Annotated in this window: 106 protein-coding genes, 5 tRNA genes and 1 riboswitch (2 of these 112 running past the window's edge); of the genes, 34 read left to right on the top strand and 77 right to left on the bottom strand. The window is 60.2% G+C overall.

Annotated features, from left to right (window positions below):
* The 24 genes from glmS to C4K39_RS16910 all read right to left on the bottom strand — a co-directional run.
* Nucleotides 1–765, bottom strand: partial view of a glutamine--fructose-6-phosphate transaminase (isomerizing) gene (gene glmS / locus C4K39_RS17025; protein ID WP_068576569.1) — the 5' end (the start) only. The gene continues 1,068 nt to the left of window position 1, outside the view; the window shows 765 of its 1,833 coding nt (coding positions 1–765); its start codon is at nt 763–765; its stop codon lies beyond the left edge, outside the window.
* Between the two features lie 10 nt (nt 766–775).
* Complete coding sequence (locus C4K39_RS17020) at nt 776–1,546, bottom strand: DeoR/GlpR family DNA-binding transcription regulator (RefSeq protein WP_176719725.1); 771 nt, start codon at nt 1,544–1,546, stop codon at nt 776–778.
* Nucleotides 1,547–1,695: 149 nt separating this feature from the next.
* The gene (gene glmU / locus C4K39_RS17015; protein WP_068576571.1) at nt 1,696–3,063 is read right to left on the bottom strand and encodes a bifunctional UDP-N-acetylglucosamine diphosphorylase/glucosamine-1-phosphate N-acetyltransferase GlmU; all 1,368 of its coding nucleotides are present in this window, start codon (nt 3,061–3,063) and stop codon (nt 1,696–1,698) included.
* 113 nt (nt 3,064–3,176) lie between these two features.
* On the bottom strand, nt 3,177–3,602 hold the full coding sequence (locus tag C4K39_RS17010) for a F0F1 ATP synthase subunit epsilon (RefSeq protein WP_011064380.1): 426 nt from the start codon (nt 3,600–3,602) through the stop codon (nt 3,177–3,179).
* 45 nt (nt 3,603–3,647) lie between these two features.
* Nucleotides 3,648–5,024, bottom strand: a complete 1,377-nt coding sequence (gene atpD / locus C4K39_RS17005; protein ID WP_044465897.1) for a F0F1 ATP synthase subunit beta — start codon at nt 5,022–5,024, stop codon at nt 3,648–3,650.
* A 27-nt stretch (nt 5,025–5,051) separates the two neighbouring features.
* Nucleotides 5,052–5,912, bottom strand: coding sequence for a F0F1 ATP synthase subunit gamma (atpG, locus tag C4K39_RS17000; protein WP_031320767.1), 861 nt, complete (start codon nt 5,910–5,912; stop codon nt 5,052–5,054).
* 50 nt (nt 5,913–5,962) lie between these two features.
* Nucleotides 5,963–7,507 carry a F0F1 ATP synthase subunit alpha gene (atpA, locus tag C4K39_RS16995; protein WP_068576573.1) on the bottom strand — a complete coding sequence of 515 codons (1,545 nt, stop codon included), beginning with the start codon at nt 7,505–7,507 and terminating at the stop codon, nt 5,963–5,965.
* 21 nt (nt 7,508–7,528) lie between these two features.
* Nucleotides 7,529–8,065, bottom strand: a complete 537-nt coding sequence (locus C4K39_RS16990; protein ID WP_053137780.1) for a F0F1 ATP synthase subunit delta — start codon at nt 8,063–8,065, stop codon at nt 7,529–7,531.
* Between the two features lie 12 nt (nt 8,066–8,077).
* Nucleotides 8,078–8,548 (bottom strand): F0F1 ATP synthase subunit B, encoded by a 471-nt coding sequence (locus tag C4K39_RS16985; protein ID WP_068576575.1) that lies wholly within the window; start codon nt 8,546–8,548, stop codon nt 8,078–8,080.
* 57 nt (nt 8,549–8,605) lie between these two features.
* Nucleotides 8,606–8,863: a F0F1 ATP synthase subunit C gene (atpE, locus tag C4K39_RS16980; protein WP_002555987.1), complete on the bottom strand. Its 258-nt coding sequence runs from the start codon at nt 8,861–8,863 to the stop codon at nt 8,606–8,608.
* Between the two features lie 132 nt (nt 8,864–8,995).
* The gene (gene atpB / locus C4K39_RS16975) at nt 8,996–9,868 is read right to left on the bottom strand and encodes a F0F1 ATP synthase subunit A (RefSeq protein ID WP_053137789.1); all 873 of its coding nucleotides are present in this window, start codon (nt 9,866–9,868) and stop codon (nt 8,996–8,998) included.
* Between the two features lie 16 nt (nt 9,869–9,884).
* On the bottom strand, nt 9,885–10,292 hold the full coding sequence (locus C4K39_RS16970) for a F0F1 ATP synthase subunit I (protein ID WP_016964883.1): 408 nt from the start codon (nt 10,290–10,292) through the stop codon (nt 9,885–9,887).
* Between the two features lie 148 nt (nt 10,293–10,440).
* Complete coding sequence (locus tag C4K39_RS16965; RefSeq protein ID WP_068576577.1) at nt 10,441–11,313, bottom strand: ParB/RepB/Spo0J family partition protein; 873 nt, start codon at nt 11,311–11,313, stop codon at nt 10,441–10,443.
* A gap of 9 nt (nt 11,314–11,322) precedes the next feature.
* Entirely contained in the window at nt 11,323–12,120 is a 798-nt protein-coding gene (locus C4K39_RS16960) for a ParA family protein (RefSeq protein WP_068576579.1), read from the bottom strand.
* 18 nt (nt 12,121–12,138) lie between these two features.
* Complete coding sequence (gene rsmG / locus C4K39_RS16955) at nt 12,139–12,783, bottom strand: 16S rRNA (guanine(527)-N(7))-methyltransferase RsmG (protein ID WP_068576580.1); 645 nt, start codon at nt 12,781–12,783, stop codon at nt 12,139–12,141.
* Nucleotides 12,780–14,672: a tRNA uridine-5-carboxymethylaminomethyl(34) synthesis enzyme MnmG gene (gene mnmG / locus C4K39_RS16950; RefSeq protein ID WP_068576582.1), complete on the bottom strand. Its 1,893-nt coding sequence runs from the start codon at nt 14,670–14,672 to the stop codon at nt 12,780–12,782. The genes rsmG and mnmG overlap by 4 nt, the downstream gene beginning before the upstream one ends.
* Nucleotides 14,673–15,314: 642 nt before the next feature.
* Nucleotides 15,315–16,685 (bottom strand): tRNA uridine-5-carboxymethylaminomethyl(34) synthesis GTPase MnmE, encoded by a 1,371-nt coding sequence (mnmE, locus tag C4K39_RS16945; protein WP_124347036.1) that lies wholly within the window; start codon nt 16,683–16,685, stop codon nt 15,315–15,317.
* A 79-nt stretch (nt 16,686–16,764) separates the two neighbouring features.
* On the bottom strand, nt 16,765–18,465 hold the full coding sequence (yidC, locus tag C4K39_RS16940) for a membrane protein insertase YidC (protein ID WP_068576586.1): 1,701 nt from the start codon (nt 18,463–18,465) through the stop codon (nt 16,765–16,767).
* 2 nt (nt 18,466–18,467) lie between these two features.
* Nucleotides 18,468–18,713 carry a membrane protein insertion efficiency factor YidD gene (gene yidD / locus C4K39_RS16935; protein ID WP_083235628.1) on the bottom strand — a complete coding sequence of 82 codons (246 nt, stop codon included), beginning with the start codon at nt 18,711–18,713 and terminating at the stop codon, nt 18,468–18,470.
* Nucleotides 18,706–19,107, bottom strand: a complete 402-nt coding sequence (rnpA, locus tag C4K39_RS16930) for a ribonuclease P protein component (RefSeq protein WP_217884182.1) — start codon at nt 19,105–19,107, stop codon at nt 18,706–18,708. The genes yidD and rnpA overlap by 8 nt, the downstream gene beginning before the upstream one ends.
* A gap of 16 nt (nt 19,108–19,123) precedes the next feature.
* The gene (rpmH, locus tag C4K39_RS16925; protein ID WP_003213577.1) at nt 19,124–19,258 is read right to left on the bottom strand and encodes a 50S ribosomal protein L34; all 135 of its coding nucleotides are present in this window, start codon (nt 19,256–19,258) and stop codon (nt 19,124–19,126) included.
* A gap of 489 nt (nt 19,259–19,747) precedes the next feature.
* Entirely contained in the window at nt 19,748–20,452 is a 705-nt protein-coding gene (hda, locus tag C4K39_RS16920) for a DnaA regulatory inactivator Hda (RefSeq protein ID WP_068587496.1), read from the bottom strand.
* 195 nt (nt 20,453–20,647) lie between these two features.
* The gene (locus C4K39_RS16915) at nt 20,648–21,721 is read right to left on the bottom strand and encodes an AI-2E family transporter (protein ID WP_068587498.1); all 1,074 of its coding nucleotides are present in this window, start codon (nt 21,719–21,721) and stop codon (nt 20,648–20,650) included.
* Nucleotides 21,722–21,758: 37 nt separating this feature from the next.
* Nucleotides 21,759–22,802, bottom strand: a complete 1,044-nt coding sequence (locus C4K39_RS16910; RefSeq protein ID WP_068587501.1) for a DUF2066 domain-containing protein — start codon at nt 22,800–22,802, stop codon at nt 21,759–21,761.
* Nucleotides 22,803–23,171: 369 nt separating this feature from the next.
* On the opposite strand from C4K39_RS16910, the gene purM reads away from it, so the two are divergent.
* The 4 genes from purM (at nt 23,172) to C4K39_RS16890 (ending at nt 26,089) form a co-directional block, all read left to right on the top strand.
* On the top strand, nt 23,172–24,230 hold the full coding sequence (gene purM, locus C4K39_RS16905; protein ID WP_124347034.1) for a phosphoribosylformylglycinamidine cyclo-ligase: 1,059 nt from the start codon (nt 23,172–23,174) through the stop codon (nt 24,228–24,230).
* A gap of 11 nt (nt 24,231–24,241) precedes the next feature.
* Nucleotides 24,242–24,892, top strand: a complete 651-nt coding sequence (gene purN / locus C4K39_RS16900; protein WP_124348368.1) for a phosphoribosylglycinamide formyltransferase — start codon at nt 24,242–24,244, stop codon at nt 24,890–24,892.
* A gap of 8 nt (nt 24,893–24,900) precedes the next feature.
* On the top strand, nt 24,901–25,614 hold the full coding sequence (locus tag C4K39_RS16895) for a DUF3108 domain-containing protein (protein WP_068587505.1): 714 nt from the start codon (nt 24,901–24,903) through the stop codon (nt 25,612–25,614).
* A 286-nt stretch (nt 25,615–25,900) separates the two neighbouring features.
* Nucleotides 25,901–26,089 carry a hypothetical protein gene (locus C4K39_RS16890; RefSeq protein ID WP_083236070.1) on the top strand — a complete coding sequence of 63 codons (189 nt, stop codon included), beginning with the start codon at nt 25,901–25,903 and terminating at the stop codon, nt 26,087–26,089.
* A gap of 96 nt (nt 26,090–26,185) precedes the next feature.
* Here C4K39_RS16890 and C4K39_RS16885 read toward each other — a convergent pair whose 3' ends face one another.
* The 7 genes from C4K39_RS16885 to C4K39_RS16855 form a co-directional block, all read right to left on the bottom strand.
* Nucleotides 26,186–26,725, bottom strand: coding sequence for a DUF2058 domain-containing protein (locus tag C4K39_RS16885; RefSeq protein WP_068587508.1), 540 nt, complete (start codon nt 26,723–26,725; stop codon nt 26,186–26,188).
* Nucleotides 26,726–26,751: 26 nt separating this feature from the next.
* Nucleotides 26,752–27,585: a nucleoside triphosphate pyrophosphohydrolase gene (gene mazG / locus C4K39_RS16880; RefSeq protein WP_068587510.1), complete on the bottom strand. Its 834-nt coding sequence runs from the start codon at nt 27,583–27,585 to the stop codon at nt 26,752–26,754.
* A gap of 23 nt (nt 27,586–27,608) precedes the next feature.
* Entirely contained in the window at nt 27,609–29,852 is a 2,244-nt protein-coding gene (gene relA / locus C4K39_RS16875; RefSeq protein WP_068587512.1) for a GTP diphosphokinase, read from the bottom strand.
* Nucleotides 29,853–29,974: 122 nt separating this feature from the next.
* Nucleotides 29,975–31,327, bottom strand: coding sequence for a 23S rRNA (uracil(1939)-C(5))-methyltransferase RlmD (gene rlmD, locus C4K39_RS16870; protein WP_124347033.1), 1,353 nt, complete (start codon nt 31,325–31,327; stop codon nt 29,975–29,977).
* Nucleotides 31,327–32,229 (bottom strand): cysteine synthase CysM, encoded by a 903-nt coding sequence (cysM, locus tag C4K39_RS16865; protein WP_068587579.1) that lies wholly within the window; start codon nt 32,227–32,229, stop codon nt 31,327–31,329. The genes rlmD and cysM overlap by 1 nt, the downstream gene beginning before the upstream one ends.
* 117 nt (nt 32,230–32,346) lie before the next feature.
* A complete protein-coding gene (locus tag C4K39_RS16860; RefSeq protein WP_124347032.1) occupies nt 32,347–33,720 on the bottom strand; it encodes a sensor histidine kinase in 1,374 nt (457 codons plus the stop codon).
* On the bottom strand, nt 33,707–34,429 hold the full coding sequence (locus C4K39_RS16855; RefSeq protein ID WP_068587518.1) for a response regulator transcription factor: 723 nt from the start codon (nt 34,427–34,429) through the stop codon (nt 33,707–33,709). The genes C4K39_RS16860 and C4K39_RS16855 overlap by 14 nt, the downstream gene beginning before the upstream one ends.
* Before the next feature lie 213 nt (nt 34,430–34,642).
* Here C4K39_RS16855 and C4K39_RS16850 point away from each other — a divergent pair, with 213 nt between their 5' ends.
* The 4 genes from C4K39_RS16850 (at nt 34,643) to C4K39_RS16835 (ending at nt 39,379) form a co-directional block, all read left to right on the top strand.
* Entirely contained in the window at nt 34,643–37,396 is a 2,754-nt protein-coding gene (locus tag C4K39_RS16850) for a response regulator (RefSeq protein WP_124347031.1), read from the top strand.
* A 64-nt stretch (nt 37,397–37,460) separates the two neighbouring features.
* On the top strand, nt 37,461–38,450 hold the full coding sequence (locus C4K39_RS16845; RefSeq protein WP_124347030.1) for a 2-hydroxyacid dehydrogenase: 990 nt from the start codon (nt 37,461–37,463) through the stop codon (nt 38,448–38,450).
* A 90-nt stretch (nt 38,451–38,540) separates the two neighbouring features.
* Nucleotides 38,541–38,978 carry a hypothetical protein gene (locus C4K39_RS16840; RefSeq protein ID WP_068587525.1) on the top strand — a complete coding sequence of 146 codons (438 nt, stop codon included), beginning with the start codon at nt 38,541–38,543 and terminating at the stop codon, nt 38,976–38,978.
* Complete coding sequence (locus C4K39_RS16835; RefSeq protein ID WP_068587528.1) at nt 38,975–39,379, top strand: META domain-containing protein; 405 nt, start codon at nt 38,975–38,977, stop codon at nt 39,377–39,379. The genes C4K39_RS16840 and C4K39_RS16835 overlap by 4 nt, the downstream gene beginning before the upstream one ends.
* Before the next feature lie 31 nt (nt 39,380–39,410).
* On the opposite strand, the gene C4K39_RS16830 is transcribed toward C4K39_RS16835, so the two are convergent.
* On the bottom strand, nt 39,411–39,872 hold the full coding sequence (locus C4K39_RS16830) for a TlpA family protein disulfide reductase (RefSeq protein WP_068587531.1): 462 nt from the start codon (nt 39,870–39,872) through the stop codon (nt 39,411–39,413).
* A gap of 137 nt (nt 39,873–40,009) precedes the next feature.
* Between C4K39_RS16830 and arsC the strand changes: the two genes are divergently transcribed.
* The 7 genes from arsC to C4K39_RS16795 all read left to right on the top strand — a co-directional run bounded on the left by arsC (nt 40,010) and on the right by C4K39_RS16795 (nt 46,915).
* The gene (gene arsC, locus C4K39_RS16825) at nt 40,010–40,363 is read left to right on the top strand and encodes an arsenate reductase (glutaredoxin) (RefSeq protein ID WP_124347029.1); all 354 of its coding nucleotides are present in this window, start codon (nt 40,010–40,012) and stop codon (nt 40,361–40,363) included.
* Nucleotides 40,360–40,974: an NAD(P)H:quinone oxidoreductase gene (gene wrbA / locus C4K39_RS16820; protein WP_068587535.1), complete on the top strand. Its 615-nt coding sequence runs from the start codon at nt 40,360–40,362 to the stop codon at nt 40,972–40,974. The genes arsC and wrbA overlap by 4 nt, the downstream gene beginning before the upstream one ends.
* A complete protein-coding gene (locus C4K39_RS16815; protein WP_068587537.1) occupies nt 40,958–41,380 on the top strand; it encodes a DUF2069 domain-containing protein in 423 nt (140 codons plus the stop codon). Before wrbA ends, C4K39_RS16815 begins: the two co-directional genes overlap by 17 nt.
* A 117-nt stretch (nt 41,381–41,497) precedes the next feature.
* Nucleotides 41,498–42,169 (top strand): DNA-3-methyladenine glycosylase I, encoded by a 672-nt coding sequence (locus tag C4K39_RS16810; protein WP_068587539.1) that lies wholly within the window; start codon nt 41,498–41,500, stop codon nt 42,167–42,169.
* Between the two features lie 384 nt (nt 42,170–42,553).
* Complete coding sequence (pmrG, locus tag C4K39_RS16805) at nt 42,554–43,273, top strand: lipopolysaccharide core heptose(II)-phosphate phosphatase PmrG (protein WP_124347028.1); 720 nt, start codon at nt 42,554–42,556, stop codon at nt 43,271–43,273.
* Nucleotides 43,274–43,532: 259 nt separating this feature from the next.
* Nucleotides 43,533–45,266, top strand: a complete 1,734-nt coding sequence (gene arnT / locus C4K39_RS16800; RefSeq protein ID WP_124347027.1) for a lipid IV(A) 4-amino-4-deoxy-L-arabinosyltransferase — start codon at nt 43,533–43,535, stop codon at nt 45,264–45,266.
* A gap of 113 nt (nt 45,267–45,379) precedes the next feature.
* Nucleotides 45,380–46,915 (top strand): ArnT family glycosyltransferase, encoded by a 1,536-nt coding sequence (locus C4K39_RS16795; RefSeq protein WP_124347026.1) that lies wholly within the window; start codon nt 45,380–45,382, stop codon nt 46,913–46,915.
* Between the two features lie 48 nt (nt 46,916–46,963).
* Here the strand turns inward: C4K39_RS16795 and ttcA are convergent, their stop codons facing one another.
* Complete coding sequence (gene ttcA / locus C4K39_RS16790) at nt 46,964–47,788, bottom strand: tRNA 2-thiocytidine(32) synthetase TtcA (RefSeq protein WP_068587546.1); 825 nt, start codon at nt 47,786–47,788, stop codon at nt 46,964–46,966.
* Nucleotides 47,789–48,080: 292 nt separating this feature from the next.
* Here ttcA and C4K39_RS16785 point away from each other — a divergent pair, with 292 nt between their 5' ends.
* On the top strand, nt 48,081–48,683 hold the full coding sequence (locus C4K39_RS16785) for a Yip1 family protein (RefSeq protein ID WP_068587548.1): 603 nt from the start codon (nt 48,081–48,083) through the stop codon (nt 48,681–48,683).
* A gap of 165 nt (nt 48,684–48,848) precedes the next feature.
* Nucleotides 48,849–49,343 (top strand): SprT family zinc-dependent metalloprotease, encoded by a 495-nt coding sequence (locus tag C4K39_RS16780; protein ID WP_068587550.1) that lies wholly within the window; start codon nt 48,849–48,851, stop codon nt 49,341–49,343.
* Nucleotides 49,344–49,357: 14 nt separating this feature from the next.
* On the opposite strand, the gene C4K39_RS16775 is transcribed toward C4K39_RS16780, so the two are convergent.
* Together C4K39_RS16775 and C4K39_RS16770 are read right to left on the bottom strand one after the other, a co-directional pair.
* Complete coding sequence (locus C4K39_RS16775) at nt 49,358–50,539, bottom strand: CaiB/BaiF CoA transferase family protein (RefSeq protein WP_124347025.1); 1,182 nt, start codon at nt 50,537–50,539, stop codon at nt 49,358–49,360.
* A 146-nt stretch (nt 50,540–50,685) separates the two neighbouring features.
* Nucleotides 50,686–52,017, bottom strand: a complete 1,332-nt coding sequence (locus C4K39_RS16770) for a dicarboxylate/amino acid:cation symporter (protein WP_068587554.1) — start codon at nt 52,015–52,017, stop codon at nt 50,686–50,688.
* A 335-nt stretch (nt 52,018–52,352) separates the two neighbouring features.
* Here C4K39_RS16770 and C4K39_RS16765 point away from each other — a divergent pair, with 335 nt between their 5' ends.
* The gene (locus C4K39_RS16765; protein ID WP_068587556.1) at nt 52,353–53,351 is read left to right on the top strand and encodes an AraC family transcriptional regulator; all 999 of its coding nucleotides are present in this window, start codon (nt 52,353–52,355) and stop codon (nt 53,349–53,351) included.
* Nucleotides 53,352–53,360: 9 nt separating this feature from the next.
* Here C4K39_RS16765 and C4K39_RS16760 read toward each other — a convergent pair whose 3' ends face one another.
* Both C4K39_RS16760 and C4K39_RS16755 read right to left on the bottom strand, forming a co-directional pair.
* The gene (locus C4K39_RS16760) at nt 53,361–54,707 is read right to left on the bottom strand and encodes an ATP-binding protein (protein WP_068587558.1); all 1,347 of its coding nucleotides are present in this window, start codon (nt 54,705–54,707) and stop codon (nt 53,361–53,363) included.
* Nucleotides 54,704–55,381 (bottom strand): response regulator, encoded by a 678-nt coding sequence (locus C4K39_RS16755; RefSeq protein WP_068587581.1) that lies wholly within the window; start codon nt 55,379–55,381, stop codon nt 54,704–54,706. Before C4K39_RS16755 ends, C4K39_RS16760 begins: the two co-directional genes overlap by 4 nt.
* 463 nt (nt 55,382–55,844) lie before the next feature.
* Between C4K39_RS16755 and C4K39_RS16750 the strand changes: the two genes are divergently transcribed.
* Nucleotides 55,845–56,570, top strand: coding sequence for a 4'-phosphopantetheinyl transferase family protein (locus tag C4K39_RS16750; RefSeq protein ID WP_068587560.1), 726 nt, complete (start codon nt 55,845–55,847; stop codon nt 56,568–56,570).
* 9 nt (nt 56,571–56,579) lie between these two features.
* On the opposite strand, the gene C4K39_RS16745 is transcribed toward C4K39_RS16750, so the two are convergent.
* Together C4K39_RS16745 and C4K39_RS16740 are read right to left on the bottom strand one after the other, a co-directional pair.
* A complete protein-coding gene (locus C4K39_RS16745; protein WP_068587562.1) occupies nt 56,580–58,190 on the bottom strand; it encodes an ATP-binding protein in 1,611 nt (536 codons plus the stop codon).
* Complete coding sequence (locus C4K39_RS16740; protein ID WP_068587564.1) at nt 58,187–58,909, bottom strand: response regulator; 723 nt, start codon at nt 58,907–58,909, stop codon at nt 58,187–58,189. Before C4K39_RS16740 ends, C4K39_RS16745 begins: the two co-directional genes overlap by 4 nt.
* Before the next feature lie 760 nt (nt 58,910–59,669).
* Here C4K39_RS16740 and C4K39_RS16735 point away from each other — a divergent pair.
* Nucleotides 59,670–62,561 (top strand): ribonucleoside-diphosphate reductase subunit alpha, encoded by a 2,892-nt coding sequence (locus C4K39_RS16735; RefSeq protein WP_068587566.1) that lies wholly within the window; start codon nt 59,670–59,672, stop codon nt 62,559–62,561.
* 232 nt (nt 62,562–62,793) lie between these two features.
* Here C4K39_RS16735 and flgE read toward each other — a convergent pair whose 3' ends face one another.
* The 6 genes from flgE to C4K39_RS16705 form a co-directional block, all read right to left on the bottom strand.
* Nucleotides 62,794–64,128 (bottom strand): flagellar hook protein FlgE, encoded by a 1,335-nt coding sequence (gene flgE, locus C4K39_RS16730; protein ID WP_124347024.1) that lies wholly within the window; start codon nt 64,126–64,128, stop codon nt 62,794–62,796.
* A gap of 28 nt (nt 64,129–64,156) precedes the next feature.
* Nucleotides 64,157–64,885: a flagellar hook assembly protein FlgD gene (flgD, locus tag C4K39_RS16725; RefSeq protein WP_124347023.1), complete on the bottom strand. Its 729-nt coding sequence runs from the start codon at nt 64,883–64,885 to the stop codon at nt 64,157–64,159.
* A 15-nt stretch (nt 64,886–64,900) separates the two neighbouring features.
* A complete protein-coding gene (gene flgC, locus C4K39_RS16720; RefSeq protein WP_068595674.1) occupies nt 64,901–65,344 on the bottom strand; it encodes a flagellar basal body rod protein FlgC in 444 nt (147 codons plus the stop codon).
* A 3-nt stretch (nt 65,345–65,347) separates the two neighbouring features.
* Nucleotides 65,348–65,755 carry a flagellar basal body rod protein FlgB gene (flgB, locus tag C4K39_RS16715; protein ID WP_068595672.1) on the bottom strand — a complete coding sequence of 136 codons (408 nt, stop codon included), beginning with the start codon at nt 65,753–65,755 and terminating at the stop codon, nt 65,348–65,350.
* A gap of 254 nt (nt 65,756–66,009) precedes the next feature.
* Entirely contained in the window at nt 66,010–66,837 is an 828-nt protein-coding gene (gene cheR, locus C4K39_RS16710; RefSeq protein ID WP_068578588.1) for a protein-glutamate O-methyltransferase CheR, read from the bottom strand.
* Nucleotides 66,838–66,880: 43 nt separating this feature from the next.
* The gene (locus C4K39_RS16705; protein ID WP_124347022.1) at nt 66,881–67,813 is read right to left on the bottom strand and encodes a chemotaxis protein CheV; all 933 of its coding nucleotides are present in this window, start codon (nt 67,811–67,813) and stop codon (nt 66,881–66,883) included.
* Nucleotides 67,814–67,888: 75 nt separating this feature from the next.
* Here C4K39_RS16705 and flgA point away from each other — a divergent pair, with 75 nt between their 5' ends.
* The 4 genes from flgA to C4K39_RS16685 all read left to right on the top strand — a co-directional run bounded on the left by flgA (nt 67,889) and on the right by C4K39_RS16685 (nt 70,480).
* A complete protein-coding gene (flgA, locus tag C4K39_RS16700) occupies nt 67,889–68,650 on the top strand; it encodes a flagellar basal body P-ring formation chaperone FlgA (protein WP_068584609.1) in 762 nt (253 codons plus the stop codon).
* 153 nt (nt 68,651–68,803) lie between these two features.
* Complete coding sequence (flgM, locus tag C4K39_RS16695) at nt 68,804–69,121, top strand: flagellar biosynthesis anti-sigma factor FlgM (RefSeq protein WP_068584611.1); 318 nt, start codon at nt 68,804–68,806, stop codon at nt 69,119–69,121.
* Between the two features lie 48 nt (nt 69,122–69,169).
* Complete coding sequence (locus tag C4K39_RS16690) at nt 69,170–69,637, top strand: flagella synthesis protein FlgN (protein ID WP_068584614.1); 468 nt, start codon at nt 69,170–69,172, stop codon at nt 69,635–69,637.
* Nucleotides 69,638–69,733: 96 nt separating this feature from the next.
* Entirely contained in the window at nt 69,734–70,480 is a 747-nt protein-coding gene (locus C4K39_RS16685; RefSeq protein WP_124347021.1) for a flagellar brake protein, read from the top strand.
* A 52-nt stretch (nt 70,481–70,532) separates the two neighbouring features.
* On the opposite strand, the gene C4K39_RS16680 is transcribed toward C4K39_RS16685, so the two are convergent.
* Nucleotides 70,533–71,897 carry an MFS transporter gene (locus C4K39_RS16680; RefSeq protein WP_124347020.1) on the bottom strand — a complete coding sequence of 455 codons (1,365 nt, stop codon included), beginning with the start codon at nt 71,895–71,897 and terminating at the stop codon, nt 70,533–70,535.
* Between the two features lie 70 nt (nt 71,898–71,967).
* Complete coding sequence (locus C4K39_RS16675; protein ID WP_178083973.1) at nt 71,968–73,209, bottom strand: glutamine synthetase family protein; 1,242 nt, start codon at nt 73,207–73,209, stop codon at nt 71,968–71,970.
* A 319-nt stretch (nt 73,210–73,528) separates the two neighbouring features.
* On the opposite strand from C4K39_RS16675, the gene C4K39_RS16670 reads away from it, so the two are divergent.
* Complete coding sequence (locus C4K39_RS16670) at nt 73,529–74,473, top strand: LysR family transcriptional regulator (protein ID WP_124347018.1); 945 nt, start codon at nt 73,529–73,531, stop codon at nt 74,471–74,473.
* Here the strand turns inward: C4K39_RS16670 and C4K39_RS16665 are convergent.
* Complete coding sequence (locus tag C4K39_RS16665; protein ID WP_068584635.1) at nt 74,461–75,150, bottom strand: sensor histidine kinase; 690 nt, start codon at nt 75,148–75,150, stop codon at nt 74,461–74,463. The two genes, C4K39_RS16670 and C4K39_RS16665, sit on opposite strands and share 13 nt — an antisense overlap.
* Nucleotides 75,147–76,751 carry a tetratricopeptide repeat-containing response regulator gene (locus C4K39_RS16660; protein WP_068584643.1) on the bottom strand — a complete coding sequence of 535 codons (1,605 nt, stop codon included), beginning with the start codon at nt 76,749–76,751 and terminating at the stop codon, nt 75,147–75,149. Before C4K39_RS16660 ends, C4K39_RS16665 begins: the two co-directional genes overlap by 4 nt.
* Nucleotides 76,752–77,274: 523 nt before the next feature.
* Here C4K39_RS16660 and C4K39_RS16655 point away from each other — a divergent pair.
* From C4K39_RS16655 to C4K39_RS16645, 3 genes are read left to right on the top strand one after another with little or no spacing between them, the layout of a single operon-like run.
* Entirely contained in the window at nt 77,275–79,605 is a 2,331-nt protein-coding gene (locus C4K39_RS16655; RefSeq protein WP_124347017.1) for a hypothetical protein, read from the top strand.
* Complete coding sequence (locus C4K39_RS16650) at nt 79,596–80,849, top strand: hypothetical protein (protein WP_124347016.1); 1,254 nt, start codon at nt 79,596–79,598, stop codon at nt 80,847–80,849. The genes C4K39_RS16655 and C4K39_RS16650 overlap by 10 nt, the downstream gene beginning before the upstream one ends.
* Nucleotides 80,843–81,505, top strand: coding sequence for a DUF1266 domain-containing protein (locus C4K39_RS16645; RefSeq protein ID WP_124347015.1), 663 nt, complete (start codon nt 80,843–80,845; stop codon nt 81,503–81,505). The genes C4K39_RS16650 and C4K39_RS16645 overlap by 7 nt, the downstream gene beginning before the upstream one ends.
* Nucleotides 81,506–81,901: 396 nt before the next feature.
* Here C4K39_RS16645 and C4K39_RS16640 read toward each other — a convergent pair.
* A tRNA-Arg gene (locus C4K39_RS16640) sits at nt 81,902–81,978 on the bottom strand.
* Between the two features lie 549 nt (nt 81,979–82,527).
* Here C4K39_RS16640 and C4K39_RS16630 point away from each other — a divergent pair.
* Nucleotides 82,528–82,707, top strand: coding sequence for a PA3371 family protein (locus C4K39_RS16630; protein ID WP_124347014.1), 180 nt, complete (start codon nt 82,528–82,530; stop codon nt 82,705–82,707).
* Here C4K39_RS16630 and phnN read toward each other — a convergent pair.
* Nucleotides 82,682–83,263, bottom strand: a complete 582-nt coding sequence (phnN, locus tag C4K39_RS16625; RefSeq protein ID WP_124347013.1) for a phosphonate metabolism protein/1,5-bisphosphokinase (PRPP-forming) PhnN — start codon at nt 83,261–83,263, stop codon at nt 82,682–82,684. The two genes, C4K39_RS16630 and phnN, sit on opposite strands and share 26 nt — an antisense overlap.
* A 108-nt stretch (nt 83,264–83,371) precedes the next feature.
* The gene (locus tag C4K39_RS31550) at nt 83,372–83,530 is read right to left on the bottom strand and encodes a hypothetical protein (RefSeq protein WP_164487302.1); all 159 of its coding nucleotides are present in this window, start codon (nt 83,528–83,530) and stop codon (nt 83,372–83,374) included.
* A 111-nt stretch (nt 83,531–83,641) separates the two neighbouring features.
* Here C4K39_RS31550 and C4K39_RS16620 point away from each other — a divergent pair, with 111 nt between their 5' ends.
* Entirely contained in the window at nt 83,642–83,968 is a 327-nt protein-coding gene (locus C4K39_RS16620) for an Arc family DNA-binding protein (RefSeq protein WP_003204761.1), read from the top strand.
* 107 nt (nt 83,969–84,075) lie between these two features.
* Here the strand turns inward: C4K39_RS16620 and mgtE are convergent, their stop codons facing one another.
* The 9 genes from mgtE to ltaE all read right to left on the bottom strand — a co-directional run bounded on the left by mgtE (nt 84,076) and on the right by ltaE (nt 92,049).
* Nucleotides 84,076–85,518, bottom strand: a complete 1,443-nt coding sequence (gene mgtE, locus C4K39_RS16615; RefSeq protein WP_124347012.1) for a magnesium transporter — start codon at nt 85,516–85,518, stop codon at nt 84,076–84,078.
* A 407-nt stretch (nt 85,519–85,925) separates the two neighbouring features.
* A tRNA-Arg gene (locus C4K39_RS16610) sits at nt 85,926–86,002 on the bottom strand.
* Nucleotides 86,003–86,073: 71 nt separating this feature from the next.
* Nucleotides 86,074–86,150, bottom strand: a tRNA-Arg gene (locus C4K39_RS16605).
* A gap of 72 nt (nt 86,151–86,222) precedes the next feature.
* Nucleotides 86,223–86,299, bottom strand: a tRNA-Arg gene (locus C4K39_RS16600).
* Between the two features lie 107 nt (nt 86,300–86,406).
* Nucleotides 86,407–86,497 (bottom strand) — tRNA-Ser (locus C4K39_RS16595).
* A 62-nt stretch (nt 86,498–86,559) separates the two neighbouring features.
* On the bottom strand, nt 86,560–86,748 hold the full coding sequence (csrA, locus tag C4K39_RS16590; protein WP_002554426.1) for a carbon storage regulator CsrA: 189 nt from the start codon (nt 86,746–86,748) through the stop codon (nt 86,560–86,562).
* Between the two features lie 187 nt (nt 86,749–86,935).
* A complete protein-coding gene (locus C4K39_RS16585; protein WP_124347011.1) occupies nt 86,936–88,177 on the bottom strand; it encodes an aspartate kinase in 1,242 nt (413 codons plus the stop codon).
* 96 nt (nt 88,178–88,273) lie between these two features.
* A complete protein-coding gene (gene alaS, locus C4K39_RS16580; RefSeq protein ID WP_124347010.1) occupies nt 88,274–90,898 on the bottom strand; it encodes an alanine--tRNA ligase in 2,625 nt (874 codons plus the stop codon).
* Nucleotides 90,899–91,044: 146 nt separating this feature from the next.
* Nucleotides 91,045–92,049 carry a low-specificity L-threonine aldolase gene (gene ltaE, locus C4K39_RS16575; protein WP_124347009.1) on the bottom strand — a complete coding sequence of 335 codons (1,005 nt, stop codon included), beginning with the start codon at nt 92,047–92,049 and terminating at the stop codon, nt 91,045–91,047.
* 213 nt (nt 92,050–92,262) lie between these two features.
* A riboswitch (FMN riboswitch) is annotated at nt 92,263–92,433 on the top strand.
* A 120-nt stretch (nt 92,434–92,553) separates the two neighbouring features.
* Here ltaE and C4K39_RS16570 point away from each other — a divergent pair.
* Nucleotides 92,554–93,063: a 6,7-dimethyl-8-ribityllumazine synthase gene (locus tag C4K39_RS16570; protein ID WP_068579381.1), complete on the top strand. Its 510-nt coding sequence runs from the start codon at nt 92,554–92,556 to the stop codon at nt 93,061–93,063.
* Between the two features lie 52 nt (nt 93,064–93,115).
* Here the strand turns inward: C4K39_RS16570 and astE are convergent, their stop codons facing one another.
* The 14 genes from astE to acs form a co-directional block, all read right to left on the bottom strand.
* Nucleotides 93,116–94,126, bottom strand: a complete 1,011-nt coding sequence (gene astE, locus C4K39_RS16565) for a succinylglutamate desuccinylase (RefSeq protein ID WP_068579386.1) — start codon at nt 94,124–94,126, stop codon at nt 93,116–93,118.
* Between the two features lie 12 nt (nt 94,127–94,138).
* Nucleotides 94,139–94,426, bottom strand: coding sequence for a hypothetical protein (locus C4K39_RS16560; protein ID WP_022640322.1), 288 nt, complete (start codon nt 94,424–94,426; stop codon nt 94,139–94,141).
* A 56-nt stretch (nt 94,427–94,482) separates the two neighbouring features.
* On the bottom strand, nt 94,483–95,829 hold the full coding sequence (astB, locus tag C4K39_RS16555) for an N-succinylarginine dihydrolase (protein ID WP_068579502.1): 1,347 nt from the start codon (nt 95,827–95,829) through the stop codon (nt 94,483–94,485).
* Between the two features lie 173 nt (nt 95,830–96,002).
* Entirely contained in the window at nt 96,003–97,472 is a 1,470-nt protein-coding gene (astD, locus tag C4K39_RS16550; RefSeq protein WP_164487356.1) for a succinylglutamate-semialdehyde dehydrogenase, read from the bottom strand.
* Entirely contained in the window at nt 97,469–98,494 is a 1,026-nt protein-coding gene (gene astA, locus C4K39_RS16545; RefSeq protein WP_124347007.1) for an arginine N-succinyltransferase, read from the bottom strand. Before astA ends, astD begins: the two co-directional genes overlap by 4 nt.
* 85 nt (nt 98,495–98,579) lie before the next feature.
* Nucleotides 98,580–99,599, bottom strand: coding sequence for an arginine/ornithine succinyltransferase subunit alpha (aruF, locus tag C4K39_RS16540; protein WP_068579395.1), 1,020 nt, complete (start codon nt 99,597–99,599; stop codon nt 98,580–98,582).
* A gap of 133 nt (nt 99,600–99,732) precedes the next feature.
* Complete coding sequence (locus tag C4K39_RS16535; RefSeq protein ID WP_068579398.1) at nt 99,733–100,953, bottom strand: aspartate aminotransferase family protein; 1,221 nt, start codon at nt 100,951–100,953, stop codon at nt 99,733–99,735.
* A gap of 383 nt (nt 100,954–101,336) precedes the next feature.
* The gene (gene argR / locus C4K39_RS16530; RefSeq protein WP_124347006.1) at nt 101,337–102,317 is read right to left on the bottom strand and encodes a transcriptional regulator ArgR; all 981 of its coding nucleotides are present in this window, start codon (nt 102,315–102,317) and stop codon (nt 101,337–101,339) included.
* Nucleotides 102,318–102,429: 112 nt separating this feature from the next.
* A complete protein-coding gene (locus tag C4K39_RS16525; protein WP_068579404.1) occupies nt 102,430–103,194 on the bottom strand; it encodes an ABC transporter ATP-binding protein in 765 nt (254 codons plus the stop codon).
* Between the two features lie 23 nt (nt 103,195–103,217).
* Entirely contained in the window at nt 103,218–104,330 is a 1,113-nt protein-coding gene (locus C4K39_RS16520) for a succinylglutamate desuccinylase/aspartoacylase family protein (RefSeq protein ID WP_124347005.1), read from the bottom strand.
* 1 nt (nt 104,331) lies between these two features.
* On the bottom strand, nt 104,332–105,030 hold the full coding sequence (locus C4K39_RS16515) for an ABC transporter permease (protein ID WP_068579409.1): 699 nt from the start codon (nt 105,028–105,030) through the stop codon (nt 104,332–104,334).
* Nucleotides 105,027–105,716: an ABC transporter permease gene (locus tag C4K39_RS16510; protein ID WP_068579412.1), complete on the bottom strand. Its 690-nt coding sequence runs from the start codon at nt 105,714–105,716 to the stop codon at nt 105,027–105,029. The genes C4K39_RS16515 and C4K39_RS16510 overlap by 4 nt, the downstream gene beginning before the upstream one ends.
* A gap of 91 nt (nt 105,717–105,807) precedes the next feature.
* Nucleotides 105,808–106,584 carry an ABC transporter substrate-binding protein gene (locus tag C4K39_RS16505; protein ID WP_068579415.1) on the bottom strand — a complete coding sequence of 259 codons (777 nt, stop codon included), beginning with the start codon at nt 106,582–106,584 and terminating at the stop codon, nt 105,808–105,810.
* 648 nt (nt 106,585–107,232) lie between these two features.
* Nucleotides 107,233–109,188, bottom strand: coding sequence for an acetate--CoA ligase (gene acs, locus C4K39_RS16500; RefSeq protein WP_124347004.1), 1,956 nt, complete (start codon nt 109,186–109,188; stop codon nt 107,233–107,235).
* A 410-nt stretch (nt 109,189–109,598) separates the two neighbouring features.
* Here acs and C4K39_RS16495 point away from each other — a divergent pair, with 410 nt between their 5' ends.
* From C4K39_RS16495 to C4K39_RS16485, 3 genes are all read left to right on the top strand, one after another.
* Nucleotides 109,599–109,862, top strand: coding sequence for a DUF2790 domain-containing protein (locus C4K39_RS16495; protein WP_083235997.1), 264 nt, complete (start codon nt 109,599–109,601; stop codon nt 109,860–109,862).
* A gap of 729 nt (nt 109,863–110,591) precedes the next feature.
* Entirely contained in the window at nt 110,592–111,842 is a 1,251-nt protein-coding gene (locus C4K39_RS16490; RefSeq protein ID WP_068579426.1) for a ribonucleotide-diphosphate reductase subunit beta, read from the top strand.
* Between the two features lie 234 nt (nt 111,843–112,076).
* Nucleotides 112,077–113,057, top strand: coding sequence for a hypothetical protein (locus C4K39_RS16485; protein ID WP_124347003.1), 981 nt, complete (start codon nt 112,077–112,079; stop codon nt 113,055–113,057).
* An 11-nt stretch (nt 113,058–113,068) separates the two neighbouring features.
* Here C4K39_RS16485 and C4K39_RS16480 read toward each other — a convergent pair whose 3' ends face one another.
* Entirely contained in the window at nt 113,069–114,226 is a 1,158-nt protein-coding gene (locus tag C4K39_RS16480) for a hypothetical protein (RefSeq protein ID WP_124347002.1), read from the bottom strand.
* Between the two features lie 119 nt (nt 114,227–114,345).
* Nucleotides 114,346–114,660, bottom strand: the final stretch of a protein-coding gene (locus tag C4K39_RS16475) for a sulfite exporter TauE/SafE family protein (RefSeq protein WP_068579434.1). 501 nt of this gene lie beyond the right edge of the window; only the last 315 of its 816 coding nucleotides appear in the window; the start codon falls outside the window, past its right edge — the gene reads right to left on this strand; its stop codon occupies nt 114,346–114,348.

Here is a 114,660-nt window from a genome sequence, read left to right as displayed (position 1 = left end):
CTTGAGCATGTAGTGGCGGAATTCGCCCTTGTCCGCCGCTTCGGCACCGTCGCGGTACTGCACCGCCTCGCGCTCCACGGCCTTGCCGTCGATGTCCCAGATCTGCACGCTGTCACGGCGGATCTCGGCGATATCGCCTTCTTCCAGGTACATGAACCGGTCGGTGACCTGGCGCAGGGCCAACTGGTCGGAGGCCAGGAAGTTTTCCCCCAGGCCCAGGCCGATCACCAGCGGGCTGCCGCTACGGGCCGCGACCAGGCGATCCGGCTGGCTGGCGCTGATCACGGCAAGGCCATAGGCACCGTGCAGTTCCTTGACGGTAGCCTTGAGGGCCACGGTCAGGTCGCCCAGGTCCTTGAGCTTGTGGTTCAGCAGGTGGGCGATGACCTCGGTATCGGTGTCCGAGGTGAACTCGTAGCCCTGGGCCTTGAGTTGTTCGCGCAGGGCTTCGTGGTTTTCGATGATGCCGTTGTGCACCACCGCCAGATCGCCGGAGAAATGCGGGTGGGCATTGCGCTCGCAAGGTGCGCCGTGGGTGGCCCAGCGGGTGTGGGCGATCCCCAGGCGGCCCATCAGCGGCTCGCCAGCCAGGGCTTGTTCCAGCTCGGCGACCTTGCCCGGACGGCGCATGCGCTCGAGCTTGCCGCTATTGGTGAAAACCGCCACGCCTGCGCTGTCGTAGCCGCGGTATTCGAGGCGCTTGAGACCTTCCAGCAAAATGGCGGTGATATTGCGTTCAGCAACGGCGCCAACAATTCCACACATGGTTTTTCTCCTAGCTGACAGCCGCGCAAATCAGAGTAATGCCGCGGGCCTGAATCTGGTCGCGGGCCTCGGAAGACAGGCGATCATCGGTAATAAGGGTATGGATGCTGCTCCAGGGCAGCTCCAGGTTGGGAATCTTGCGGCCGATCTTGTCGGACTCGACCATCACCACCACTTCACGGGCCACCTCGGCCATGACCCGGCTCAGCCCCAGCAGCTCGTTGAAGGTGGTGGTACCGCGGGCCAGATCGATGCCATCGGCGCCAATGAACAGTTGGTCGAAGTCATAGGAACGCAGCACCTGCTCGGCTACCTGTCCCTGGAAGGACTCGGAATGCGGGTCCCAGGTACCACCGGTCATCAACAACATTGGCTCGTGTTCCAGCTCGCTCAGGGCGTTGGCCACATTCAGAGAGTTGGTCATCACCACCAGCCCTGGTTGCAGGCCCAACTCGGGAATCATCGCCGCCGTGGTACTGCCGCTGTCGATGATGATTCGCGCATGCTCGCGAATGCGCTGTACAGCGGCCCGGGCAATGGCTTGCTTGTAGCGGGACACCGATTGGCCCAGATCGCTGACCAATTCCTGGGGCAAGGTGATAGCTCCACCATAACGGCGTAGCAGCAGGCCGTTGCTTTCCAGGGCCGCCAAGTCCTTACGAATCGTAACTTCCGAGGTTTCGAAGCGCTTGGCCAACTCGTCCACGCTCACTTCGCCCTGTTCGTTGAGCAAGGTGAGGATGTTGTGACGTCGCTGGGGCGTATTGCGTTTCGATATGATCATTTAAGTTTCGATTCGAAAGATAACGACGGCAATAAAACCCTATGATCGAAACTTCGTCAAGCTTGAGCGCAAAAAAAACCGACCCTTGCTATTCAGCTGCAGGGGCCGGTTGATGCTGCATGGGCCATCCGTGCTTGTGGATAACCTCAGTCCTTGTTGATTTTCTGCGGCCGCTTCCAGCCATCGATGTTCTTCTGTCGCGCACGAGCCACAGCCAGCTGCGCCGGCGCGACATCCTGGTTGATAGTGGAACCGGCGGCGGTAGTGGCCCCGGAAGAGATATCCACAGGCGCTACCAGGGAGTTGTTGGAGCCGATGAATACGTCTTCGCCCATCACCGTCTTGTGCTTGTTCACCCCATCGTAGTTGCAGGTGATGGTGCCGGCGCCGATGTTGCTGCGCGCGCCGATCACTGCGTCGCCCAGATAGGTCAGGTGGCCGGCCTTGGCGCCCTGGCCCAGATGGGCGTTCTTCAACTCGACGAAGTTACCCACATGGGCACGGGCTTCCAGCACGCTGCCAGGACGCAAGCGGGCGAACGGACCGGCATCGCTGCCCTCGCCCATCACCGCGCCGTCGAGATGGCTGTTGGCCTTGATCACCACGCCCTTGCGCAGGGTGCTGTCCTTGATCACGCAGTTGGGGCCGATGACCACGTCGTCCTCGATCACCACCCGGCCTTCGAGAATCACGTTGATGTCGATCAGGACGTCGCGGCCGACCGTGATTTCGCCGCGCACATCGAAGCGTGCCGGGTCACGCAAGGTGACCCCTTGGGCCATCAGGCGGCGGGCAGCGCGCAGCTGGTAGTGGCGCTCCAGCTCGGAGAGTTGCTTGCGATCGTTGGCGCCCTGCACTTCCATGGCGTCCAGGGGCTGCTCGGTGGCAACCAGCAGGCCATCGCTGACCGCCATGGCGATCACGTCGGTCAGGTAGTACTCGCCCTGGGCGTTGTTGTTGGAAAGACGGCTGGTCCAGTCGCCCAGGCGCTTGCCAGGCACGGCGAGAATGCCGGTGTTGCCTTCGGTGATGGCGCGCTGGGCTTCGTTGGCGTCCTTCTGCTCGACGATGGCGGCAACCTTGCCATTGGCGTCACGCACGATACGCCCGTAGCCGGTAGGATCGTCCAGCTCGACGGTGAGCAGGCCCAGTTGCTCGGGGCCCGCTTGCTTGAGCAGGCGCTGCAGGGTCTCGACTTCGATCAGCGGCACATCGCCGTAGAGAATCAGTACGGTATCGGCAGTAATGAAAGGCACCGCCTGGGCCACTGCGTGCCCCGTGCCCAGCTGCTTGTCCTGCAGCACGAAATTCAGGTCATCGGCCGCCAGGCGCTCGCGTACCGCATCCGCACCGTGGCCAATCACCACGTGGATGCGCTGTGGGTCGAGCTGGCGGGCGCTGTGGATAACATGCCCGAGCATGGAATTGCCAGCGACTGGATGAAGGACCTTGGGCAGTGCCGAGCGCATGCGAGTGCCCTGGCCTGCTGCGAGGATAACGATTTCGAGAGACATGACTGGCTACCAATCCTGGGGGTCCGCGAGTGTGACCAAGAGGGGAGAATGCGGAAAATAAAAAGGGTAGCCGAGGCTACCCTTTTTAATCAATCACACAAAAAGCCTGCGACTTAGCCGCCGAACTTCTTGCGGATTTGCTGGACGGTACGCAGCTGGGCTGCGGCCTCGGCCAGACGTGCGGCGGCAGAACCGTAGTCGAAATCTGCGCCTTTTTCATTCAGGGCCTTCTCAGCAGCCTTGACGGCTTCCTGAGCGGAGGCTTCGTCCAGGTCGGCAGCGCGTTGCACGGTGTCGGCAAGAACCTTGACCATGTTCGGCTGAACCTCGAGGAAACCACCGGAGATGTAGAACACCTCGGCTTCCCCGCCCTGCTTGATCAAGCGGATCGGACCTGGCTTCAGGTTGGTGATCAGCGGTGCGTGACCCAGAGCGATACCAAGATCACCCAGTTCACCGTGCGCAACCACCATCTCCACCAGACCGGAGAAGATTTCCCCTTCCGCGCTGACGATATCGCAATGGACTGTCATAGCCATCTGCTTGCCTCAACCTAAATTAGCGCCCGTTGCCGGGCGCCGGGATTACAGTTTCTTGGCTTTCTCGATCGCTTCTTCGATGCCGCCGACCATGTAGAACGCTTGTTCTGGCAGGTGGTCGTAGTCACCGTTGAGGATGCCTTTGAAGCCAGCGATGGTGTCTTTCAGGGAAACGTACTTACCTGGAGAACCAGTGAAGACTTCAGCCACGAAGAACGGCTGCGACAAGAAGCGCTGGATCTTACGAGCGCGGGATACCAACTGCTTGTCGGCTTCCGACAGCTCGTCCATACCCAGGATCGCGATGATGTCCTTCAGCTCTTTGTAACGCTGCAGTACGTACTGAACGCCGCGAGCGGTCTCGTAGTGCTCGTTGCCGATCACGTTCGGGTCCAGCTGACGGGAAGTCGAGTCCAGTGGGTCTACCGCTGGGTAGATACCCAGGGAAGCGATGTCACGGGACAGAACGACGGTGGCGTCCAAGTGGGCGAAGGTGGTCGCTGGCGACGGGTCGGTCAAGTCGTCCGCAGGTACGTATACCGCTTGGATCGAGGTGATCGAGCCTTGCTTGGTCGAAGTGATGCGCTCTTGCAGCACGCCCATCTCTTCAGCCAGGGTCGGCTGGTAGCCTACTGCCGAAGGCATACGGCCCAGCAGTGCGGATACTTCGGTACCGGCCAGGGTGTAACGGTAGATGTTGTCGACGAACAGCAGAACGTCGTTACCTTCGTCACGGAACTTCTCGGCCATGGTCAGGCCGGTCAGCGCTACGCGCAGACGGTTTCCTGGTGGCTCGTTCATCTGACCGTAGACCAGGGCAACCTTGTCCAGAACGTTGGAGTCCTTCATCTCGTGGTAGAAGTCGTTACCCTCACGAGTACGCTCACCCACACCGGCGAACACGGAATAACCGCTGTGCTCGATGGCGATGTTACGGATCAGTTCCATCATGTTTACGGTCTTGCCCACACCGGCACCACCGAACAGACCGACTTTACCGCCCTTGGCGAACGGGCAAACCAGGTCGATTACCTTGATCCCGGTTTCCAGCAGGTCGTTGCCGCCTGCCTGTTCTGCGAAGGAAGGAGCGGCGCGGTGGATACCCCAGCGCTCTTCTTCGCCGATCGGGCCGGCTTCGTCGATTGGGTTGCCCAGTACGTCCATGATCCGGCCCAGGGTCGCTTTACCGACCGGTACGGAGATGGCTGCGCCAGTGTTGTTGACATCCAGACCGCGCTTCAGGCCTTCGGTGGAGCCCATCGCAATGGTACGAACCACGCCGTCGCCCAGCTGCTGCTGAACTTCCAGAGTGGTTTCGGCGCCTTGAACCTTCAAGGCGTCGTAGATGCTCGGTACGCTGTCGCGTGGAAATTCCACGTCGATAACGGCGCCGATGATTTGAACGATACGTCCGCTACTCATAGCTGGATCCTCTGAATATTTGAACCGTTAAACCGCGGCAGCGCCGCCGACGATTTCCGAGATCTCTTGGGTGATCGCAGCCTGACGCGCCTTGTTGTAGATCAGCTGCAAATCGCTGATCAAATCACCGGCGTTGTCGGTGGCGTTCTTCATTGCGATCATCCGCGCGGCTTGTTCAGCTGCGTTGTTCTCGACCACCGCCTGGTAGACCTGCGACTCCACGTAACGGACCATCAAGCCGTCCAGCAGCTCCTTGGCATCCGGTTCGTAGAGATAGTCCCAGTGGTGCTTGAGTTCTTGATCCGGGGTTGCCTCCAGTGGAATCAACTGCTCCACGGTCGGCTGCTGGGTCATGGTGTTGACGAACTTGTTGGATACCACGGACAGGCGGTCAATCCGGCCTTCCAGGTAAGCATCCAGCATCACCTTGACACTGCCGATCAGGTCATTGATCGACGGCTCTTCACCCAGGTGGCTGATAGCTGCAACGACGTTACCGCCGAAGTTGCGGAAGAAGGCCGCACCCTTGCTACCGACCACACACAGATCGATCTCGACGCCTTGTTCGCGGTTTACCGCCATGTCCTTGACCAGGGCCTTGAACAGGTTGGTGTTCAAGCCACCACACAGACCACGGTCACTGCTCACCACGATGTAACCGACGCGCTTGATGGCGCGGTCGATCATGAACGGGTGACGATATTCCGGGTTGGCGTTGGCCAGATGACCAATAACCTGGCGGATGCGCTCCGCATAAGGACGGCTAGCAGCCATGCGCATTTGTGCCTTGCGCATTTTGCTGACCGCCACTTTTTCCATGGCGCTGGTAATTTTTTGCGTGCTTTTGATGCTCGCAATCTTACTGCGAATCTCTTTTGCGCCTGCCATGTAACACCTATCAGGTTAGCAAGCGGGAGCCTTGCGGCTCCCGCTGCGGCTTACCAGGTTTGGGTGGCCTTGAACTTCTCGATACCGGCTTTGAGGCCAGCGTCGATTTCGTCATTGAAGTCACCCTTCACGTTGATCTTCGCCATCAGGTCGGCGTGATCGCGGTTGAAGTAAGCAATCAGCGCTTGTTCGAAGCTGCCGATCTTGGTGATTTCGACGTCAGTCAGGAACCCACGCTCAGCGGCATACAGCGACAGCGACATGTCAGCGATGGACATTGGCGCGTATTGCTTCTGCTTCATCAGCTCGGTAACGCGCTGACCGTGTTCAAGTTGCTTACGGGTCGCTTCGTCCAGGTCAGAAGCGAACTGGGCGAATGCTGCCAGTTCACGGTACTGAGCCAGGGCGGTACGGATACCACCGGACAGCTTCTTGATGATCTTGGTCTGAGCGGCACCACCTACACGGGATACCGAAACACCGGCGTTAACTGCAGGGCGGATGCCCGAGTTGAACATGGCCGATTCCAGGAAGATCTGACCGTCGGTGATGGAGATCACGTTGGTCGGAACGAACGCGGAAACGTCGCCAGCCTGGGTTTCGATGATCGGCAGGGCAGTCAGGGAACCGGTCTTGCCAGTCACTGCGCCATTGGTGAACTTCTCTACGTACTCTTCCGAAACGCGGGATGCGCGCTCCAGCAGACGGGAGTGGAGATAGAACACGTCACCTGGGTAGGCTTCACGGCCTGGTGGACGACGCAGCAGCAGGGAGATCTGGCGATAAGCCACAGCCTGCTTGGACAGATCGTCATAAACGATCAGCGCGTCTTCACCGCGGTCGCGGAAGTATTCGCCCATGGTGCAACCGGAGTACGGAGCCAGGAACTGCAGTGCAGCCGACTCCGAAGCACTGGCGGCCACGATGATGGTGTTGGCCAGGGCGCCGTTTTCTTCCAGCTTGCGAACCACGTTGGCAATGGTCGATTGCTTCTGACCGATCGCTACGTAGACGCAGAAAATGCCGCTGTCTTTCTGGTTGATGATCGCGTCGATCGCCAGAGCGGTCTTACCGATCTGACGGTCACCGATGATCAGCTCACGCTGGCCACGGCCGACTGGGATCATGGCATCGACAGCCTTGTAGCCAGTCTGTACAGGCTGGTCTACCGACTTACGCCAGATCACGCCTGGAGCAACTTTCTCGACCGCGTCGGTCTCGGTGTTGTTCAGCGGACCTTTACCGTCGACTGGGTTACCCAGTGCGTCGACTACGCGACCCAGCAGTTCCTTACCAACTGGAACTTCGAGGATGCGGCCGGTGCACTTGGCGCTCATGCCTTCAGCCAGAGTGGTGTATGCGCCCAGTACTACGGCACCTACAGAGTCTTGCTCGAGGTTGAGGGCCATACCGTAGACGCCGCCCGGAAACTCGATCATCTCGCCGTACATTACGTCGGCCAGACCGTGAATCCGCACGATGCCGTCAGATACGCTGACGACAGTGCCTTCGTTACGGGCTTGGGAGGTCACATCGAGCTTTTCGATGCGGCCCTTGATAATTTCACTTATTTCGGAAGGATTGAGTTGCTGCATTGCTCTGCTGCCCCTTCAAACTCAAGATTTCAATGCTTCGGCAAGGTTCGCGAGTTTGCCGCGAATCGAGCCATCGATAACCAGGTCGCCGGCGCGGATTACGACGCCACCAATCAGGCTGGCATCCTCCGCAGCGTGCAGTCGCACTTCCCGGCCGAGCCGTGCACTGAGAACCTTGGCGAGTTTGTCTTGCTGTTCTTGGTTCAATGCGAACGCACTGGTCACATCCACGTCCACCGATTTCTCTTGCTCGGCCTTGTACAGGTCGAACAGAGCGGAGATCTCCGGCAACAGCAGGAGACGGTCGTTTTCGGCGGCAACCTGAATGAAATTCTGTGCCTGTGCATCAAACTTGTCGCCACACACTTCGATAAAAGTGTTGGCCTTTTCTGCGCTCGTCAGTCGCGGGGCCTTAAGCACGCGCTGCATGGTGTCATCTTGTGACACCGCTGCAGCCAGGCCGAGCATGGCTGACCAAGAGGCCAGCTGCTGGTGGGCCTGAGCGTGCTCGAAGGCCGCCTTAGCGTAAGGTCGGGCCAACGTGGTCAGTTCTGCCATGATCGCCCTCGCTTAAATTTCAGCAGCCAGTTTGTTAACCAGGTCTGCGTGCGCGTTTTGATCGATTGTGGCGCCCAGGATCTTCTCTGCACCATTGACCGCCAGGCTACCCAGTTGGGCGCGCAGCGCGTCTTTGACGCCGTTCAGTTCCTGTTCGATCTCGGCCTGAGCCTGAGCCTTCACGCGTTCAGCTTCGACACGGGCCTGTTCACGGGCTTCGTCGACGATCTGAGAACCGCGCTTCTTGGCTTGCTCGATGATTTCAGCTGCCTGAGCTTTGGCTTCGCGCAGTTGCTGACCCGCTTTATCTTGGGCCAGTTCCAGGTCACGAGCTGCTCGGCTGGCAGCGTCCAATCCATCCGCGATCTTCTTTTGACGTTCGTGCAGAGCTGCAATGACCGGAGGCCAAATGAACTTCATGCAGAACAGTACAAAAATTAAGAACGCAACGGACTGGCCAATCAGGGTTGCATTAATGTTCACGCCAACACCTCGCTCGTTCGTTGTCCGTCACACCAATCAACTCGAATACTCGAGTGATTAGCCAGCGAGTTGACCAACGAAGGGGTTTGCGAAGGTGAAGAACAGAGCGATACCAACACCGATCATGGTTACGGCGTCGAGCAGACCGGCAACGATGAACATTTTAACTTGCAGCATTGGAACCATTTCTGGCTGACGCGCAGCGCCTTCCAGGAACTTGCCGCCCAGCAGGCCGAAACCAATTGCGGTACCCAGTGCGCCCAGGCCGATCAACAGTGCAACAGCGATAGCGGTTAGACCAACTACAGTTTCCATCTTTCCTCCCGACTTTTACGTCGTATGGTTTAGGTTTTTTAGATTAAAGCGGTAAAACAAATCGTTTCATCGTGCCCGAGACGGGCCCCTCTTGCCGCAACAAGAGGGACATCAGACTAGTCGAGACTGGTCTTAATGATTCTCTTCGTGAGCCATCGACAGGTAGACGATGGTCAGCATCATGAAGATAAAGGCCTGCAGAGTGATGATCAGGATGTGGAACACCGCCCACGCCCACTGCAGAACCACACCCATGCCGCTGAGCCACAGCAGGCCGCTGCCGAACATCACAGCGATCAGGATGAACACCAGCTCGCCGGCATACATGTTGCCGAACAGACGCAGTGCCAGAGAGATTGGCTTGGCAACCAGGGTCACGAATTCCAGCAGGAAGTTCACCGGGATCAGCAGAGCCTGGACCAGGATGTTCTTGCTACCGAACGGATGCAGGGTCAGTTCGCCGATGAAGCCGCCGATGCCCTTGACCTTGATGCTGTAGAAAATGATCAACGCGAACACCGACAGGGCCATGCCCAGGGTAGCGTTCGGGTCAGTGGTGGAAACGGCACGGAATGGAATGTGCGGGTCGCCGGAAATCAGCATCGCCAATTGCGGGATCCAGTCCACAGGAACCAGGTCAATGGCGTTCATCAGGAACACCCAGACGAAGATGGTCAGGGCCAACGGCGCGATCACCGGGCTACGACCGTGGAAGCTGTCCTTCACGCTGCCATCGACGAAGCCGACCATGACTTCAACGAAGTTCTGCAAAGCGCCCGGCACTCCGGAAGTCGCCTTCTTGGCCGCCATGCGGAACAGAAGAATGAAGATCACACCCAGTGCGACAGACCAGCCGAGGGTATCGACGTGGAATGCCCAGAAGCCCATTTCCTTGGCTTCTGCTGCGGAGTGGGCAAAGCCCCAGCTCCCATTGGGTAGCTGACCGAAGGTCAGGTTCTGCAAGTGGTGCTGGATATAGCCCGAAGCGGTTGTTTCTGCTGACATGGTTGCCTCAAACGCCCTAAGGTCTCGAAAGTCTTGTTCTCATTAGCAGGGGAGCGAACCAGCTGACCAGCTGGGTCAGCACGAAGACACCGAATACAGCTAGCGGCGCCAATGGCTTCACACCTGCGAACGTCAATGCAAACAGCACTGCCGTCAAAATCAATTTGCCCGCCTCACCGGCATAAAAAGACCGGACGATGGCTTGGGCCGCTCGAGCTCCGGAAAACCGAAATGCCCTGTGAGCGAAATACACATTGGGTAGCAAGGCTATCAGTCCTCCGCAAAGGCCTGAATATCCGGCTACGACTCCACGCCATTGCCATAGCGCCAGAGCGGCTATCAGTAAAATGACCAACTGAGCCAGTAGAACCGGAAAAACCGCCAAGCGATGGAACGGCAGGCGGTTTGGCGTGCGGGTTTCCATCACTCTTGCTCCTCAAGGGTCGGCTGCCAGAATTCTGTGACTTGGCATAATTTGTGCCGACAAAATGCGCGCAGAGTATAGGGGCGGTTCAGCCCCTATTCAACTGCCGGGTAGTGATTTCCGACTGCACGCTACACAAGGAAATGTTTCAACGGATGTGAGCGAGGACGCCCTGCAGCTCATCCAGGGAGTTGTAGCCGATCACCAACTGTCCCTTGCCCTTCTTGCCGTGGCGAATCTGCACCGCAGAGCCTAGGCGCTCGGCCAAACGTTGCTCGAGGCGAGCGATATCCGGGTCCGGCTTGACCGGTTCAGCAGGCTCCTGCTTGCCACTGAGCCACTGGCGAACCAAGGCCTCGGTCTGGCGTACGGTAAGACCTCGTGCGACAACGTGTCGCGCCCCTTCAACTTGTTGATTTTCCGGCAATCCGAGCAATGCGCGAGCATGCCCCATCTCCAGGTCGCCATGGGACAACATGGTCTTGATCACCTCTGGCAAGGAGATCAGGCGCAGCAGGTTGGCCACGCTGACGCGGGACTTGCCCACCGCCTCGGCAACCTGTTGCTGGGTCAGTTGGAACTCCTGCTGCAGGCGCTGCAGGGCCAGGGCTTCCTCGATAGGGTTGAGGTCCTCGCGCTGGATGTTCTCGATCAGCGCCAGGGCAATGGCGGTTTCATCCGGAACATCACGGACCACGGCCGGGATGGTTTCCTGGCCAGCCTGCTGGCTGGCGCGCCAGCGACGTTCGCCGGCGATGATTTCAAAACGCCCGGCGCCGATGGGACGGACCACGATGGGCTGCATAACGCCCTGGGCCCTGATCGAGTTGGCCAGTTCTTCCAGGGCCTGCGGGTCCATGTCCCGGCGCGGCTGGTACTTGCCACGCTGGATCAGGTCCAGTGGCAGGTGTTGCAGTTCACGCTGGTCGACCTGCGCGGCTTGTTCTTCGAGGGCAGTGACAGTCGGACCACTCAACAGTGCATCCAGTCCACGTCCGAGACCACGTTTCTTGACGGCCATGGGGATTCCTTAAGTTGGCTGGGCGGCTGCGATGCGCGCTTGTTTACGTTGCCGGCGAACCATCTCGCCAGCCAGGGCCAGGTAGGCCAGTGCGCCGCGGGATTGCTTGTCGTACGCCAATGCCGGCATGCCGTAGCTCGGCGCCTCGGCCAAGCGGATGTTGCGCGGGATCACGGTGTCGTACAGCTGGTCGCCGAAGTGTTCCTTGAGCTGCGCGGAAACATCGTTCATCAGGCTCAAGCGCGGGTCGAACATCGTGCGTAGCAAGCCTTCGATCTTCAGCTCGGGATTGAGCAACTCACCAATGCGCTTGATGTTATCCACAAGGTCGCTCAGACCTTCCAGTGCGTAGTACTCGCACTGCATGGGGATGATGACCCCATCGGCGGCCACCAGGGCATTGAGGGTCAGCATCGACAGCGACGGCGGGCAGTCGATCAGGATGTAGTCATAGTTCTCGCGGATGGGGGCCAGGGCACTGCGCAGCCGGCTTTCCTTCATCTGCATTTCCAGCAGTACCACTTCCGCCGCGGTCAGGTCGCGGTTGGCCGGCAACAGCTGGTAGCCGCCGTGTTCGGAGAAGTGCATGGCCTGGGCCAGGTCGCACTCGCCGATCAGCAAGTCGTAGACCGAGTTTTCCAGGCTGTGTTTATCCACACCGCTACCCATGGTGGCGTTGCCCTGTGGATCAAGATCGATCAACAGCACCCGGCGCTTGGTCGCCACCAGGGATGCTGCGAGGTTGATGCAGGTGGTGGTCTTGCCCACACCACCTTTCTGGTTCGCTATCGCGAATACCTTAGCCATTCTTGCTTGTGTTCCCAATCATGCCGTGCGGCGCAGTATCAGCAGATGGCGTTGGCCTTGGCAACCGGGTACGGCCAGGGCGTGTTCGCTATCGAGGTGGAAGTCTGCCGGCAATGCTAACAGCTCATCAGAGGGATGGACGCCCTTCATTGCCAGCCAGCGTGTATCGCTGTCCCCGAGGTGGCGGGTCCAGCTGGTGAAGTTCTCCATGCTGCTGAACGCCCGGGAAATGATTCCATTGAACGGCTGCTCAGGGGTGAAGGCTTCGACTCGGTTGTGGATAACTTGCAGGTTATCCAGCTTGAGCTCGAGTTTGACCTGGGTCAGGAAGCGGGTCTTCTTGCCGTTACTGTCCAGGCAAGTGACCTGCGACTGGGGAAACAGGATGGCCAGGGGGATCCCGGGCATCCCGCCACCGCTCCCCACATCCAGCCAGCGACCGTCTTCGATGAAGGACATCACGCTCAGGCTGTCGAGCAAGTGGCGCGAGACCATCTCATCGGGATCGCGCACTGCGGTCAGGTTGTAGGCCTTGTTCCACTTGATCAACAACGCCAGGTAGCCCAGCAGCGATTCGTGCTGGAGCGGGCTCAACTCGACACCGAGCTGGCGGGCGCCTGTGGATAACTCATCCGCGTGTTGCGAGGTGACCAGTGAACTCAAGCGCTTTGCTCCAACTGACGGCCAGCGCCGCGTTTTTTCAAGTGAATCATCAACAGGGAAATGGCTGCCGGAGTCACACCGGGAATTCGTGAAGCCTGCCCCAGGGTTTCCGGACGGGTCGCGCCGAGCTTGCTCTGGATCTCCTTCGACAATCCGGAAATGCTCGCGTAATCGATATCCACAGGCAGCTTGGTATCTTCGCTGGCACGCAAGCGGGCGATTTCATCCTGCTGGCGATCGATGTAGCCGGCGTACTTGGTCTTGATCTCGACCTGTTCCGCGACCTGTGGATCTTCCGCGCCCTGCCCGGTCACTTCGACCAGACCAGCGTAGTCGATTTCCGGACGGCTCAGCAGGTTCAACAGGTTGTATTCGTGGGTCAGCGGCGTGCCGAATTTTTGTGCAATCGCATCGCCCTGCTCGGTCCCGGGACGCACCCAGGTGGACTTCAAGCGCTGTTCTTCCAGGGCAATGCCCTCGCGTTTCTTGCAGAACGCAGCCCAGCGCACGTCATCCACCAACCCCAGCTCGCGACCTTTTTCGGTCAGGCGCAGGTCGGCGTTGTCTTCACGCAGGATCAGGCGGTACTCCGCCCGGGAAGTGAACATGCGATACGGTTCCTGGGTGCCCAGGGTAATCAGGTCATCGACCAACACCCCGATATAGGCTTCGTCGCGACGCGGGCACCAACTGTCCTTGCCCTGGGCGCGCAATGCCGCGTTGGCCCCGGCCAGCAGGCCTTGGGCACCAGCTTCTTCGTAACCGGTAGTGCCATTGATCTGGCCAGCGAAGAACAGACCGCCAATGACTTTGGTTTCCAGGCTGTACTTCAAGTCCCGCGGATCGAAATAGTCGTATTCGATGGCGTAGCCCGGCCGCACGATATGGGCGTTTTCCATGCCACGGATCGATTGGACGATCTGCAGCTGCACATCGAACGGCAGAGATGTGGATATCCCGTTCGGGTACAGCTCGTGGGTGGTCAGGCCTTCCGGTTCGATGAAGACCTGGTGGCTTTCCTTGTCGGCAAAGCGATGGATCTTGTCTTCGATGGATGGGCAGTAGCGCGGGCCAATGCCTTCGATGACGCCGGAGTACATCGGCGAACGATCGAGGTTCGCGGCGATGATCTCGTGAGTACGGGCGTTGGTGTGGGTAATCCAGCAACTGATCTGGCGTGGATGTTGTTCCTTGTTGCCAAGGAAGGACATCACCGGGATTGGCGTATCGCCAGGTTGCTCGGTCATTACCGAGAAATCCACGGAGCGGGCATCGATACGTGGCGGGGTACCGGTTTTCAGGCGACCGACCCGCAGTGGCAATTCCCGCAGGCGTTGTGCGAGGGCGATCGATGGCGGATCACCGGCACGGCCCCCGGAATAGTTCTGCAGGCCGATGTGGATAAGTCCGCCGAGGAAGGTCCCGGTGGTCAATACCACGGAGTCGGCAAAGAACCGCAGACCCATCTGGGTGACCACACCACGGACCTGATCCTGCTCGACGATCAGGTCATCGGCAGCCTGCTGGAATATCCACAGGTTCGGTTGGTTCTCGAGAATCTCGCGAACGGCGGCCTTGTACAGAATACGGTCGGCCTGGGCACGAGTCGCACGTACTGCCGGGCCTTTACGGCTGTTCAATACACGGAACTGGATACCACCTTTATCTGTAGCCATGGCCATCGCGCCGCCCAGGGCGTCGATTTCCTTGACCAGATGGCTCTTGCCGATCCCGCCGATTGCGGGATTGCAGCTCATGGCTCCGAGGGTTTCCACGTTATGCGTCAGCAATAGGGTCTTTGCCCCCATGCGTGCTGATGCAAGTGCTGCCTCGGTACCGGCATGACCGCCGCCGATGACGATCACTTCAAAACGGGAAGGGAAATCCACCACGCACCTCGTGCCTGCTTCAAGTAGGAGTAATTAGGAATGGTTGTTGGGTTGGTTTCTGGACCAAGGCGGCAAGTATAGGGACTTCGACCTTTCTAAAGAACCCTTTGCACAAAATTTAACCAGCTGTGGATGACCGGCGGACAATAGAAATTAAAAAGAGAGAAATTTATTAAAACCTTGTTTTTATGTTTATTCTTATACAGCAGCCTATCTGTGGATAAACATCTACAAGCCTTATTTTTCAATATGTACAGAGGTTTTAAACTCTGTGGTTAGGTGCCATTGAGCACCTTGGATAACCGGCTTAAAGCTGTGGATGAATGAGGTGGTTATCCACAGAGCTAGTTCTCTTCAGCTTTGAAGGCTAGTTATCAACTGAGCTAAGGAGCAGTTATTCACAGGGCTTAATCCACAGATGGAGGTTGTTCCAGCAGGTGAACGGTGAAGATGCGACTACCCGCCAGGCAAAAGTTTTCGCCTGGATCCAGGATTAGCCCGCGAATGAATGAAAGCAGGCCCGCTTACAGAGAAGCCTGCGATATGCACAAGAAAGGAAAACGCCTGCAGGCAATGCTCCCAAGAGCCTTGTCCACAGGCGCGAACTCCCAGCACTGAAAGCCGGGGGAAGGTGGTATGGGCTTATTTGCCGATACAGAAGCTGGAGAAGATACGTCCTAGAAGGTCATCGGAACTGAATGCGCCGGTGATTTCACCGAGGAATTGCTGGGCTTGTCGCAGGTCTTCTGCCAACAGTTCGCCCGCACCGGCCAGGGTCAATTGGTCCCGCCCGTGCTCGAGGGCGGCACTGGCGTAGCGTAACGCCTCCAGGTGCCGGCGCCGGGCGCTAAAGCTGCTCTCGGACGTTTGCTCATAACCCATGCACGCCTTGAGATGCTCGCGAAGCAACTCCAGGCCTGGCCCAGCGGCCATGGCGCTGAGGCTGATGGTGACATGGCCATCGTCACAGGTTTCCAGGACGATGGGTTCACCGCTCAGGTCGGCCTTGTTGCGAATCAGAGTGACCTTGGCGGGATCCGGCCGCTGTTCGAGAAACTCCGGCCACAAGGCAAAGGGGTCAGAAGCTTCGCTGGCGGTGGCATCGACCACCAACAGCACTCGATCCGCCTCGCCGATTGCCTTGAGTGCGCGTTCGACACCGATTTTCTCTACCTGGTCCTCGGTGTCCCGAAGACCGGCGGTATCCACCACATGCAGTGGCATGCCATCGATGTGGATATGTTCCCGCAGGATATCCCGGGTGGTGCCAGCGATATCGGTGACGATGGCGGCTTCGCGTCCTGCCAATGCATTGAGCAGGCTGGATTTGCCTGCGTTAGGTCGCCCGGCGATCACCACCGTCATACCGTCACGGAGCAAGGCGCCCTGACCCGCTTCGCGTAGCACTGTGGACAATTCGTTACGAACCCCATCGAGCATGCTCAATACGTGGCCATCGGCGAGGAAGTCGATTTCTTCCTCGGGAAAATCGATCGCGGCCTCGACATAGATACGCAAGGCGATCAGCTGTTCGGTGAGGTGATGCACACGCTGGGAAAACGCCCCCTGCAGCGAGCGCAAGGCATTGCGTGCAGCCTGTGCGGAACTGGCTTCGATCAGGTCGGCGATGGCTTCGGCCTGGGCCAGATCGAGCTTGTCGTTGAGAAAGGCGCGCTCACTGAATTCTCCGGGCCTGGCCAGGCGGCAGCCCAGTTCCAGGCAGCGCTGCAGCAGCATATCGAGGACGACAGGCCCACCGTGCCCTTGCAGCTCCAGCACATCTTCACCGGTGAAGGAATTGGGGCCTGGAAAATACAAGGCGATGCCTTCGTCCAGCACGTCTCCCTGGGCATTGAGAAATGGCCCGTAATGAGCAAATCGCGGCTTGAGTTCCCGGCCGCTGATGGCCTTGGCGGCCACCGCAGCGAGGGGACCGGAAATCCTTACGATGCCCACGCCACCGCGACCTTGGGCAGTGGCTATAGCGGCGATGGTTTCACGAGGGACATTCATAACCCGACATCCAGACAAAAGTGACAGATAGCAAAACGCCCCTCTAGGGGGCGTCTTGTGTGGTTATCCACAGAGTAGGTCAGGCAGCTGCTTTCTTGGTAGCAGCTTCGATCTTACGAGTGATGTACCACTGTTGTGCGATCGACAGGCAGTTGTTCACTACCCAGTACAGCACCAGGCCCGCTGGGAACCACAGGAAGAAGAAGGTGAAGATGATTGGCATCATCTTCATCACCTTGGCCTGCATCGGATCCGGCGGAGTCGGGTTCAGCTGCTGCTGGATGAACATGGTGGCGCCCATGATGATCGGCAGGATGAAGAACGGATCCTTGATCGACAGGTCGGTAATCCACAGCATGAACGGAGCCTGGCGCATTTCCACGCTCTCCAGGAGTACCCAGTACAAGGACAGGAAGACCGGCATCTGCACCAGGATCGGCAAGCAGCCGCCCAATGGATTGATCTTCTCTTTCTTGTACAGCTCCATCATCGCCTGGGACATTTTCTGGCGATCGTCACCGAATTTTTCCTTCAGCGCAGCCAGTTTTGGAGCCACTGCACGCATGCGTGCCATGGACTTGTAGCTGGCTGCCGACAGTGGGAAGAAGATCCCCTTGATCAGCATGGTCAGGAAAATGATCGACCAGCCCCAGTTACCAACCAGGCTGTGGATATGTTGCAGCAGCCAGAAGATCGGTTGGGCGATGAACCACAGGAAGCCGTAGTCCACAGTCAGTTCCAGGCCTGGGGACAACTCTTTCAGCACGGCCTGGCTTTTCGGACCGGCGTACAGAATGGCACTGGTTTCAGCCTTGGCGCCTGGAGCAACGGTCATCGAAGGGCCGGTGTAGCCAATGATGTAGTTACCTTTGCTGTCCTTGCGTGCCAGAACCTGGTTGTTCTCACCTTTTGGCGGAATCCAGGCGGTCACGAAGTAGTGTTGCAGCCAGGCAACCCAGCCACCTTGAACACTTTCAGTGATCGGGGCCTTGCTCTTGTCCTCGTTTACCTTGTCCATGTCCTTCATGGACACTTTCTTGTACGGCTCGGAACTTGTCCACAGGGCGGCGCCCAGGTAAGTCGCGGTACCGGTGGCGGTGCTGGAGGATGGATCGGAGCTGGCATCACGCTTGAGCTGGGCGAACATCGCACCAGTCCAGGGTTGGGCGCTTTCGTTATCGATCAGGTAGGTAACGGTGATGTCATACAGGCCGCGCTTGAGGGTAAAGCGCTTGATGTAGTTGACCCCGTCCTTGCTGAATTTGAGGTCGACGACCAGTTGATCCTGACCATCAGCCAGTTGATAACTTTTCTTTTCTGCAGAGTAGACAGGGCGGCCAGCCGGATTGGCATCGGGGCCACTGCTGCCGATCAAGCCGCTTTGTGCCAGGTAAGTCCGCTCGTTGCCGTTATCGAACAGCTGGAAAGGAATTTCCGGGTGGTCTTGGCGACGTGGATACAGTGGCAGGCGCAGTTGCGCGATATCCCCACCTTGTGGATCGACAGCCAGGTCGAGCACATCCGTTTTGATCTCGATGAGATCCTTGCTTGCGGCCACTGGCACTTCCGCAGGAGCAGCGGTATCGCTGGTCGCGCGTGGAATGTCGTCATTGGCAGCTGGAGTGCCGGTTGGCGTGTCGGGCAAGCCCGGAGTGGTCGTGCTGGAAGCAACATTCTGAGTCGGCAAGGCAGCTTGGCCATAATCCTGGTTCCATTTCAGAACCATGACGTAGGACACGATTGCCAGGGCGACGATCAGGATCGTGCGTTTGATATCCATGATTACTCGGCCATCGAAGAAGAGCGGGAGGTAGGGATAGGTGGAACCGGGTCGTAACCACCGGGATTCCACGGATGACAGCGACCTAAACGACGAAAGGTCAGCCAGCCACCACGCAGAAGGCCATGAGTTTCGATGGCTTCCAACGCGTAGCAGGAACAGCTGGGGTGAAAACGACAGTGATCGGCCATCAGAGGACTAATGGCATAGCGGTAAAACTGGATCGGAACGAGGGCCAGTTTACGCATCGGGACTGTCTACCCCTACAGTTTCGGATTTTACTGCTGGTGCTGGCTTACTGCGCGCCAGGCGTTTCCAGAGCTTACCGAAATGCTGGATTAATTCAGGGTTTTCTACATCGCCCAAACCTTTGCGCGCGACGATAACGATATCCCACCCAACCAGCGAGTCCTGGTGAAGGCGAAACGATTCGCGCATTAGGCGTTTAAGACGATTTCGCTCAACAGAGAGCTTGACGCTCTTTTTCCCGATCACAAGCCCTAGACGGGGATGATCGAGATCGTTGTCGCGAGCAAGGAGCAGGAGATTCTTCCCCGGAACCTTGCCGGTAGGGGAGTCAAAGACTGCCTTGAAGTGCCGGGGTGTAAGCAGACGCTTTTCCCGACTGAAGTCCTGACTCACCTCCAGTGCCGGATTATCAAACTGCCAGACGCGCACGACCTTTGGCGCGACGACGCGACAGGACGGCACGACCGTTCTTGGTAGCCATGCGAGCACGGAAACCGTGGGTACGAGCGCGTTTGATAGTGCTTGGTTGGAAAGTACGTTTCATGTCGTGTTACCTGGTTCGTCCACAACGGGCCGGAATGGCCCCCGTTTTAAGAGATCGGCGATTCTAGAGAAAGCAAGCCTCTAGGTCAATTTCCAACCAGCTTTTCCTTTGTCTATGTATGTCGGGATCCAGGCTTGTGAAGGACATGCAGCCAGATATAAAAATAGAGAAGGAAAGTATTTAAAGCTTTTCTGTAAAGCTTATAAAGACTAGGGCCCCACCCTTCTGTGGATAACTACCTTAAGCCCTTTAATTCCGTACTGTACAGAGAATGACAACACGGTTGAGAAGCCGTGCTCTGCCTGTGCTGCGAGTGCGGAAAAGCTGTGTGCGGAAAGTGATGTTATCCACAGGCGATTTATCCACCGGGTTTTGCCTCGGGTTGTGCAAAGAGCTCAAGTGGGGTTATCCACAGAGCTTATGCACATACCGCTGGTCGTGTTTATCCAAGGTAAGGCATTGATTCTTAGCCTCCTGGAGGCACGCTACTTACCAGCCCAGGGTTTCCTTCAGGAACGGAATGGTCAGCTTGCGCTGCGCCTGCAAGGAAGCCTGGTCGAGACGCTCGAGCAACTCGAACAACGCACTCATGCTGCGGGTACCACGCGTCAGGATAAAGTGCCCGACTTCGTCGGTCAGGTGCAGGCCCCGCCTGGAGGCGCGCAACTGCAGGGCACGCAACTTGTCTTCATCCGAAAGCGGACGCATCTGGAAGATCAACGCCAGGGTCAGGCGTGATTTCAGGTCCGCCAGTTTCACAGGCAATTCACGCGGAGAGGTCGACGCTGCGATCAGCAAGCGCCGACCGCTGTCACGCAAACGATTGAACAGGTGAAACAGCGCCTCTTCCCAGTCAGCCTTGCCAGCCACGGCCTGCAGATCATCCAGGCACACCAGCTCATATTGCTCCAGGTGATCGAGAATCTCGATACCACGATCCAGCAACTCGGCCAGCGGCAGGTATACCGCAGGCTCCCCCAACTGCTCGAAGCGCAGGCAGGCTGCCTGCAGCAAGTGGGTACGACCCACGCCATCCTTGCCCCAGAGATAAATCAGGCTTTCGGTCCAGCCGGCGTCGGCTTCGCAAAGACGCTCGACATAGCCGAGTGCAGCGGCATTGGCGCCTGGATAGTAGTTGATGAAGGTGGCGTCATCACGCAGACGCACACCCAGGGGCAGCTGAATCGGTTTCATGCTGACTGAACAGTTCCGAACGAACCGTTAGTGGCCTCAGTGTAAAGTTTGCAAAGTTTATACTCGTGACGCCGAGCGCACAATGCAGCAGACCACAAGCAAAATCAAAGGTTTGCGTGAACCAAAAGGACTCCAGGGGCTTATTTGACAGACTGGATGGTATCCAACCCATGCTCAAGCCCCCGCCCACCCCCACTACAGGTCGGGATCTTCTGCGCCACTGTAGATATCCGAGTCCTTGTACAGGTCGTGCACATGGCGTACCAAAACCATGATCACCGCCGCCACAGGCAAGGCCAGCAATACACCGGTAAAGCCGAACAGCTCTCCACCGGCAAGAATCGCGAAAATCACCGCCACCGGATGCAGGCCTATGCGATCGCCAACCAGCAGGGGGGTCAGGACCATGCCCTCCAGGGCCTGGCCCACCATGAACACCGCAACAATACCGATCATCGGGTACAGGTCGCCGCCAAACTGGAACAGACCGGCAATCAAGGCCGAACCGATGCCGATGATGAACCCCATATACGGCACGATGGCCGCAAGCCCGGCAATCAGCCCGATCAACAGGCCCAGCTCCAGCCCTACCACCATCAACCCCGCTGCGTAGATCCCCCCCAACGCCAGCATCACCAGCAGCTGCCCACGGATAAAGGCCCCCAGCACTTCGTGGCACTCTCCCGCCAACGCCACCACGCGCTCCTCACGATTACGCGGCAACAAGCTGCGGATCTTGGCCATCATCAGGTCCCAGTCACGCAACAGATAGAAACCGACCACCGGGATCAGCACCAGGTTGGCCAACCAGCCTATCAGCGCCAACCCCGAAGCCGTGGCCTGGCTCAGCACCACGCCGACGATATCGGTGGTCTGCCCCATATGTTCGCTGATCGCGGCCTTGACCTTGTCGAACTTCCAGAAACCATCGGCCAGCCCCAACCTGGACTGGACCCAGGGCATCGCAGTGTGCTGCACCCAGTCGAGCATCTGCGGGGCCAACTCATAGAGCCGCACCAACTGCTTGGCGAGCATGGGAACCAGGACCAACAGCAACGTCATCACGATCAGGATGAACAAGGCGAAGACCGCGACCACCCCCCAGGTACGCGACAAGCCCCATTTTTCCAGGCGATCCACCAGCGGATCGAACAGATAGGCCAAAAGCAGCGCCACCAGGAACGGGCTCAGGATCGGATGCAGCAGGTAGAAGAACCCACAAACCAGAAGCGCCGCACCCAACCAGACCCAACGACGGGCATCAACCATAAAGCACCCCTGCTTCTATATAGAAGGAAAACACCCGCTACCAACGAAAGCGCAGTTGCGCCACAGAGCCCGGGGCAGCGACCGGCGCCTCACCCACGGCACCCGGCACAGGCGCTGCCTGCGCCTGCTCGGCAGGAATCTCTTGCAACTTGGCCAGGGATAACTGCGCCCGTAGCTGCTCGGCACTGCCATTGACCCGATAGACGATCCGATCACCATCGACGCTACGCAATTGCGCGCCAAAAGGCTCCAACAGGTGGCCCAAGGCAGCGTAATGCTCAAGATTCATGCCCTGCACCTCAAGCAGTTGCTCACTGGAAACACCTGGACGGGTAACGAAACGTGGCGCCAGGCGCTGGCTCACGGCCAACAGCACTGCATCGGCCAGGGCCGCGGTATCCGCGCCCTGGACAGTTCCCTGTTCCTTCTGCTCACCCAACCACAGTCGCCACTTGGCCTGCCACTGCCCTCCCTCTTCACGGGCATGTACCGCCAGCAACGCATCCGCACCGTAACGCTCCGAGGCCGCGCGCAGCGGTGCCGGATCGGAGCCCTCCAAGTTGGGCGCAGTGGCCACGATCTGTTCGTCCAGGTCCCCCAGCGGCAAACGCAAAGGCAAGCCGCGATGCTGGGCGGCTCGTCGCAGCGGTGCCGCGCTGGCCTGGCCATCACCGACCAGGGTCGAGCCTTCGGTAGAGTCACTCAACCACCAACCGAGGATGGACGGACGGTTACTCCCCCACAGCGACAATCCAGCCTGGCGCAAGGCCCGGTCAGTGCTGACCGGATCGAAGTCCACCTGCAGGCTTTCCGGTGGCCCGGCGTCATAACCGTACTGGCTGATAATCTGCTGCGGGTCCTTGCGAACCCCTTCCAGGCCCGGCGCCTGTGCCGCCTTGGCATCTCCGGTCAGGCGCAGCACCAGGGTCTCCAGGGCCCGCTGGGTCGCCTGGTCGCGCTCCTGTGGCGATTGGCTGCTCACAGGCTCACGCACCTGATACAGGCCATTCAAGGTTTCGGCATGACTGGCCAGGCTGACCAATGACAAACAGCCCACAAATAGAAATCGACCCAAACGCATGGAAAATTCTCGATGACAGAAAACGGTTGAAACAGCACGCATGCAGTACGGCGGACAAGGCTGTGACCACAAGCCTCGGCAAAACATTCACCTGCCGCTCGATTGTTTTTCGCGCTGTCATAACGATAGCCACTAGAGCGCTATACCTTATACAGGCATGGGCGGAAGCACCAACATGGGCAATCGCGGTTTTTTTCGCGGGATATGCTCCTCCCCGTCGGCCCGAGGATGGCCGCTGCCCCTCAAGCCTGATAAAATCGCGCGCCTTCGCAGACCGCCATCAGCGGGGCCCCTGAATCACTTTTACAGTGCATCAGCGGTCTCATTGATTCGGTCGATATCCCTGAATCCCCTTAAAGGCCTGGATCAATGAGCAAGCAACCCTCCCTGAGCTACAAAGACGCCGGTGTAGACATCGACGCCGGCGAAGCACTGGTCGAACGCATCAAGGGCGTAGCCAAGCGCACCGCACGCCCTGAAGTCATGGGTGGCCTGGGCGGCTTCGGCGCCCTCTGCGAGATCCCGGCCGGCTACAAGCAGCCAGTGCTGGTCTCCGGCACCGACGGCGTCGGCACCAAGCTGCGCCTGGCGCTGAACCTGAACAAGCACGACAGCATCGGCCAGGACCTGGTCGCCATGTGCGTCAACGACCTGGTGGTCTGCGGTGCCGAGCCCTTGTTCTTCCTGGACTACTACGCCACCGGCAAGCTCAACGTCGATGTGGCCGCTACCGTAGTCACCGGCATCGGCGCCGGTTGCGAACTGGCTGGCTGCTCGCTGGTGGGCGGTGAAACCGCCGAGATGCCTGGCATGTACGAAGGCGAGGACTATGACCTGGCCGGTTTCTGCGTCGGCGTGGTGGAAAAAGCCGAGATCATCGACGGCTCGAAAGTGGTCACCGGCGACGCCCTGATCGCCCTGCCTTCCTCCGGCCCGCACTCCAACGGCTACTCGCTGATCCGCAAGATCCTCGAAGTGTCCGGCACCGACATCGACAACACCCAGCTCGACGGCAAGCCACTGGCCGACCTGCTGATGGCCCCGACCCGCATCTACGTCAAGCCACTGCTCAAGCTGATCAAGCAGACCGGCGCAGTCAAGGCCATGGCCCACATCACCGGCGGCGGCCTGCTGGACAATATCCCGCGCGTGCTGCCAAAAGGCGCCCAGGCGGTGGTCGATGTGGCCAGCTGGCAGCGTCCGGCGGTGTTCGACTTCCTGCAGGAAAAGGGCAACGTCGACGAACATGAAATGCATCGCGTACTGAACTGCGGCGTGGGCATGGTCATCTGCGTAGCCCAGGACCAGGTCGACAACGCCCTGCAAGTGCTGCGCGAAGCTGGCGAACAACCCTGGGTCATCGGCCAGATCGCCACTGCCGCCGAGGGCGCAGCCCAGGTTGAACTGAAGAACCTCAAGGCTCACTGATGCAAGAGCGGATGTCGCCGACCTGTGATGTTGTGGTGCTGCTGTCCGGCACCGGCAGTAACCTGCAAGCCTTGATCGACAACCTGCGGACCGGCGACAACCCGGCCCGCATCGCTGCCGTGATATCCAACCGCGCCGATGCCTACGGCCTCCAGCGCGCCAAGGAAGCGGGCATCGCTACCCGCTTCCTCGATCACACCACCTTCGAAGGCCGCGAGGCCTTCGATCAAGCCCTGATCGAACTGATCGACACCTTCCAGCCAAGACTGGTGGTGCTGGCCGGATTCATGCGCATCCTCAGCGCCGGTTTCGTCCGCCACTACCAAGGCCGCCTGCTGAATATCCACCCTTCGCTGCTCCCCAAATACAAAGGGTTACATACTCATCAGCGGGCGCTGGAGGCCAAGGACACGGAACATGGCTGCAGCGTGCACTTCGTCACCGAGGAACTCGATGGCGGGCCTCTGGTCGTACAGGCTGTGATCCCGGTAGAGTTGCACGACTCGCCCCAGAGCCTGGCGCAGCGAGTACACGTTCAGGAACACCGGATTTACCCCATGGCAGTACGCTGGTTTGCCGAGGGTCGGCTGACGCTCGGCGACCAAGGTGCTTTACTGGACGGCAAATTACTGGCCGCCAGCGGTTATTTGATTCGAACCTAGGAGATTTTATGCGTCGCGCCCTGCTCTTCGCTTGTGCTCTGTTCGCCCTGCCGGTTGTGCAGGCGGCAGATCTTCACCCATTCTCCGCCAGCTACACCGCCGACTGGAAGCAATTGCCCATGAGCGGCACAGCTGAACGCAGCCTGGAAAAAACCGCCAACGGCGCTTGGAAACTCAGCTTCAAGGCGTCGATGATGATCGCCAGCCTGACTGAAGAAAGCACCTTGACCCTGGAAAAGGACGCCCTGGTTCCCCAGTCCTATCACTTCGAACGCGGCGGCCTGGGCAAGGCCAAGAAATCCGATCTGGATTTCGACTGGACCGCGAAGATGGTCACCGGTAGCGATCGTGGCGACGCGGTAAAACTGCCACTGAACACCGGCATGGTGGACAAGTCCACCTACCAGCTGGCCCTGCAGCATGACGTAGCGGCCGGCAAGAAGACCATGAGCTACCAAGTGGTCGATGGTAACGACGTCGACACCTACGACTTCCGCGTGCTGGGCTCGGAAAAGGTCGACACCAAGGCCGGCCAGATCGACGCGATCAAGGTCGAGCGCGTACGCGATCCGACACAAAGCAAGCGCACCACCGTGATGTGGTTCGCCAAGGATTGGGATTACCTGCTAGTGCGTCTGCAGCAGGTGGAAACCGACGGCAAGGAGTACAACATCATGCTCCTCAACGGCACCGTCGACGGCAAGACCGTCAAGGGCAGCTGAGCCGATAGCTACACGAAGCCCCGCTAGACGCGGGGCTTTTTTTTGCCCGAAATCTGGCCGTTCGCCCTCCCCCCGAAATGGCGATGCAAGATCGCGAAGATGAAACTTTTGTCATGAAACTTTCCGCCCTGCGGCGAAATGCCACGGCTTTCGCGGGCTGCAGCATTGTTTTCGTTTTTGCAAAGGTTTATTGCAAACCCAGGCAATTTACTTAGCAAGCTAACAAAATATATAACAGAGTCCTGCACATGCCTTGCTGCAGATCAACAGAGATTGGAGCTAGCAGATGACTGTAAAAGTGACTGAACGCGACGATTCACACATGTCCCATGAAGGCGTAGCCGCAGGCGTGCGCATCTGGGATGTGCATCAACAAGACATACTGGTAGGCATGTTCCATTCCGAGAGCGATGCCCATAGCTACAAGGCGGAACTGGAAAAGCTTGAACAACAGCGCGCTCTGCAGAGCTCCTGAGTCAAGGCTCACCTGGTAGTGACGGATCTCCACGCCGGTCCCCACCTCCATGAACGACAAACCCCGCCATGAGCGGGGTTTGTCGTCTGTGGCCAGTTACCACATCAGGTCATCAGGGATCTGGTAGGCCGCGTACGGATCGTCTTCGTCCGGCGCCTCGGTAGGGGTATTCATCTGCACGATACGACGGGGATCGCGCTCCTGGATCTTCAATGCCGCCTCACGGGGGATCACTTCATAGCCACCGCCATGATGAACGATGGCCAGGGAACCGCTGCTGAGCTTGTTACGCATCAGGGTATTCACCGACAGGCGCTTGACCTTCTTGTCATCGACGAAGTTGTAGTAGTCCTCGGTGTTCAGCTTGGGCAGGCGCGAAACCTCGATCAACTGCTTGATCTGTGCTGCACGGGCTTTCTGCTCGGCCTTCTCCTGCTGCTGGCGGTTGAGCTCCTGGTCGCGCTTGACCTTCTCGGCCATGGCTTCCTGGGCCGCACGTTGCTGGGAGTCGTCAAGCACCGCCTGGCCTTTGTGGGCCAGGCGCTGCTGCTTCTGCTTGTCCTTGCCGACCTGCTTGGCCTGCTTTTGGTTGACCAGTCCTGCTTTGAGCAACTGGTCGCGAAGGGAAAGGCTCATGGTACTCACTCACTTGGGCTACGGCCTCAGCCGCAGCTGGGCAAATTCTTTTCCTGGCGCTTGGCTTCGCCCCACAGGGCGTCCAACTCTTCAAGGGTGCAATCTTCCATGGGACGACCGGTATCGCGCAATGCCTGCTCGATAAATCGAAAACGCCGGTCGAACTTGGCATTGGCGCCACGCAGGGCGGCTTCCGGGTCAACCTTTAGGTGCCGGGCCAAATTGACCACGACAAACAGCAGGTCGCCCATCTCGTCGGTGATGGCGGGCATGTCGTTGTCGGCCATGGCCTCCAGCACCTCGTCCAGTTCCTCGCGAACCTTGTCCACGACCTGCAAGGCTTCAGGCCAGTCGAAACCAACCTGGGCCGCACGCTTTTGCAATTTGGCCGCGCGGGACAGGGCCGGCAAGGCCATGGGCACGTCATCCAGCAACGACAGCTGCTGTGGCACGCTGGCCTTCTCGGCACGCTCTTCGGCCTTGATCTGCTCCCAACGCTCCTTGACCTGTTCCTCATCGAGCCGAGGCAGATCCAGCGGCGCATAGAGGTCCCCAGTCGGGAACACATGGGGATGGCGGCGAATCAACTTGCGGGTGATGCCATCCACCACCGACGCGAATTCGAAACGCCCCTCCTCCCTGGCCAACTGGCTGTAGTACACCACCTGGAACAGCAAGTCCCCCAACTCACCTGGCAGATGATCGAAGTCGCGACGCTCGATGGCATCGGCCACTTCATAGGCCTCCTCCAGAGTGTGGGGAACGATACTGGCGTAGCTCTGCTTGAGGTCCCAGGGGCAGCCGTATTGCGGGTCGCGCAGGCGGGCCATCAAGTGAAGCAGGTCGTCAAGGCTATACATGGGGTCGTTCATGTCCTGGGCTGTCATGGAGTCCGGTTACGCCGGGTCTCGATGATGTTCGGCAACTGCGAGATACGTCCCAGCAAACGCCCCAACGCGTCCAGCCCCGGGATCTCGATGGTCAGGGACATCAACGCCGTGTTGTCCTCCTTGTTCGAGCGGGTGTTGACTGCCAGCACGTTGATCCGCTCGTTGAGCAGCACCTGGGACACATCACGCAGCAGGCCGGAACGATCATAGGCGCGGATGATGATATCCACCGGATAGGTCAGCACCGGCACCGGCCCCCAACTGACCTGGATGATCCGCTCGGGTTCGCGACCCGCCAGCTGCAGCACCGACGCGCAATCCTGGCGATGGATGCTGACACCACGGCCCTGGGTGATGTAACCGACGATGGCATCCCCCGGCAGCGGCTGGCAGCAACCGGCCATCTGGGTCATCAGGTTGCCCACGCCCTGGATCTGGATGTCGCCGCGCTTGCCCGGCTTGTAACCGGTTGCCTTGCGTGGAATCAGCTCCAACTGCTCATTGCCGCGCTCGGGCTCTACCAGCTGCTGGGCCAGGTTGACCAATTGCGCCAGGCGCAAATCACCGGCACCGAGGGCTGCGAACATATCTTCGGCGATCTTCATGTTGGCCTTATCGGCCAACTTGTCGAAATCGACCTGCGGCAGGTCGAGGCGATTCAGCTCGCGCTCCAGCAGGCTCCGGCCTGCGGCAACGTTCTGGTCGCGAGCCTGCAGTTTGAACCAATGGACGATCTTTGCCCGTGCCCGGGACGTGGTGACGTAGCCCAGGTTCGGGTTCAGCCAGTCGCGGCTCGGAGTGCCATGCTTGCTGGTGATGATCTCAACCTGCTCGCCAGTCTGCAGGCTGTAGTTGAGGGGCACGATCCGACCGTTGATCTTCGCGCCCCGGCAGTTGTGGCCGATCTCGGTATGCACCCGGTAGGCGAAGTCCAGCGGCGTGGCGCCCTTGGGCAGGTCGATGGCATGGCCGTCGGGAGTGAAGATGTACACCCGGTCCGGCTCGATATCCACCCGCAACTGCTCGGCCAGGCCGCCGATGTCTCCCAGTTCCTCGTGCCACTCCAGCACCTGGCGCAACCAGGAGATCTTCTCTTCGTAATGGTTGGAACCGGACTTGACGTCGGTACCCTTGTAGCGCCAATGGGCGCAGACGCCCAGCTCCGCCTCCTCATGCATCGCATGGGTGCGAATCTGCACCTCCAGCACCTTGCCCTCGGGACCGATTACCGCGGTATGCAACGAGCGGTAGCCGTTTTCCTTGGGGTTGGCGATGTAGTCGTCGAATTCCTTGGGGATATGTCGCCAAAGGGTGTGGACGATGCCCAACGCGGTGTAGCAGTCGCGCATTTCCGGCACCAGGACCCGCACGGCGCGCACGTCGTAGATCTGGCTGAACTCCAGGCCCTTGCGCTGCATTTTGCGCCAGATGGAATAGATGTGCTTGGCCCGGCCGCTGATATCGGCGTTGACCCCGGTAGCCTGCAACTCGCTCTGCAACTGGCTCATCACATCCGCAATGAAGCGCTCGCGATCCAGGCGCCGCTCGTGCAGCAGCTTGGCGATCTGCTTGTACTGCTCGGGCTCCAGGTAACGGAAGGACAGGTCCTCCAGCTCCCACTTGATGTGCCCGATACCCAGGCGGTGGGCCAGGGGCGCGTAGATGTCGAAGACTTCCCTCGCGACCCGGTTGCGCTTCTCTTCATCTGCGCCCTTCACCGCCCGGATCGCGCATGTGCGCTCGGCCAGCTTGATCAAGGCCACGCGCACGTCGTCGACCATGGCCACCAGCATCTTGCGCAGGTTTTCAACCTGGGTCTGGGTACCCAGCACCAGGGACTGCCGAGGGCTGAGGCTGGCGGTGATCGCCGCCATGCGCTGCACACCGTCGATCAGCTTGGCCACCACCGGACCGAAGCGCTGGCTGACCGCCGCCAGCGGGATCTGCCCTTCACGGACCCCACGGTACAGCACCGCGGCGACCAGCGAATCCTGGTCCAGCTTGAGATCGGCGAGAATCTCGGCGATCTCCAGGCCCGTGCTGAAACACGATGCATCCTCGGTGCCGAGACTCTTCGTCGTGATGTATTGCTGCTCGGCCTCACGAGCGAACTCGCAGGCCTCTTTCAACGCTTCACGGTCCAGTGCCATGTCGACGCTGACCGTATGATCGAGCCACGCCTCGAGATTGATACTGCCATCGGTGTTGACCGGCTGGTGCGCTCTCACCTGTACCATCTTGCTTTACCTTCCCTACGACGCACATTCAGTACGTCAAATCGCTGACCTTCAACGCTCAGGCCTTGCTCGCAGGGCCAGCGAGCCAGGCCTTGAGGACCAGTCGGATTAGACAAGCCATCCTAGCTCGCTTCGAATAACGCCATGGCCTCGACATGCGCCGTTTGAGGAAACATATCGAGAATCCCGGCACGTTTTAACCTGTAGCCCTGCCTGGTCAGTTCGACCGTGTCACGAGCCAAAGTTGCCGGATTGCATGACACATACACCAACCGTTTGGCGCCCAAGTCCGCAAGCTTGCGAACCACCTCGAAAGCACCATCGCGGGGTGGGTCCAAGAGTACCGCAGAAAACCCCTCACCGACCCACTCGGCAGCACTCAGAGGCTGGGATAAATCGGCTTGAAAAAAGCGGGTGTTATGCAAATTATTGCTGGCGGCATTCTCTGCCGCTCGCGCCACCATGGTCGCCACGCCTTCCACGGCAACCACTTCCCGAGCCTGCCGGGCCAGCGGCAAGGCAAAATTTCCCAGACCGCAAAACAGATCCAGCACCCGCTCACCGGCTTGCGGAGCCAGCCATTCCAGGGCCTGGGCCACCATGGCTTCGTTGACCCCGGCATTGACCTGAACGAAATCCCCCGGCCGGTAAGCCAGGTGCAGGCCCCACGACTCCAGGCGAAAGCCCAGGGTCTGGGACGCATCGAATGGCTCCGGCTCGCCTTCACCGTGCAGCCACAACTGCGCCTGATGGAAATCGCAGAAGTCCTTGAGAATCCCCAGGTCGGCTTCGGACAACGGCGCCATATGCCGCAGCAACACGGCCAGGGCCGAACCGCTGAACAACTCGACATGGCCCAGCGCCTGAGGCTTGCTCAAGCGCCGTAACATGGCCGGCAAACGGCTCATGATCGGTTGCAAGGCCTGTACCAGCACCGGGCAGTCGTCGATGGCGACGATATCCTGGCTGCCGGCTGCACGGAAACCGACTTCAAGCTGCTTGCCCCTGGCATCCCAGCGCACCGCCACACGGGCCCGGCGCCGATAGCCGAACTCCGGCCCGCTCAGGGGCGCGGCCCAGGCCTCGGGCTCGACACCCGCCACCTTGGACAACTGCTCGGCGAGCATGCGCTGTTTCAGGGCAAGCTGCTCAATGTGGGGCAAATGCTGGACGCTGCAACCGCCACAGCGACCGGCGTGGGCACAGGCCGCAGGGCGACGCAATTCGCTGGCATTGAAGATCCGCTCGGCCCGGGCCTCTACCACCTTGCCATGGGCGCCCAGGACTCGTGCCTCGACCTCTTCGCCAGCCAGGGCGCCATTGACGAACCAGGTGCGGCCCTCGACGAATGCAATGCCACGACCGTCATTGGCCAGGCGCTGGATGGTCAGGCGCTGTTTCTTGCCCACCGGCACCTGTGGCGCGCGGGTGCCGCCCGCTGGCTGGAAGCGCAGGCCTCTCTCGTGCTTAGCCATCAGTTGGGAGCATCGAAAATGCCGGTCGACAGGTAACGATCGCCACGGTCACAGATGATCGCGACCATGACCGCGTTTTCCACCTCACGGGACAAGCGCAGCATCGCCGCCACCGCACCGCCGGACGATACGCCGCAGAAGATGCCTTCTTCGCGAGCCAGGCGCCGGGTCACGTCCTCGGCCTCACGCTGGGCCATATCGACGATCCGATCGACGCGGCTGGCCTGGTAGATCTTCGGCAGGTACTCCTCGGGCCAGCGGCGAATACCGGGAATGGCGGCGCCCTCCATCGGCTGCAGGCCGACGATCTGTACCTGGGGGTTCTGCTCCTTCAGGTAGCGCGAAGTCCCCATGATGGTACCGGTGGTGCCCATGGAGCTGATGAAGTGGGTGATGCTGCCCTGGGTCTGGCGCCAGATCTCCGGGCCGGTCCCTGTGTAGTGGGCCTCGGGATTGTCGCCATTGGCGAACTGGTCGAGGACCTTGCCACGCCCTTCGGCCTGCATCCGCTCGGCCAGGTCACGGGCGCCTTCCATGCCTTCTTCCTGGCTGACCAGGATCAGCTCGGCACCATAGGCAGTCATCGCCGCCTTGCGTTCGGCACTGGAGTTGTCGGGCATGATCAGGATCATCTTGTAGCCCTTGATCGCCGCAGCCATGGCCAGGGCGATACCGGTATTGCCCGAGGTCGCCTCGATCAGCGTGTCGCCGGACTGGATCTGCCCGCGCAACTCGGCACGGGTAATCATCGACAGTGCCGGGCGGTCCTTGACCGAACCCGCCGGGTTGTTGCCCTCAAGCTTGAGCAGCAGGGTATTGCTGGTGGCGCCAGGCAGGCGCTGCAAACGAACCAGCGGAGTGTTGCCGACGCAATCGGCGATGGTTGGGTATTGCAAGGTCATGGCGTATTCGCAATCCAGACTGCGGGGGCGCCTATCATACCGGCAAACCTCCCGGCGCCATATCACGCAAAGTGAGGGCCTTATGGCTAATTCGCATAAGCCCCCAAGCGGCTGGCGTCAGGCTGTAACCTGCGACGCTGCGGCTCTCAAGCGCAGGTGAATACGCAATCCTTGTCCATGGTTCTGCGCCCAGATCTGTCCGCCCTGGCGATGCACCGCATTGCGCGCGATGCTCAACCCCAGGCCGAAGCCGCCATCTCCTGGGCGCGAACCATCCAGGCGGGTGAACGCTGCGAAAATCCGCTCCAGGTCCTGCTCGGCCACCCCACTGCCCTGATCATCCAGCCACAGGTGCCAGTACTCCCCTTCGAGCCGCCCATCCAGCGTGACCTGGGCACCGGCAGGAGAGTGCCGGATGGCATTGCGCAGGACATTCTCCAAGGCCTGGGCCAGGGTATTGAGGTGCCCGCGCACCCAGCAATCGCCCACCAGCTCGCAGCGCAATTGCCGTGGTGACCAACCACTTTCGAAGCAGGCATTTTCGCTGAGCATTTCCCACAGCGCCTGGACCTGGATCTGTTCCTCGGCCAGGGGTGCCCGCTCGGTATCCAGCCAGGCCAGTTGCAAACTGTCTTCCACCAGGCGCTGCATACCGTCGATCTCGCGCCCCAGGCGCTCGCGCAAGGCCGACAAGTCCTGTTCACCTTCACAGGCCACCCGCAACCGACTCAAAGGGGTGCGCAGCTCATGGGACAGATCCCGCAACAGCTGCTGTTGCGTCGCGACGGTACTTTGCAAGCGCTCGGACATCTGGTCGAAAGCCCGCCCCAATTCCCCCAGCTCATCCTTGCGCAAGGTGGTTTCGCTGGAAAGCCGGACATTGAGCTGCTCCGCTCGCCAGGCATTGGCCTGTTCGCGCAGCTGGTTGAGCGGCACCACCAGCAGGCGGTACAGGCCGACACATAGCAGCAAGGTGAAGAAACCAGGGATCACGCCATTGGTCATGACCTGCCAGAACAGCCGATAACGGCCAGGCATGAAGCGCTGGGGCAGCTCGATCACCAGGCTGCCGGCAGAGGGGTCATCGGGAAAGGCGATCTTCAGCCAGGGCAAGTTCCGGGCATGCCGGCTCACCGGCCAGTCGGCGCCTCGCAGGAACGTCAGGCGCTGGATCTCCATCGGCTTCAAGGGATAACTGCTCAACGATTGCAGGTCGCTGCCGATGACCCCGACCCAGGTCTTCTCCCGGTCGGCCATTTGCTGGATCCAGACGTCGACGCCGGCTTGCTGGCCGCTCTTCCAGGCCTGCTCGGCCTCTCGGGCATAAGCCCTCAGGGTGGCCCGGGCCTCATCGGAAAGGTAGAGATTCCTTTGCTCGACATAGCGCCCCCAGGACCAGCTCAGCCAGATCATCAGCAGGCAAAAAGCGACCAGCAGCAATGCCAGCTTCCAGAATACCGAATGCCGGCCCGGTAGCTCAGGCCAGTTCATCGGCGGCACTCAATACGTAGCCCTTGCCCCATACAGTGCGCAGCTCACGCTCGCCGTAGCCCAGGGCCTTGAGCTTGCGACGAATCTGGCTGACGTGCATGTCCAGGCTGCGATCATGGGCCGCGTACCCGCGTTGCAAGACATGCTGGTAGAGGAAGGCCTTGCTCAAGACTTCATCGGCATTGCGATGCAGCGTCTCCAGCAAGCGATATTCACTGCGAGTCAGACCGGCCCATTGCTGGGCAAAGAACACATCGCACAGCTCATCATCGAAACGCAGGTTCTGGACACAACTGCTGGGGGCCAGCGGCATGGGTCGGCGATCCAGGGCCACTCGCCGCAGTATGGCTTCGATCCGCACTCGCAGCTCGGCCATGCTGAAGGGCTTGGGCAGATAGTCGTCGGCTCCCAGGCGAAAACCGCTGATGCGATCGGCCTCCGCTCCCAGGGCAGACATCAACAACACCGGGGTCGAGTGGCTCTTGCGCAAATGGGTCAGCACCGTCAGCCCATCCATCCCCGGTAGCAGGATATCCATCAGCAACACATCGAAAGGCTGCTGGAGAGCAACGTCCAGCCCTTCCTGGCCGTTACGGCACCAAGTCACGGCAAAGCCGCAACGCTCCAGTTGCTCATGCACGTAGGCACCGAGTATGGGGTCGTCTTCAATGGCCAGGATACGGGGCGGATCAACAGATACGGGAGTCATTGGCTTGTGCAAGTGATTCTCAGTTGAGCGATTATTCAAGATTGCCCGGATCACGGCAACCAATGCCTTGATTGCTCACGCCTCTGAATTCCTGCCAGCGTCGACGAAACAATTTGCCAAGATTGACCTTCGGCAAATCGTTACACTGCGCAAGCGGCACATCATGGACGTGCCCTTCGACCTATCAAAATCGCGTGGAAGCAGGAGAGTTGCGTGCTCAAGAAACTGGGAATCAAAGGCCGCGTACTATTGCTGACCTTGCTACCCACCAGCCTGATGGCCCTGGTGCTGGGCGGCTACTTCACCTGGATGCAGCTCTCGGACCTGCAGACTCAACTGTTGCAGCGCGGAGAAATGATCGCCGAGCAACTGGCCTCGCTGGTGGCACCGGCGATGGGCAATCGCAATACCCAGATGCTTGAGCGCATCGCCACCCAGGCCCTGGAACAAGAGGACGTGCGCGCGGTATCGCTGCTGGCCCCGGATCGTACGCTCATCGCCCATGCCGGGCCCAGCATGCTCAATCCAGCACCAGCGGGTAACAGCACGCACATGGTGCAACGCAGCGGCAACGACGCGACCCGCTACCAGATGCCAGTCTTCGGCCGTCATCGCAATCTTGCGGGCGATCTGATTCCCGATGAGTCCGACCGCCTCCTGGGCTGGGTAGAGCTGGAGCTGTCCCATAGCGGCATGTTGCTGCGTGGATATCGCAGCCTGTTCGCCAGCCTGCTGCTGATCGCTTCCGGCCTGGCCCTCACTGCCCTGCTGGCGGTGCGCATGGGACGGACCATCAACAACCCGCTGAGCCAGATCAAGCTAGCCGTGACGCAATTGAAAGACGGCAACCTGGAAACCCGCCTGCCACCCTTGGGCAGCCAGGAGCTGGATGACCTGGCCTCGGGCATCAATCGCATGGCCAGCACCCTGCAAAATGCCCAGGAAGAATTGCAGCACAGCATCGACCAGGCCACGGAAGACGTGCGCCAGAACCTGGAGACTATCGAGATCCAGAACATCGAGCTGGACCTGGCACGCAAGGAGGCCCTGGAAGCCAGCCGGATCAAATCCGAGTTCCTGGCCAACATGAGCCACGAAATCCGCACGCCGCTCAACGGCATCCTCGGCTTCACCCACCTGTTGCAGAAAAGCGAACTGACCCCGCGCCAACTGGATTACCTGGGCACCATCGAGAAATCTGCCGACAGCCTGCTGGGTATCATCAACGAAATCCTCGACTTCTCGAAAATCGAGGCCGGCAAGCTGGTCCTCGACAACATCCCGTTCAACCTGCGGGACTTGCTGCAAGACACCCTGACCATCCTCGCTCCAGCGGCCCACGCCAAGCAGCTTGAGCTGGTCAGCCTGGTATACCGCGACACGCCTCTCTCGCTGGTGGGCGACCCGCTGCGCCTCAAGCAGATCCTCACCAACCTGGTCAGCAACGCGATCAAGTTCACCCGCGAAGGCACCATCGTCGCCCGGGCCATGCTCGAGGAAGAACACGAAGACAGCGTGCAACTGCGTATCAGCATCCAGGACACCGGCATCGGCTTGTCGAACCAGGATGTCCGCGCCCTGTTCCAGGCCTTCAGCCAGGCCGACAACTCGCTGTCGCGGCAACCCGGCGGTACCGGCCTCGGGCTGGTGATTTCCAAGCGCCTGATCGAACAGATGGGTGGCGAGATCGGCGTCGACAGCACGCCTGGGGAAGGTTCCGAGTTCTGGATCAGCCTGAGCCTGCCCAAGGCTCGCGACGACGCCGAGGACCTGCCTGCACCGCCACTGCTGGGACGGCGCGTGGCCGTCCTGGAAAACCACGAGCTGGCCCGCCAGGCCTTGCAGCACCAGTTGGAAGACTGCGGACTGGAAGTAACACCCTTCAATACCCTGGAAGCCCTGACCAACGGCATTACCGGCGTCCATCAGAGCGACCAGGCCATTGACCTGGCGGTGCTCGGCATCACCACCAACGACATGGCGCCCGAGCGCCTGAGCCAGCACATCTGGGATCTGGAACACCTGGGCTGCAAGGTGCTTGTCCTGTGCCCGACCACCGAACAGTCGCTCTTCCAACTGTCAGTGCCCAATCCCCACAGCCAGTTGCAGGCCAAGCCTGCTTGTACTCGCAAGCTGCGCCGGGCGCTGTCCGACCTGGTCACGCCACGCCGACCTCGTACCGAGCCGGAAGAAAGTATCTCCAGCCGTGCCCCGCGCGTGCTGTGCGTAGATGACAACCCGGCCAACCTGCTGCTGATCCAGACCTTGCTCCAGGACATGGGTGCCAAGGTCCAGGCGGTGGACAACGGTTTTGCCGCCTTGAATGCCATCCAGCAGGAGCCGTTCGACCTGGTAATGATGGACGTACAGATGCCTGGCATGGACGGTCGGCAAAGCACCGAGGCCATCCGCCAATGGGAAAGCGAGCGCCACGGTACGCCGCTGCCCATCGTCGCCCTGACGGCACACGCCATGGCCAACGAAAAGCGCGCCCTGCTGCAAAGCGGCATGGATGACTACCTGACCAAGCCCATCAGCGAACGCCAGCTGGCCCAGGTAGTTCTCAAGTGGACCGGCTTGGCCTTGCGCAACCAGGGGGCAGAGCGCCCCGGCGAACGCCAGGAACTGAGCCTGGAGCTGCAGGTGCTGGATCAGGAAGAAGGCCTGCGCCTGGCAGCAGGCAAAGCCGATCTGGCAGCCGACATGCTGGCCATGCTGCTGGCGTCCCTGGAGGCCGACCGCGAGGCGATCAATGCCGCACGAGCAGCCAATGACCACAGCGCCCTCATCGAACGGGTCCATCGGCTACACGGCGCCACCCGATATTGCGGAGTACCGCAGTTGCGTGCCGCCTGCCAGCGCAGCGAAACCCTGCTCAAGCAGGAGGATGCCAAGGCCTTCGCTGCCCTGGACGAGCTGGACCATGCCATCGACCGCCTGAACAGCGAAGCACGAGTCAAGGCCTGATCCAGGGCAAGAACCGCCCGGCGTCCCGGCATCATCCTGGGCGCCTTCGAACAAGGATGCAGCCATGCGTACGATTCTTTTCAGCAGCCAGAACTATGATCGCGAGAGCTTTCTCGACGCCCCTCTGCCGGCCGGCATCGAACTGCAATTCCAGGCCGCCCGCCTGAGCCTGGATACCGCGCCCCTGGCCGAGCGTCATGAAGTGGTCTGTGCCTTTATCAACGACGACTTGAGCGCACCGGTGCTCGAACAACTGGCTGCCGGCGGCACACGGCTGATCGCCTTGCGTTCGGCGGGCTACAACCATGTCGATCTACCCGCAGCCAAACGCCTGGGCCTGGATGTGGTGCGGGTCCCGGCCTATTCGCCCCATGCCGTGGCCGAGCACGCCGTGGCCTTGATCCTGGCGCTGAACCGCCGTTTGCATCGGGCCTATAACCGTACACGCGAAGGCGATTTCACACTGCACGGCCTCACCGGCTTCGACCTCGTGGGCAAGACCGTGGGAGTCGTCGGCACCGGGCAGATCGGCGCTACGTTCGCGCGCATCATGGCCGGCTTCGGCTGCCAGTTGCTGGCCTACGACCCCTACCCCAACCCTGCGGTACAAGCCCTGGGCGCGCGCTACATGGAACTGCCGGAACTGCTGGCCCAAGCACAGATCATCAGCCTGCACTGCCCGCTTACCGACGCCAGCCGCTACTTGATCAACCCGCAGAGCCTGGCGCAGATGCAGCCAGGGGCGATGCTGATCAATACCGGTCGCGGCGGCCTGGTGGATACTCCCGCCCTGATCGAGGCTCTCAAGAGCGGCCAATTGGGCTACCTGGGCCTGGATGTCTATGAAGAAGAGGCCCAACTGTTCTTCGAAGATCGCTCCGACCTGCCGTTGCAGGATGACGTCCTGGCCAGGCTGCTGACCTTTCCCAACGTGATTGTCACCGCGCACCAGGCATTTCTGACCCGCGAAGCCCTGGCGGCGATTGCCGAAACCACCTTGCACAACATCGCCCGTTGGATCGCGGGGCAACCACAGAACCTGGTCCATGGCTGAAGCCGGCGCCGTGTCCTGATCGAAGGTCGCCAGCCCGCGACCTGAGACGCCAGGCCCCGTGCTAGCATACGCGGCAGATTTGGAGGACCCATGGTCGAACACGATTTCCGCTACACCCTGATGAGCCCGCAACACACCCTGATCGAATGCCGTGCCCTGGTACCGGGCCGCTATCAAGTCACCGGCAACGGTGGCTCGATCCGTGCCAACGACGTGCTGGTGGTCACCCTCAAAGGCAGCAAGGATTTGTCCATGCGCCTGACCGTGGACACCGTCCGCCACCTGATCAACCCGGTCGGCCAATGGGTTGCGGTGGCCAGCGGCCCGGTATTCGGTGAGTTGGCCATTCATCAATGGCAGGTCAATTGCGACAGTTGCGCCGTGCAGCTGGACTTCGAGTTCGCAGTGGACGCCAAGCTTGGCGAGAAGGCCCGCAAGAGCGCCGCCAGCGCTCGGATTGCCGAACTTGGCTGGAGCAGTGAAGGCGAGCGCCACCTGTGCCCGAAATGCCGGCAGAGCGGCCAATGAAACGCCTGGCGCTGGCCGTGGCATTCGGCGCCGGCCTGCTGGGTTGCGCCGCCGAACCGCTGAAGTTGCAGCAGGATCGCAGCTATATCCTGGAATGGATCGGTGAACGCCCGCTCATCGACTACAGCCACCTGACCATCACCCTCGGCGAGGATGGCCGGGCCTATGGCAATGGCGGCTGCAACCACTGGTTCGCACCCTATACCCTGGATGGCGAAAAACTCACCTTCGGCAAGATCGGCAGCACCCGCAAGCTCTGCGCTCCGGCGTTGATGGAGCAGGAGCGACGCTTTCTCCAGGCCTTGCAGACCGTCGAACGCTGGGATATCTCGCCCATCGAGCAAGTGCGCTTCTGGCCTGCCGAAGGCAAGCCGCTACGCTGGTGGCTGGAAGAAGGCTGACAGTAAGCCTGTGGTAACACAGGCTTGCCCATCAATGGCCGCGCAACGCCTGTAGCTTCGCCAGCACTCCCGCCGCGGTCTGCTCGCCCAGCAACTGCTCACGCACCTTGCCCTTGTCATCGATGATATAGGTCACCGGCAGCGCTTCGCTGCGCGGCAGGTCGAAGACCTGCGCCGGGTCCTGGGCCAGCACGGTGAACTTGATCCCCAGCTTCTCACTGGCGCTCTTGAGCTCCTCGCCCTGCACGTTATCGAAGTTGACCCCCAGCACGGTCGCCTGCCCCTTGAGCTGCTCGTTCAAGGCATTCAATTCGGGAACCTCGGTGCGGCATGGCCCACACCACTCCGCCCAGTAGTTGAGCACCAGCCACTGCTTGTCCAGGCGTTCGGCAGCGACTTTCTGGCCATGCTGGTCGACCCCGTAATCGTTGCCACAACCACTTAGCAGCAGGGTTGTGATGATCGCCAATACTGCAGCCAGTTGCCTTGTCATGCCTGTTTCCTGTCGTTGAAAGTGTCTAAAAGATGATCACCTGACGATAATCGCTGCGACCTATCGACTCTCGAGGTTCAGGAGAGCCGGTCGCGCGGGTAGAATAGCCGCCACCTTACGCAAGATGCGACCCACACATGACCGACCTGACGCTTTATCACAACCCACGCTGCTCGAAATCCCGCGCGGCACTGGAGCTGCTGGAACAACGCGGCCTGGCTCCGACCGTGGTCCGCTACCTGGAAACCCCTTTGGATGCCACTCGCCTGCGCGCTCTGCTGGGCAAGCTCGGCCTCAGCGCACGCCAGTTGCTGCGCACCGGTGAGGACGAGTACAAGAGCCTGGGCCTGGCTGATACCAGCCTCAGCGAAGAACAGCTGATCTCTGCCATCGCCCAGCATCCGAAACTCATGGAGCGACCGGTCCTGGAGACCAGCGACAAGGCCATCATTGGTCGTCCCCCAGAAAATGTACTGGAGATCCTGCCTTGAGCACCCCGTACATCCTGGTCCTGTACTACAGCCGCAACGGCTCCACCAGCGAGATGGCCCGGCAGATCGCCCGGGGTATCGAGCAGGCAGGCATGGAAGCACGCCTGCGGACTGTCCCGGCCATTTCCGCCGAATGCGAAGCCGTGGCACCCGCGATTCCCGACAGCGGAGCGCTCTATGCCAGCCTCGACGACCTGAAGCACTGTTCGGGCCTGGTCATGGGCAGCCCTACCCGCTTCGGCAACATGGCCGCGCCACTCAAGTACTTCCTCGACGGCACCAGCAACCTGTGGCTGACCGGAGCCCTGGTGGGCAAGCCGGCAGGCGTGTTCACCTCCACAGCCAGCCTGCACGGCGGCCAGGAGGCCACCCTGCTGTCGATGATGCTGCCACTGCTGCACCACGGCATGCTGATCACCGGCCTGCCATACAGCGAATCGGCCCTGCTGGAGACTCGTGGCGGCGGTACTCCCTATGGCGCCAGTCATCATGCCGGTGCCGACGGCAAGAGCCCTCTGGACGAACATGAGATCGCGCTGTGCCGGGCCCTGGGCCTGCGCGTGGCAAAAACCGCGCAAAAGCTGGGGAACGACCGTGGCCAAGAAGCCTAAGATCCTGCCCGAAGTACAGTGGCTGGAACCCCGGGTGCGGATTGCCCGCATCCTTAGCCTGGTGTGTTTCTTTGGCCTGGTGGGCCTGCTCGGCATCTACTACCTGCTGGTAGCCGACCTGCACGGGGCCCGCCCCTGGGTAATCCTGCTGATCGAGCTGATCCCCCTGCTGCTGATGGCTCCTGGCATGCTCAGCGGCAGTGCCCGCGGCCATTCGTGGATGTGCTTCGTGGTCAACCTGTACTTCATCAAGGGGGCCCTGGCCGCCTACGACCCCAACCGCCAGATGTTCGGCCTGCTGGAAATGTTCGCCAGCCTTGCAGTGTTCACCTCATCACTGCTCTACGTACGCTGGCGCTTCCAGCTCAACCGCAGGCTTGCTGGCGAAGGTGCCAACCCGGCCTGATCCGGCCTCCAGGCAGCCCCGGAATCTTGCACACCCGGGGTGCCTGTAACCGCACCCTGCCACCCACCTTGCAGGGCAACCCGCTGAACGACACTTGCGAACCGACCCGGAGCAGGCATGCACGACTACAAATGGCTCAACGAATACTGTCTCAACCGCTTCGGCTCCGTAGCGGCCCTTGAGGAGCGGCTACCGACTCCCGCCAGCGACGACGCCCTACGCGCCTTGAGTGCCGACCGCTATTTGTCGACCCTCGCCTTGCGAGTGTTTCGCGCCGGACTGAAACACAGCCTGGTGGACGCCAAATGGCCGGCCTTCGAGCAGGTTTTCTTCGGCTTCGACCCTCACAAGGTGGTGCTGATGGGGGCCGAGCACCTTGAGCGCCTGATGCAGGACACACGGATCATTCGTCACCTGGGCAAGCTCAAGAGCGTGCCCCGCAACGCCCAGATGATCCTCGATGTGGAACAGCAGCACGCAAGCTTCGGTCAGTTCATCGCCGACTGGCCGGTACAGGACATCACCGGGCTGTGGCAGTACCTGGCCAAGCATGGCAATCAGCTGGGCGGACTATCGGCTCCACGCTTCCTGCGCATGGTGGGCAAGGACACGTTCATTCCCACCTGGGACGTGGTGGCCGCCCTCAATGCCCAGAACATCATCGACAAGGTCCCCAGCAGCAAGCGCGACCAGGCCCTGGTACAAGATGTGTTCAATCAATGGCAACAGGAAAGCGGCCGTCCGCTCTGCCAGTTGTCGGCAATGCTGGCCTACACGGTCAATCACTGAATACTGCCCCCCCTGGCGCTTCCATGATTCCTTGCCCGCAACGGGCAGGGAACTTCCCTCTTCATCCCGCGCAATCATTCAAGCTGACAATAAGCTGAACTAAATGCGGGGATTTCTCACCCACTGTTTCCGATCAGATACAGTTCATCCGGCAATTACCACAACGATTAAGACCACCAGTCAACAGTGGTGCGTGCCCGGCGAAAAAGCATTGATCCAGTCAAAACCTGAACGACGGCTGTCAGACTCTTAACTAGTCTCTATCGCTCATTCGTTTTTTTCACATTGCTTTCACTCTTCGCCTACTTGCCCGGTCCTAAATTGGCCATCAATTGCAGGGCGGGCCCGACACCGGTCTTTTTCAGAACACCAGCTCCAACCCGAATGACAAGTCCTTATCCAAAAACAGTTCAGGTAAGCGAAGTGATCAACACTGTTAAACCCGGTACTCCTCCCCAGCGTCCGTCGCTAAGCCGATCCCGCAGGATCATCGCCTGGGCGAGTGCGATAACCCTCGCTGCCCTCGTCAGCGGTTTCGTCCTGTGGCCCGGAACGCCTCTGGACCTGGGTGTTGGCAACCAAATGGAAAGCGCTGGCGTCTACCGCCACTGGAAAAGCGGCGAGGTAATCGCCCTGGTACGCCATGCCGAACGGTGCGACCGCTCCGCCAATCCCTGCCTGGGCCCCGCCGACGGCATCACCCAGCTTGGCAGCACCACCTCCAGCGGGCTGGGCCGGGCGTTTCGCTCACTCGGCCTGGAAACCACCGATATCGTCAGCAGCCCGGCCACTCGCACCCGACAGACAGCAGACCTGATGTTCAACCAAGCAGTGCCGACCCAGGATTGGCTACTCAACTGCGGTGCGGATTTCGGCGATGTGATCAAGGCGCACAAGAACGCCAGGCGTAACTTGGTATTGGTCACCCACAGTGATTGCATCAGCGACCTGGAAAGCCAGTTGGGTTTCGAACATGCCCTGCATAGTAAGTACAACAGTTCGCTGTTCGTTACCCAAAACAGTGACGGTACGCTGCATATACTGGGGACCATCAGTGCCGAAGACTGGCAGCAGGCCATCGAACACTCACCGACCAACTTGTAACGCTTTTTTACAACATCTCAACAGTTTTTTCCCAGCAAATAGACACACTCGTTAGTTACCTAATTGATTTTATCCATTCTTGTACTAAGCAGAACAACGAGCAACAGAACTTACAACGGGATCACATCACCAGAGCGGTGCGATGGCCTCGAACTTTTGCGGCTTGAGAAACTACAGATTCAACATCAATAGCAGGTCTACCAGTAGCACTTGCTGCAAGTAACACCCAGGCTATCTGCCGACGACTTCGAGGACACAAATGCACCGCACGTCACCACCCCAAGCTTATGGATCAAGCACCACGTCATCTGGCTATACCGTGGGCGGGAGTACATACGGCATCCTCCAACGCTGGGCACTGCCTTTGTTGCTGCTCGCCTTCGGCCTGTTCTACTTGTTGCCACTGACCGCCCACGGCCTGTGGATCCCCGATGAAACCCGCTATGCACAGATCAGCCAGGAAATGCTCCTGCGCGGCGACTGGGTCTCCCCTCATTTCATGGGCATCCGTTATTTCGAAAAGCCTATTGCCGGTTATTGGATGATCGCGATCGGCCAGGCGGTATTCGGTGACAACCTGTTCGGAGTACGGGTCGCTTCAGCTGTAAGCACGGGCTTGAGCGTGATCCTGGCCTTCCTCATCACACGCCGAATGTGGAACGACCCACGCAAGAGCTTTGCCGCCGCCTTGCTGTACATGAGCTTTGGCCTGATTGCCGGGCAAGCCGGCTACTCCAACCTCGATCCGCAATTCACCTTATGGGTCAACCTGAGCCTGGTCGCACTGTGGTTCGCCCTGGATGCTCGGAGTACTCGCCCACGCTTGCTGGCCTGGGCCCTGCTGGGCGCCGCCTGCGCAATGGGCTTCATGACCAAGGGCTTCCTGGCCTGGCTACTACCGGTACTGATCGCCTTGCCCTACATGTTGTGGCAGCGCCGTCTCGGTGAGCTGCTGCGCTATGGCCTGGTCGCAGTAGCGGTCGCCATCCTCATCAGCCTGCCCTGGGTATTGAGCATCCATGCCCATGAACCGGACTTCTGGCGCTTCTTCTTCTGGCATGAACACATCCGCCGCTTTGCTGCCGAGAATGCCCAGCACACCCGTCCCTGGTGGTTCTACCTGCCTTTGCTGGCCGCCTCCAGCCTGCCTTGGGCCGCCCTGCTGCCTGGCACGATGATCCAGGCCTGGAAAGACAAGCGCCAGGCTGCAAGCGGTTTCCTGCTGCTGTGGATGTTGCTGCCACTGGTATTTTTCAGCCTCAGCCGTGGCAAGCTGCCGACCTACATCATGCCGTGCCTGTTGCCCCTGGCCATTCTCATGGCGCATGCGCTAATCGAGCGAATCGGCGCAGGCAAGACTCGGGAAATACGCCTTAACAGCCTGCTCAATCTCCTGATTGGCGTAGGCGCACTGGTAACACTGGTAGTGCTGCAGATCACCCGGCCAATCTATGGCCACGATGAAATGCTCAGCTTGTCCCTGGTGTTCATCATGCTCATGGGCTGGATCATTGCCAACCTGCTACCGGCCTCCAAGCCCCTGCATTATTGGGCCGCTCCGGCTCTGGGCATCTGGTTGCTGGTAGCCCTACTGCCAGCTGGCATGCCTGCGATGATCGTCCACCGAGAGATGCCCGATCAGTTCATCAAGGAACACGTAGAAGAACTCAAGCAGGCCAAGACCCTGCTGAGCAACGACCTTGGCGCGGCCTCAGCCTTGGCCTGGAGACTGCAACGCCCTGAAGTGGCGCTGTACAACACCGAAAGCGAATTGAAATACGGCCTGACGTACCCTGACTCGATCCAGCGCAAGGTCAGCATGGAAAACGTCGGCCAATGGATGAGCGAAGCACGCAAACAAGGGTCGGTAGGCGTGGTCATGCGGGTCAAGGACGTGGTGGAGAATCAGGAACTGGCCCTGTTGCCTCTGGGTGGCAAGCGCTATGTACAAGGCAACATCGTGATCCTGATTCTGCCCCAGCTTCAGCCCTGACTCGAACCTCCTGACGCCCCCGTCAGCGTCAACCGCAGTTGGCGCTGGCGTTTTTTTTGCCCTCTAGACGGCGACGGACCGCCCTACACTTGCCCTTCCACGGAACTATATCCATGAAGATCTGCAACAGTGAGCGCAAGGCCCTGGTCCTGCTGCTCGGCGTGTCTGCCCTGATCCTGCTCCTTGGCCTCGGCTCGCGCGAGCTATGGGGCCCTGAAACCCGTTGGGCCAACATCGTCCTGCAGATGTTGCAGAGCGGTGATTACTTCGACCCCTACCTCAAAGGCAGCCCCTATTACGACAAGCCCTTGCCCTCCTACTGGCTGATTGTCGCCAGCACCTGGCTGACGGGCGGACTGGGACATTGGTCGCTGCGCCTGTCCTCGGTACTCGCCGCCTGGCTGAGCATCTGGCTGGTGTACCTGCTGGGCGAGCAGCTGTTTCGCAAAGGCACTGGCCTGATCGCCGGCTGGATGCTGGCTACCACCTTCTATTTCGCCTTCTGGGCCCGGGTGGCAACCGCCGACATTCTCACGGTGTGCGGGGTGTTGGCCGCGGTATGGTGGTACTGGCGCGGTCCCGAGGACACCCGGCTAGGGCGCTACACCGTGTTCTTCCTGTTACTGGCGGCCACCTCCCTGTTCAAGGGCCTGATCGGTTTTGTCCTGCCGGGGCTGGTCCTGCTGCCCCACCTGCTCGACCAAGGGCGCTGGAAACGCCATCTCAACCTGCGCCTATGCCTGGCCCTGCTGATCGCAGGGCTGCTCTACATGACGCCATTCATGCTTTCGCACCTGTACGGCACCCCAAACTCGGGAGAAAGCGGCCTGAGCCTGGTATTTCGCGAAAACGTGGTGCGTTTCTTCGATCCGTTCGACCATGTCGGCCCGATCTACACCTACCTGATCTACCTGCCGCTCTACACCTTGCCCTGGGCTCCCTGCTGGGTTCTCGCGCTATGGGTGGCGGCCAGGCACTGGCGCCAATTGCAACCGAATGAACGCTGGTTGGTGTGGGCCCTGGGCCTGCTGTTCCTGTTCTTTACCGCCAGTGGCAGCCGGCGCAGCTACTATGTCCTGCCGCTTGTACCCTTTGCCCAGCTCCTGGCCGCCTGGTGGTTGAGCCGACGCCTGGAACAAGGACGCGCCAGCGGCAAGGATCGACGCCGTGGCTGGACCCTGGGCTTTGCCAGCGCGGCCATGGTCATGCTGCTGGTGCTGGGCATCGCCTATCCCTGGAGCAACGGGGGCGGCGGGGTGATCCAGTTCGCGGCGCAGGTGAGGAGCGAAGCGAGTCGCATCGCCCCCTGGAACCAGTGGCGAATGGTGATGGTGGAGGTCGATAACAAGCTGCCGATGTACCTGCAGAACCAGGGGACGCCGTTCTACTATGTGGCGCAAACCCAGGACTTCCCGAAGACCGGCAGCAGTGCCGATTTCATGGCCTGGCTGGACAAGACCAGCGGCCAGCATTGGGATCCCCAACGTACGCTGATCTTCGTGGCACAGAGCAAGAAAGGGCCGCAGTTGCTCGATTACCTGGGCCAGGATCACCAGCTGATCCCGACCCTTCCCACCAATGGCGAACGACTGGCCAAGAAGCCGGCGCAAGGCAACATGGCCTTCATCCCCCGCCAGCCAGGGGCATGAACGAAAGCGCCGTGCCTGCTCTCCTGGAGGCACGGCACAACGCTGGCCTTAGAGGTTCACCAGGTTGACGAAGCGCGGCGTGGCTGTGTCATCGATACGCAGGCTGGTGAAGTCGAACAGGTTGCGGTCCGCCAGTTGCGACGGGATGACGTTCTGCAAGCCACGGAAGATGTTCTCGGTACGTCCCGGGCTCTTGCGCTCCCACTCCTGAAGCATTTCCTTGACCACCTGGCGCTGCAGGTTTTCCTGGGAGCCGCAGAGGTTGCAGGGGATGATCGGGAATTGCTTGAGATCGGAATAGGCCTGGATGTCCTTCTCGTTGCAGTAGGCCAGCGGGCGGATCACCACGTTGCGCCCGTCGTCGGCCAGCAGCTTGGGCGGCATGGCCTTGAGCGAGCCGTTGTAGAACATATTGAGGAAGAACGTCTCGACGATGTCGTCACGGTGGTGCCCGAGGGCCATCTTGGTGGCGCCGATCTCGTCGGCGAAGGTGTACAAGGTGCCACGGCGCAAGCGCGAGCACAGCGAGCAGGTGGTCTTGCCTTCGGGCACCAGCTCCTTGACCACCGAGTAAGTGTCTTTCTCGACGATGTGGTACTCGATCCCCAGTTCCTTGAGGTAGGCCGGCAGTACGTGCTCAGGGAAGCCCGGCTGCTTCTGGTCCATGTTCACCGCGACGATCTCGAACTTGATCGGCGCCACCTTCTGCAGGTGCATCAGCACATCGAGCATGGTGTAGCTGTCCTTGCCGCCGGACAGGCAGACCATGACCTTGTCGCCCTCTTCGATCATGTTGAAATCGGCGACCGCTTCGCCCGCCAGTCGGCGAAGGCGTTTCTGCAGTTTGTTCTGGTTGACCGTAAGAGTGCCCATGGCGCTTGGAATCCGCGAGGTGTGTGACGAAAAGCCGAGCATTTTACGCAAAAACACCAGCCCCATGAAAGCGCCCCCGAGCAGCGGCCACTACCACTCAGGCAACAGAGGCACTGGCAATTAGCCCAGGCGTTTACAGCGCAATTTGCTCTAAAGCTGCACACACTTGATGAAAACTCCTCCCTATACTGCGACATAAGGTCGCACACACATACAGACCTGTACCGACTGTGCCACTTGGCTGTAAGCGCTCCGTTGGGGGGCAATGGCAACGATAAAGGAGTGACTGACCATGATTCATCATGTCGTAGGACTCTTCACCCACCCCGATCAGGAATGGCGAGACATCCGTGGCGATGCCGAGGAAAGCATCAGCCACATGTACCTCACCCACACGCTGATTCTGGCGGCGATCCCTGCGGTCTCGGCCTTTATCGGCACCACCCAGGTCGGTTGGGTCATCGGCAGCCGCGCGCCGGTGATGCTGACCGCTGAAAGCGCCCTGTGGATGACCATCATGTCGTACCTGGCCATGCTGGGCGGCGTGGCCGTGATGGGGGCCTTCATCCACTGGATGGCCCGTACCTATGACGCCAACCCGAGCCTGGCACGCTGCGTGGCGTTTGCCACCTACACCGCGACACCGCTATTCGTCGGCGGCCTGGCGGCGCTGTACCCGCACATGTGGCTGGGGATGATCGTCGGGACGGCAGCCATCTGCTACACGGTGTACCTGCTCTACGTCGGCTTGCCGACCTTCATGAACATCCCATCGGACGAGGGATTCCTGTTTTCCAGCTCGGTGCTCGCGGTGGGACTGGTGGTACTGGTGGCGATCATGGCATTCACCGTGATTGTCTGGGGCCTGGGCGTCGGCCCCGTCTACACCAACTGACGCCGCACCAATAATAATCCTCTGTCTGCCAGCACAGGCCGCCGCAAGGCGGCCTGCCTATTTCAGGGTTCTGCGCAGCGATGGCTCGATGACCATTCGGCGCCTGGGCGATTCGGATTCCACGCTCTTTGCGGCATACTCAGCCGCTCTGGAGAACCGCCAAGCATGCCCGAGCAACTCAATACCCGCGTCGAAGACTGTTTCCTACTTGCTGAATCCTTTTTCAAACGTTCCTTCAAACGCCCGGTGGTCAGCCTCAAGTTACGCGGCCAGAAAGCCGGAGTCGCGCATTTGCACGAGAACCTGCTGCGCTTCAATCCACAGCTGTATCGGGAAAACGCCGAAGACTTCCTCAAGCAGACCGTGGCCCACGAGGTGGCACACCTGATTGCCCATCAACTGTTCGGCGACCGCATCCAGCCCCATGGCGAGGAGTGGCAACTGATCATGCGCGGGGTGTACGAGCTGCCACCCAATCGCTGCCATACCTACGAGGTGCAGCGGCGCAGCGTGACCCGCTATATCTACCGCTGCCCCTGTGCCCAGAGCGATTTCCCGTTCTCCGCCCAGCGCCACAAACTCGTGGCCCAGGGCCGCCGCTACCTGTGTCGGCGTTGCCGGCAGATCCTGGTTTACAGCGGTGAAACCCGGATCGAGTGAGCGCACGCCTGCACCTAGGCGATGACCCGATTACGCCGTAGCGCTTCGATCCGCTCAGCCTCATAGCCCAACTCGCTCAGGACCTCGGTCGAGTGAGCTCCCAACCTGACCCCTATATGCCGCGGCTCGGGCAAGCCTGCGGAAAACTTCAGCGGACAAGCCATCTGCGCCTGCACGGTGCCGTCTTCCCGAGGCACCTGGCTGACCAACTGGCGAGCCTGCAACTGCGGGTGCACCACGGCCTCGGCCAGGCTCAGCACGGGCTCGACACAGGCATCGACGCCCGAGAACAACCGGCAAAGCTCGGCGAAGTCGTGCTTCTCGAACTCGATCTGCAGGGCCTGCTTGAGGGCCTGCTGCTGTTCCGGCACGGTCGACAGGCCCTGGGCCGCCAACTCCGGACGTCCCAGCGCCTGACACAACTGCTGCATGAATACCGGCTCCAGGCTGCCTACCGAAAACCAGCGCCCGTCGCGGGTACGGTAATAGTCATAGAAACTGCCGCCGTTGAGCACCTGCTGCTCCATCCCGGGTTCCACCCCGCAAGCCAGGTAGCCAGCACCGGACATGGCGTTCAGGCTGAACGCACAATCGGTCATGCTCACATCCAGATGCTGGCCCTGGCCGCTGTGCTGGCGGGCGACCACCGCTGCCAACAAACCGATCACCCCATGCAGGGAGCCACCGGCGATATCCGCCGCCTGGATCCCCAGGGGTAGTGGCCCCTGGTCCCTACGTCCGGTCTGGCTGGCCAGGCCGGCCAGGGCCAGGTAGTTGATGTCGTGTCCGGCGCGGTCCTTGTATGGCCCGGTCTGACCGTAACCGGTGATGGACACATAGATCAGCCGTGGATTGATCGCCTTCAGGGCCTCGTAGCCCAGGCCCAGGCGCTCCATCACCCCCGGGCGGAACTGTTCGAGGACGATGTCGTAGTCCTGCACCAGTTGCCGCACCACCTCCAGGGCCTCGGGCTGCTTCAGGTCCAGGGCGAGGCTGCGCTTGTTGCGATTGAGATAGGCGTGACTGGCCGATACGCCCTGGTCATGAGGCGGCAGGACCCGCAGCAAGTCCATGCGGCTCAAGGACTCGATGCGCAGTACATCGGCGCCCATGTCTGCCAGCAGCAGCGAAGCGAACGGCCCCGGTAGCAGGGTGGAGAAATCCAGTACCTTGAGTGACGCCAACGGCCCTTGCATGTGCCTCTCCTCTTGATTGACTGACCTCAGAGTAGGCAGGCTCCCAGCTCCCAACAATCACCGCAACGGTCAGTTGCAATGACCGTTGCGCTCAAGGCCCAGGCAATAAAAAACCCGCCGCAGCGGGTTTTTCATGCTCATCGAGCTTACTTGATGCTCGGCGCAGGGCCTTCGGCCACGCCCAGGTCATCGGTTTCGCGGGTGTCGGTAATGGCCCGGCCACCGGAAGCCAGCTCGGCCTGCAGCTTGTCTTCGTCCAGCTCCTTGACCCACTTGGCGACTACCACGGTGGCCACGGCATTGCCCACCAGGTTGGTCAGGGCACGGGCTTCGGACATGAAGCGGTCGATCCCCAGGATCAGCGCCAGGCCGGCAACCGGCAGGTGGCCCACGGCCGACAGGGTGGCCGCCAGGACGATGAAGCCACTGCCCGTCACACCAGCAGCGCCCTTGGAGGACAGCAGCAACACCAGCAGCAAGGTGATCTGGTGAGTGATGTCCATGTGGGTGTCAGTGGCCTGGGCGATGAACACCGCAGCCATGGTCAGGTAGATCGAGGTACCGTCCAGGTTGAACGAGTAACCGGTAGGGATCACCAGGCCGACCACCGACTTCTTGGCGCCCAGGCGTTCCATCTTGATCAGCATGCGTGGCAGCGCCGACTCCGAGGAGGAGGTGCCCAGTACGATCAGCAGTTCCTCACGGATGTAGCGGATCAGCTTGACCACGCTGAAACCATGGGCGCGGCAGATGGCGCCCAGGACCACCAGCACGAACAGTACGCAGGTGATGTAGAAGCAGAGCATCAGCTGGCCCAATTGCACCAGCGAACCCACGCCGTAGGCACCGATGGTGAAGGCCATGGCGCCCAGCGCACCCAGGGGAGCCAGCTTCATGATCATGTTGATGATGTTGAACATCACGTGGGCGAAGCGGTCGATGAAGTCCAGGATCGGCTTGCCGTAGGCGCCCAGGCGATGCAGGGCGAAACCGAAGATCACCGAGAACATCAGCACTTGCAGGATATCGCCGTTGGCGAAGGCACCGACGATGGTCGCCGGAATCACATTGAGGATGAAGGCGACCACGCTCTGCTCGTTACCGGCAGTCACGTAGGCAGCGACTTTCGAGGCATCCAGGGTTGCAGCGTCGATATGCATGCCGGCACCCGGCTGCACGACGTTGACCACCACCAGGCCGATCAGCAAGGCGATAGTGGAGACGATCTCGAAGTACAGCAGCGCATAGCCACCGGTCTTGCCCACCGATTTCATGTTCTGCATACCGGCGATACCGCTGACCACGGTGCAGAAAATGATCGGTGCGATGACCATCTTGATCAGTTTGATGAAGCCATCGCCCAGGGGCTTGAGGGCCACGCCGGTCTGGGGATAGAAGTGACCGAGCAGGATGCCGATGGCGATGGCAACGATCACCTGGAAATACAGGGATTTGTACAGTGGCTGACGAGTCGTCATTGCAAAGTTCCTCAAGAGCCCCGGCATGCTGCTTCCATCACGGCATGCGGTGCCTAAAGTGCGAACCCTCCTGCGCTGGAGGGATTTGTTGTGTCGAACTGCGCACAGGCAGATCTGCAGGCTCTATCGCAAGGCTCGTGCCACCTTGCCAAAAAACCAATGAGGCCTTTTAAAACAAGGGGTTAGAGCCAAACTTTGCATCCAGTGAGCTACGGCTGAGCTGGCGGATTTCCGCCCACCCACCGATTCTCGTCCTACAATTTGGCGGATATCCGCCTTGTTCCCTCGTCGAAGCGCTCGCTAAGATCCACCATTCAACGGACGGACCAGCCCGCATGCGCGAACGCACTATCGCCAGCCACTTTGCCCGCGCCGCCCTCGGCGGGGCACACCGCCGCGGCTACGACTATCTACCGCTGCTGCAACAGCTGGGGATCAGCCCCGAACTGCTGAGCCAGCCCAAGGCCCGGATCGCTCCCGAGCAATTCGCCCAATTGCTGCAACGACTGTGGTTGGAGCTGGAGGACGAGTACCTCGGATTCGCTGATGGCCCCAGCAAGCCTGGGACCTTTGCCATGATGTGCCATGCGCTGATCCACTGCCGTACCTTGGAGAAGGCACTCAATCGCGGATTATTATTTTATAGCTTATTCCCACAGGCCCCGCGCTTGAGCCTGACCCGTGAAGGCGACATGGCCAGGTTGAGCCTGGACGACTCCGGGCTATGGGACCCGGAACACTTTCTCAGCGAATGCCTGCTGGTGATCTGGCATCGCTTGGGCAGTTGGCTGATCGGCCAGCGGGTCCGCCTGGAACAGGCCGGTTTCAGCTATCCACGCCCCGAGCACGGCGCGGAATACGACCTGCTATTCCCTTGCCCGCTGCAATTCGACCAGCCGTGCAGCAGCCTGCTGTTCCACAGCCGCTACCTGGACATGCCGCTGTTGCAGGATGAACGCACCCTCAAGCACTTTCTCGAACGCTCTCCTGCCGACCTGCTATCACGACCCGATGAGGGCGACAGCCTCAGCAGCCAACTGCGCCGCCTGCTGGCCCGCGACCGCGAACACTGGCCCGACCTGGAAAGCGTCGCCCAGCACATGCATGTCAGCCCCCAGACCCTGCGTCGGCATTTGCGCGAAGAAGGCTTGAGCTTCCAGGAATTGAAGGACGAGCTGCGGCGCGACATCGCCATCTACCACCTGGGGCGTGCCGACCTGTCCTTGCAGCAGATTGCCGAGCAACTGGGGTTTTCCGAACCTTCGGCCTTCCACCGGGCCTTCAAGAAGTGGACCGGCCTGACTCCAGGTGCCTATCGCGCCCGGAGCCAGTGACCCGATCGGCTACAGCTCGGGGAAATGGATGCGAAAGGCTGCGCCACCCAAGGCTGAGTCGCCCAGGGCCAGGCGCGCACCGTAGCTCTCGATAATGTCCTTGACCACCGCCAGGCCGATGCCCTGCCCCGGATGCTGGCGGTCCAGGCGCTCGCCACGCTGGAGTATCCGTGCCCGTTGATCCGCCGGCACCCCTGGCCCATCGTCCTCCACGCACAGCTCGGAACCGTCCAGGCTCTCGCGCACACTGACGCGCACCGACCCCAGGCACAAGCGGTAGGCGTTCTCCAGCAGGTTGCCCAGAAGCTCCAGCAAGGCGCCGTGCTCGATCGGCAGATAGCAGCGCTCAGGCAGGTCGAACGAGACTTTCACCCGCTTGTCGCGATAGACCTTGTCCAGGGTATCGCACAGGCTTTGCAGGACCGGACGCAAGCGAACCTGGTGGCGTACCAGGCCACTCTTGCGCAGACTGGCACGTTGCAACTGATAGCTGATCTGCTGGCTCATGCGCTCGATCTGCCCTTGCAGGACCCAGGCCTGCTCACGATCCTGGGGGCGCAGCGCCATGTCCTCGCTGACCCCTTGCAAGACCGCCAGCGGGGTTTTCAAGCTATGGGCCAGGTCGTCCAGGGAGTCGCGGTAGCGCCTGCGCTGCTCACGCTCGCTCTGCAGCAGGCGGTTCAACGAACCGGTCAGGCGCAAGAGCTCTCGTGGATGTTCTTCGCTCAGGCTCTGGCGGGTGCCGCTCTCGATCTGGTCCAGCTCCTGGCTCAAGCGCCGCAGGGCCTGCAGGCCCCAGGTCAGGCCCAGCCAGAGCAATGCCAGCAGCACCAGCAGCGCCGCGCCAAACCCCAGGTAGAGGTTCTCCCGCACCCCTTCCAGGGTCTGCTGATACTCGCGCACCGGTTGCAAGGCAACGATGCTGAAGGCAGCGCTCTTGCCCCCCAACAACTTGATCTCGACGTCGTAGACGAAGAACTCCTGCCCATTGGCCTCGCGAATCCTGGCGAATTCATTGCCACGTCCGTCATAGCGCGGTCGGTAGTTGATGTTCTCTTCCTGGGTCGCCCGTGAACGCCACACCAGGTGCCCCTCACGGTCGTAGATGTAGCCCAGCAGCCGGCTGTCGGCGAGGTTGAAGCGCTCATCAGGCAGCTGCGCCGGCATTTGCAGGCGGTTGTCCTGGATGCGTGCCGCCGAGATCAGGGTCGTGACATCGGACGCCAGGCGCTGCTCGATGGAGTCCTGCAACGCCAGGCTGAAGGCCCCCTGCATCGCCGGCAGCAACGCCAGCATGAACAGTACCGCCAGGATGGTAGCGGCCAGCATCAACCGCAGCCGTAGCGATCGAATCATCGGCAACGCTCGTTGAACAAGTAGCCCAGACCACGCACCGTATCGATCGGCTTGAAGCCTGACGGGGCCTCCAGCTTGCGTCGCAACCGCCCTACCAGCACCTCGATGACGTTCGGATCACGCTCGTCATCATCCGGGTACAACTGTTCCATCAGCCGATCCTTGGCCACCACCTGCTGATGATGGCGCATCAGGTATTCGAGAATCCGGTACTCGTAGGCGGTCAACGCCAAAGGTTGCTCATCAAGGGAAGCCTGCTTGCGATTCAGGTCCAGCAGCAAGGGCCCGGCAATGATGGTGGCCTGGGTGAATCCGCTGGAACGGCGCAGCAACGCATTGAGCCGGGCTTCCAACTCCTCGAACTGGAAAGGCTTGACCACATAGTCATCGGCACCGCTGGCCAGGCCTTCGACCTTGTCCTGCCAATTGCCCCGAGCCGTGAGGATCAGGATCGGAAAGCTCTTGCCACGGGCACGCAGTTGCCGGATCAGGTCCAGCCCGCCCATGCCCGGAAGGCCCAGGTCGATCACCGCCAGGTCGTGATTGAACTGTTCGCTCTGATACAGCGCCTCCTCGGCATTCGCCACGGACTCGACGACATGCCCGCTGTCGGTCAGGCGGGTTTGCAAGTGATGGCGCAACAGCGCCTCATCCTCGACGACCAGCAATTTCATAATGCTCTCCCAGGCAGTATTCGACATCTGCAGGGGCGCTCCTGCGCCCCGATGATTAACGCACCAACGCCGGGCCATACCCACAAGGGTATGGCCCGGCGCGGTTCAAGGACCCGTTCGCTGATCAGAATGCGCGATTGGCCGACAGATAGGCCCGAACGCTGCCAGCCACTGACAGGAACACAGCGTGACCGTCAGGCAGGTCATTAGCGAGGAGGTTGCCACGAGCGACCTGGACAGTGGCGCAGGTACTGAAAACAGTAAGGACCAGGGTCGGTTTTTTCAACGAGCTCATTAAAGGGTTTCCTATGCACGACTCGGCATCTTGATTATCAGGCTAGAGTAAACGGCTTGCCCTGAACTCCTACTGAACATTTCCTTAACCCCTCCTGAATACCGCTTGGCAGGCCTTCGAGCCTTGCATGGCTATCCTGCGAGTTTGCAACGCGGCACACTAGCGACCATGACTGAACTTCCTCCTCTTCCCGCCTGCTGTACCTCACTGGACGCCTCCTGGCCCTTGCCGACTCCTTTGCCCGATACCCTCTGGCTGAGCACCCGGTTCGATCCCGGCCAACTGCTGGCGGGCGATTTCCAGCGCAGCGGCATCCAAGCACCGCCGAGCATCCAGCGCTCGGTGGCCAAGCGCCAAGCTGAATTCCTCGCCGGACGCCTATGCGCTCGAGCGGCCTTGTGGCAGCTCCAGCAGTTGGACTGGACTCCCGCTATCGGTGCCGATCGGGCACCGGTATGGCCGCCCCATATCAGCGGCTCGATCACCCATAGCACCGGGCGCGCCGCCGCCATCGTCGCCGATAAGCGCCATTGGCGGGCACTGGGAATGGACCTGGAAACCCTGCTCAGCGCCGAGCGTGCCAGCAAGCTGGCGGAACAGATCCTGACTCCCGCCGAGCTGCAGCGTCGTGAACAACTGCCGGACGAACTGCAGGCCCTGGCCGTGACCTTGACGTTCTCGATCAAGGAAAGCCTGTACAAGACGCTTTATCCGCTGGTGCAAAAGAACTTCTATTTCGAACATGCCGAAGTACTGGACTGGAGCCCTGATGGCCAGGTACGCATGCGCCTGCTGACGGACCTGTCCGAGGAATGGCATCACGGCCGCGAGCTGGAGGGGCAATTTACCGTCGAGGACGAGCAATTGCTCAGCCTGATCGCCATCAAGGCCTGACCCCTTCCATTAACGGGGCTCCTGCTGGCGCGGCCAGGCCAGGCTGAAGCAGGCCCCACCCAGGCTCTTGCTCCGGCCGATCAGGGCCCGGCCACCATGCCAATAGATGATGCGCCGCACGATCGACAGCCCCAGCCCATGACCGCCAGAGGCTCGGGTCCGACTGTCATCCAGGCGCAGGAAGGGCGTGAAGATCTTTTCCCAGGCACTTTCCGGTACCCCCGGGCCGTCATCCTCCACATCTATACGGCAACGCAATTGCCCAACCTGATAGCTGACGGTCACCTGGGATTCGGCATGGCGCATGGCGTTGCCCACCAGGTTCTGCAACGCCCGATGCAGGTAGCGTGGTTCGGCTTCGACCCAGGTACCGTCACAATCGGCAGCAGACAGGCACAGGCCACACTGGACCTTGAGATTGGCGCGCAACGGCGCCAACTCGCTGATCACCTGGTTGATCAGTGCATGCAGGTCGATGCGCTGGAAATTCAAGGCGGGCGAGCCTTGCTCCAGTCGAGCGTAGGTAAGCATCTCGTCCACCAGGCGGTCGAGGTCCTGGATGTCGTTATCCATGCCATCCAGGTATTTCTGCCGCGCTTTGTCGTTACCTGCCGAGGCGATCATCTCCAGGCCGAAGCGCAGGCGCGCCACCGGGGTCCGCAACTCATGGGAAACCGCCCGGACCAGCTCGCGCTGGATCGCCAGCAATCGTTGCAAGTGCTCAGCCATGCCGTTGAATGCCGCCGCCAGGCGTCCCACCGAGTCAGCGCCCCTGGCCGGTACCCGGACCTCCAGGCTGCCTTTGGCGATCCGCGTAGCCGCCGCCTCCAGGCCATTGACGCGACGCTCCAGCTGGCGCACCAATAAATAGACGATCAGCCCGATCAAGCTCAGCCCCAGCACGGCAATCGATACCAGCCACTGCACCGGATAGGGGTTCATCTGGTACAACGGGCCGATTTCCAGCACCCAGGGAGTGCCCGCCAGCCCGGCGAACACCCGGATCGAATCCCCTCCCTTGCCCAGCGCCATCACCGTATCGCCTTCAGCCACCCGGCGGCGCTGGTCGTCATCCATATCGGCGACATCCAGGGCAGACAAGTGCATATCGAAACCAAAGCCCTTGGCTTGCTTCAGGGCCGCCAGGCGCTCGGGCTGCTCTGCCACCGGATAACGCACCAGTTCATCGGCCAGCAGGTAGATGGTCGCCCGGGCCAGTTGCTCGCTGATCTGCTGCACCTCGGCACTGAGCAGCAACTGCTCCTTCTCGCTGACCAGTCGATAGACCCGGGCAGCGAACGGCCCCGTCTGCTCGACCAGCGCCTGGCCGCGCAGCACTCGACCACGCTGGCTACCATCCAGATCGGTCTGGCTGAAAGTCTTCAGGCTCAGAGGGATGCCCAGCAACCGTTCCCACACGGCCAGCGCCCGCCGCCGCTCGATCTCGCTCATGGGTTGCAGGTTGTCGGCCATCAGCGAAAAGGTGCCATGCGCCAGTCGCTCGCGGTACTGCTCGCTGCGCACCTGATTGAGCAGGTGCAAGGCCAGCACGCCGAGCAATGCCACCAGAATCAGCGCGGCGCACATACCGCCATAGATGCGCAGGAAGATCGAGTTCACAGGGGCATGTCGGCAGCGGCCTCGGGAACGAACAGGTACCCCTTGCTGCGGATGGTCTTGATCAACCGCGGATGCTCCGGGTCATCACCGATCTTCGGCCGGATGCGCGAGATCCGCACATCGATGGAGCGGTCCTGGCCGTCATAACCGATACCACGCAAGGCCGTGAAGATCTCTTCGCGGGACAGGATCCGCCCGGCATTGGCCACCAGCAGCCACAAAAGATCGAACTCGGCGCTGGTCAACTCGATGCCGGTGTCGCAGAGCCAGGCTTCGCGCAAGGCGTTATCCACCACCAGCGGACCGAATTGCAGGCGGCGAGTCTTCTCGGCCTGCGCTTCCGGAGCCTCGCTACGGCGCAGCAGCGCCTGGATCCGGGCCAATAACAGCCGCGGTCGCACCGGCTTGCACACATAGTCATCGGCCCCCTGGTCCAGTCCCATGATCTGGTCCATATCGTCGGTGCGCGCGGTGAGCATCAGGATCGGTCCGTCATAACGGTCACGCACCTTGCGACAGATGCTCAGCCCGTCCTCGCCAGGAAGCATCAGGTCCAGAATCACCAGGTCCGGTTGCTCGGCGATGATCCTCGCGGCAGCCAGGGCACCATCGCCCTCGATCGCCACTTGTAGTGCGTTGCTCTCCAGATACTCCCGGGTCAACTCAGCCAGACGCTGGTCATCCTCGACAATCAATATCCGCCAGGCTTCCTGCTCCACGCTCGACCTCTTCTTTGTCTTGTTGTCAGCATTCTGCACCCATCACTGCGTACATCTTTCTGTCATGAAAAAAGCCGATAACCGGCCCGAGGGAAGACACGCTTGGGGCAGTGGATCGCGACGGATTGTAGCAACCGGCGAAGCCTCTTATACAAGCGGTGAAAACGACTCGGTCAGGGAGATTTTTTGTGATAGGGTTCGCGCCCGCAAAAATCCGCCCCAGGCAATTTTCGCCCGCAAAAAACAGTGACAAACGGTTCCATGCAGTGGGACTGCGGGCTGCAAGAGTTTTACCCAAACCATGCACACTTTACGCACAAACTTATCCACAGGCCTTACGTTGCAACCACCCCCTAAACGCATTATCTTGTAGCCCGGCGGCAAAAAAACCCTACATCTAGGGTTTTCCCCAAAAAACCAAACACAATTCAGACAAGAAACTCAAGCGCTTTTCTTGCGCCCGTTTGGTTGAACCAATCGCTGTTTTAGAAGACCAACACCGCACGCGCGGATGGCACCGTTTTCTACCTCGTTCAGGAGAAGGCGGTACGGGTGTTGCAACAAGAGATTGCCACCCATCAGGAACAAGATGCCGGAGCAGATCCCGGCATCCATGACTTCGGCATGGAAGCGGCGCCAAGAGCCCTTCCTGAACTGTCCCGAAGTCGTTATGCCGGCCCGCGCCGGTAATAGTGCTTCAGGACGGAACGGTGGGCACCTTATGGGTGCCCAAACAAACATAGAGAACGTGGAGAGACCCATGCAAACCGACACAACTCGCGAGAACCCGCAGGCCAATGCGCCGCAGGCCGCCGATTCCAACCTGGATCTGTCTGCTACCGCACCTGGCCAATTGCGCGTGATCAAGCGTAACGGCACTGTCGTCCCCTACACCGACGACAAGATCACCGTCGCTATCACCAAAGCGTTCCTCGCAGTTGAAGGCGGCACCGCTGCTGCCTCGTCGCGAATCCACGACACCGTGGCCCGCCTGACCGAACAAGTCACCGCGACCTTCAAGCGCCGCATGCCTTCGGGCGGCACCATCCACATCGAAGAGATCCAGGACCAGGTAGAACTGGCCCTGATGCGTGCCGGCGAGCAGAAAGTCGCTCGCGACTACGTGATCTACCGCGACTCCCGCGCCAAGGAGCGCGCCACCCGCTCTACCAGCGAAGAGCCGGTGAACGCTCACCCTTCGATCCGCATCTCCCGCGCCGACGGCAGCTTCGCCCCTCTGGACATGGGCCGCCTGAACACCATCGTCAGCGAAGCCTGCGAAGGGCTGGAAGAAGTCGACGGCGAGCTGATCCAGCGCGAGACCCTGAAGAACCTCTACGACGGCGTAGCCATCAAGGACGTCAACACCGCCCTGGTGATGACCGCCCGCACCCTGGTGGAGCGCGAGCCGAACTACTCGTTCGTCACCGCCCGCCTGCTGATGGATACCCTGCGCGCCGAAGCCCTGGGCTTCCTGGACGTCGCCGACAGCGCCACCCACCACGAAATGGCCGACCTGTACGCCAAGGCCCTGCCGGCCTACGTCGCCAAGGGTGTCGAGTTCGAACTGCTGAACCCGGTACTGGCTGAATTCGACCTGGAGAAACTCGGCAAGGCGATCAACCACGAGCGCGACCAGCAGTTCACCTACCTGGGCCTGCAGACCCTGTACGACCGCTACTTCATCCACAAGGACGGCGTGCGTTTCGAACTGCCACAGATCTTCTTCATGCGCGTGGCCATGGGCCTGGCGATCGAAGAGAAACAACGCGAAGACCGCGCCATCGAGTTCTACAACCTGTTGTCGTCCTTCGACTACATGGCCTCGACCCCGACCCTGTTCAACGCCGGCACCTTGCGTCCACAACTGTCCAGCTGCTACCTGACCACCGTTCCGGACGACCTGTCGGGCATCTACGGCGCCATCCACGACAACGCCATGCTGTCGAAATTCGCTGGCGGCCTGGGTAACGACTGGACCCCGGTACGTGCCCTGGGCTCGTACATCAAGGGCACCAATGGCAAGTCCCAAGGTGTCGTGCCGTTCCTGAAAGTAGTCAACGACACCGCTGTCGCGGTCAACCAGGGCGGCAAGCGCAAGGGCGCGGTCTGCGCCTACCTGGAAACCTGGCACCTGGACATCGAGGAATTCCTCGAGCTGCGCAAGAACACCGGTGACGACCGTCGCCGTACCCACGACATGAACACCGCCAACTGGATCCCGGACCTGTTCATGAAGCGCGTCTTCGATGACGGCAAGTGGACCCTGTTCTCGCCAAACGAAGTACCCGATCTGCACGACCTGACCGGCAAGGCCTTCGAAGAGCGCTACGAGTACTACGAAGCCCTGACCGAGTACAACAAGATCAAGGTATTCAAGACCATCCAGGCCAAAGACCTGTGGCGCAAGATGCTGTCGATGCTGTTCGAGACCGGCCACCCATGGCTGACCTTCAAGGACCCATGCAACCTGCGCTCGCCGCAGCAGCACGTGGGCGTGGTCCACAGCTCGAACCTGTGCACCGAGATCACCCTGAACACCAACAAGGACGAGATCGCCGTCTGCAACCTGGGCTCGATCAACCTGCCGAACCACATCGTCGACGGCAAGCTCGATACCGCCAAGCTGGCACGCACCGTCAAGACTGCCGTGCGCATGCTCGACAACGTGATCGACATCAACTACTACTCGGTTCCGCAAGCACAGAACTCGAACTTCAAGCACCGCCCAGTAGGCCTGGGCATCATGGGCTTCCAGGATTCGCTGTACCTGCAGCACATCCCGTACGGTTCGGATGCCGCGGTGGAGTTCGCCGACAAGTCCATGGAAGCGGTCAGCTACTACGCGATCCAGGCCTCCTGCGACCTGGCCGACGAGCGCGGTTCCTACCAGACCTTCGAGGGTTCCCTGTGGTCCCAGGGCATCCTGCCACTGGACAGCCAGCAGATCCTGATCGAGGCCCGTGGCGCCAAGTACATCGACGTCAACCTGGAAGAGTCCCTGGATTGGGCGCCGATTCGCGAGCGCGTCAAGAAAGGCATCCGTAACTCGAACATCATGGCCATTGCGCCGACCGCGACCATCGCCAACATCACCGGCGTATCGCAGTCGATCGAGCCGACCTACCAGAACCTGTACGTGAAGTCGAACCTGTCGGGCGAGTTCACCGTGATCAACCCATACCTGGTGCGCGACCTCAAGGCTCGCGGCCTGTGGGACTCGGTCATGATCAACGACCTGAAGTACTACGACGGTTCCGTGCAGCAGATCGAGCGTATCCCGCAAGAGCTGAAGGACCTGTACGCCACCGCGTTCGAAGTCGAGACCAAGTGGATCGTCGATGCCGCCTCCCGCCGCCAGAAGTGGATCGACCAGGCTCAGTCGCTGAACCTGTACATCGCCGGCGCTTCGGGCAAGAAGCTGGACGTGACCTACCGCATGGCTTGGTACCGTGGCCTGAAAACCACCTACTACCTCCGCGCCCTGGCCGCCACCAGCACCGAGAAGTCCACCATCAACACCGGCAAGCTGAATGCTGTATCCAGCGGCGGTGACCATGGCGACAGCTCGATCCTGGCAGCCCCAGCCGGTCCTGCTCCAGTGCCGAAGGCTTGCGCCATCGACGAGCCGGATTGCGAAGCTTGCCAATAAGCTGAACCGACAGGTGCCCCACGGGCACCTGCACCAACCCCCGATATGCCACCGGTGTATCGGGGGTTTTCTTTTGCCTGATCCCAGCACTCCTTGCTTGCACCGGCCTGCTGGCGACCCAGCTCACTGCATGCCTTACCGCTCCCCAAAGAGCAGGGACGAATACCAAAACGCGGGCATGAAAAAGCCCCTCGGGGAGGGGCTTCTTGTCCAGCGCGTCAGCGACCCCGCATCAGGTCATCTGGATGGTGGTCTGCATGATGGTGCTCTGGGTAGAGATGGTCTTGGCGTTCGCCTGATAGTTGCTCTGGGCCTTGATCAGGTTCACCAGCTCGTTGGTCAGGTTGACGTTGGACTCTTCCAGGGCGTTGGACTGGATTGAACCCAAGGTACCAGTCTTGGGGGCGTCATAACCTGGAATACCCGAGGAGTAGGTTTCTTTCCATTGGGTGCCGCCTACCGGCTGCAGACCCTGCTCGTTGGTGAAGCTGGCCAGGGAGATCTGGCCGATCGCCTTGGTCTGCTCGTTGCTGAAGTTGGCGAGCAGGACGCCGGTGCCATCGATCGTCAGGTTGGTGATCTGGCCAGTGGAATAGCCATTCTGCGCGATCACCGTGCGGTTGTTGTCACCGAGCACCGAGCCGGTCTTGGTCATGTCGATGCTGACCCCGGCCGGGGCCGGCTTGGCGCCGTTAGGGGTGAAAACGCCGTTGGTCACAGTACCTGGTGTCCAGGCTGTGGCAGACATGACAATTTTGTTACCACTCACAGTGAATGGGCTTACGAGAGGTGCAGCCGGGGGCGTGATGGAAGCCAGCTTGCCCGATGAGTCGAAGTTGATGGTGATCGGCGACTGCATTGGGTTATTGAAAGCCGTACCGTTCGGGTTGCGCCCCTCGACCAGGGTATAGGTCTGCCACTGGTTAGGACCGGTCTTGATCATGTACTGGTCCATGATGTGCTTGTTGCCCTGGGTATCATAGATCGGGGTACTGAACTGCTTGGTATAGGTAGTGTTGTCAGTAGGGTCGAACTTGTAGGTCGCAGCTGCCGTATTGATGACATCAGCGCTGGAGTTCAGGTTGATGGTCGAGGAGATCGCGTCGGTTGGCTTTGGCGGCAGGTTCGAGGTATCGATCCGCAGGTCGGTCAGCACGCCATTGATGATCTTGCCGTTGTCATCCACGCCATAGCCCTGCAGGCGGGCAGTGCCATCACTGTTGGTGATGTAGCCTTCCTTGTCGGTCTTGAAGGTACCGGCACGGGTATAGGACAGCGAACCATTGGTGCTCAGCACGAAGAAGCCCTGACCCTGGATGCCCATGTCCAGCACGTTGCCAGTGTTGTTGATATCACCGTTGGTGAACTGCTGGGAAACGTTGGCCAGGCGCACGCCGTTGCCCACCACCTGGGTACCGCTGCCCAGTTTGGTGGCCGAATACACGTCGGCGAACTCTGTCCGGGACGACTTGAAGCCGGTGGTCGCCACGTTGGCAATGTTGTTACCAGTCACATCCAGTTGTTTGCTGGCAGCGTAGAGGCCGCTAAGGCCGACGTTGAAAGACATATTCCACTCCTTTTGCCGCTAGTCGGCTCTAGATACCAATAGTTTGAACTTTGGACAGCCCGACCGGGCTGCTCATGCCTGCCAGGTTCAGCATCAACTCTCCACCGGTCTGACTGATGGTGACGCTGTTGACCGTGGCCGGCAGGTAGGTGACCAAGGCTGTGCCCTTGCCATCGATAGTCGTGCTGGCCTTGAAGCTGTAGTTGCCCGGCGCGGCCTTGGTCCCGTCGGTCTTGGTGCCATCCCAGACAAAACTGGCGTTGCCAGCCTTCTGGCTGCCCATGTCGATGGTCTTGACGATGTTGCCGTCCTTGTCGGTGATGGTCATGGTCACCGAACTGACGCTGGCCGGGATAGTCACCGAGCCCGTCATGCTCTTGCTGGTGTCGACCTGGGTGGTACCGCTCTGGACGATCACCGAACGCCCCACCAGGGAAGAGGCCTGCAAGGCCTGGGAGGACTTGTAGTTGCCCGTGATGGAGTTCACCGAATCATTGAGGGTGGTAATCCCCTCCAGGGTCGAGAACTGCGCCAACTGGGCAACGAACGCGCTGTTGTCCTGCGGGTCCAATGGATTCTGGTTCTTCAGCTGGGTCACCAGCAACTTGAGGAACGCATCCTTGCCCAGGGCCTTCTTGCCTGTGGCGCTGTTGGTCGCCGCGGCAATGCCATCGGCACTGGTATTCGCGGTTTTCTTCGACGAATTGGCCAACACATCCTTGAGGGATGGGGCGGTAGTGGTATCAGTAACGCTCATCGAATTCGCCCCTTATCACTGACCGAGGGTCAGGACCTTCTGCATCATGGTTTTGGCGGTATTCATCATTTCAGCGTTGGTCTGGAACGAGCGACTGGCAGAAATCATGTCGGCCATTTCTTCCACCACGTTGACGTTGGGGTAATAGACATACCCCTTGGCGTCGGCAGCCGGATGATTGGGCTCGTAACGGGCCTCGAGATTGCTTTGGTCCTCCACCACGCCCAGCACCTGTACCCCTTGGCCGGCGGCATCCTGGTTCTGGAACAGCGAGCCACTGTCACCGCCCTGGGCGTTCTGGAACATGGTGGCGAACACCGGGTGACGAGCGCGATAGGTCTGGTCGATGCTCGACGACACGCTCTCGGCGTTGGCGATGTTACTGGCAACGGTGTTCAGACGAGTGGTCTGGGCGCTCATGCCACTACCGGCAATATTGAAAACACTGGCAAGGGACATGGATTACTCTCCGCGCAGGGCTGCAACCAGCCCTTTGAATTTGCTGTTGAGCAGCGTGAAGCTGGCCTGGAAGTCCACCGAGTTCTGCGCATAGTTCGACTGCTCGAGCTGGGCATCCACAGTGTTCTGGTCGATCGAGGGCTGCATCGGCGTGCGATATTGCAACGACTCGTCGCCCTGGCTCAGCCCCTGGGCTTCGATGTGTCGGTTATTGGTCAGGTTCAAGGCAAAGCTGCCGTTCTTGGTCTTGTCGACCTGATCGGCGAGCACAGCTGAGAAGTCCAGGTCCCGAGCCTTGTAGTTAGGGGTATCGGCGTTGGCAATGTTGTTGGCCAGCACCTCGGCGCGCCTGGCGCGAAAGCCAAGAGCCTGTTCGTGGATACCGAGCGCTTTATCGAAGCTGATGCTCATGTCGGGAAACCTTTGGGAGACCTGATTTTTCGTTACCCTGAACTTAGCAAACTGCGTGCCAAGCCAATAAACCCCCATTTTCCGGGGCTTTCCCGGTAGTGACAAAGCGGCAAATGCCAGAAAAGCGGCAACGAATTTCCGCGAAGCGCCGGCAAAGCGGCAATCACCCTGCCTCCTCCCGCTCTCCCGACAACAAACGGCAGGCACAAAAAAGGAGGCTCGAAAGCCTCCTTTTTCATTACAGCGGTCGCAGGTCACTTCGCCTGGTAGATGATCCCCGGATTGCACTGCACCATCTGGTAATGGTCCGGCAAGCCATTGAGGGCTTCCGATGCCCCCAGGAACAGGTAGCCGCCCGGCTTCAATGTGCTGTGAATGCGCATCAGGATGTCCTTCTTGACCTCGGCCGAGAAGTAGATCAATACGTTGCGGCAAAACACGATGTCGAACTTGCCAAGACTGGCATAGCTGTCCAGCAGGTTGAACGAACGGAACTCCACGCGACTCTTGATCGGTGCCTTGACCACCCAGCGCCCCGGTCCCTTGGGGTCAAAATAACGCTGCAGGCGATCGGCCGAAAGGCCACGCCCAATGGCCAGGCTGTCGTACTCGCCGGTCTTGCAATTGTTGAGCATGGTTCCCGACAGATCGGTAGCAACGATCTGCACCCCCATCTTCAACTGGCCCATGTTGCTGCGCTCGAACTCATCGATGGACATCGATAGCGAATAGGGTTCCTGCCCCGAAGAACAGGCCGCGGACCAGATCCGCAAGCGCTGGTTGGGGTTGGCCCTAATCGCCTCGGGGAGCACCTTGTTCTTCAACACCTCGAACGGATAGGTGTCGCGAAACCACAAGGTTTCGTTGGTCGTCATGGCATCCACGACCATCTCGCGCAAGCCGCCACGAGGCTGGGTCTGGATACGCTGGACCAGCTCACCCAAGGTTTTTATACCTTGCTGCTCCATCAATTTGTTGAGACGGCTCGAGACCAGATATTGCTTGTTTTCCCCGAGCAAAATACCACAGGCTTTTTCCAGGAAGACCCGGAACTGTTCAAAATCCAAATTACCCGTAGACAATGCTGCCGCCTCTTAAATCTATGTCCACCAAGGGCTGTTGCCCTCAGCTGTGGTCTGCTGCTTTGATCCGGTCAACAACCCGGGATGCCAGGTCATCAGGACGGAACTTGGCAAGGAAGTCATCGGCACCGACCTTCTTCACCATCGCCTGATTGAACACCCCTGACAACGAAGTATGCAGGATGATATGCAGCTTTTGCATGCGTGGATCATTACGTATCTCGGCCGTGAGGGTGTAACCGTCCATTTCAGGCATCTCGATGTCGGAAATCATCATGAGGAATTCCTCCTCCGGCTTCTTCCCTTCATCCACCAGCTTGCGCAGGTAATCCAGCGCCTGTCGTCCATCGTTCAATGCCACTACCTCGACGCCCACGGTCTGCAGGCAACGAGTGACCTGCTTGCGGGCCACCGACGAATCGTCAACGGTCAGCACACGCAGGGAAATTGCCTTGTGCTGGGTCTCGACATCCACCACGCCGACCGAGATCGCCTCGGAGGTAGGCGCGACTTCCGCCAGGACCTTCTCCACGTCGATGATTTCGACCAGCTGGTTATCCACCCGGGTCACCGCCGTCAGGTAATGATCGCGTCCGGTGCCCTTGGGCGGCGGATGGATTTCTTCCCAGTTCATGTTGACGATGCGTTCTACCGAGCGCACCAGGAACCCCTGGGTCTTGGTGTTGTACTCAGTGATGATGACGAACGGGTTGCTCTGGTCCTGCAAGCCACCAGAACCCGTAGCCATTGCCAGATCCAGGATCGGAATGGTCGCCCCTCGAATATTCGCGACACCGCACACCACAGGACTGGATTTGGGCATCAGGGTCAACTTGGGGCACTGCAGCACCTCGCGAACCTTGAATACGTTGATCCCATAGAGCTGCTCGCCGTCCAGACGGAACAACAGCAGCTCCAGGCGATTCTGCCCAACCAGTTGCGTGCGCTGGTTTACCGAATCCATTACACCAGCCATGCCCAGACTCCCCAAAGCTTTAAGATCCGACGCACGCTCATTGCTAAACGGCACGGCGCTTGCTTTTTAACTGTTATGAACGCCAAAACGACATTTTTTCGACGCCTGACATCGCAAAGCCGCCAATTACTCTGCGGCCTTGCCATGTTGTGCATTTTAAACCCTGGCGGCCCTGCCGTTGCTGATTCGGTCACCCTGCCTGATTTGCTTATCGGCGTGACTCAAGGGTTTCTTGAATTCACGGTAGAAGACTACCTGGCTACCAGTCAAACGGAAGGACGCTACGAAATCCAAGTCAATCAGCTGGATCCCCGGATGCGCATGCCTGCCTGCGACAAGGAATTGACAGCTACCCTGGAAAGCCCGGCACAACCGCTGGGTCGGGTAACCGTCAAGGTCCGCTGCGACGGGGGGTCGCCTTGGACGGTATTCGTCCCGGCACAGGTCAAGCTGTTTCGTGAAGTGGTCACCAGCGTTCGCCCTCTCAAACGCACAGCCATCATCGAGCCAGAGGATGTCGCGCTGCGCGAACGAGATATCAGCCAGGGCGGCCAGAGCTACCTGACCTCGCTTGACCAGGCCATTGGACAGAAACTTGTCCGACCAATGGTCGCAGATCAAGTCATCAGCCTTGCCCACCTGGAGCAGGCCGAGGTGGTACGCAAGGGTGATCAGGTAGTGATATCGGCACGCAGCGGCAGCTTGAATGTAAGAATGCCAGGGGAAGCGTTGTCCAATGGAGGGCTGAGTGAGCAAATCAGGGTGAAGAACCTGAACTCGCAGCGAGTGATCAAGGCCCGTGTCATAGCGCCAGGCCAGGTAGAAGTGGCGATGTAGATAACTGGCGCTCGCCCTGCTCGTTCCCTAAACTGTGGTCACGAACTTGGGTTGCCGATAACTGCGTTGGCTTGCCGACAATTGAGCCTAAAGTTTTTCACGATATGGCCGAGAACATGGCAAGCGTCCAAATACCCAGAGGTTTTCTTCATCATGGTCATCGACTTCAGCCGTTTGAACAGTTCCCCTTCACTGACAGGCAGTACGCGTACCAGCGCCAGCAAGGAAACCGGCGATGCCGGCAAATCCGCGCCGCTGACGACTTCGGCCGAGACCAGCAAAAGCGGGGAATCGGTCCACCTCAGCAATGAGGCCCAACAGTTGCAACGAATCACAGACAAGCTGCGCGATCAGCCTGTTGCCGACAAAGCCCGAGTGGCAGAGTTGAAGCAAGCCATTGCCGATGGCAGCTACAAAGTCGACAGCAACCGTATAGCCAGCAAACTGCTCAACTTCGAAGCCCTGCGCTAGCCACAGGCTTGCGCCAGGCTTTTGGACGCTTAATCCCCAAGGCCAGCCATGCACGATACCAATCTACTGCAACTGATCAACGACGACCTTGCTCCAGCTCAACAACTGCTGGAGTTGCTCAGAGCCGAATCCCTAGCCCTGCATGGCCGCGATATGCCACTGCTGGAAGACATTCTGGCGCAAAAGCAGGCGTTGATCGTCTTGCTGGAGCAGCATGGCCGCAAGCGCACATTGCTTCTGGACAGCCTCGGCCTGCCAGCCAATCGCGAAGGCCTCGAACAGGTAGCCAGCCATTCCAGCCTGGGCGAACAGCTGCTGGAACAAAGCGACCTGCTGACCCAACTCCTCACGGACTGCCAGGCTACCAACGAGCTCAATGGCCGCTCGATCCAGATCCAGCAGGCCACCACCGCCAACCAACTGAAAATCCTCAACGGTGGCGAACCTCCAGCACTCTATGACGCCCGCGGCTCCACCTCGATGCTTGCGAAGCCCCGCCCACTCAGTCAGGCTTAGGCCGCAAAAATGAGCGCGTGCTACCAAGCCGCAAAACATGCTGGCAGAATGCCAGCAATTGCGTGTAGTCGTATTCTGTCTGGAGATTGATGAACCGTGTTCAATGCCTCAAACGCGGAAGATGCTCCGCAACCGCCCAAGGTGCTTACCACTGCACTGGAGATTTCCTCCAACCTGCGGTTGCTACAAGAGAGCCATGACCCTCTGATCATCACCTTCCATGAGCGCAGCCAGCGCTTTCAAAGCTATATGGTGGAAGTGGATCGCGACGACAACATGATCGCGCTCGATGAAATGATCCCCCGCGATGGCGAGCGTTTCATGCTGGCTGGCGAGCCGTTTCGCGTTGAAGGGTTCCATGAAGGCGTCCGCATCGCCTGGGAAAGCAATGGCCTACCGACCCTGGATGAATCCAACGGTGGCCGCTGCTATCGCACCACCCTGCCGGACGAAGTGGTCTACCACCAGCGCCGCAATGCCTTCCGCGCAGCCCTGAAGCTGGCACAACTGGTAGATATCGAACTCGGCGGCGACAAGCTCAAGTCGCCACTCACCGGCAAACTGCTGGATATCTCCGCCACAGGCTGCAAGCTGCGCTTTGATGGTGAGATTTCTGCACGCCTGCAACTGGGCCAGGTCTACGAGCGCTTCATCGCCGCCCTGCCCTTTGGCAGCATGACCGCCCCCGTGGAACTGCGCTACCTGCACTATGAAGAAAGGATCGACACCACCTTCGCCGGTGTACGCTTTCACAACATGAGCGGCCTGGTACAGCGCCAGGTAGAGCGCTTCGTCTACCAGTTGCAGCGTGAAGCACGCCGCTTCGACAAAGACGACCTCTAGTCATCGAAGCCTTATGAACAACGGGCAGTCGCCGCCAGGCACTGCCCGTTTTTCATTCCCGGGGTTTTGTCTCGCCAAGCTCCTCGACTGCAGCCTCCTGCGCTGTCGGCACCTCGGCCACAGGCTCTTCGCCTGGCACGGCATCCTCTGCCGGGGCGACTTGCATCTGGTCCTGCACCACTTGCTCGTCCACCCGCGGATCGAGGGCCGCAACCAGCGGTGAACTGGACATGCTGTCCGGCATCGCCACGTGATGCAGCGGAGCGTCGTCGACCTGATGCAGGTTGGTCACGGCCTTCGGCCGTATCCGCCAGACCAGCACCAGCGCAAAGAAACAGAAGAAGGCATAGAGCATCTGGCTGCCGAACAACTTCATCAACACCCCTGCCGCCAAAGGCCCGATGCTTGCCCCCACGCCATAGGTCACTAGCAGCATCGCCGTCAGCGACACCCGCCGATCACCCTCGACATGGTCGTTGGAAAACGCCACAGCCAGCGGATAAAGACAGAACTGCATCAGGGAGCAGAGAAACCCCAGGATGAACAACACCTCCAAAGGCACTGTAGGCAAGAGGGCCAGCGGCAAGGCCATCACCGCCAGGAACAAGGCGAAGCAGCGAATCAGCAGCGCCCGGTCAAAGCGGTCCGACAACCACCCCAGGGGCCATTGCACGAGCAGCCCGGCAAAGATGCAGCTCCCCATGAACAGGCCCACCTGCTCGGTACTCAGGCCCTGCTGCGAGGCATAGAGCGGCGCCAGGCCATAGAACGAACCGACGATCAGCCCTGACCCCAAAACCGTGCTCAAGGACTGCGGGACGCGCTTGATGAAGAAACGCGGCTCCATCGGCGCCGGACGCAGGGGCGCTGGGTGGATCCGCCGAGTCATCGCCACCGGCACCAGGCACAGCGCAAAACACAGCGCCACCAGCATCAGCAGCTCCAGCCCCAGGGCCGGATGCAGGACCAGGATCAGCTGCCCCAGGACCAGTCCCAGGTAGGACGCGATCATGTAGCCGCTGAAGACCACGCCACGCTGCTTGGCATCGGCCTGCTCGTTGAGCCAGCTCTCGATGACCATGTACTGGCACATCATCCCCAGGCCAACGATCATCCGCAGCACCAGCCAGGCGGGCAACCAATTCACCAACCCATGCCCAAGCACCGCCGCACCGACGATCCCGGCACAGGTGGCATAGGCCCGGATATGCCCGACCCTGGCGATCAGCCGGTGCCCCAGCTTGCCCCCCAGAACCAGGCCAAAATAGTTGGCCGCCATCAAGGCACCGACCCACAGGCCGTCGACATGATCGGCCGCCAGGCGCAAGGCCAGGTAGGTACTGAGCAAGCCCGAGCCGATCAACATCATCAGCGAGGCGAAATACAGCGCGCGAAAGGATTTCCAGATCTGGCGCATCGGCGTTCCGGGCGGCTCCTTGAATGAAGTTCCGGACCCTCGGAAGAGGGTCCGGCCAGCGACGGTTCGGTTATGCCTGGGCCGCTAGTACACGCCGTTCCCAGGGGGTGATTTCATCAAAGAAGCTGGTCAACTCCATGGTTTTCGAAGCGATGTAGCCTTCGATGAACTCATTGCCGAACAGTTCCCTGGCCAACTGGCTGCGCTTGAGGCGCTCCAGTGCCGCATGCAGGGTACAAGGCAGCGACAGGCTGTCCGGCACCTCGAATTCGCCCTGGATGGCAGCCGTTGGCGCCAGCTCGTTCTCGATACCATGCAAACCGGCTGCCAGGCTGGCAGCAATGGCCAGGTACGGGTTGGCATCCGCCCCCGGCAAGCGATTTTCCACTCGCCGCGCCACAGGTGAACTGGCGGGAATACGCAGCCCTGCGGCGCGATTGTCGTGGGACCAGCAGGCATTGTTCGGCGATGCGTAGGGATGGCACAGGCGCTGGTAGGAGTTCACATTGGGCGCAAACAACGCAGTGAAATCCGCCAGGCCAGCCTGCAGGCCGCCAATAAAATGATGGAACATAGCCGTCGGTTGCCCGCAATCGTCACTGAAAACGTTACGGCCGCTACCAATCTCCACCAGGCTCTGATGAATGTGCATGGAACTGCCGGGCGTGCGGGCCAGCGGCTTGGCCATGCAGACCACGATCAAGCCATGCTTGAGCGCAACCTCCTTGAGCAGATGCTTGAACAGGAACGTCTGGTCCGCCAACAGCAACGGATCACCATGCAACAGATTGATCTCGAACTGGCTGACGCCCATCTCGTGCATGAAGGTATCGCGAGGCAGGCCCAAGGCGGCCATGCACTCGTAGACTTCGTTGAAGAACGGTCGCAGTCCATTGTTGGAGCTGACACTGAACGCGGAGCAGCCATCTTCTCGACGGCCGTCCTTGCCGACTGGCGGCTGGAAGGGCCGCCCCGGATCTTCGTTGGGGGCGAACACGAAGAACTCCAGTTCGGTGGCCACCACCGGTGCCAGGCCCAGCGCTGCATAGCGGGCAATCACCTGCTTGAGCTGGCCCCGGGTCGATAGCCGCGAGGATTCGCCACTGAGCTCGTCTGCATCGCAGATGGCCAGCGCCCGTGGAGTCTCGCTCCAGGGCAGGCGATGAATCTGCCGCGGGTCGGCGGTAAGCGCCAGGTCGCCGTCGTCGCTGCCATAGAAGCGCGCGGGCGGATATCCGCCCATGATGCATTGCAGCAGCACCCCACGAGCCATCTGCAAGCGCCGCCCTTCGAGGAATCCCTCGGCGGTCATTACCTTCCCCCGCGGTACGCCATTCAAATCCGCAGTAACACATTCGATTTCATCAATGCCCGTCAATCGCTCGGCGAGTGAACTGTGGCCATCGGTTGTCATGACTCAATCCTTGTTGTTATACGAGCCGCGAACGGCGACCCGTACAAAATACGCATCACCCGTTCGGGATTTCAAGCAGGGCAGAACAAAATCCCGGGCATGCCTGTCCCCGCCAATACCTGCGCATTCACGACCCGCGCCAGGCACGAACGTCCACTCATTCAAACAATGGAGTAGGCTCGGCCGGTGATTGTGAGCCAGGCCGCTGGAGGCCCACATGCTGGGGAATCTTGCCGACATCGACCTGCGGATGCTGCGGGTATTCTGCGCCATCGTCGAAGCCGGGGGCTTTACGGCCGCCCAGGCCAGGCTCAACACCAGCCTCTCGCGACTGAGCGTGGTGGTTCGTGACCTTGAGGAACGCCTGGGCTATTCCGTGTGCCGGCGAGGCAGCAGCGGCTTCCAACTGACCGACCAGGGCCAGGAATTGTTCGAGGCGACACAATTGCTGTTCGCCGATATCGAGCGCTTTCGCCAACACGCCAACCGACTTGCGCCCAACGCACGTGAACACTTGCAGATAGGCAGCGTCGACAGCCTGATCAGCCTGCCCTGCGCTCCGCTTCCCCTGGCCCTAAAACACCTGCGCCAACGCCTGCCACAGGTGCGCCCGAACCTGCACCTGATGCGTCCCGACGAACTGGAACAAGCGGTACTCGATGAGCGCCTGCACCTGGCCATCGGAGCGTTCCACCATCAACTGTCGGGCTTGAACTACCAGCCGCTGTTCGATGAGGAACAGAACCTGTACTGCGCCAAAGGACATCCGCTATTCGCCTGCCACGATGCACAACTGAGCCTGGAACACATTTGCGCCGCGGACTATGTCGGCCGGGGCTACATGGCGGAAAACCAGCGTCCCCACGACCTGCACTTCAACCAGGCCATCAATGCCTACAGCATGGAAGCCATTGCCACCCTGATCTTCTCCACGGCCTACCTGGGCTACCTGCCCAGTCACTATGCCGCCAACTGGGTGGCCCAAGGCCAATTGCGCGCCCTGCTACCTGAGCGCCTGGCGTATCGCTCGAGCTTCCATTGCATTACCCGCCAGGGCCAAGAACCACGGACGGCACTGGCCACCCTCCTGGATTGCCTGGAGCTGGCTGGACAACAGCTGGGCAACCGCCAACAGCGGCTGAGCGAGGGTCAGGGCAGGTAGAGCTTGAACAAGCCACCACCCAACGGACCACCATTGCTGATCCGGGTATGCCCGCAAACGCCATTGCGCTGGTGCAGCTCAGCGATGCGCCCGGCAAAATACAGCCCCAGGCCGGTACTGCCACTGCTTTGATTGATGCCCTGCATGTACTCGGCCTGCCGCTCGATCATCGCCTGGGGGTAGCCTTCGCCATCGTCGTTGATCGACAGCACCACCTGGCCTTCTTCGTCGCTGACACTGATCAACAGCGCATGGCGAGCATGCCGGATCGAGTTGTTGATGCAGTTGGCCAATACCGAGGCGATCAGCTCACGATCGAAGAAACCCAGGGGGCTCAGCGGATCGACCTCATAGGTGGCAGAGATCCCGCGGCTCTTGAACACTTCCTGGTGACTCACCAACTGCGCTTCGATGAAGTCGTCCAATTCATGGTAGGCCGGCTGCAACGGCAGTTGATTGACCCCCAGCTTGTACAGCCCCAACAGCTGCACCAGCATGCCGTTGAGGTGCGCGAACTCATAGTCGATCACTCCCTGTTCGGCAGGCAACTGCTCGGCTGGCAGACGCGCCAGCCATTGGGAATGGGCCTGCATCAGCATGGCCAGGGAGTTCTTCATGTCATGTACGGTGGAGGCGATCACCGTGGAAAAGTCGAGCGCCTGTTGCTTTTCGATCATTCGCCAAACGCCTTGCTTCGCAGCTTCTGGTAGCGCGGATAACGCGCGTCGGTATCGGGCATCATGCCGACCATTTTCAGGCACGCCTGGCATTCCTCCAGGAGCGCCGCATCCGGGTTGGCGTCGGCACCATGCAACAGCGACTGCGCCATGTTCAGGGCAATACTGATGTTCTTGGGTTGCATGGCCAGGGCCTTGCGGAACAGCTCCCGGGCCTCGGCCAGGTTGCCGGCCTTGTAGCTGCGCACGCCCTGGCGGTTGATATCGGCCGCCGCATTGGAAGAACTGAGGATAGTCGGGTCGTCGGTCAGCTTGGCAATGTTCTGCATGACTTTCGGATCGTCACCGTAGATTTCCGCACAGTTCTTGAGCATCGAAGCACCAGCACTGGCCTGCCCCAGCATCTGCAACTGCTTGGCCACCAGCAGCGCCGCTTCAGGGCTCATGAACTGCTCCATGCCTTCGAGCCGCTGCAAGGCCTGTTCGGTGAGCTTGTCGGCGGTCTCGGCATCATTGAGCAGCAAGCTGGTGGCCTTCATCAGCCGCGCGCGGATCTGCAAGCCAGGATCGGTGGGGTTTTCCTTGGCCACAGCGCTCAGCGTCTGGTTGATCTCCAGCCGGGTACGGGTATCCAGGCCGCGCTCACTGCCCTTGCTGATCAGCGCATGGGCCAGGCCCAGGTTGCTTTCCGGGTCCTTGAAGCGCGATTGCGCCCCCTGGCTGACCGCCTGGCGATACGCCCTGGAGGCGCTGTCGAAGTCTTCGTTGGCCATGGCCAGCTTGCCCAGCAACGCCTGGCGCCGAGGGGCCAGCGGCGACAAGCGCACCGCTTCCTCGAGCACGTTCTGCGCGCGCTTGGTATCGCCTTCGGCCACCAGCACATCGGCCAGGCCGTCATACAGGCCCGGCATCATCGGGAAAGTCTTCAGCGCCTTCTCATACACCGCCTTGGCCTCGGTGACCTGGCCACGCTTGAACAGCAAGCGACCCAGGCCGACATAGGCCCAGGGCAGCGGCCGATCCGCCAGGATGCTGTTGTACAGGCGCTCCAGCGGCTCGTTCTGGTTCATGTCGCGCAAGGCGTCGGCCCGGTAGCGCAGGCACAGCGGCGCATAACGCGGATCTTGCTTGCACAGGGTGACGCAGGCGTTAAGCACTTCCACCGGCTTGCCCCGGTCCAACGCCTGGAGGATCGGCTTGAGCAAAGCCTTGCGTTGTTGCAGTCGCTCCAAGCGCTGGGCCAGGCCGGAGCGGTTGAAGGGTTTGGTCAGGTAGGCATCAGGTTCGTGCTCCAGGGCGCTGAGCACCATGGCCTGGCTACTTTCGGCAGTGACCATGAGGAATACGCTCTCATGGCTGATGAGCTTTTCCATCATCAGGTCTTCGAGCACCTGCTGGCCGTTTTTCTTGCCGTCGCCCAGGTGGTAGTCCTGCAAGATGAAGTCATAGCGTTTCTGCGCGCACATGCGCAGGGCCTGCTCCCCCGAGTCGGCGGTATCCACGTCCTTGACGCCCAGCTCCCGCAACATCGAACGCACCGAGCTGCGGTAGTCCGAGAAATCATCGACGATCAAAAAGCTCTTTTGGTGGTACGCCAGCATCGAAGATTCCAGGCAATTAAGAAGATCAATCCAAAGACGCCAGGGCCCACCCGGCTTCACAGCCCCTCGGCGCGCAGATAATAGCGGCTGGCTGAAGGCTATCAAGCACTTTGCGGCTGGCCTGTGATGCAGGTCGCCGCTTGGGAACACAATTGTCCATCGCAGGTTATCGGCCGGACCGAGCATTCCCTTATAGGCGATCGATTGCATTTATTGCGCCTTGGCCAGTGCATGTTGCGATTTGGCCAGCGCCGATAAAAACACCGGGAAAATGGTCTTGGCCAGCCTGGGAAATCTTGGATTTCTGTAACATCACCTGATAGCGTGCAGCGCCTCGAAGCCCCGATCGTTCTTGTCGCCTCCCCCACCCGGTCGCGACACACCGATCGTCAGCGGCCAGAGCTTGCAGGCCAGGCGCCGAAGAGTCGGTAGGCACCCGAGGAGGGCCTCAGCGACATAGGCGAGTCGGTCTGCCAGACGATGCATCAATGGATGCACACAGCATTATTCAATGGAGTTAACGATGGCGCAGGACAGCAGTGTGATTACCGGTATTGAACTGGAACAGTTCATGGACCGCCTCGAAGCGCAACAGCAAGAGCAGGAAACCGATACCCTGCTGGCTCAGTTGCAAGCACAGCCTCTATTCGCCGACTCCCTGGGCTCCATCGCTCGCCTGCACACCTTGTGGATGCAGGCCGGCGACTCGGTTGCCGCCCGAGCCGTCATCGACCGGGACGGCGACGCCCTGCTGCAAGCCTCAGGGGACGCAGCACGCGACGAGTTGCAGATCAACCTGGATATCCTGCGTCTGCAGGTCGCCAACTACCTGGATGACGAACCGGCACTGCTGCAAGTGCTGGAAAAACTCAACCAGATGGCCACGCAGACCCTGGACTTCGATGTCGAGTACTACCGGCGCTACCGGATCTTCGACCAGCTGGAACTGGGCAGTATCGAAGTCGCACTCAAGACCGTCGAAGTGCGCTATGCGCTGGCCCTGATCAACCCCGAACGCGCCGCCCTGCGAGCCTGGGACGACGCCGACCGGCATCGACGCCGCGCCCTGGCGCTGGCGCGCCATGAGCGTGACGAAGAAGCCCGCGCCGCAGCCTTGGACGCGATCAACGTCATCCGCAACGCCAGCCCCGATCAGGATATCGACGAAGGTGACTGGCTGTGGCTGGGCAACTCGCTGATTGAAATCATCCCGCTGCGCCTGGCCCTGTTCGAGCAACCGATCGCCCAGCTCACGGCCGGTCTGTCGCAACCCCGGCGCCGCGAGTGGGACGTGCGCATCGCACGCCTGGCGGCCCGTTCCCTGCACGCCCAGGGCGACCTGAACGGTGCCCTGAAGATCTGTCATGTCGCAGCGATGAGCCTGGATAGCGGCGGTGGCAACAGCTTCATCGAGTATGAGCTGCCCTGGCTGCAGGAAGCCGGACGCCTGGAGGAAGCTGGCCATCGTGCGTTCCTGGATATTTACGACCGCCAGTCGGAGATGTGGCCGCCGGTGGCGCGCCTGGTGCTCGAGCGCCTCAAGGACCCGGAAGACCACAACGCCTGGTGGCCGATTTGCATCATGCGCGCCTGTGTCACCAGCGAGCTGTTGCAGATATTCCTCGACGCACTGCCGCCAATCGCCCAGGAGGAGCCGGCGACCACACCGCTGCTGGCCGCCCTGTATGCCGCAGTCGATGACCTGGAGCAGCTCGATCGGTTGTTCGACGAAGCCCGGGCCGAGGCGCTGCGGCGCAACCCCGAACAGCCCTGGATCAAGCGCCTGGCCGCCGTACACGACGCCGACCGTAATCTGATCGACGCGGCCACTGAGGTCGAGCTGCTGCAACAGGCCACCCAGGCCGGTCGCCTGCACGATAATCGCAGTGCCTATGCCCTGTTCGTGGCGTTGGTGCGCAAGCTGGGTGTCATCGAAGCGCTCAAGCAACACCGGCCGGAGCTGGCCAGCGGCAATTACGCCTACAACTACGCGCTGACCATGGAGGAACTGGCGGAGCCGGAGGCCGACAAACTGCCTGGCGAGGCTCGCGACGAAGCCTACTCGCTGCTGCGCGATGCCCAGAAAGACGCTTATGAACAAGGCCAGGCCCACATGGAGCGCTACTTCGCCACCGGCAGTGGCCACCCGTTCGATGGCTGTGCCCACCTGTACTCGATGCTCTGCAACAACCTGGCGATCAACTACCGTTGCTACAACGAACAACAGCGCTACGCAGATGCCATCGAACTGCACCAGCGAGGCATTGCCGCCAGCTCCTTCGCCGAGCACTTCAACGGAGTGCTCAGCGCCCGTATCGCGATGGACGACTACCCGGGCATCGCCGAAGCCGCGGAGCAGCTGTGGCATTTCTCGATGGACTACGGCTACAGCCGTCACAATCCAGAGAGCTACATCGTCTCGGTGGCCTACGCCCTGTACTCGCTGGACCGCGACAGTGAAATCCTCATCTGGCTGGAACGCCTGCTCAACTGGCAGCAAGCCCAGGAGATCAGCGATCAACAGTTGGACTCCTCGGCGCTGTTCGACCGGATCAAGCTGGCGCGCTACCTGGCCCCCACCCACCCCGACAACGCCGACAGCCTGTGGCAGCGCTATGAGCCCTGCGTACTGGAAATGAACGAGGTGTCGGTGATGTCCTGTTCGGTGGACTACTTCAAGGCTCGTGGGCGCACTGAAGAAGCCCTCGAGTATTGCGCCCGGACCCTGGCCCTTTGCGACCCGAGCAAAGACTACGACGTGCAATGCCGCGCCCGGATCGAGTCGATCGTGGCCGAGCTGCAGGCGCCTGCCGCCCCTGCCACCAAGAAGAGCTGGTGGCAGCTATGGAAGTAGCCACCGACAAGCGCAACTCCAGCTACGCAGCGCGCAACCTGCTCAATGCCGATGAACTCAAGCGTGGCATCAAGCAACGCAGCCAGGCCCGGGAAGACGACGCCGCCGTGCAAGGCTGGCTGCTCAACCACTTCTACCGGCACCTGGCTGGCAACTTTGAGCCGGCACGGAGCATCCACAACCTGGATGACGCTGCCCAGGCCCTGGGGAGCGCTGGGCTACCGGCCTGGGTAGCCGGACACTTCAGTGCCGCCAAGGCCCAGGAAGCGGATGCCTCCACCAACGTGGCGCCCCTGGTATGGATCGACCCGGCACAACCCCAGCTGCTGGCACAAGAGGCCCGGCTGGTGGAGTTCCTGGTGTCGCGCAAGGGCACGGCCCTGGAGGGCAAGCTCGACCGCATCAACTGCCCCCAGGCCCTGGCGCTGTGGGAGAAGGAACATGCGCAAATGGCAGCCCGGGTCGACCAGGGCTGGCGCCAGAGTTCGGCCGATGCCTTGCAGGTCACGGTGACCTGCGCCGAGCACACCTGGGTGGAAATGCGCAGCGACAGCCCACTGCTACGGGCCGAGATGGCGTTTGAAAGCTATGTGATGCGCCACTGCCTGGGGCAGTTCGCCAACCGCCGAGCCTTGACCGGTGGCTATGGCGAGCGCTACGCCGAGGCCGTTGAGCAACAGGACATGCGGGTCTTCAGCCTGCGCGATGCCCAGGGCCAGCCCCATATCACGGTCAGCCTGATTGTCCAGGGCAGCGGCTCACTGACCGTGGAGCAGGTCAAGGGCAAGCAGAACCGTCCACCTGTCGAGCGCTACTTCCATGACCTGCTGGCGCTCCTCAATACCCTAGGTACCGACCAACAGACGCCGGACGACTGCATCGCGATCGGAATCGTGCGCACCGAAACAGGGTGGCTGCACATCGAAGAAGTCAGTGAGCCCGAAGCCCAGACACGCCTGGTATCGCGCTACCCACAGCTGTTCTCGCGACTGGACTCGCCCTCGCCCATGGTCCAGTGGCTGGTGGCGGCTCGCCAGTGCGACCTGTTGCTGGAAAACGAACCCGAGGCCCCGGCTGTGCGCTACGCCATCCGGCATGTCTACAAGAAAAGCCCTTGGCCGCAGCCCCGCCTGGAGGACCCGTTGTATCGCACCGAAGGCGTGCCATGGAAAGACATGTCTCCAGCCCAGGCCGAGTCCATTTGCACCTGGCAAGCCAGCAGGCAGCGGGGGAAATCATGCTGACAGTCATCGGCCTCCTATTCGGCGCCTGGCTGGTCTGGGGTTACTTGCGCCGCCGCTCCAGCCCCACCTCCCTGGTGGTCTTCACCCCACGCAAGCGCTGGGCCCTGACACTGGCGCAACCCATGGTGGATGCCACCGGCATGACCGGTTTCTTCGATCCCGAGACCACCTATTTCGCCGACCAGGCCAAGGACACCCTCAGGGCTCCGTTGCTCCACCAGATCGGCTTTCGCAGCAATGCCAGCGACGATGAAGTTCGCAACCACCTGAACTCCACCTTGGAACGCCAGTGGTTTCGTATCGACCTGCATGGCCTGAACCCCAGCGACGATCCACGAGCCGCCGTTGCCTTCGCCTGCGTGCGCAGCGCATTCTTCGCCCGTTGCGCAACGCTGATGGGCTGGCTGGAGGCCGACAGCGGCTGGCGCATCATGTTGCTCAACGCCCAGCGGGCCCAGGACTGCTTCGACAGCTGGGAAGACTTCGGACAGGCCTTCATGCAGGGGCGCCGGCAATGGGTGGCCGCCTTCAGGGCAGACGCCCTGGGGAGCACCTTCAACGAGGAAAGCCTCAAGCACTTGCTCGCGGCCGACGGTGGGGCCTGGGCAGCAGTGGCGTGGCAGGGCTTGCCGGCATTCAGCCCGGCAACCGAGTGAGGATCGGGAAAACCCTCACTATGGGCAGTCTCACACGTGAGACACACAAGCCGAGGATTTAAGTTGCACTCTAGATAAATCCCAAGCTCTCACGATGAAAGCCCCAGGTACAGACGATGTCCTGGGGCTTTTTCATGCCCACAGAAAAATGGAGGTTGCACCGTGTCCCACATAGCCCCACTGATTACCGTCCTGATCCAAACCAGCTCCAGCCTGCCGGCCGGACGATTCTGGGTTCTGACGATGATGGTTTTCACCTACATGCTTGGACGTTTGTTCATCTTGTGGCGAATGACTTGAGAACAACGCAAACAGCTCTGCACGGGCCTTGATCTGCAATCAGGGTACCCGTTGCCCGGATAAGGCAATGCACTGTTATGGATACGGAGAGGGAGATGGTGTCCCAGGGCAGGTTCGAACTGCCAACCTTCCCCTTAGGAGGGGGATGCTCTATCCAATTGAGCTACTGAGACCCGGAGGTAAGTGCCTGATACGGCACAAAGGACGGCGTGCATGTTAACGACCAACGCCGTATTTGTCATGTCGTGCGTAGGGCTTTTTACAGGAAACACCAAGACGCAAGAGCAATCGGCAGCCCATCATCGTGCAAATTGCATCACTGCAAAAAGCCATTATTGCAAAGTGCAATTCGTCGCTACCGTAATCCACATATAACTTGTTGTTTTTATGGGGTTTGACGACCTGTAGACTTCTGGCACGCGGCCTGCTTTATTCCCCGGAACAAGCAGCCTAGAGATGGTGCCCATGAACAGCGTCCTGTTTCTCCTGAATGCGACAGCCATCGCCATATTGGTGGCCTTTCACTTTCAACCCGACGATGCAGTCTCCAGCCCCCTCTCCTCTACCCATTACGGCCAACGCCTAGCCCCACGATTGGCCATCCTCAAGACTCAGGTAGAACCTGGGGATGTGACCCGGATTGCTACAGGGCAGCCTCTGCAGCAGGCTCCAGGGCCTACACAACACTGGGCGTTCTAAGACCACGATATCGGAAGCCATTTATGTCCACCGCAGCGAAAAGCCTGCTTATCCTGACGCTCCTCAGTGGCATTGCCGCCATGGCATTGCCCGAGGAAACGCTCAGCCACATTTCCTTGGCCGCCTGCGGCTTGTTCTTCTGCTTGTCGCTGGTTGCATTGCTTGCCGGACGCAAGATCAAGTTCGATCCGGTACTGCGCTGATCCCATGCTGGCGCAGTATCTCCAGTAGATACTGCAGGGTGTCCTGCAATTGCGCGGAGTTATCCAGGCGTACTACCTGCTGCTCCTCCAACCAGGCTGAATCGGCGAATTGCTCATTGCGCCGCAGGCGATTCTCGATCTCCGACAGGTCTTCCCTGGCCCTGCGCAGCAAGCGCTGGCGCAATACCTCGGTGTTCACCGTCAGAACGATCGCAATCAGGCCTGGATAGCGTTGCCGGGCCTGGGACAGGTACCCTCGTGAACCGTTGACCAAGACATGGCGTCCTTGAGCCAGCCATTGATCGATCTGGGCTGGAATCCCATAACCCAAGCCATTGGCTCGCCATGACAAGGCGAAATCTCCGCGTACCGCCTGCCGCTCGAATTCCTCGACCGAGACTTCGTGAGCGTCCTCTCCCACCGACTCGGCTGAACGCGTAATGACCCGTCTTGCGACCTCGCAACCCAACTCCCTCAATGACGGCTTGGCCGCATCGATCAGAGTATCTTTGCCAGCTCCCGAAGGTCCCATCAAATAAATGAGTCTACCTGGCATGGAACGCATCCCCGAGCAGTGCCACTAGTAAATCGGCCATTTGCCACTATCCTCTAACAGGTAGGGATTATGATGCTCACCCGCATCGCGTGCACCTTCGCTAGTGCATCAGCGCTCTCGCAGGAAGAGAGAATGCGGCCAACAACGCGGATCAGCGATCTTTTCAAACCAGTCCGCATTTCTGATAATTGGTGCTGGCATAACGCCTTTATCCAGTTCAATATTTGTCACAGAATTGGCGCCAATGATCTGGCGATCTTGAGGCATGATGCGGGCCTCTTAACAATTCAGGTTGAACATTTGGCAATCAGGCTTGTCCTAAAAAACAGCCCGCGGCCAATTCCGAGAACCGCTCCCCTGAACTAACCGGTTAAATATATGCGCCCATTGAAACAGGCAATTTATTCCAGCCGTACGGCTGACAAGTTCGTCGTACGTCTGCCCGACGGGATGCGTGAACGCATTGCCGAGGTGGCTCGCAACCATCATCGCAGCATGAACTCCGAAATCATCGCGCGCCTGGAACAGAGTCTTATTCAGGAAGGCGCCTTGGGTGAAGAGCTAAGCATGCGCCTGGACAGCCCCGAACTGTCCTTGCATGAACGCGAACTGCTTCAACGTTTCCGCCAACTCTCACATCGCCAGCAGAACGCCTTGGTCTCGCTGATCGCCCATGACGCCGAAATGGCCGCAGACGCCACCTGATTTCACCCAGAACACTCAAGCCAGCCTAATAGCTGGCTTTTTTTTGCCCGCAAAAACAACGAAGCGCCATCAAGGCGCTTCGATAGAAAACCGGCATGCAAATGGGTTTAGAGCAGGAAGATGGTCGCCAGGCCAAGGAAAATGAAAAAGCCACCGCTGTCGGTCATAGCGGTGATCATCACACTGGCGCCCATCGCTGGATCCCGCCCCAGGCGCGCCAGGGTCATAGGGATCAATACCCCCATGAGGGCCGCCAGCAACAGATTCAAGGTCATGGCGGCCGTCATGACCACCCCTAGCGACCAGCTTCCATAGAGCATGTAGGCCACGGCACCGATCACCCCACCCCAGATGAGGCCGTTGATCAAGGCTACCGCCAGTTCCTTGCGCATCAGCCGCGAGGTATTACCAGTGCTCACCTGATCCAAGGCCATCGCCCGCACAATCATGGTGATGGTCTGGTTACCCGAGTTGCCGCCTATCCCGGCAACAATGGGCATCAGCGCCGCCAGCGCCACCAGCTTCTCGATGGAGCCCTCGAACAGGCCAATCACCCTAGATGCCAGGAATGCCGTAATCAGGTTGATCGCCAACCAGGCCCAACGGTTGCGCAGGGACTTCCACACCGACGCGAAGATGTCTTCCTCCTCACGCAGACCGGCCATGCTGAGGACTTCGCTCTCGCTCTCCTCGCGGATCAGGTCGACCATTTCATCGATGGTCAAACGTCCAATCAGCTTGTCGTTCTTATCGACCACCGGTGCCGAAATAAGGTCATAACGCTCGAATGCCTGGGCAGCGTCATAGGCATCTTCATCGGGATGAAAACTCACCGGATCGCTGGCCATGACTTCTGCGACCTGCTTTTCAGGGTCATTGACCAACAGTCGCTTGATCGGCAGCACACCCTTGAGCACACCGTCGTAGTCCACGACGAACAACTTGTCAGTATGGCCGGGTAGCTCCTTCAGGCGCCGCAGGTAACGCAGGACCACTTCAAGGCTGACATCCTCGCGGATGGTCACCATCTCGAAGTCCATCAATGCGCCGACTTGCTCTTCGTCATAGGACAACGCAGAACGAACGCGCTCACGCTGCTGCCCGTCAAGAGCCTCCATCAGCTCATGGACAACGTCTCGCGGCAGCTCGGGAGCCAGGTCAGCAAGTTCGTCGGCGTCCATCTCCTTGGCCGCAGCCAGGAGCTCATGATCGTCCATGTCGGCGATCAGGGTTTCACGTACGGAGTCGGATACTTCGAGAAGGATGTCGCCGTCACGCTCGGCCTTGACCAACTGCCAGACGGTCAGACGTTCTTCCAGGGGCAAGGCTTCGAGGATATAGGCGACGTCGGCGGAGTGCAGGTCATCGAGCTTGCGCTGCAACTCGACCAGATTCTGCCGATGGACCAGGTTTTCCACCCGGTCATGATGGTGGCCTTCCTGACGATGCGTCAGGTCTTCGACCACTCGCTGGCGCTGCAGTAGCTCAACGACCTGAGCGAGGCGGTCCTGCAGGCTTTCCTGCGTTTTCTTTACTTCTACTTCGGTCATAGGCGAACTCCACTCCCAGCAGAGGAGCACGCCGGAAGGATCAATCAGTCAGTTCATGATTGTGAAAACGAGATACTGAGTAACTACTGGGTAAGTCCATGGAGATATTCCACAAGCCCCGGCGGGGCTGACGGGCGCAATCATACACCGCCTGGCGGTTTTAGACGCTAAAAAATCACGGCAAGAACAAGCGCTTGCGACATAAACCTGAGCAAAGCCCGAATCTACGAAACTGCGACGCTTCGGCGAAAAAAGAAAACACACACCGAGAGAAAAAAGCCTGTGGCGCACAAGGGATTCGACTGCACACGGGACCAGCCGTTCCAGACGAACGAAGAAGAAAGAGAGAAGATAAAAATCGCTAAAAACAAAAAGCCCGTATCTTTCGATACGGGCTTTTTGATATATGGTGCACTCGACAGGATTCGAACCTGTGACCGCTCGGTTCGTAGCCGAGTACTCTATCCAGCTGAGCTACGAGTGCATTTGTGCTTTTAGACCAGACCACAACTGGTTGAAACCGAGTTATTCATATCGCTACAACTAACTCTTAAATGGTGCACTCGACAGGATTCGAACCTGTGACCGCTCGGTTCGTAGCCGAGTACTCTATCCAGCTGAGCTACGAGTGCATTTTGTGCTTTTAGACCAGACCACAACTGGCTGAAACCGAGTTATTCATATTGCTATAACTAACTCTTAAATGGTGCACTCGACAGGATTCGAACCTGTGACCGCTCGGTTCGTAGCCGAGTACTCTATCCAGCTGAGCTACGAGTGCATATGTTGCCGCGCATTATAGCCCGTCAAATCATTTTGTTAAGCACTTTTTCTAGTAAATTCAATAACTTACAGAAGAAGCCAGATTACGACGTGCTAAGCAAATAATGGCGGAGAACGGGGGATTCGAACCCCCGACACCCTTTTGAGGTGTACTCCCTTAGCAGGGGAGCGCCTTCGGCCACTCGGCCAGCTCTCCGCAACACGGGGCGTATATTAACCACCTTTCTCCCCGTTTGCAAACAAAAAAAACGAGAAAAATTAATGGCTTGGTTCTTCGTCCTTCTCTTTCTTTATCCGCAGGTAGATTTCCTCGCGGTGAACCGCCACTTCTTTGGGGGCGTTGACACCAATACGCACTTGATTACCTTTGACGCCGAGCACCGTCACGGTGATTTCGCCATCACCAATGATCAAGCTTTCTGCGCACCGACGAGTCAGAATCAGCATACCTTTCTCCTCACGCATTACATTTCAGGGACTACAGTCTGCAAAAAAAAGGGTGTCGGCCTACAACCTGGTCGGCAGTAGTCCTACACGCCTAAGTATTGACTAGCGTGGACGAAAGAACAGCTTTCTTCCACGCCGATCAAAAACACAAAGGGCGCGGTCAGACCGCGCCCCTTTCAAACACGCATCACTCGCCCTGTCGGGCTGGCGCGTCGAGCTCGAACGCGGTGTGCAGGGCACGTACCGCCAGCTCCAGGTATTTCTCTTCGATCACGACCGAAACCTTGATTTCGGAGGTGGAGATCATCTGGATATTGATGCTCTCCTTGGCCAGCGCCTCGAACATCCGGCTGGCCACGCCCGCATGGGAGCGCATGCCGACACCCACGATCGAGACCTTGGCGATGTCGGTATCGCCGACCACTTCCCGTGCGCCGATTTCACGCGCGGTGTTCTCCAGCACATTCTGTGCGGCCAGATAGTCGTTGCGATGCACAGTGAAGGTGAAATCGGTGGTGTTATCGTGCGAAACGTTCTGCACGATCATGTCGACTTCGATGTTCCCTGCACTGATGGGGCCAAGGATCTTGAAGGCCACGCCAGGGTTGTCTGGCACGCCACGGATAGTCAGCTTGGCTTCATCGCGATTAAAAGCGATGCCGGAAATGATCGGCTGTTCCATGGATTCCTCTTCATCAATAGTAATGAGGGTGCCCGGACCCTCTTGGAAGCTGTGCAACACGCGCAGCGGAACGTTGTACTTACCGGCAAACTCGACCGCACGGATCTGCAGCACCTTGGAACCGAGGCTGGCCATCTCCAGCATTTCCTCGAAGGTGATCTTGTCCAGGCGCTGGGCCCGGGCAACCACCCGCGGGTCAGTGGTGTAGACGCCATCCACATCGGTGTAGATCTGGCACTCGTCAGCCTTCAAGGCCGCTGCTAGCGCCACACCCGTAGTATCGGAGCCACCACGGCCCAGGGTTGTAATGTTGCCGTGCTCGTCAACACCCTGGAACCCGGCAACGACAACCACACGACCAGCCTTCAGGTCGCCACGAATCTTCTGATCATCGATCTGCAGGATTCGCGCTTTATTGTGAGCGCTATCAGTCAGGATGCGGACCTGGTTGCCGGTGTAGGACACCGCCGGGATACCACGCTTGATCAAGGCCATGGCCAACAACGCGATGGTCACCTGCTCACCCGTGGACACGATCACATCCAGCTCACGGGGAACCGGCTGGGATTCACCACTGATCTGCTTGGCCAGATCGATCAGGCGGTTGGTTTCGCCACTCATCGCCGACAGCACAATCACCAGGTCGTCGCCAGCTTCGCGGAACTTCTTCACCTTGTCGGCAACCTGCTCGATCCGCTCGATAGAGCCGACCGAAGTGCCTCCAAATTTCTGTACGATCAAAGCCATTTTCTAAGCCGCCTCAGCCCGTCAAGGGGCGCCCGTTAAACAATAAAACTGCACAGCGCGGGCCTCGCCACTAGACGACGAAGCCCGCTCGGAGCCTTAAATGCCCTGCTCGACAAATGGCACGGTCAGGGCCAACGCGGCATCCAGAGCAGCGGCATCCACACCACCACCCTGTGCCATGTCTGGACGACCACCGCCCTTACCGCCCACCGCGGCAGCGGCTTGTTTCATCAAATCACCGGCTTTGAGTTGGCCAGTCAGGTCCTTGGTCACGCCAGCAACCAGTACGACCTTTTCCTCATGGACACTGCCGAGCAGGATCACTGCGCGGCCGAGTTTGTTTTTCAACTGATCCACCAGCGCCAGCAGCGCCTTGCCATCCTGGCCATCGAGCCGTGCCGCCAGTACTTTTACGCCTTTGATGTCGGCCGCCTGGGAAGACAGGTCATCACCGGCAGCCGCTGCCGCCTTGGCTTGCAGTTGCTCCAGCTGTTTCTCCAGCAGGCGGTTGCGCTCAAGCACCGCCGCCAGCTTGTCGATCAGGTTGTCACGGCTGCCCTTGACCAGGACCGCCGCTTCCTTGAGTTGCTCTTCGCCCGCATTGAGGTAGGCCAGGGCCGCAGCACCGGTGACCGCCTCGATACGCCGAACACCGGCAGCCACACCACCTTCGCTGGTGATCTTCAACAGGCCGATGTCGCCGGTACGATTGGCGTGGATACCGCCACACAGCTCGACCGAGAAGTCGCCGCCCATGCTCAGCACGCGCACGCTATCGCCATACTTCTCGCCGAACAGCGCCATGGCGCCCTTCTTCTTGGCGGTGTCGATGTCGGTCTCTTCGGTTTCCACCGCGGTGTTCTTGCGGATCTGGGCGTTGACGATGTCTTCCAACGCCTTGATCTGCTCCGGCTTGATCGCTTCGAAGTGGCTGAAGTCGAAACGCAGGCGCTGGCTGTCCACCAGCGAGCCCTTCTGCTGCACATGCTCGCCCAACACCTGGCGCAAGGCCGCGTGCAGCAAGTGGGTAGCCGAGTGGTTCAGCGAAGTGGCATGACGCACGTCGGCGTCGACCTGGGTTTCAACCGAGGCGCCAACGCTCAGGCTGCCCTTGACCAGTACGCCGTGATGCAGGAAAGCACCACCGGTCTTGGTGGTGTCGCGTACATCGAAACGCGCGCCACCGGCTGCCAGGAACCCGCAGTCACCGATCTGGCCACCGGACTCAGCGTAGAACGGGGTCTGGTCGAGGATCACCACGCCCTCCTCGCCTTCGCCCAGCACCTCGACCGATTGCCCTTCCTTATAGAGAGCAACCACCTTGGCCGAGCCGCTGGTGGCGTGATAACCGGTGAACTCGGTGGCCACATCGACCTTGACCAGGCTGTTGTAGTCCATGCCGAAGGAACTGGCGGAGCGAGCGCGTACACGCTGGGCTTCCATCTCGCGCTCGAAACCTTCCTCGTCCAGGGTCAGGTTACGCTCACGGGCGATGTCACCCGTCAGGTCCATGGGGAAACCGTAGGTGTCATAGAGCTTGAACACCACGTCACCCGGAACCACGCTGCCCTTGAGCTCGGCCAGATCCTGCTCGAGGATCTTCAGGCCCTGCTCCAGGGTCTTGGCGAACTGCTCTTCTTCGGCCTTGAGCACACGCTCGATATGCGCCTGCTGGCTCTTGAGCTCGGGGAAGGCCTCGCCCATCTCGGCCACCAGCGCAGCAACGATCTGGTAGAAGAAGCTGCCCTTGGCGCCCAGCTTGTTGCCATGGCGGCACGCACGGCGAATGATCCGACGCAGCACATAGCCGCGACCTTCGTTGGAAGGCAGCACGCCATCGGCGATCAGGAAACCGCAGGAGCGGATGTGGTCGGCCACGACTTTCAGCGAGGCCTGGCCGTCGTTGCTGCAACCGATCGCCTTGGCCGCTGCGGCCAGCAGGTTCTGGAACAGGTCGATCTCGTAGTTCGAATGCACGTGCTGCAGTACGGCACTGACGCGCTCCAGGCCCATGCCGGTATCCACCGACGGCGCTGGCAGCGGGTGCAGCACGCCGTCGGCGGTGCGGTTGAACTGCATGAAGACGTTGTTCCAGATCTCGATGTAGCGGTCGCCGTCTTCTTCCGGCGAGCCGGGTGGGCCGCCCCAGATATCGGCGCCGTGATCGTAGAAGATCTCGGTGCAAGGGCCGCAAGGACCGGTGTCGCCCATGGTCCAGAAGTTGTCGGAGGCGTAAGGCGCGCCTTTGTTGTCGCCAATGCGCACCATACGCTCGGCCGGAACCCCGACTTCCTGGGTCCAGATGTCGTAGGCCTCGTCGTCGGTGGCGTAGACGGTGACCCAGAGCTTTTCCTTCGGCAGGTTCAGCCACTTCTCGGAAGTCAGGAAGGTCCAGGCGAAGGTGATGGCGTCACGCTTGAAATAGTCGCCGAAGCTGAAGTTGCCCAGCATTTCGAAGAAGGTGTGGTGACGTGCGGTATAACCGACGTTTTCCAGGTCGTTGTGCTTGCCACCGGCGCGGACGCACTTCTGGCTGCTGACAGCGCGGGTATAGGCGCGCTTTTCCTGGCCCAGGAAGCAGTCCTTGAACTGGTTCATCCCCGCGTTGGTGAACAGCAAGGTTGGGTCGTTGCCTGGGATCAAGGAGCTGGAGGCTACACGGGTGTGGCCCTGCTCTTCGAAGAAGCGGAGGAAGGCTTCACGGATTTCTGCGCTTTTCATTAGGTTCTTCCACGGAGACTGCGGCCAAAGGCCTGTGCGCAACGTCAACAGACGAAACGACGGCAAAGGGCCGCATTATATCGGCGTTAATCACTTGGTACAGTGTGTTTGTACGATACAAACAGTCAATTGGACGGAGAACACTGTCACTTGCGAGAAAACTCGGCAAAAGTGTTCACCACTTGGTCGATTTGCCCACGCTCGACGTCCAGATGAGTCACCAGGCGCATCCTTGGTGCGGCGCTCAGACGCACACCCCGCTCACCCGCAAAGGCCTTGAGGGCCTCGGCCCGCTCACCCAACTGCACATAGACCATATTGGTCTGCACCGGCTCGACGCTGTAACCCGCCGCGCGCAAGGCTTCGGCCAACAACTGCGCGTTGGCGTGGTCGTCCGCCAAACGCTGCACCTGATGATCCAGGGCATACAAGCCCGCGGCCGCCAGCCCTCCAGCCTGACGCATGCCGCCACCGACCATCTTGCGCAGGCGCCGGGCCTTGCCAATCAGCTCGCTGGAACCGCAAAGCACCGACCCGACCGGCGCCCCCAACCCTTTTGACAGGCATACCGACACCGAATCGAAGTGCTCGGTAATGGCGCGGGCCTCCACCCCCAGCTTCACGGCTGCGTTATACAAGCGCGCGCCATCCAAGTGCAGGGCCAAGCCGTGCTCGCGACTGAATGCGCGCGCCTGGGCCAGATAACCCAACGGTAGGACCTTGCCCTGCATGGTGTTTTCCAGCGCCAGCAGGCGAGTACGGGCGAAATGGAAGTCATCGGGCTTGATCGCCGCTGCCACCTGGTCCAGGTCCAGCGAACCATCGGCCTGGACCTCCAGTGGTTGCGGCTGGATCGAGCCCAGCACCGCCGCGCCACCGCCCTCGTATTTGTAGGTGTGGGCTTGCTGCCCGACGATGTATTCGTCGCCACGCTCGCAATGAGCCATCAGCGCCAGCAGATTGCTCATCGTGCCGGAAGGCACGAACAGCGCCCCAGCGAACCCCAGGCGCCTGGCCAGCTCGGCTTCCAGCTGGTTGACCGTCGGATCCTCGCCGTACACGTCGTCCCCGGTGCGGGCGCTGGCCATGGCATCGAGCATGCCGGGAGTCGGCTGGGTCACGGTGTCACTACGAAGATCGATCACGCTCATCACATCTGGCCTCGCTGCTGGCCCCTCGGGCCCGGTTAAGACAGGGAATTCCCTTTCGGACATGAATTACTGCCGTCTCACCCCCGAATAATCAAGCAACAACTTTAGAAAAAACTGATCCTGAGCAGGAAAAATCTGACAAGAACCCAAAGGTACGATGTTTTCCTGGGCAGACTGTGTTAAAAATCCACCGCCCGGGCCAAAGCCACGGGCACACGTTCTCAGGGCGGGGTGTAATTCCCCACCGGCGGTAATTGCACGCAATGTGCATAGCCCGCGAGCGCTTGGCACCATCGGCAGCTTGCCTGCAGGTGATGACAAGGTCAGCAGACCCGGTGTGATCCCGGGGCCGACGGTCATAGTCCGGATGAAGAGAGAACGGGATTAGCACCGAAGGGCCGCTGCAGAACCGTCGTGGGTAATCCACGCGGGCCCTGCGCGCACCCTTGAATCCCATTCGATTCATGCATGCCCTGTTTTTCATACAAACAGGAGTCAGAACAGATGCAACTCTCTGCTATCGATAGCAAAAGCAAACACCATCCCAACGAGCGCGTCGCCTTTGTCCAGGCTTGCTGGCACAAGGAAATCGTCGATCAGAGCCGCCAGGGCTTCCTCACCGAAATGCTTGCCCAGGGCTACCAGGAAAGCGACATCGACTTCTTCGAGGTCGGTGGCGCCTTCGAGATCCCGCTGCAAGCCAAGCTGCTGGCCAAGTCCGGTCGCTATACCGGGATCGTCGCGGCCGGCCTGGTGGTGGACGGCGGCCTCTACCGCCACGACTTCGTCGGCCAGGCGGTGATCAACGGGCTGATGCAGGTGCAATTGGAAACCGAAGTGCCGGTGTTCTCGGTGGTGCTGACCCCGCATCATTTCCATGCGGGCGAAGAACACCAGAAGTTCTTCTTCGAACACTTCGTGGTCAAGGGTCGGGAGGCGGCCATCACCTGCGCCGACACCCTGAACAAGACTCGCGCCCTGCGCCGTAACGAACAACGCGCAGTCGCAGTGTAAGGACTGCAACAAGGCAACCCGCCACGGCGGGCTGCCTTGTTGGCTTGCAGTATCAGCTCAGGCCATCGGCCGTGGCCGGCACGATCAGGATCCCGGCACGCAGGCCATTCTTGACCTTGGGGTTGGGGAAAATGATCCTCGCGCCCTTCTCCTCGATGACCCAGCGGGTCTGGGCAATGTCCTCGGCCAGCAGGTAACCCATCTCCAATTCGGAAAAGTTCTCCACGTCCGCTGGCAAGTGCAGTTGGAAGCTGTCGCTGTGCTTGATCACTTCCCGAGAGACACTGAACAACTTCAATCCCTCGAGGCTGTCCTGCTCTGCGGGCGGCTCGCTGCCCTCGATCAGTTGCTTGAGCCGGGTTTCCAGGCGCTCGACATTGACCCCCTGGTTCTGCCCGAACGGCCGGGCCTTGCCCAGCTCCAGGGTGAAGGACTCGGCGCCCAGTTGATCGTAGGTGTAGGCGCTGAAAACGATCGACGGCTTGTTCTGCAACAGCACCGCCTCCATGCCGCAGGCCCGCAGGCGCGCCAGTTCGCGACGCGAATGCTGGCGCCCGTCCTTCCATGGGTACAGGGCGAACTGCTCGATCTTCGAACCGCGAATGGCCGTATGCAGGTCGTAGTGCAGGCGCTCGCGCCCCGGCACGCTGAAGAAACTCGCCGCCAGGCGCTCCAGCTCACAGGCGCGCAAGGCCTCATTACCACTGCTCAACTCATGCCGGCCGTTGAACAGTCGATTGACATCCTGCTCGACGAAACGCTCGCCGCGGCGCATGGCCTCGGGATTGCCGAACAGGAACAGGATACGGGCGCGGGGCTTCAGGTCGCCCCGGGCGATGTCATGCAACAGGCGGTCGAGCAACTCGATGGGAGCGGTCTCGTTGCCGTGGATGCCGGCGGACAACAACAGGTCCAGCCCGTTGTCGCGCGCCTCGGGGGGGCGCACTTCCAGCGCCCCCTCGCTCAGCCAGCGCATGCGCACGCCGTCGACAGTCAGTTGAGTCTTCTCTGCCGGTTCACGGCCGGCGAGGGTCAGTTCAAGCAGTTTGCCGAGGGCGAGCATAGAGCGCGTTCCTTAGTGAGCGTGGCCGCAGCCAGGGCCGTGTACGTGATCGTCGTCGCCAGCGTCGGCCGGCTCCATTTCCAACTGCAGGCTGACCAGGTTGGTCGCCAGCGGACGCAGCAGCAGGCTGGCGTACTCCTCGTCGCCCTCCTCCACATCCACGCCAATCAGCAACTGGCCACGGCCGTCCTGCTGGATCCACACTTCCTTGCCTTGCCACAACACCGCAAAACGGGTGCAGGAAGTTTCCTGCTGGGCGCCTTCGGCATCTTCAAGGATCAGTTGCAGGGTATCGCTCATGGGTCGGTTCTCGTCTGGGGTGAAGCACCGCACCCGGATCGTCCGGGTGCGGGCTGTCAATTGATCTGGAAAGGATAAACCGCGCCCAGTTTAAGGATTTGCGTCAACTCATCCAATGCCGTCCGGCACTCGACCAGCAGTTGCGGGTCCGCCAAGTCGCTTTCGGCCAGACGATCGCGGTAATGCTTGCCAACCCATTGGGTCAGGGTCTCGTACAGCGGCGCGGTCATGATCACGCCAGGGTTGACCGCCGCCAACTCGGTTTCGTTGAGCGCCACGCGCAGGCGCAGGCACGCCGGGCCACCGCCGTTCTGCATGCTCTGCTTGAGATCGAAGACCTTCACCTCGCGGATCACGCCGCCTGAGCTGGTGAGGTTTTGCAGGTATTGCCAGACCCGCTCGTTGCTGCGGCACTCTTCAGGCACGATCAGCAACATGCTGCCATCGGCACGAGACAACAGCTGGCTGTTGAACAGATAGGAGCGTACCGCGTCCTCTACCGACACCTGGGAGCGAGGCACGCAGATCGCCTGGAAGTTGGCGCCGCGCTTGCCCAGCTTGGCCTGCAGCTCGGCAAGCATCGTGTCGGTGTGGAGGAAGGCATCCTCGTGGTAGAACAGCACCTCGCCGTTACCCACGGCGATCACATCGTTATGGAACACGCCCTGGTCGATCACTGCCGGGTTCTGCTGGGCATAGACCACGCCCTCCTCGCCCAGCCCATGCAACCTGGCCACGGCCTGGGACGCCTCCAGGGTCTGGCGCGCCGGATACTTCTGCGGAGCCGGGTAGCGCGTATCGAAAGCACTGCGACCAAAGACGAAGAACTCGACGCCAGCCTGGCCGTAGTCACGGCAGAAGCGCGTGTGGTTGGCCGCGCCCTCATCACCGAACTGCGCCACTGCCGGCAAGGCCGCGTGGTGGGCGAAGTGCTTCTGGTCGGCGAACATCGCCCCCAGTACCCGGCTGGTGGTCGGGTGCTCGATGCTGCGGTGGTACTTGCAGTTGAGGTTGGCGGCGGTGAAATGCACACGGCCATCGGCGGTGTCGGCACTCGGGCTCACGGTGGCGGCGTTGGCCACCCACATGCTCGAAGCCGAGCAACTGGCGACCAGCAACGGCATGGCCTGCTTGGCCGCCTGCTGAATGACCTGCGCATCCGTTCCGGCAAAGCCCAGGCTACGCAGCGCAGCCACATCCGGACGCTCCTGCGGGGCGAGCACGCCCTGCTGGAAGCCCATGTCCATCAGCGCCTTCATCTTCGCCAGGCCCTGCAACGCCGCTTCTTTAGGATTGGAGCCCTGCTGGCTATTGCTCTGGGAGGCGACGTTGCCGTAGGACAAACCGCCGTAGTTATGGGTCGGCCCCACTAGACCGTCAAAATTGACTTCATAGGATTTCATCAGCGAGGCTCCACGAATCTGCTTGTTATAGGCATCGATATCAGTACAGGTCTTTGAGGCCAACGACGCCCGTTTCAGGAGACGTTCGCAGCCTGCGGCAGCGGCTTCATCGACGCCCCACCGCTGTTTGCAGCCGCTGCCGTGGAGCGCCAGGGGCACTCCACGGCTTCTCATCAATCCAGGCGCACGCCCGGGGTCAGCGCTCCGGGCAAGACCAGGCTCGGAGTCTCCAGGGAGGCTACCGGGTACGCGCAGTAATCCGCGGCGTAATAGGCGCTGGCCCGATGGTTGCCCGAGGCCCCCACACCACCGAATGGCGCGCTGCTGGCAGCACCGGTCAACTGCTTGTTCCAGTTGACGATCCCGGCCCGGCTCTGCAACCAGAACTGCTGGTAGCGCTCTTCGGAATCCGACAGCAGACCGGCCGCCAGGCCGTACTGGGTATTGTTGGCCTCGGCGATGGCGCCATCAAAATCAGCGTAGCGGATCACTTGCAGCAACGGCCCGAACAGCTCCTCGTCAGGTCGCTCGGCCACCGCCGTGACATCCAGGATCCCCGGAGTCAGCAGTGCGGCCTGGGCCTGGGGCTGGGTCATTTCCAGCAGGGCCACGGCGCCGTTGGCCAACAACTGGCGCTGGGCATCCAGCAGTGCCTGGGCGGCGCCCAGGGAGATTACCGAGCCCATGAACGGCGCTGGTTGCTGGTCGAAGGCACCCACCTCGATGGTCGAGCTGACCGCCACCAGGCGCGCCAGCAACGAGTCGCCCCAGGCGCCTGCCGGCACCAGCAGGCGGCGGGCACAGGTACAGCGCTGGCCGGCCGAGATGAAGGCGGACTGGATGATGGTGTACACCGCGGCATCCAGGTCCGCGACCTGGTCCACCACCAACGGGTTGTTACCCCCCATCTCCAGGGCCAGGATCTTGTCCGGACGCCCGGCGAACTGCTGGTGCAGGTGGTTGCCGGTACGGCTGGAACCCGTGAAGAACAGGCCATCGATCCCTGGGTTGGCGGCCAAGGCGATCCCGGTTTCCCGGGCGCCCTGCAACAGGTTGAGCACGCCCGCCGGCAGGCCGGCCTCGATCCAGCACCGGACCGTCAGCTCGGCGACCTTGGGCGTCAGCTCGCTGGGCTTGAACAGCACACTGTTACCCGCCAGCAGCGCCGGCACTATGTGACCATTGGGCAGGTGGCCGGGGAAGTTGTAGGGGCCGAACACCGCCACCACGCCATGGGGCTTGTGTCGCAGCACGGCGGTGGCGTCGCCCAGCGGGCCGCTCTTCTCGCCGGTGCGCTCACGGTAGCTTTGCACCGAGATGGCGATCTTGTTGACCATGCTGGTCACTTCCGTGGTCGCCTCCCACAACGGCTTGCCGGTTTCCTCGCCAATGCAGCGGGCCAGTTCGTCGGCACGGGCCTTGAGGCCGGCAGCGAAGGCTTCGAGCACGCCGATGCGCTCCTCCAGGGAACGCTTGGCCCAGGCTGGGAATGCCTGGCGCGCAGCATGCACCGCGCTATCCACCTGGGCGGGCGTTGCGCCGTTGCCGGACCAGATGACCTCCTGGGTCACCGGATTGACGGAGGTGAAGGCTTCACCCTGGCCGGCCAGCCATTGGCCGGCGATGTACAACGTGCTCATTATTTCGACTCCCGAGAAGCAGACAGCGGAACCGCGCGGACCTGGTCGCCGGCGTTGAGTTGCAGGCGCTTGGCGGTCAGCGGATCGACCACCAGGGTGCCCGAGGCGAAGCGCGCCGGCGCCGCGGTGATACGACAGTCCTCGCGCTTGCGGTTGTGGATCAGGAATGGCGTGGCGTCGTCGCCCGGGGTGCCGATGGCCAACACCAGCGCCTGGCTGTCGCGCACCGCGCGGATCTTGCTGGTCTCGCACTCCACCGCCGGGCCGGCGTCGAAGATGTCGACATAACCCTGGTAGCTGAAGCCCTCGCTCTTGAGCATGGCCAGAGCCGGCTCGGTGTCGGTGTGGACCTTGGCGATGACGTTGCGCGCGTCCTCGGAAAGAAAGCAGGTGTAGAGCGGGAACTTGGGCATCAACTCGGCGATGAAAGCCTTGTTGCCAACGCCAGTGAGATAGTCCGCCTGGCTGAATTCCATCTTGAAGAAATGCCGGCCCAGGCTTTCCCAGAAGGGCGAGCGCCCCTGCTCATCGGACATGCCGCGCATCTCGGCGATGATCTTGTTGCCGAACAGCTGCGGGAACTCGGCGATGAACAGCATGCGCGCCTTGGCCAACATGCGGCCGTTGAGGCCGTTACGGTAGTCGGCATGCAGGAACAGCGAACACAGCTCGGAGTTGCCGGTCAGGTCGTTGGCCAGGAACAGCGTCGGGATCTCGCGGTAGATGTTCAGTTCCTGGGAAGCGCTGACGGTCAGGCCCACCCGGAAGTTGTACCAGGGCTCACGCAGGCCGACCGCACCGGCGATGGCGGAAATCCCCACCACCCGGCCGTTGTCGTCCTCCAGCACGAACAGGTAGTCCGCATCGCCGCGCTCGGCTTCACCGCGAAAGGTCTTCTCCGCCCAGCCGACCCGATGGGTCAGGCGCTCTTCGTTGGCCGGCAAGGTGGTGAGGCCGGTGCCGGTGCTGCGGGCCAGGTCGATCAGCGCGGGTAAATCGCTGCTGCGTACGGGACGAACGATCATGCTATCTCCTCAGACGGACGCCTTTGCCGGCGCCCGCGAAACTCGCTGCTTTGCAGACAGGCTTTCCAGGTCGTGGAAGCCGCCGTTAAACCGCCACCAGGCGCACGCTGGCGCCTTCACCGACGCCCAGGGCCTCGGCTGCTTGCAGATCCAGGGTCACTGGCTTGCCCGGCGCGTAGTCCAGCTCCAGCAGCACCGCGCGGTAGTCCTGCAACTGGCCGTTGGAAACCAGGTACTGGCGACCGCCGCCCTTGAGCGCTTCGCCGATCCTGACCGGCACCACGCGGCTCTGGGCAATCGAACGGATCCCGGAAACCCGCGCATGCAGGGTCGGGCCGCCGTCGAAAATATCGATGTAGTGATCGGTCTCGAAACCTTCGCGCATCAGGATGTCGAAGGTGATCTGCGCCCGCGGATGCACCTGGCCCATGGCTTCCTGGGCGGCGTCCGGCAGCAGCGGCACGTAGATCGGATAATGCGGCATCAGCTCGGCCAGGAAAGTCCGGCTCTTGAGGCCGCACAGGCGCTCGGCCTCGGCATAGTTGAGATCGAAGAAGTTGCGTCCGATGGCATCCCAGAACGGCGAGTCGCCATTTTCGTCGCTGTAGCCAACGATCTCGGTCACCACCGAATCGGCGAAGCGTTCCGGGTGGTTGGCCACGAACAGCAGGCGGCCACGGGAGTTGAGCTCGGCCCAGGGCGTGCCCACCAGGTCGCGGACCACATAGAAGCTGGTCAGCAGGCTGTTGCCGGTCAGGTCATGGCACTGGGACAGGACATGGATCTTGTTGTGGATCTTCAGCTCGCGGGACGCATGGACGAAGGTTTCGTTGCGAAAGCTGTAGAACGGCTCGGAGTAGCCCGCCGAGGCGACGATGGCCGAGCATCCCACCAGCTTGCCGCTTTCGCTGTCCTCGAGGACGAAGAAGTAGCTCTCTTCACCGTTGAAGCTCACTTCCGCGGCGAACGAAGCCTCGCTCGCGGCGATCTTGTCGCGCAGGCGCTCCACATCGTCCGGCAAGGAGGTGACACCAATCGGGCTGTCTGCAGCCAGACGCTGTACCTCGCCCAGATCGGCCATTTGCGCGGGGCGCATCACCAGCATGGTGTCACTCCTTACTCTAAAACAGGTCGGAAACCGTCCGACTCAGGGAAAAAAATGCCGGGATAGCCCGGCACAGGAATTAGTGCTCGACGCCAGGAAAAAACACCGGCGCCGAGAAATACCACCGCCTGGATCAGGCTTGGGTCAGTTTCGCCACGGCGCGCTCGAAGCGATCCAGGCCCTGGTCGATATCGGCATCCTCGACCACCAGGCTCGGGGCGAAACGCACCACGTCCGGACCGGCTTGCAGAATCATCAAGCCTTCTTTCTCAGCGGCGTTGAACACGTCCTTGGCCTTGCCCTTCCAGGCGTCGCTAAGTACGCAACCGAGCAGCAGGCCCAGGCCACGGATTTCCGTGAACAGGCCGTACTTGGCGCCGATCTGCGACAGACGAGTCTTGAAGCGATCGTGCTTGGCCTTGACGCCATTGAGCACTTCGGGGGTGTTGATCACGTCCATCACCGCCCCAGCCACTGCACAGGCCAGCGGGTTGCCGCCGTAGGTAGTGCCGTGGGTACCGACTACCAGGTGCTTGGCCAGCTCTTCGGTGGTCAGCATCGCCGCGATCGGGAAGCCGCCACCCAGGCTCTTGGCGCTGGTGAGGATGTCCGGGGTGACGCCGTAATGCTGGTAGGCGAACAGCTCGCCGCAGCGGCCCATGCCGGTCTGCACTTCGTCGAACACCAGCAGCGCGTTGTGCTGGTCGCACAGCTCACGGGCACCTTGCAGGTAGGCCAGCTCGGCCGGCAACACGCCGCCCTCACCCTGGATCGGCTCCAGCACCACGGCGCAGGTCTTGTCGGAGATCGCGGCTTTCAGCGCGGCCAGGTCGTTGTATGGCACATGGGTGATGCCGGTGATCTTCGGACCGAAGCCATCTGAATACTTGGACTGGCCACCAACGTTGACGGTGAACAGGGTGCGACCGTGGAAGCTGTTGAGCGCTGCGATGATTTCGTACTTCTCGGCACCGAAGCGATCATGGGCCACGCGACGGGCCAGCTTGAAAGCGGCCTCGTTGGCCTCCGCACCGGAGTTACAGAAGAATGCACGCTCGGCGAAGGTGGCGTCGATCAGCTTGTGGGCCAGGCGCAAGGCCGGCTCATTGGTGAATACGTTGGAGACATGCCACAGCTTGTTCGCCTGCTCGGTCAGGGCGCCCACCAGGGCCGGATGGGCATGGCCCAGCACGTTGACCGCGATGCCGCCGGCGAAGTCGATCAGCTCCCGTCCCGTCTGGTCCCAGACTCGAGACCCCGCGCCGCGCACAGGAATGAAAGCCGCAGGTGCGTAGTTGGGAACCATCACCTGGTCGAAATCGGCGCGTTGCACCGGAGCTTGCTCAACGGACATCGGAGTCTCCTGAAGAGGAACACCCGCCTGGAACTGGCGAGCGATGGAGGGATTGTAAGGACAGTTTTGTGCCCGGCCTTGTCGCCAAGCGACAACTTCTTATAGCGCCAACCCCGGTTTTTCGTGGGTTTATGGCAATGCGACAAATAGCGTCGCAAAGGCGCAGTTTAAACTGCGTGGCGCCTGAACGGCAGGTTTGCCGGGCTAATTATCCGCTTGGCCAGTAACGCCGCTCACGCCTCTTTTTAGCCGCCGGGCGCACAACGTTCGCAAGGCTGACAACGCCAAGCGCCAGTAGCGCTCAGATACCCCTGGCGACCCGCACGAGCCATGCACGACCTTCAGCAGCGGCTACACCAGGCACCGAGCTGGAAGGGAGCGGATCAGCCGCGCTCGGCGGGTACGGAGGAGAGTTCGAAGGGGCTGCTGCTACGCCGCTGGTTACGGTCTTCACGCGGGGTGGCGCCAAAGAAATTGCGGTAGGCGCTGGAGAAGTGCGGTCCGGAGGAGAAACCGCAGGACAGGCCGATCTGGATGATCGACTTGCTGGTCTGCATCAGCATCTGCCGTGCCTTGTTCAGCCGCAGCTCCAGGTAGTACTGGCTCGGCACACGGTTCAGGTACTGTTTGAAGATCCGCTCCAGCTGGCGACGAGATACGCAGACGTGTTGGGCGATCTCGTCAGTGGTCAGCGGCTCCTCGATATTGGCCTCCATCAGCAATACCGCCTGAGTCAGCTTCGGATGGCTGGAGCCCAGGCGGTTCTGCAGCGGAATGCGCTGGCGCTCGCCACCTTCGCGAATACGTTCAACCACCAGTTCCTCGGATACTGCCCCAGCCAGCTCCGCGCCGTGGTCACGCGCCAGCACCGCCAGCAGCAAGTCCAACACCGACATGCCGCCACAGGCGGTCAACCGATCACGATCCCAATCGAACAAGTGGCTGGTGGCGATAACCTTGGGAAAACGCTCGGCAAAATCATCCTGCCAGCGCCAGTGCACCGCTGCCCGATAACCATCGAGCAGGCCCAATTGGGCCAGCGGATAAACGCCTGCGGACAATCCGCCCACCACACAACCGGAGCGCACCAATTGCTTGAGCGCGGTACCCAGTGCCGGGCTCATGGGCGCCGGCGGCTCGTCCGCCAGCAGGAACAGTTTCTGGCACCCTTCAAGCTTGCCCGCCCAAGGCTCGCCCGGCAGTTGCCAGGTACCTTGCGCAGGAGCCTCGGCCTGGAGAAAGGCCAGCTCATAGATCACGTCCGGATGAACCCGCTGGGCGACGCGCAAAGCCTCCTCGGCCAGCGCCAGCGTCAAGGCTTTAGTGCTGGGCCAAATCAGGAAACCAATTCGATGGGCAGTCATGGCGGGCAATCCGAAACGAAAACAGGGTAGGAAACCAAGGGCGGCTGCACCAAGTTAGACCATCTGGCGCAGGGCGCTCAGCATGACCTAATTTGGTGCATTACGGCAGCTATTACTTGAGACTGCCGGAGAGGAATTGTTGCAAACGTTCTGATTGTGGATTCACCAGCACTTCCCGCGGATTGCCGCTCTCTTCCACCAGCCCCTTGTGCAGGAACACCAGTTGATTGGAGACCTCGCGGGCAAAACCCATCTCGTGGGTCACCACCACCATGGTCCGGCCTTCCTGGGCCAGGGACTGCATGACCTTCAGCACGTCACCCACCAGCTCCGGGTCCAGGGCCGAGGTTGGCTCGTCGAACAACATGACCTCAGGTTCCATGGCCAGGGCCCGGGCAATCGCCACGCGCTGCTGCTCGCCACCGGACATGTGCCCCGGGTAGGCATCCTTGCGATGCGCCACACCGACCTTGGCCAGGTAATGCTCGGCCTTCTCGCGAGCCTCGGCCTTGGATACGCCCAATACATGTACCGGGGCTTCCATGATGTTCTCGATGGCGGTCATGTGCGACCACAGGTTGAAGTGCTGGAACACCATCGACAGGCGCGAGCGCATGCGCTGCAACTGCTTGGGGTCGGCGGCCTTGAGGGCGCCGTCCTTGTTGGCCACCAGCTTCAGCTCTTCATTGTTCAGCAGGATCTTCCCGGCGTGGGGTTGCTCCAGCAGGTTGATGCAGCGCAAAAAGGTACTCTTGCCCGAGCCACTGGAGCCGATGATGCTGATCACATCGCCAGCCGCGGCCTTCAGGGACACACCCTTGAGCACTTCATGACTGCCATAGCGCTTATGCAGGTCTTGGACTTCAAGTTTGTACATGCGGTCGGTTCTCACAAAAACAGTCAGTCGTTGAGCAAGCGCCCGTGACGCAGCGCTTCGCGCCCCGCCACCTTGGCCAGCCAGAAACCGGGTTGGGCATAACGCAGCCGCTCAACGGCGAATAGCACGCCGCTGGTGCCAGCACATACCGTGCTGACCCGATCGGATAGAGGATCAATCACTTCGAAAATCGGCTCGCCCACTTCCACCCAGCTACCAGCCGGACGCAGGAAACTCACCACGCCAGGATGCGGCGCATACAGTAATTCAGTGCCTTCGAAGGGCATGCCCTCGCAGGGTTCACGCGCTGGCGCCGGCCACTGCCCGGCAATCAGCCCCTGCTCGGCGAGGAACGCCAGGATACCCTCGGCATGCGCCTCGGCCTGGGGACGCCCAGTATCGGCCTGGCCACCCAGCTCAAGCGTAGTCGCCAGGCACGCCAGGGGAATCTGTGCTTCGGGGAACTGCCGCGACAGGCGCAGCCAGGGCAGCGAACAGGCTTCGTCGAACGAACTGCCACCGGAATCCTCGGCCAACAGGCCGACCCGTACATCCAGGTGAGCCGCCAAGGAACGCCATTGCGGCCAATGCTGCGGCAAGGCATACATATGCAGCGCCGCCTCGGCATCGCAATGCAGATCCAGTACCACGTCGGCGGTGCAGGCATGCGCCAGCAACACCCGCTGCATACCCTGCAACTGGCTGGCAGCCGGCGGCAATTCGGCCAGCACATCAGCCATGGCCTGGCGGATCAGTTGCACGTTGGCATGGGCATCGTCACCCAGGCGCCCTTGCAGGCGCTGAGTCACAGGCTCGCTGAGCTCGACGAAATCACGGTTGAAATTCTTGCCGCTACCAGCCTCGAAACGCCCCTGGTGATTGCCTTGCAGCAACTGCCCAAGCCCCAGGGGATTGGCCACCGGCACCAGCTCGATGACGCCCTTGAGGGCCCCCTGGGCTTCCAGCTCGGCCAGGCGCTTCTTCAGCTCCCAGGCGGTCCGCATGCCAGGCAGTTCGTCTGCGTGCAGGCTGGCCTGGATATAGGCCTTGCGCTCGCCACTGCCGAAACGGAACACCGAGATGCTGCGCTCGCTGCCCAGGTGGCTCCAGGGCAATGGATGGTCGATACGTTCCATATCAGTGCTTCCGCGGCGCCAGGTAGCGCAGCCAGCGGCCTTCGGCCAGCTTGAACAGGCGCACCAGGATAAAGGTCAGGCACAGGTAGAACACACCGGCGGTGATATAGGCCTCGAATGGCAGGTAGTACTGCGCATTGACCGTACGTGCCGCACCGGTGATATCGATCAGGGTGACGATGGAAGCCAGGCTGGTGGTCTGCAGCATCATGATCACTTCGTTGCTGTACTGCGGCAGCGCCCGGCGCAGGGCCGACGGCAGGAGGATGCGGCGATACATCTTGTAGCGCGACATGCCCACGGCCTTGGCCGCCTCGATCTCGCCATGGGGCGTGGCCTTGAGGCTGCCAGCGATGATTTCCGCGGTATAGGCACTGGTGTTGACGGCGAAAGCCAGGCAGGCACAGAAGGTTGCGCTGGACAGCCAGGGCCAAAGGAAGCTCTCACGCACGACCTCGAACTGGGCCAGGCCGTAATAGATCAGGAACAACTGCACCAGCATCGGGGTGCCGCGGATCACATAGGTGTAGAGCCAGGCCGTCATGTTCACCAACGGCTGCTTGGATACACGCATCAAGCCCAGAGGCAGAGCCACCAGCAAGCCGAAGAACAGCGACAGCGCCAGCAACTTCAGGGTGGTCAGCAGGCCGCTGAAGTACAGCGGCAAGGCATCATAGATGACGTTGTAGTCGAAGATCATAGATCAGCCGCCTTTACGCCTACCGAGTAGCGCTTCTCAAGGTGACGCAATGCCAGCAACGAGACACTGGTGATCACCAGGTACATGGCCGCCACTGCAAGGAAGAAGGTGAAAGGCTCGCGAGTGGCATCTGCCGCCTGCTTGGCCTTGAACATCATGTCCTGCAGGCCCACCACGGAAATCAGCGCGGTAGCCTTGGTCAGCACCAGCCAGTTGTTGGTGAAACCGGGAATCGCCAGGCGGATCATCTGCGGCACCATCACCCGGAAGAATACCTGGGGACTGCTCATGCCATAGGCCATGCCTGCTTCTGCCTGCCCCTTGGGAATCGCCATGAAGGCACCACGGAAGGTCTCCGACAGGTAGGCCCCGAAGATGAAACCAAGCGTGCCAATACCGGCGGCCAGCGGATTGAGGTCGATGTACTCGTCGAAACCCAGCAGCGGAGCCACGCGATTGAGCAGATCCTGGCCGCCGTAGAAGATCAGCAGGATCAGTACCAGGTCGGGAATGCCACGGATCACCGTGGAATACAGGTCGCCCAGCCAGGCCAGCCAGCGTACCGGCGAGAGTCGCAGGGCGACCCCGATCAGACCCAGAACAATGGCCAGGGCCATGGACGACAAGGCGAGCTGAAGCGTCAGCCAAGCGCCATCGAGGATGACAGCCCCGTAGCCTTTCAACATGATTCAGGTCCTCGAAAGTTGGGATGAAAAAATGGCGCAAACCTCAGAGATTCTGCTGCTTGCGCCATCTCGGACTGACGAATTCGACGACTTATTTGCCGTAGATATCGAAGTCGAAGTATTTGTCCTGGATTTCCTTGTACTTGCCGTTCTCGCGAATGGCTGCAATGGCGGCATTGATCTTGTCCAGATCAGCCTTGTCACCCTTGCGTACGGCGATCCCTACGCCGTCACCGAAGTACTTGACGTCGGTGAAGGCTGGGCCAACGAAGGCAAAGCCCTTGCCGGAGTCAGTCTTCAAGAAGCCGTCGTTCAACAGGGTAGCGTCCGCCACGGTGCCGTCGAGGCGACCGGCCGCTACATCCAGGTAGATTTCGTTCTGCGAGCCGTAAGGCTTGATCTGTGCGCCCAGGGGAGCCAGGACTTCACGAGCGAAACGCTCATGGATCGAACCGCGCTGCACGCCGATGTTCTTGCCCTTGAGCTCGGACATGCCGTCGCTGACCTGGGTACCGGCCTTCATGACCAGGCGTGCAGGCGTGTTGTAGTACTTATTGGTGAAGTCCACGGACTTCTTGCGATCATCGGTGATCGACATGGACGAGAGGATCGCGTCGATCTTGCGCACTTTCAGCGCAGGGATCAGGCCATCGAACTCTTGTTCGACCCAGACGCACTTGACCTTCATCTGCTCGCACAGGGCATTGCCGATGTCGTAATCGAAACCGACGATGCTGCCATCCGGAGCCTTGGAGGCAAATGGAGGGTAAGCCGCCTCAATACCAATTTTCAGGGGCTTTTCGTCGGCAATGCTCGACAGCGAAAACACGGACAGTGCCAGGGCGCCAAGAAGCACGAGTTTCTTCATTCTTAGGACTCCATCGGTAAAGGGCAAAAACGGCAGAGTGAGCGACAGCCCAATATGCGAATGGGTGGAACCTCAATAGCGGTGCTGCGTCCTGGGAGGCCCGAAAAAGGATTCACACACAGGCAACGACGAGCGAGTGACCGGCATTCTAACGACAGGCCGGAAGCCGATATTTCCTCAATGCGACAACAAATTACAGAAGCATCGAGAATACCGGAGCGGCATATTGACAGCTCTTCAGGTTTATGCAAGAGCAAAAGAGAGTGAACCAATCTACGTTGCAAATTGCGGGCCTATTATTGGCAAAGCCTTCTATTCCGGCAAGCGCAGCGTGATGCCTTATTTTTTAAAGGGATATAGAACGCCTTAAAACAGGGCCTGGCGTTTCCCATCGCCCCGAAATCGGGCGTGAGGTTACACCCTCGGTAGCGCCGGTAACATTCAGATACGACTGATGGGCAGCCGATATTTATTCAAGCCCTCGACAGCCCCATCCAGCGCAATCAGCCGCTCAAGAAAGGCACTCCCAAAGCCCTGCAATAGCCCACCCTTCCGGCCCGGGCCAGGCACAACGACAAACCCTGCGCGCAGCCATGAAAAAGCCCCGCCCGGCAAGACCGGGCGGGGCTGGATGACACAAGGCTCGTCTTAGGCGACGTTCATGGTCTTGTGGGTATCGATCAGGTGCTGCACGACACCGGGATCAGCCAGGGTGGAGATATCGCCCAGGCCGTCGTACTCCGCAGTAGCGATCTTGCGCAGGATCCGCCGCATGATCTTCCCGGAACGAGTCTTCGGCAGGCCTGGAGCCCACTGGATGACATCTGGCGAAGCGATCGGACCGATCTCCTTGCGCACCCAGTTCTTCAACTCCATACGCAGGGCTTCGCTCGGCTCCTCACCACCGTTGAGGGTGACATAGACATAAATGCCCTGCCCCTTGATGTCGTGCGGCACTCCCACGACCGCTGCCTCGGCGACTTTCGGGTGAGCAACCATGGCGCTCTCGATCTCGGCGGTGCCCATGCGGTGCCCGGAGACATTGAGTACGTCATCCACGCGCCCTGTGATCCACCAGTAACCATCCTCGTCGCGACGAGCACCGTCACCGGTGAAGTACATGCCACGGAAGGTCTTGAAGTAAGTATCGACGAAGCGATCGTGGTCGCGGTACAGAGTCCGCGCCTGACCTGGCCACGAGTCGAGAATCACCAGGTTACCCTCGGCAGCCCCCTCGATGATGTTACCCAGGTTGTCCACCAGGGCTGGCACCACGCCGAAGAACGGCCGTGCAGCGGAGCCCGGCTTCAGGGCATGGGCGCCAGGCAGCGGGCTCATCAGGGTGGCACCGGTCTCGGTCTGCCACCAGGTATCGACGATCGGGCAGCGAGACTGGCCGACGTTCTTGTAGTACCAGTCCCAGGCTTCCGGGTTGATCGGCTCGCCCACCGATCCCAACAAGCGCAGGCTGCTGCCATCGGCACCTTCGCAGGCCGCAGTGCCCGAGGCCATCATGGCGCGGATCGCAGTTGGTGCGGTGTAGAGGATATTGACCTTGTGCTTGTCGACGATCTTCGCCACACGGGTCACGTCCGGATAGTTCGGCACGCCTTCGAAGAGCAAGGTTGTAGCGCCATTGGCCAGGGGACCGTAGACGATATAGGTGTGGCCAGTCACCCAGCCCACGTCGGCGGTGCACCAGTAGATCTCGCCCGGACGGTAGTCGAACACTCGCTCATGGGTCAGCGATGCATACAACAGGTAACCACCGGTGGTGTGCTGCACACCCTTGGGCTTGCCGGTGGATCCGGAGGTATAGAGGATGAACAGGGCCTCTTCGGCACCCATTTCCTTCGGCGCGCAGACACTGCCTGCGACCTTCATCAGGTCTTCGTACCAGATGTCGCGATGCTGGTTCCATTTGATGTCGCCACCGGTGCGCTTGCACACGATGACCTTTTGGATGCTGCTGGTTTCCGGGTTGGTCAGGGCATCGTCGACGTTGGCCTTGAGCGGGATCTTCTTCCCGGCACGAATGCCTTCGTCGGCAGTGATCACCACTTTCGAACGGCAGTCGATGATGCGGCCAGCCAAGGCCTCTGGCGAGAAGCCACCGAACACCACCGAATGGATGGCCCCGATGCGCGCACAGGCCAGCATGGCCACCACCGCCTCGGGAATCATTGGCATGTAGATAGTCACCACATCGCCACGGTGCACGTCCTGGCCACGCAGGGCGTTGGCGAACTTGCAGACGGCCTCATGCAGTTCGCGGTAGGTAATGTTGCGGCTTTCAGAAGGATCGTCGCCCTCCCAAATGATTGCTACTTGATCGCCACGCTCGGCCAGGTGGCGATCCAGGCAGTTGTAGGAGACGTTCAGGGTGCCGTCGGCAAACCATTTGATATCGACATGATGATCGTCGAAGGAAGTCTGCTTCACCGTGGTAAAAGGCTTGATCCAGTCGAGGCGCTTGCCCTGTTCACGCCAGAACCCATCCGGGTTCACGACCGACTGCTGGTACATGGCCTTGTAGGTCGCCTCGTCAGTCAGCGTATTGGCCAAAACCTCGGGACGAACGGGATACACAGAAGCCGTACTCATCTTTCTTACCTCGGTGACATAGTTGTTTTTGTATGACCCCGTTGTAGCCGGGGGAGGCCTATAGAACCATTCGACGATGGTAGTAACAACCCCCTGCGAAATACCTCGACATTTACCAGAACCCCTCAAGAACAGGGCCTACAGCCAAATTCACCACCTGCAAAAATGTTTGAGAAGGCCTTGATAGAGGGCTTTTTCAGCGATTGTTACAAAAACTGTCAAAGGTGTTTATCAAAAGTACGCCTATATGAGGGGCGCCCCCACGCCTAAAATCAGCCTCGCCAAACAGGCAACTGATTAACCAAGTTACAGCCCCCACGAAGGCAGTTAATCAAACTTCTACTCAAGTTCCACACGCAGCCTCAAAAGGGCTGCGCGACCCCACACGACCTTAGATAGGTAAAACGCAAATGAAAGCTTTATTAGTTCTGGCCCTCAGCAGTCTGTGCGCTACCGCGATGGCTGGTGAGATCCCGACTGATGTCGCCAACCAGCAAGTACCGGTAGAGGAATATAGTTACTCCACTGACTTGGACATCGCCAAAGTTATTTCCATGAGCGAAGTTCCAGAAGTATGTGAAGTTGTACCAGCTCGCATGGAATATGAAGACTCCAAAGGCCAGCGGCATATTCTTCAATACCGAGTTATGGGCAACGGTTGCTCTAACGGCTAATCGCCGAGTTCATTGCACACACCTTGATGACTGCCGGCCGCAAGAAATCCGTCTTGCGGCATGGATGCCAGCCCCTACCCGAGGGAGTACCGAGCATCACCCCACGGCATGCGACCACGGCCATCGCATGCATTACCCCAAAGATTCAAATCAGAACGCAAGCCATTGGCGCTCCACCTGGAGAGCCCCACCACGCCCCTGGCTGATGGCGCTTGGCCTCCTTCCAGGGAGCTTCTCGAAGCGTACGAGCGAAGATATTGAGTTGTGTCAAAAACCTTGAAAAGGCTTTCAAAAACACAACATCTAGTAAATTTGATCATTTATTGATCAAAAAAAGCCATTTCTCATCGACCACAAAAAAAATCTTCAACGAGCAAAGCCTTGTAAACCCGCGCTCTGCCCTTCTTCATCGCCTTTCTTGGGCCCGCCTGCGCCCATCGGTCACCCCACGCCCCTGAAAAAATCCTTATAATGCGTCCTCAAAACGGGACTGCAACATTCCCTTACCGGATGGAAAACGACCTGCTGCATCGCACGCCGGAGCTGAAACACCCAGCTCCACCGGCCAGCAGCCTCGAGGCACCCGCAGACGAATTTCTGTTTATTGCCTGCGTCACTGCTGCAACAAACGATTTCTTATGATTTAACGCGGCCGGTAGCGCCGTGTGAAAAGCCAACTTTATTCATTTTCACACGGGCATCTGGCCCTCAAGCAGGAGACGACACGTCATGCTGAGCTGGGACGAATTCGACAAAGAAGAAAGCGAAACCACGGTCAAGGGCAGCAATGCCGGTGGCCAGGCTTCTGAAGCCACCATGGACCGTCTCGACAGCGCTGGTGGTGCCGCAGCTCTCGAAGCTCGTGCCGTGACTAGCGCCGACTCGGCTGCCGTGATCCGTGCCAAGGCAGCCCTGGATGAACTGGACATCGCTGAAGGCCTGGCCGAGCTGGAAGGCTCTTCCGCTCGCATCGCCGTTGATGAAAAGCGCATGATCAACTGCCGTGCCGACCTCAACCAACTGGTGCCATTCAAGTACGACTGGGCCTGGCAGAAATACCTGGACGGCTGCGCCAACCACTGGATGCCGCAAGAGGTCAACATGACCGCGGATATCGCCCTGTGGAAGAGCGTCGAAGGCCTGACCGACGACGAGCGTCGCATCGTCATGCGCAACCTGGGCTTCTTCTCCACTGCCGACTCCCTGGTCGCCAACAACCTGGCCCTGGCTGTATATCGCCTGATCACCAACCCGGAATGCCGCCAGTACATCCTGCGCCAGGCCTTCGAGGAAGCGATCCACACTCACGCCTACCAGTACTGCATCGAATCCCTGGGCATGGATGAAGGCGAGATCTTCAACATGTACCACGAGATCCCATCGGTAGCGAAAAAAGCCGCCTGGGGCCTGCGTTATACCCGTGCGATCTCCGACCCGGAATTCAACACCGGTACCGTCGAGACCGACAAGGAACTGCTGCGCAACCTGATCGCCTACTACTGCGTACTGGAAGGTATCTTCTTCTATTGCGGCTTCACCCAGATCCTGTCCATGGGGCGCCGCAACAAGATGACCGGCGTTGCCGAGCAGTTCCAGTACATCTTGCGTGACGAATCCATGCACCTGAACTTCGGTATCGACGTGATCAACCAGATCAAGATCGAAAACCCGCACTTGTGGGATGCCGAAATGAAGGAAGAGGCCACCCAGATGATCCTCCAGGGCACCCAGCTGGAGATCGAGTACGCTCGCGATACCATGCCACGTGGTGTATTGGGCATGAACGCCGCGATGATGGAGGACTACCTCAAGTTCATCGCCAACCGCCGCCTGTCGCAGATCGGCCTGAAGGAAGAATACCCAGGCACCACCAACCCATTCCCATGGATGAGCGAAATCATGGACTTGAAGAAAGAGAAGAATTTCTTCGAGACCCGTGTAATCGAATACCAGACCGGTGGTGCACTGAGCTGGGACTGATTCGGGCAGCGAGCCTGAACCCCTGGCCCGGATATAGGGCCGGCGAATGAATGAAAAAGCCCTGACCTGGTCAGGGCTTTTTATTGGGCTCGAACACCCGATACATCCCGGTAGCTACGACGGCTCCTGCCATGACAGCTACACAGGAGACAACTGGCAAAGAACAAACAATGGATGCAGCCTGCGAGCCTTGCCGCTATAAAATCCTCTCCATCGTTCAAGGACCCAAGCCCCATGAAATTCGATGTCGCCTATTGCATCAGCCTCGACGACAAGTTGTCGATCTATGACGTACGGGACCTGAATTTCGATGAGACCGTGGACTTCGACTCCGCCAAGGAGCACTTCCAGTGCCCCAACGACATATGTCGCATGATGTTCGAAGCCAGTAATGAACTGGGTACCTTCAACGCCAAGAACGTCAATTACATTCGCACACCGCACTTCAAGAACCTGACCACGACCCGGCACATGGAGGGCTGCCCCTACGGCGCCAGCAAAACCGGCGGCAACATAGACGGTCTACAGGCCGAGAACGATCGTGAGGAGCATTTTCCTTCGGAACTACTGCTGACTCGCCGCGAATACGTGCGTAAACCAACGCTATCGACAACCTCGAAAAACACCCCCGACGAAAACCGACCAATCGCTCCAATCCAGGCTTTTCGCCCCCATCCCGAGCGGCGAGACACTCCAGACACAACCAGCATCTTTGCTCATCCCGTGGAGTGTTTCGTATCGAATATCGACGACAAGGACCTGCTCAAGCGCATGCCGCTGAAGATCGGCGAACACACCGCCTCTTATGCCTCGTTCTTCAAGAAGATCGAGTACCTGCAGGACAACAAGGGACTGATCTACTGGGGCAAGATCAAGCAGATCAAGGACTACACCCAAAGCTTTCGCATCGACTTCGAGCAGAAAGTCTGGTTCAAGGCAGAAGGCGAAGCCAGGAAGAAGCCATATTCAGTCAACGTTTACCTGAGCAAGAAACTGATCGACAACTATCGCAAGCACAAGGCCTTCCTCGAAGAGATCAAGCTCGCCATCGATAACCAGCGCGAGTTGTACTGTTTCTTCTATGGTGTGACCCCGGCCTTCAAGCATGTGCCGAGCAAGAAAAACCCCGAAGCGAGCTTCGGGGTTTTCAGCGCCGATATAGAGAACCTGGATCACTTCATAATCCGCGAGGCTGCGGGCGTGGAGGCGAAGTAACCTCGCGGCTTTCAGCGTTTGGGCAACTCCAACGCCACCGCGCCAGGGTGTTTCCTGACTACCGAGTACGGCAACACGGCCCACTGCGGCCCGTCGCAAGCCCGCTCTACCCGGGGGAAGTGAGCACTGATGAACAGGCCCCTGGGTGTGAAGTACCAACTGTTATCACCCCAGACACCGGCGTCACTGTAGTTACAGCCTTCGTCCTCGCTGGCTGGCTCGCGCATTTCACGAGGATGCAGGGCCGTGAACTGTTCGACCAGCCAGGGTGCCAGCTGCTGCGTGTTGTACTCATACAGGGCGCTATGCTCGGATTGCTTCAAGGGCTGCCCTTTTCCAACCCACAACACATCCGTCAGGGACAGGTCGCGGCCACTGTTCACGTCGATGTTCAAGGGGGAATCGCCAAAGTCCGGATGGGCACCGCCACAGGTGTAACTGGTAGCGATGCTGACACTGAGCACGGCCGAGGAGAAGAACCGCGGCTTGACGCTCTGTATGAACTCGCCCCCCTTGCCAGCCTCCAGCATGCACTCGTGGTAGCCCCCCACCTCACGCCACAAGCGCTCCATCAGCAACTGGTTGAGCTGCTCTTGCCGGTCTTGCGGATAGCCGGCTATCACCTTGAACATCGAGAGGTTCGATGAGGGTTCGCTCCACCATTGCAGCGTGTAGCCCATAAAGTCCTGCTGCTTGCCCTGCTTGAGCGTCAGGCCTTGCAGGCGCAGGTACTCATACAGGTCCTCCCGGTACAACTTCGCAAGGTACGGCAATGTGCCCAGCTTGGGTTCCTGCGCACTGGCCGGTGCCAGCCGGACCTCCAGGGTCTTGCCATTGGCCCCTTGCCACTGGCCCTGCCAGCTATCGGCAGTTCGCTGTAACTGGAAAGCTGCCTGGGGTGATGCATCCTCGGCATAACTCTCCCGACCTTCACTCAACTGCAGCGACTGCTCTTCGAGCGAGCCCGCCAGGGGCAGGTCATGGTGGTACTTCTGGTAGAAATAACGCCCCGTGACCTTGTGCGGATCACTGGTGCTGATTTCCATCACGATTGGCATCTTGCCCAAGGTGCCGACAAGAATCTGCCTGGATGAGGAGGCCTGGGCAGTCGCCCCCAGAAGCGAAACCAACAGGCCACCAAACAGCCAACGCATCAGTCCATTGAACATGGAAACTTCCTTGTATTGGACGCCGGAACACTTCCCAAAGGAAATCCCGGCCAGAGTAGTTGACGGCAATTATGGACTGCCCTCAGAACACAATCGAGCCATCGAGCGTGACGCGCCTGTCACTTCAGGCACATGCTCAGCAGCACCAGCAACAGTAATCCGATATACACCCGCGCATGCACCTGGTCCGGGATGCGGCCGATCCAAGGCGTAGCCAGGCGAATACCCAACAGTGACCCCAGTGTCAGCACCGAAAACGCCAGCAAGTCGACATACCCGACGAACCAGGGCCCCAGGTCGAAGCGACTGAACCCCGCCAGCAGCATGTAGGTAGTTGTACCCGCCAACGCCACTGGCACACTCAAGGGGTTGGCCATGGAAGTGGCCTGGGTCATGGTAAGGCCGCAACGACGTAGCAGCGGCACCGTCATCAC

It is taken from the genome of Pseudomonas sessilinigenes (genome assembly GCF_003850565.1).
GTDB classification, from domain to species: domain Bacteria; phylum Pseudomonadota; class Gammaproteobacteria; order Pseudomonadales; family Pseudomonadaceae; genus Aquipseudomonas; species Aquipseudomonas sessilinigenes.
The sequence above is the reverse complement of the archived record's forward strand: the minus strand, read 5'-3'. Positions and strand labels throughout refer to the sequence as shown.

What these genes read in the sequence shown, in the direction of transcription:
- C4K39_RS16515 (WP_068579409.1), bottom strand. Translation starts at nt 105,030, where the DNA reads ATGATCTTCGACTACAACGTCATCTATGATGCCTTGCCGCTGTACTTC.
- C4K39_RS16620 (WP_003204761.1), top strand. Translation starts at nt 83,642, where the DNA reads ATGCGCCCATTGAAACAGGCAATTTATTCCAGCCGTACGGCTGACAAG.
- glmU (WP_068576571.1), bottom strand. Translation starts at nt 3,063, where the DNA reads ATGTCTCTCGAAATCGTTATCCTCGCAGCAGGCCAGGGCACTCGCATG.
- acs (WP_124347004.1), bottom strand. Translation starts at nt 109,188, where the DNA reads ATGAGTACGGCTTCTGTGTATCCCGTTCGTCCCGAGGTTTTGGCCAAT.
- C4K39_RS16480 (WP_124347002.1), bottom strand. Translation starts at nt 114,226, where the DNA reads ATGTTCAATGGACTGATGCGTTGGCTGTTTGGTGGCCTGTTGGTTTCG.
- C4K39_RS16755 (WP_068587581.1), bottom strand. Translation starts at nt 55,381, where the DNA reads ATGAAATTGCTGGTCGTCGAGGATGAGGCGCTGTTGCGCCATCACTTG.
- C4K39_RS16860 (WP_124347032.1), bottom strand. Translation starts at nt 33,720, where the DNA reads ATGAACTGGCCTGAGCTACCGGGCCGGCATTCGGTATTCTGGAAGCTG.
- atpA (WP_068576573.1), bottom strand. Translation starts at nt 7,507, where the DNA reads ATGCAGCAACTCAATCCTTCCGAAATAAGTGAAATTATCAAGGGCCGC.
- arsC (WP_124347029.1), top strand. Translation starts at nt 40,010, where the DNA reads ATGACCGACCTGACGCTTTATCACAACCCACGCTGCTCGAAATCCCGC.
- C4K39_RS16675 (WP_178083973.1), bottom strand. Translation starts at nt 73,209, where the DNA reads ATGACCGCCGAGGGATTCCTCGAAGGGCGGCGCTTGCAGATGGCTCGT.
- astE (WP_068579386.1), bottom strand. Translation starts at nt 94,126, where the DNA reads ATGCTCGCCCTCGGCAAACTGCTTGAACTGACCCTCGCCGGCCGTGAA.
- C4K39_RS16570 (WP_068579381.1), top strand. Translation starts at nt 92,554, where the DNA reads ATGCAACTCTCTGCTATCGATAGCAAAAGCAAACACCATCCCAACGAG.
- C4K39_RS16690 (WP_068584614.1), top strand. Translation starts at nt 69,170, where the DNA reads ATGCACGATACCAATCTACTGCAACTGATCAACGACGACCTTGCTCCA.
- C4K39_RS16960 (WP_068576579.1), bottom strand. Translation starts at nt 12,120, where the DNA reads ATGGCTAAGGTATTCGCGATAGCGAACCAGAAAGGTGGTGTGGGCAAG.
- flgC (WP_068595674.1), bottom strand. Translation starts at nt 65,344, where the DNA reads ATGTCCCTTGCCAGTGTTTTCAATATTGCCGGTAGTGGCATGAGCGCC.
- C4K39_RS16840 (WP_068587525.1), top strand. Translation starts at nt 38,541, where the DNA reads ATGGTCGAACACGATTTCCGCTACACCCTGATGAGCCCGCAACACACC.
- C4K39_RS16795 (WP_124347026.1), top strand. Translation starts at nt 45,380, where the DNA reads ATGAAGATCTGCAACAGTGAGCGCAAGGCCCTGGTCCTGCTGCTCGGC.
- C4K39_RS16655 (WP_124347017.1), top strand. Translation starts at nt 77,275, where the DNA reads ATGGCGCAGGACAGCAGTGTGATTACCGGTATTGAACTGGAACAGTTC.
- ltaE (WP_124347009.1), bottom strand. Translation starts at nt 92,049, where the DNA reads ATGAGCGTGATCGATCTTCGTAGTGACACCGTGACCCAGCCGACTCCC.
- C4K39_RS16510 (WP_068579412.1), bottom strand. Translation starts at nt 105,716, where the DNA reads ATGTTGAAAGGCTACGGGGCTGTCATCCTCGATGGCGCTTGGCTGACG.
- C4K39_RS16990 (WP_053137780.1), bottom strand. Translation starts at nt 8,065, where the DNA reads ATGGCAGAACTGACCACGTTGGCCCGACCTTACGCTAAGGCGGCCTTC.
- C4K39_RS16525 (WP_068579404.1), bottom strand. Translation starts at nt 103,194, where the DNA reads ATGTACAAACTTGAAGTCCAAGACCTGCATAAGCGCTATGGCAGTCAT.
- flgE (WP_124347024.1), bottom strand. Translation starts at nt 64,128, where the DNA reads ATGTCTTTCAACGTCGGCCTTAGCGGCCTCTACGCTGCCAGCAAACAA.
- C4K39_RS16965 (WP_068576577.1), bottom strand. Translation starts at nt 11,313, where the DNA reads ATGGCCGTCAAGAAACGTGGTCTCGGACGTGGACTGGATGCACTGTTG.
- C4K39_RS16855 (WP_068587518.1), bottom strand. Translation starts at nt 34,429, where the DNA reads ATGACTCCCGTATCTGTTGATCCGCCCCGTATCCTGGCCATTGAAGAC.
- C4K39_RS16770 (WP_068587554.1), bottom strand. Translation starts at nt 52,017, where the DNA reads ATGACGACTCGTCAGCCACTGTACAAATCCCTGTATTTCCAGGTGATC.
- argR (WP_124347006.1), bottom strand. Translation starts at nt 102,317, where the DNA reads ATGACTGCCCATCGAATTGGTTTCCTGATTTGGCCCAGCACTAAAGCC.
- C4K39_RS16915 (WP_068587498.1), bottom strand. Translation starts at nt 21,721, where the DNA reads ATGGTTGATGCCCGTCGTTGGGTCTGGTTGGGTGCGGCGCTTCTGGTT.
- C4K39_RS16660 (WP_068584643.1), bottom strand. Translation starts at nt 76,751, where the DNA reads ATGCTGGCGTACCACCAAAAGAGCTTTTTGATCGTCGATGATTTCTCG.
- ttcA (WP_068587546.1), bottom strand. Translation starts at nt 47,788, where the DNA reads ATGGGCACTCTTACGGTCAACCAGAACAAACTGCAGAAACGCCTTCGC.
- C4K39_RS16520 (WP_124347005.1), bottom strand. Translation starts at nt 104,330, where the DNA reads ATGGAACGTATCGACCATCCATTGCCCTGGAGCCACCTGGGCAGCGAG.
- C4K39_RS16810 (WP_068587539.1), top strand. Translation starts at nt 41,498, where the DNA reads ATGCACGACTACAAATGGCTCAACGAATACTGTCTCAACCGCTTCGGC.
- C4K39_RS16845 (WP_124347030.1), top strand. Translation starts at nt 37,461, where the DNA reads ATGCGTACGATTCTTTTCAGCAGCCAGAACTATGATCGCGAGAGCTTT.
- C4K39_RS16535 (WP_068579398.1), bottom strand. Translation starts at nt 100,953, where the DNA reads ATGTCCGTTGAGCAAGCTCCGGTGCAACGCGCCGATTTCGACCAGGTG.
- arnT (WP_124347027.1), top strand. Translation starts at nt 43,533, where the DNA reads ATGCACCGCACGTCACCACCCCAAGCTTATGGATCAAGCACCACGTCA.
- C4K39_RS16835 (WP_068587528.1), top strand. Translation starts at nt 38,975, where the DNA reads ATGAAACGCCTGGCGCTGGCCGTGGCATTCGGCGCCGGCCTGCTGGGT.
- purM (WP_124347034.1), top strand. Translation starts at nt 23,172, where the DNA reads ATGAGCAAGCAACCCTCCCTGAGCTACAAAGACGCCGGTGTAGACATC.
- C4K39_RS16560 (WP_022640322.1), bottom strand. Translation starts at nt 94,426, where the DNA reads ATGAGCGATACCCTGCAACTGATCCTTGAAGATGCCGAAGGCGCCCAG.
- C4K39_RS16830 (WP_068587531.1), bottom strand. Translation starts at nt 39,872, where the DNA reads ATGACAAGGCAACTGGCTGCAGTATTGGCGATCATCACAACCCTGCTG.
- C4K39_RS16895 (WP_068587505.1), top strand. Translation starts at nt 24,901, where the DNA reads ATGCGTCGCGCCCTGCTCTTCGCTTGTGCTCTGTTCGCCCTGCCGGTT.
- C4K39_RS16705 (WP_124347022.1), bottom strand. Translation starts at nt 67,813, where the DNA reads ATGGCTGGTGTAATGGATTCGGTAAACCAGCGCACGCAACTGGTTGGG.
- C4K39_RS16650 (WP_124347016.1), top strand. Translation starts at nt 79,596, where the DNA reads ATGGAAGTAGCCACCGACAAGCGCAACTCCAGCTACGCAGCGCGCAAC.
- C4K39_RS16765 (WP_068587556.1), top strand. Translation starts at nt 52,353, where the DNA reads ATGCGCGAACGCACTATCGCCAGCCACTTTGCCCGCGCCGCCCTCGGC.
- mgtE (WP_124347012.1), bottom strand. Translation starts at nt 85,518, where the DNA reads ATGACCGAAGTAGAAGTAAAGAAAACGCAGGAAAGCCTGCAGGACCGC.
- cysM (WP_068587579.1), bottom strand. Translation starts at nt 32,229, where the DNA reads ATGACCTTGCAATACCCAACCATCGCCGATTGCGTCGGCAACACTCCG.
- pmrG (WP_124347028.1), top strand. Translation starts at nt 42,554, where the DNA reads ATGACAAGTCCTTATCCAAAAACAGTTCAGGTAAGCGAAGTGATCAAC.
- yidD (WP_083235628.1), bottom strand. Translation starts at nt 18,713, where the DNA reads ATGCGTAAACTGGCCCTCGTTCCGATCCAGTTTTACCGCTATGCCATT.
- C4K39_RS16775 (WP_124347025.1), bottom strand. Translation starts at nt 50,539, where the DNA reads ATGCAAGGGCCGTTGGCGTCACTCAAGGTACTGGATTTCTCCACCCTG.
- C4K39_RS16680 (WP_124347020.1), bottom strand. Translation starts at nt 71,897, where the DNA reads ATGCGCCAGATCTGGAAATCCTTTCGCGCGCTGTATTTCGCCTCGCTG.
- C4K39_RS16910 (WP_068587501.1), bottom strand. Translation starts at nt 22,802, where the DNA reads ATGCGTTTGGGTCGATTTCTATTTGTGGGCTGTTTGTCATTGGTCAGC.
- C4K39_RS16780 (WP_068587550.1), top strand. Translation starts at nt 48,849, where the DNA reads ATGCCCGAGCAACTCAATACCCGCGTCGAAGACTGTTTCCTACTTGCT.
- C4K39_RS16645 (WP_124347015.1), top strand. Translation starts at nt 80,843, where the DNA reads ATGCTGACAGTCATCGGCCTCCTATTCGGCGCCTGGCTGGTCTGGGGT.
- C4K39_RS16505 (WP_068579415.1), bottom strand. Translation starts at nt 106,584, where the DNA reads ATGAAGAAACTCGTGCTTCTTGGCGCCCTGGCACTGTCCGTGTTTTCG.
- rlmD (WP_124347033.1), bottom strand. Translation starts at nt 31,327, where the DNA reads ATGGCTAAGCACGAGAGAGGCCTGCGCTTCCAGCCAGCGGGCGGCACC.
- atpE (WP_002555987.1), bottom strand. Translation starts at nt 8,863, where the DNA reads ATGGAAACTGTAGTTGGTCTAACCGCTATCGCTGTTGCACTGTTGATC.
- mnmE (WP_124347036.1), bottom strand. Translation starts at nt 16,685, where the DNA reads ATGAATGTCCCTCGTGAAACCATCGCCGCTATAGCCACTGCCCAAGGT.
- C4K39_RS16670 (WP_124347018.1), top strand. Translation starts at nt 73,529, where the DNA reads ATGCTGGGGAATCTTGCCGACATCGACCTGCGGATGCTGCGGGTATTC.
- C4K39_RS16760 (WP_068587558.1), bottom strand. Translation starts at nt 54,707, where the DNA reads ATGATTCGATCGCTACGGCTGCGGTTGATGCTGGCCGCTACCATCCTG.
- phnN (WP_124347013.1), bottom strand. Translation starts at nt 83,263, where the DNA reads ATGCCAGGTAGACTCATTTATTTGATGGGACCTTCGGGAGCTGGCAAA.
- C4K39_RS17010 (WP_011064380.1), bottom strand. Translation starts at nt 3,602, where the DNA reads ATGGCTATGACAGTCCATTGCGATATCGTCAGCGCGGAAGGGGAAATC.
- astB (WP_068579502.1), bottom strand. Translation starts at nt 95,829, where the DNA reads ATGAAATCCTATGAAGTCAATTTTGACGGTCTAGTGGGGCCGACCCAT.
- flgB (WP_068595672.1), bottom strand. Translation starts at nt 65,755, where the DNA reads ATGAGCATCAGCTTCGATAAAGCGCTCGGTATCCACGAACAGGCTCTT.
- atpB (WP_053137789.1), bottom strand. Translation starts at nt 9,868, where the DNA reads ATGTCAGCAGAAACAACCGCTTCGGGCTATATCCAGCACCACTTGCAG.
- purN (WP_124348368.1), top strand. Translation starts at nt 24,242, where the DNA reads ATGTCGCCGACCTGTGATGTTGTGGTGCTGCTGTCCGGCACCGGCAGT.
- flgA (WP_068584609.1), top strand. Translation starts at nt 67,889, where the DNA reads ATGAACGCCAAAACGACATTTTTTCGACGCCTGACATCGCAAAGCCGC.
- yidC (WP_068576586.1), bottom strand. Translation starts at nt 18,465, where the DNA reads ATGGATATCAAACGCACGATCCTGATCGTCGCCCTGGCAATCGTGTCC.
- relA (WP_068587512.1), bottom strand. Translation starts at nt 29,852, where the DNA reads ATGGTACAGGTGAGAGCGCACCAGCCGGTCAACACCGATGGCAGTATC.
- atpG (WP_031320767.1), bottom strand. Translation starts at nt 5,912, where the DNA reads ATGGCAGGCGCAAAAGAGATTCGCAGTAAGATTGCGAGCATCAAAAGC.
- C4K39_RS16735 (WP_068587566.1), top strand. Translation starts at nt 59,670, where the DNA reads ATGCAAACCGACACAACTCGCGAGAACCCGCAGGCCAATGCGCCGCAG.
- flgD (WP_124347023.1), bottom strand. Translation starts at nt 64,885, where the DNA reads ATGAGCGTTACTGATACCACTACCGCCCCATCCCTCAAGGATGTGTTG.
- C4K39_RS16490 (WP_068579426.1), top strand. Translation starts at nt 110,592, where the DNA reads ATGCTGAGCTGGGACGAATTCGACAAAGAAGAAAGCGAAACCACGGTC.
- C4K39_RS16885 (WP_068587508.1), bottom strand. Translation starts at nt 26,725, where the DNA reads ATGAGCCTTTCCCTTCGCGACCAGTTGCTCAAAGCAGGACTGGTCAAC.
- C4K39_RS16970 (WP_016964883.1), bottom strand. Translation starts at nt 10,292, where the DNA reads ATGGAAACCCGCACGCCAAACCGCCTGCCGTTCCATCGCTTGGCGGTT.
- C4K39_RS16495 (WP_083235997.1), top strand. Translation starts at nt 109,599, where the DNA reads ATGAAAGCTTTATTAGTTCTGGCCCTCAGCAGTCTGTGCGCTACCGCG.
- alaS (WP_124347010.1), bottom strand. Translation starts at nt 90,898, where the DNA reads ATGAAAAGCGCAGAAATCCGTGAAGCCTTCCTCCGCTTCTTCGAAGAG.
- C4K39_RS16485 (WP_124347003.1), top strand. Translation starts at nt 112,077, where the DNA reads ATGAAATTCGATGTCGCCTATTGCATCAGCCTCGACGACAAGTTGTCG.
- C4K39_RS16630 (WP_124347014.1), top strand. Translation starts at nt 82,528, where the DNA reads ATGTCCACCGCAGCGAAAAGCCTGCTTATCCTGACGCTCCTCAGTGGC.
- C4K39_RS16665 (WP_068584635.1), bottom strand. Translation starts at nt 75,150, where the DNA reads ATGATCGAAAAGCAACAGGCGCTCGACTTTTCCACGGTGATCGCCTCC.
- csrA (WP_002554426.1), bottom strand. Translation starts at nt 86,748, where the DNA reads ATGCTGATTCTGACTCGTCGGTGCGCAGAAAGCTTGATCATTGGTGAT.
- mazG (WP_068587510.1), bottom strand. Translation starts at nt 27,585, where the DNA reads ATGTATAGCCTTGACGACCTGCTTCACTTGATGGCCCGCCTGCGCGAC.
- flgM (WP_068584611.1), top strand. Translation starts at nt 68,804, where the DNA reads ATGGTCATCGACTTCAGCCGTTTGAACAGTTCCCCTTCACTGACAGGC.
- C4K39_RS16785 (WP_068587548.1), top strand. Translation starts at nt 48,081, where the DNA reads ATGATTCATCATGTCGTAGGACTCTTCACCCACCCCGATCAGGAATGG.
- astA (WP_124347007.1), bottom strand. Translation starts at nt 98,494, where the DNA reads ATGATCGTTCGTCCCGTACGCAGCAGCGATTTACCCGCGCTGATCGAC.
- rpmH (WP_003213577.1), bottom strand. Translation starts at nt 19,258, where the DNA reads ATGAAACGTACTTTCCAACCAAGCACTATCAAACGCGCTCGTACCCAC.
- C4K39_RS16750 (WP_068587560.1), top strand. Translation starts at nt 55,845, where the DNA reads ATGACTGAACTTCCTCCTCTTCCCGCCTGCTGTACCTCACTGGACGCC.
- C4K39_RS31550 (WP_164487302.1), bottom strand. Translation starts at nt 83,530, where the DNA reads ATGCCTCAAGATCGCCAGATCATTGGCGCCAATTCTGTGACAAATATT.
- C4K39_RS16585 (WP_124347011.1), bottom strand. Translation starts at nt 88,177, where the DNA reads ATGGCTTTGATCGTACAGAAATTTGGAGGCACTTCGGTCGGCTCTATC.
- atpD (WP_044465897.1), bottom strand. Translation starts at nt 5,024, where the DNA reads ATGAGTAGCGGACGTATCGTTCAAATCATCGGCGCCGTTATCGACGTG.
- C4K39_RS16890 (WP_083236070.1), top strand. Translation starts at nt 25,901, where the DNA reads ATGACTGTAAAAGTGACTGAACGCGACGATTCACACATGTCCCATGAA.
- aruF (WP_068579395.1), bottom strand. Translation starts at nt 99,599, where the DNA reads ATGCTGGTGATGCGCCCCGCGCAAATGGCCGATCTGGGCGAGGTACAG.
- hda (WP_068587496.1), bottom strand. Translation starts at nt 20,452, where the DNA reads ATGAAACCGATTCAGCTGCCCCTGGGTGTGCGTCTGCGTGATGACGCC.